The organism is Rahnella aceris (assembly GCF_011684115.1).
In the GTDB taxonomy this organism is placed as follows: Bacteria; Pseudomonadota; Gammaproteobacteria; order Enterobacterales; family Enterobacteriaceae; genus Rahnella; species Rahnella aceris.
The window spans coordinates 459500-559710 of record NZ_JAADJV010000003.1 but is presented as its reverse complement, the minus strand read 5'-3'; the positions used below and the strand labels follow the sequence as shown (position 1 = coordinate 559710).

The 100211-nt window shown below is 51.7% G+C and carries 105 protein-coding genes and 1 pseudogene (1 of these 106 cut by a window edge); 44 read left to right on the top strand and 62 right to left on the bottom strand.

Annotation, left to right across the window (positions count from 1 at the left end; all coding sequences use genetic code 11):
• Positions 1-164 precede the first annotated feature (164 nt).
• The 6 genes from GW591_RS24035 to GW591_RS18115 form a co-directional block, all read right to left on the bottom strand.
• On the bottom strand, positions 165-935 hold the full coding sequence (locus tag GW591_RS24035; RefSeq protein WP_225444956.1) for a hypothetical protein: 771 nt from the start codon (positions 933-935) through the stop codon (positions 165-167).
• 41 nt (positions 936-976) lie between these two features.
• Positions 977-1747 carry a hypothetical protein gene (locus tag GW591_RS18135; RefSeq protein WP_191996270.1) on the bottom strand — a complete coding sequence of 257 codons (771 nt, stop codon included), beginning with the start codon at positions 1745-1747 and terminating at the stop codon, positions 977-979.
• 40 nt (positions 1748-1787) lie between these two features.
• On the bottom strand, positions 1788-2558 hold the full coding sequence (locus tag GW591_RS24030) for a hypothetical protein (RefSeq protein WP_225444955.1): 771 nt from the start codon (positions 2556-2558) through the stop codon (positions 1788-1790).
• Positions 2542-4641, bottom strand: a complete 2100-nt coding sequence (locus GW591_RS18125) for a lipase family protein (protein WP_119262374.1) — start codon at positions 4639-4641, stop codon at positions 2542-2544. Before GW591_RS18125 ends, GW591_RS24030 begins: the two co-directional genes overlap by 17 nt.
• Positions 4642-4834: 193 nt before the next feature.
• Positions 4835-7312, bottom strand: coding sequence for a membrane-bound PQQ-dependent dehydrogenase, glucose/quinate/shikimate family (locus tag GW591_RS18120; protein WP_121019850.1), 2478 nt, complete (start codon positions 7310-7312; stop codon positions 4835-4837).
• A gap of 397 nt (positions 7313-7709) precedes the next feature.
• Entirely contained in the window at positions 7710-8597 is an 888-nt protein-coding gene (locus GW591_RS18115) for a LysR family transcriptional regulator (protein ID WP_013577978.1), read from the bottom strand.
• Positions 8598-8737: 140 nt separating this feature from the next.
• Between GW591_RS18115 and GW591_RS18110 the strand changes: the two genes are divergently transcribed.
• The 12 genes from GW591_RS18110 (at position 8738) to GW591_RS18055 (ending at position 21283) form a co-directional block, all read left to right on the top strand.
• Positions 8738-10297, top strand: coding sequence for an ABC transporter substrate-binding protein (locus GW591_RS18110; protein WP_013577977.1), 1560 nt, complete (start codon positions 8738-8740; stop codon positions 10295-10297).
• A gap of 93 nt (positions 10298-10390) precedes the next feature.
• The gene (locus tag GW591_RS18105; protein ID WP_013577976.1) at positions 10391-11275 is read left to right on the top strand and encodes a dihydrodipicolinate synthase family protein; all 885 of its coding nucleotides are present in this window, start codon (positions 10391-10393) and stop codon (positions 11273-11275) included.
• A complete protein-coding gene (locus GW591_RS18100) occupies positions 11272-12222 on the top strand; it encodes a nucleoside hydrolase (protein WP_013577975.1) in 951 nt (316 codons plus the stop codon). The genes GW591_RS18105 and GW591_RS18100 overlap by 4 nt, the downstream gene beginning before the upstream one ends.
• A 4-nt stretch (positions 12223-12226) precedes the next feature.
• Complete coding sequence (locus GW591_RS18095; protein WP_013577974.1) at positions 12227-13189, top strand: nucleoside hydrolase; 963 nt, start codon at positions 12227-12229, stop codon at positions 13187-13189.
• The gene (locus tag GW591_RS18090) at positions 13186-14160 is read left to right on the top strand and encodes an ABC transporter permease (RefSeq protein ID WP_014416605.1); all 975 of its coding nucleotides are present in this window, start codon (positions 13186-13188) and stop codon (positions 14158-14160) included. Before GW591_RS18095 ends, GW591_RS18090 begins: the two co-directional genes overlap by 4 nt.
• Entirely contained in the window at positions 14160-15077 is a 918-nt protein-coding gene (locus tag GW591_RS18085) for an ABC transporter permease (RefSeq protein WP_166861176.1), read from the top strand. The genes GW591_RS18090 and GW591_RS18085 overlap by 1 nt, the downstream gene beginning before the upstream one ends.
• A gap of 2 nt (positions 15078-15079) precedes the next feature.
• The gene (locus GW591_RS18080) at positions 15080-16879 is read left to right on the top strand and encodes an ABC transporter ATP-binding protein (RefSeq protein WP_041689189.1); all 1800 of its coding nucleotides are present in this window, start codon (positions 15080-15082) and stop codon (positions 16877-16879) included.
• A 181-nt stretch (positions 16880-17060) separates the two neighbouring features.
• Positions 17061-18020 carry a 3-oxoacyl-[acyl-carrier-protein] synthase III C-terminal domain-containing protein gene (locus GW591_RS18075; RefSeq protein ID WP_166861172.1) on the top strand — a complete coding sequence of 320 codons (960 nt, stop codon included), beginning with the start codon at positions 17061-17063 and terminating at the stop codon, positions 18018-18020.
• Positions 17995-18255 (top strand): acyl carrier protein, encoded by a 261-nt coding sequence (locus tag GW591_RS18070; RefSeq protein WP_013577969.1) that lies wholly within the window; start codon positions 17995-17997, stop codon positions 18253-18255. The genes GW591_RS18075 and GW591_RS18070 overlap by 26 nt, the downstream gene beginning before the upstream one ends.
• Before the next feature lie 64 nt (positions 18256-18319).
• On the top strand, positions 18320-18889 hold the full coding sequence (locus GW591_RS18065) for a hypothetical protein (RefSeq protein ID WP_225444954.1): 570 nt from the start codon (positions 18320-18322) through the stop codon (positions 18887-18889).
• Positions 18886-20238: an MATE family efflux transporter gene (locus GW591_RS18060; RefSeq protein ID WP_013577967.1), complete on the top strand. Its 1353-nt coding sequence runs from the start codon at positions 18886-18888 to the stop codon at positions 20236-20238. The genes GW591_RS18065 and GW591_RS18060 overlap by 4 nt, the downstream gene beginning before the upstream one ends.
• A complete protein-coding gene (locus GW591_RS18055; protein WP_013577966.1) occupies positions 20228-21283 on the top strand; it encodes an alpha/beta fold hydrolase in 1056 nt (351 codons plus the stop codon). Before GW591_RS18060 ends, GW591_RS18055 begins: the two co-directional genes overlap by 11 nt.
• A 3-nt stretch (positions 21284-21286) precedes the next feature.
• Here the strand turns inward: GW591_RS18055 and GW591_RS18050 are convergent, their stop codons facing one another.
• On the bottom strand, positions 21287-21832 hold the full coding sequence (locus tag GW591_RS18050; protein WP_013577965.1) for a helix-turn-helix transcriptional regulator: 546 nt from the start codon (positions 21830-21832) through the stop codon (positions 21287-21289).
• 430 nt (positions 21833-22262) lie between these two features.
• On the opposite strand from GW591_RS18050, the gene GW591_RS18045 reads away from it, so the two are divergent.
• The 6 genes from GW591_RS18045 to GW591_RS18020 are packed head-to-tail and all read left to right on the top strand — an operon-like array spanning position 22263 to position 30131.
• On the top strand, positions 22263-23513 hold the full coding sequence (locus tag GW591_RS18045; protein WP_121019845.1) for an efflux RND transporter periplasmic adaptor subunit: 1251 nt from the start codon (positions 22263-22265) through the stop codon (positions 23511-23513).
• Between the two features lie 58 nt (positions 23514-23571).
• Positions 23572-24288 (top strand): ABC transporter ATP-binding protein, encoded by a 717-nt coding sequence (locus GW591_RS18040; protein ID WP_037033254.1) that lies wholly within the window; start codon positions 23572-23574, stop codon positions 24286-24288.
• A gap of 1 nt (position 24289) precedes the next feature.
• Positions 24290-26719 carry an ABC transporter permease gene (locus tag GW591_RS18035; RefSeq protein ID WP_013577962.1) on the top strand — a complete coding sequence of 810 codons (2430 nt, stop codon included), beginning with the start codon at positions 24290-24292 and terminating at the stop codon, positions 26717-26719.
• Between the two features lie 47 nt (positions 26720-26766).
• The gene (locus GW591_RS18030) at positions 26767-28179 is read left to right on the top strand and encodes a sigma-54-dependent transcriptional regulator (RefSeq protein WP_013577961.1); all 1413 of its coding nucleotides are present in this window, start codon (positions 26767-26769) and stop codon (positions 28177-28179) included.
• Positions 28172-29485, top strand: a complete 1314-nt coding sequence (locus GW591_RS18025; protein WP_119262382.1) for a sensor histidine kinase — start codon at positions 28172-28174, stop codon at positions 29483-29485. Before GW591_RS18030 ends, GW591_RS18025 begins: the two co-directional genes overlap by 8 nt.
• Entirely contained in the window at positions 29442-30131 is a 690-nt protein-coding gene (locus tag GW591_RS18020; protein ID WP_121019844.1) for a 4'-phosphopantetheinyl transferase family protein, read from the top strand. Before GW591_RS18025 ends, GW591_RS18020 begins: the two co-directional genes overlap by 44 nt.
• 9 nt (positions 30132-30140) lie before the next feature.
• Here GW591_RS18020 and GW591_RS18015 read toward each other — a convergent pair whose 3' ends face one another.
• The 19 genes from GW591_RS18015 to GW591_RS17925 form a co-directional block, all read right to left on the bottom strand.
• A complete protein-coding gene (locus GW591_RS18015; RefSeq protein WP_013577958.1) occupies positions 30141-30797 on the bottom strand; it encodes a GIN domain-containing protein in 657 nt (218 codons plus the stop codon).
• 15 nt (positions 30798-30812) lie between these two features.
• On the bottom strand, positions 30813-31868 hold the full coding sequence (locus GW591_RS18010) for a MupA/Atu3671 family FMN-dependent luciferase-like monooxygenase (protein WP_112151491.1): 1056 nt from the start codon (positions 31866-31868) through the stop codon (positions 30813-30815).
• Complete coding sequence (locus tag GW591_RS18005) at positions 31852-33168, bottom strand: cytochrome P450 (protein WP_121019843.1); 1317 nt, start codon at positions 33166-33168, stop codon at positions 31852-31854. The genes GW591_RS18010 and GW591_RS18005 overlap by 17 nt, the downstream gene beginning before the upstream one ends.
• Positions 33158-34105 (bottom strand): beta-ketoacyl-[acyl-carrier-protein] synthase family protein, encoded by a 948-nt coding sequence (locus GW591_RS18000; RefSeq protein WP_121019842.1) that lies wholly within the window; start codon positions 34103-34105, stop codon positions 33158-33160. Before GW591_RS18000 ends, GW591_RS18005 begins: the two co-directional genes overlap by 11 nt.
• Entirely contained in the window at positions 34102-34953 is an 852-nt protein-coding gene (locus tag GW591_RS17995; RefSeq protein ID WP_037033167.1) for a hypothetical protein, read from the bottom strand. Before GW591_RS17995 ends, GW591_RS18000 begins: the two co-directional genes overlap by 4 nt.
• Positions 34940-36070 carry an acyl-CoA dehydrogenase family protein gene (locus GW591_RS17990; protein ID WP_121019841.1) on the bottom strand — a complete coding sequence of 377 codons (1131 nt, stop codon included), beginning with the start codon at positions 36068-36070 and terminating at the stop codon, positions 34940-34942. The genes GW591_RS17995 and GW591_RS17990 overlap by 14 nt, the downstream gene beginning before the upstream one ends.
• 41 nt (positions 36071-36111) lie before the next feature.
• Positions 36112-37098 carry a 3-oxoacyl-[acyl-carrier-protein] synthase III C-terminal domain-containing protein gene (locus GW591_RS17985; protein ID WP_013577952.1) on the bottom strand — a complete coding sequence of 329 codons (987 nt, stop codon included), beginning with the start codon at positions 37096-37098 and terminating at the stop codon, positions 36112-36114.
• Entirely contained in the window at positions 37082-37813 is a 732-nt protein-coding gene (locus GW591_RS17980; protein ID WP_225444953.1) for an alpha/beta fold hydrolase, read from the bottom strand. The genes GW591_RS17985 and GW591_RS17980 overlap by 17 nt, the downstream gene beginning before the upstream one ends.
• A gap of 89 nt (positions 37814-37902) precedes the next feature.
• A complete protein-coding gene (locus GW591_RS17975) occupies positions 37903-38409 on the bottom strand; it encodes a hypothetical protein (RefSeq protein ID WP_119262390.1) in 507 nt (168 codons plus the stop codon).
• Positions 38400-39548 (bottom strand): acyl-CoA dehydrogenase family protein, encoded by a 1149-nt coding sequence (locus tag GW591_RS17970; RefSeq protein ID WP_112151497.1) that lies wholly within the window; start codon positions 39546-39548, stop codon positions 38400-38402. Before GW591_RS17970 ends, GW591_RS17975 begins: the two co-directional genes overlap by 10 nt.
• Positions 39545-39949: a VOC family protein gene (locus GW591_RS17965; RefSeq protein WP_013577948.1), complete on the bottom strand. Its 405-nt coding sequence runs from the start codon at positions 39947-39949 to the stop codon at positions 39545-39547. The genes GW591_RS17970 and GW591_RS17965 overlap by 4 nt, the downstream gene beginning before the upstream one ends.
• A 119-nt stretch (positions 39950-40068) precedes the next feature.
• Positions 40069-41583, bottom strand: a complete 1515-nt coding sequence (locus GW591_RS17960) for an AMP-binding protein (RefSeq protein WP_119262392.1) — start codon at positions 41581-41583, stop codon at positions 40069-40071.
• A complete protein-coding gene (locus GW591_RS17955; RefSeq protein ID WP_121019840.1) occupies positions 41552-43105 on the bottom strand; it encodes an AMP-binding protein in 1554 nt (517 codons plus the stop codon). The genes GW591_RS17960 and GW591_RS17955 overlap by 32 nt, the downstream gene beginning before the upstream one ends.
• Positions 43106-43360 carry a phosphopantetheine-binding protein gene (locus GW591_RS17950; protein WP_013577945.1) on the bottom strand — a complete coding sequence of 85 codons (255 nt, stop codon included), beginning with the start codon at positions 43358-43360 and terminating at the stop codon, positions 43106-43108.
• Positions 43361-43370: 10 nt separating this feature from the next.
• A complete protein-coding gene (locus GW591_RS17945) occupies positions 43371-44951 on the bottom strand; it encodes a class I adenylate-forming enzyme family protein (protein WP_013577944.1) in 1581 nt (526 codons plus the stop codon).
• Positions 44948-45853, bottom strand: a complete 906-nt coding sequence (locus tag GW591_RS17940) for a beta-ketoacyl-[acyl-carrier-protein] synthase family protein (protein WP_225444952.1) — start codon at positions 45851-45853, stop codon at positions 44948-44950. Before GW591_RS17940 ends, GW591_RS17945 begins: the two co-directional genes overlap by 4 nt.
• A 119-nt stretch (positions 45854-45972) precedes the next feature.
• Positions 45973-46884 carry a hypothetical protein gene (locus tag GW591_RS17935; protein WP_166861168.1) on the bottom strand — a complete coding sequence of 304 codons (912 nt, stop codon included), beginning with the start codon at positions 46882-46884 and terminating at the stop codon, positions 45973-45975.
• Positions 46885-46893: 9 nt separating this feature from the next.
• On the bottom strand, positions 46894-48201 hold the full coding sequence (locus GW591_RS17930) for a type III PLP-dependent enzyme (RefSeq protein WP_166861164.1): 1308 nt from the start codon (positions 48199-48201) through the stop codon (positions 46894-46896).
• Positions 48182-48484 (bottom strand): hypothetical protein, encoded by a 303-nt coding sequence (locus tag GW591_RS17925; protein WP_013577940.1) that lies wholly within the window; start codon positions 48482-48484, stop codon positions 48182-48184. Before GW591_RS17925 ends, GW591_RS17930 begins: the two co-directional genes overlap by 20 nt.
• A 285-nt stretch (positions 48485-48769) precedes the next feature.
• Between GW591_RS17925 and GW591_RS17920 the strand changes: the two genes are divergently transcribed.
• From GW591_RS17920 to metQ, 3 genes are all read left to right on the top strand, one after another.
• Positions 48770-49105, top strand: coding sequence for a DMT family transporter (locus GW591_RS17920; protein ID WP_013577939.1), 336 nt, complete (start codon positions 48770-48772; stop codon positions 49103-49105).
• Positions 49106-49424: 319 nt separating this feature from the next.
• Complete coding sequence (locus GW591_RS17915; RefSeq protein WP_013577938.1) at positions 49425-50636, top strand: MFS transporter; 1212 nt, start codon at positions 49425-49427, stop codon at positions 50634-50636.
• A gap of 195 nt (positions 50637-50831) precedes the next feature.
• Positions 50832-51644 (top strand): methionine ABC transporter substrate-binding lipoprotein MetQ, encoded by an 813-nt coding sequence (gene metQ / locus GW591_RS17910; protein ID WP_121019838.1) that lies wholly within the window; start codon positions 50832-50834, stop codon positions 51642-51644.
• A gap of 71 nt (positions 51645-51715) precedes the next feature.
• On the opposite strand, the gene GW591_RS17905 is transcribed toward metQ, so the two are convergent.
• From GW591_RS17905 to GW591_RS17895, 3 genes are all read right to left on the bottom strand, one after another.
• Positions 51716-52054: a hypothetical protein gene (locus GW591_RS17905; RefSeq protein ID WP_225444951.1), complete on the bottom strand. Its 339-nt coding sequence runs from the start codon at positions 52052-52054 to the stop codon at positions 51716-51718.
• A gap of 155 nt (positions 52055-52209) precedes the next feature.
• Positions 52210-52545 carry a nuclear transport factor 2 family protein gene (locus tag GW591_RS17900; protein WP_014416585.1) on the bottom strand — a complete coding sequence of 112 codons (336 nt, stop codon included), beginning with the start codon at positions 52543-52545 and terminating at the stop codon, positions 52210-52212.
• A 125-nt stretch (positions 52546-52670) separates the two neighbouring features.
• Positions 52671-52850: a hypothetical protein gene (locus tag GW591_RS17895; protein ID WP_013577934.1), complete on the bottom strand. Its 180-nt coding sequence runs from the start codon at positions 52848-52850 to the stop codon at positions 52671-52673.
• A 134-nt stretch (positions 52851-52984) separates the two neighbouring features.
• Here GW591_RS17895 and GW591_RS17890 point away from each other — a divergent pair, with 134 nt between their 5' ends.
• Entirely contained in the window at positions 52985-53416 is a 432-nt protein-coding gene (locus tag GW591_RS17890; protein ID WP_013577933.1) for an OsmC family protein, read from the top strand.
• Between the two features lie 62 nt (positions 53417-53478).
• On the opposite strand, the gene GW591_RS17885 is transcribed toward GW591_RS17890, so the two are convergent.
• Entirely contained in the window at positions 53479-53826 is a 348-nt protein-coding gene (locus tag GW591_RS17885) for a type II toxin-antitoxin system RelE/ParE family toxin (protein ID WP_014416584.1), read from the bottom strand.
• Between the two features lie 40 nt (positions 53827-53866).
• Complete coding sequence (locus GW591_RS17880; RefSeq protein WP_013577931.1) at positions 53867-54097, bottom strand: type II toxin-antitoxin system prevent-host-death family antitoxin; 231 nt, start codon at positions 54095-54097, stop codon at positions 53867-53869.
• Between the two features lie 212 nt (positions 54098-54309).
• On the opposite strand from GW591_RS17880, the gene GW591_RS17875 reads away from it, so the two are divergent.
• Entirely contained in the window at positions 54310-54507 is a 198-nt protein-coding gene (locus GW591_RS17875) for a hypothetical protein (RefSeq protein WP_013577930.1), read from the top strand.
• A gap of 158 nt (positions 54508-54665) precedes the next feature.
• Here GW591_RS17875 and GW591_RS17870 read toward each other — a convergent pair whose 3' ends face one another.
• Positions 54666-54938 (bottom strand): DUF883 family protein, encoded by a 273-nt coding sequence (locus GW591_RS17870; RefSeq protein WP_013577929.1) that lies wholly within the window; start codon positions 54936-54938, stop codon positions 54666-54668.
• 82 nt (positions 54939-55020) lie between these two features.
• Entirely contained in the window at positions 55021-55620 is a 600-nt protein-coding gene (gene tehB / locus GW591_RS17865) for a tellurite resistance methyltransferase TehB (RefSeq protein ID WP_014416582.1), read from the bottom strand.
• 205 nt (positions 55621-55825) lie between these two features.
• Between tehB and GW591_RS17860 the strand changes: the two genes are divergently transcribed.
• Entirely contained in the window at positions 55826-57067 is a 1242-nt protein-coding gene (locus tag GW591_RS17860) for a diguanylate phosphodiesterase (protein ID WP_121019837.1), read from the top strand.
• A 110-nt stretch (positions 57068-57177) separates the two neighbouring features.
• On the opposite strand, the gene GW591_RS17855 is transcribed toward GW591_RS17860, so the two are convergent.
• The 6 genes from GW591_RS17855 to GW591_RS17830 all read right to left on the bottom strand — a co-directional run bounded on the left by GW591_RS17855 (position 57178) and on the right by GW591_RS17830 (position 60223).
• Positions 57178-57435: a biofilm development regulator YmgB/AriR family protein gene (locus GW591_RS17855; RefSeq protein WP_014416580.1), complete on the bottom strand. Its 258-nt coding sequence runs from the start codon at positions 57433-57435 to the stop codon at positions 57178-57180.
• A 99-nt stretch (positions 57436-57534) separates the two neighbouring features.
• On the bottom strand, positions 57535-57870 hold the full coding sequence (locus tag GW591_RS17850) for a biofilm/acid-resistance regulator YmgB/AriR (protein WP_223510022.1): 336 nt from the start codon (positions 57868-57870) through the stop codon (positions 57535-57537).
• On the bottom strand, positions 57851-58144 hold the full coding sequence (locus GW591_RS17845; protein ID WP_013577924.1) for a hypothetical protein: 294 nt from the start codon (positions 58142-58144) through the stop codon (positions 57851-57853). The genes GW591_RS17850 and GW591_RS17845 overlap by 20 nt, the downstream gene beginning before the upstream one ends.
• 183 nt (positions 58145-58327) lie before the next feature.
• Positions 58328-58567, bottom strand: a complete 240-nt coding sequence (gene ycgZ, locus GW591_RS17840) for a regulatory protein YcgZ (RefSeq protein ID WP_013577923.1) — start codon at positions 58565-58567, stop codon at positions 58328-58330.
• A 171-nt stretch (positions 58568-58738) separates the two neighbouring features.
• Entirely contained in the window at positions 58739-59281 is a 543-nt protein-coding gene (locus GW591_RS17835) for a GNAT family N-acetyltransferase (RefSeq protein ID WP_121019836.1), read from the bottom strand.
• Positions 59282-59308: 27 nt separating this feature from the next.
• Positions 59309-60223 carry a LysR family transcriptional regulator gene (locus GW591_RS17830; protein ID WP_121019835.1) on the bottom strand — a complete coding sequence of 305 codons (915 nt, stop codon included), beginning with the start codon at positions 60221-60223 and terminating at the stop codon, positions 59309-59311.
• A 114-nt stretch (positions 60224-60337) separates the two neighbouring features.
• Between GW591_RS17830 and GW591_RS17825 the strand changes: the two genes are divergently transcribed.
• Complete coding sequence (locus tag GW591_RS17825; protein WP_121019834.1) at positions 60338-61726, top strand: MFS transporter; 1389 nt, start codon at positions 60338-60340, stop codon at positions 61724-61726.
• Positions 61723-62112: a hypothetical protein gene (locus GW591_RS17820; protein ID WP_013577919.1), complete on the top strand. Its 390-nt coding sequence runs from the start codon at positions 61723-61725 to the stop codon at positions 62110-62112. Before GW591_RS17825 ends, GW591_RS17820 begins: the two co-directional genes overlap by 4 nt.
• A gap of 56 nt (positions 62113-62168) precedes the next feature.
• Here the strand turns inward: GW591_RS17820 and GW591_RS17815 are convergent, their stop codons facing one another.
• The 4 genes from GW591_RS17815 to GW591_RS17800 all read right to left on the bottom strand — a co-directional run bounded on the left by GW591_RS17815 (position 62169) and on the right by GW591_RS17800 (position 67508).
• Positions 62169-63440 carry a c-type cytochrome gene (locus tag GW591_RS17815; protein ID WP_370461805.1) on the bottom strand — a complete coding sequence of 424 codons (1272 nt, stop codon included), beginning with the start codon at positions 63438-63440 and terminating at the stop codon, positions 62169-62171.
• Between the two features lie 15 nt (positions 63441-63455).
• A complete protein-coding gene (locus GW591_RS17810; protein WP_013577917.1) occupies positions 63456-65225 on the bottom strand; it encodes a GMC family oxidoreductase in 1770 nt (589 codons plus the stop codon).
• Between the two features lie 45 nt (positions 65226-65270).
• Positions 65271-65996, bottom strand: a complete 726-nt coding sequence (locus tag GW591_RS17805) for a gluconate 2-dehydrogenase subunit 3 family protein (RefSeq protein WP_013577916.1) — start codon at positions 65994-65996, stop codon at positions 65271-65273.
• Between the two features lie 489 nt (positions 65997-66485).
• Entirely contained in the window at positions 66486-67508 is a 1023-nt protein-coding gene (locus GW591_RS17800) for a LacI family DNA-binding transcriptional regulator (RefSeq protein WP_049804370.1), read from the bottom strand.
• Between the two features lie 359 nt (positions 67509-67867).
• On the opposite strand from GW591_RS17800, the gene GW591_RS17795 reads away from it, so the two are divergent.
• The 6 genes from GW591_RS17795 (at position 67868) to chbG (ending at position 73147) form a co-directional block, all read left to right on the top strand.
• Positions 67868-68188: a PTS sugar transporter subunit IIB gene (locus tag GW591_RS17795; RefSeq protein ID WP_013577914.1), complete on the top strand. Its 321-nt coding sequence runs from the start codon at positions 67868-67870 to the stop codon at positions 68186-68188.
• Between the two features lie 127 nt (positions 68189-68315).
• Positions 68316-69674 carry a PTS N,N'-diacetylchitobiose transporter subunit IIC gene (chbC, locus tag GW591_RS17790; RefSeq protein WP_013577913.1) on the top strand — a complete coding sequence of 453 codons (1359 nt, stop codon included), beginning with the start codon at positions 68316-68318 and terminating at the stop codon, positions 69672-69674.
• A 65-nt stretch (positions 69675-69739) separates the two neighbouring features.
• Positions 69740-70087: a PTS N,N'-diacetylchitobiose transporter subunit IIA gene (gene chbA, locus GW591_RS17785; RefSeq protein WP_013577912.1), complete on the top strand. Its 348-nt coding sequence runs from the start codon at positions 69740-69742 to the stop codon at positions 70085-70087.
• A gap of 14 nt (positions 70088-70101) precedes the next feature.
• A complete protein-coding gene (gene chbR, locus GW591_RS17780) occupies positions 70102-70938 on the top strand; it encodes a transcriptional regulator ChbR (protein ID WP_013577911.1) in 837 nt (278 codons plus the stop codon).
• A gap of 60 nt (positions 70939-70998) precedes the next feature.
• Positions 70999-72342, top strand: coding sequence for a 6-phospho-beta-glucosidase (locus tag GW591_RS17775; RefSeq protein WP_166861160.1), 1344 nt, complete (start codon positions 70999-71001; stop codon positions 72340-72342).
• Positions 72343-72388: 46 nt separating this feature from the next.
• A complete protein-coding gene (chbG, locus tag GW591_RS17770) occupies positions 72389-73147 on the top strand; it encodes a chitin disaccharide deacetylase (protein ID WP_014416574.1) in 759 nt (252 codons plus the stop codon).
• A gap of 58 nt (positions 73148-73205) precedes the next feature.
• Here the strand turns inward: chbG and GW591_RS17765 are convergent, their stop codons facing one another.
• The 6 genes from GW591_RS17765 to GW591_RS17740 form a co-directional block, all read right to left on the bottom strand.
• Positions 73206-74096, bottom strand: coding sequence for an oxidoreductase (locus GW591_RS17765; RefSeq protein WP_014416573.1), 891 nt, complete (start codon positions 74094-74096; stop codon positions 73206-73208).
• A gap of 20 nt (positions 74097-74116) precedes the next feature.
• Positions 74117-74944 carry a DMT family transporter gene (locus GW591_RS17760; RefSeq protein ID WP_153376360.1) on the bottom strand — a complete coding sequence of 276 codons (828 nt, stop codon included), beginning with the start codon at positions 74942-74944 and terminating at the stop codon, positions 74117-74119.
• Positions 74945-75019: 75 nt separating this feature from the next.
• Positions 75020-75925 (bottom strand): transcriptional regulator GcvA, encoded by a 906-nt coding sequence (gene gcvA / locus GW591_RS17755; protein WP_112151509.1) that lies wholly within the window; start codon positions 75923-75925, stop codon positions 75020-75022.
• Between the two features lie 121 nt (positions 75926-76046).
• Positions 76047-77927, bottom strand: a complete 1881-nt coding sequence (locus tag GW591_RS17750) for an amidohydrolase (protein WP_013577905.1) — start codon at positions 77925-77927, stop codon at positions 76047-76049.
• A gap of 14 nt (positions 77928-77941) precedes the next feature.
• Positions 77942-78508 (bottom strand): antibiotic biosynthesis monooxygenase, encoded by a 567-nt coding sequence (locus tag GW591_RS17745; RefSeq protein WP_037033130.1) that lies wholly within the window; start codon positions 78506-78508, stop codon positions 77942-77944.
• Between the two features lie 118 nt (positions 78509-78626).
• Positions 78627-79043 (bottom strand): winged helix-turn-helix transcriptional regulator, encoded by a 417-nt coding sequence (locus GW591_RS17740; protein ID WP_013577903.1) that lies wholly within the window; start codon positions 79041-79043, stop codon positions 78627-78629.
• Between the two features lie 120 nt (positions 79044-79163).
• Between GW591_RS17740 and GW591_RS17735 the strand changes: the two genes are divergently transcribed.
• The gene (locus GW591_RS17735; RefSeq protein WP_166861156.1) at positions 79164-80021 is read left to right on the top strand and encodes an SDR family oxidoreductase; all 858 of its coding nucleotides are present in this window, start codon (positions 79164-79166) and stop codon (positions 80019-80021) included.
• A 59-nt stretch (positions 80022-80080) separates the two neighbouring features.
• On the opposite strand, the gene GW591_RS17730 is transcribed toward GW591_RS17735, so the two are convergent.
• A complete protein-coding gene (locus GW591_RS17730) occupies positions 80081-80338 on the bottom strand; it encodes a biofilm/acid-resistance regulator YmgB/AriR (protein ID WP_013577901.1) in 258 nt (85 codons plus the stop codon).
• Positions 80339-80840: 502 nt separating this feature from the next.
• Here GW591_RS17730 and GW591_RS17725 point away from each other — a divergent pair.
• The gene (locus tag GW591_RS17725; protein WP_041673448.1) at positions 80841-81377 is read left to right on the top strand and encodes a P-loop NTPase family protein; all 537 of its coding nucleotides are present in this window, start codon (positions 80841-80843) and stop codon (positions 81375-81377) included.
• Here the strand turns inward: GW591_RS17725 and idi are convergent.
• From idi to GW591_RS17700, 5 genes are all read right to left on the bottom strand, one after another.
• Positions 81330-81863, bottom strand: coding sequence for an isopentenyl-diphosphate Delta-isomerase (gene idi / locus GW591_RS17720; RefSeq protein WP_013577899.1), 534 nt, complete (start codon positions 81861-81863; stop codon positions 81330-81332). The genes GW591_RS17725 and idi overlap by 48 nt on opposite strands.
• A gap of 268 nt (positions 81864-82131) precedes the next feature.
• Positions 82132-82302: a hypothetical protein gene (locus GW591_RS17715; RefSeq protein WP_153376364.1), complete on the bottom strand. Its 171-nt coding sequence runs from the start codon at positions 82300-82302 to the stop codon at positions 82132-82134.
• A 142-nt stretch (positions 82303-82444) separates the two neighbouring features.
• A complete protein-coding gene (locus tag GW591_RS17710) occupies positions 82445-82921 on the bottom strand; it encodes a DUF2778 domain-containing protein (protein ID WP_014416566.1) in 477 nt (158 codons plus the stop codon).
• Positions 82918-83400 (bottom strand): Hcp family type VI secretion system effector, encoded by a 483-nt coding sequence (locus tag GW591_RS17705; protein WP_013577896.1) that lies wholly within the window; start codon positions 83398-83400, stop codon positions 82918-82920. The genes GW591_RS17710 and GW591_RS17705 overlap by 4 nt, the downstream gene beginning before the upstream one ends.
• A 207-nt stretch (positions 83401-83607) precedes the next feature.
• A complete protein-coding gene (locus GW591_RS17700; RefSeq protein WP_013577895.1) occupies positions 83608-84027 on the bottom strand; it encodes a MarR family winged helix-turn-helix transcriptional regulator in 420 nt (139 codons plus the stop codon).
• Between the two features lie 51 nt (positions 84028-84078).
• Between GW591_RS17700 and GW591_RS24155 the strand changes: the two are divergent.
• The 5 genes and pseudogenes from GW591_RS24155 to msrA all read left to right on the top strand — a co-directional run.
• Positions 84079-84176, top strand: a pseudogene (locus tag GW591_RS24155) (hypothetical protein); the annotation flags it as partial.
• A 726-nt stretch (positions 84177-84902) separates the two neighbouring features.
• The gene (locus GW591_RS17695; RefSeq protein WP_014416564.1) at positions 84903-86282 is read left to right on the top strand and encodes a glycoside-pentoside-hexuronide (GPH):cation symporter; all 1380 of its coding nucleotides are present in this window, start codon (positions 84903-84905) and stop codon (positions 86280-86282) included.
• Positions 86279-88318 (top strand): glycoside hydrolase family 31 protein, encoded by a 2040-nt coding sequence (locus GW591_RS17690; RefSeq protein WP_166861154.1) that lies wholly within the window; start codon positions 86279-86281, stop codon positions 88316-88318. Before GW591_RS17695 ends, GW591_RS17690 begins: the two co-directional genes overlap by 4 nt.
• Positions 88319-88566: 248 nt before the next feature.
• On the top strand, positions 88567-89073 hold the full coding sequence (msrB, locus tag GW591_RS17685) for a peptide-methionine (R)-S-oxide reductase MsrB (protein ID WP_013577892.1): 507 nt from the start codon (positions 88567-88569) through the stop codon (positions 89071-89073).
• 18 nt (positions 89074-89091) lie between these two features.
• Positions 89092-89820, top strand: coding sequence for a peptide-methionine (S)-S-oxide reductase MsrA (gene msrA / locus GW591_RS17680; protein ID WP_013577891.1), 729 nt, complete (start codon positions 89092-89094; stop codon positions 89818-89820).
• A gap of 92 nt (positions 89821-89912) precedes the next feature.
• Here msrA and GW591_RS17675 read toward each other — a convergent pair whose 3' ends face one another.
• The 3 genes from GW591_RS17675 to GW591_RS17665 form a co-directional block, all read right to left on the bottom strand.
• Positions 89913-90479 (bottom strand): YfaZ family outer membrane protein, encoded by a 567-nt coding sequence (locus GW591_RS17675; protein WP_013577890.1) that lies wholly within the window; start codon positions 90477-90479, stop codon positions 89913-89915.
• A 199-nt stretch (positions 90480-90678) separates the two neighbouring features.
• Positions 90679-91170: a FidL-like protein gene (locus tag GW591_RS17670; protein ID WP_166861152.1), complete on the bottom strand. Its 492-nt coding sequence runs from the start codon at positions 91168-91170 to the stop codon at positions 90679-90681.
• On the bottom strand, positions 91167-91949 hold the full coding sequence (locus GW591_RS17665; protein ID WP_112197584.1) for a winged helix-turn-helix domain-containing protein: 783 nt from the start codon (positions 91947-91949) through the stop codon (positions 91167-91169). Before GW591_RS17665 ends, GW591_RS17670 begins: the two co-directional genes overlap by 4 nt.
• Before the next feature lie 275 nt (positions 91950-92224).
• On the opposite strand from GW591_RS17665, the gene GW591_RS17660 reads away from it, so the two are divergent.
• Positions 92225-93355, top strand: a complete 1131-nt coding sequence (locus GW591_RS17660; RefSeq protein ID WP_119262403.1) for an HD-GYP domain-containing protein — start codon at positions 92225-92227, stop codon at positions 93353-93355.
• Positions 93356-93424: 69 nt separating this feature from the next.
• A complete protein-coding gene (locus GW591_RS17655) occupies positions 93425-93985 on the top strand; it encodes a YceI family protein (protein WP_013577886.1) in 561 nt (186 codons plus the stop codon).
• Positions 93986-94170: 185 nt separating this feature from the next.
• On the opposite strand, the gene GW591_RS17650 is transcribed toward GW591_RS17655, so the two are convergent.
• Positions 94171-95202, bottom strand: coding sequence for a methionine synthase (locus tag GW591_RS17650; protein ID WP_037033118.1), 1032 nt, complete (start codon positions 95200-95202; stop codon positions 94171-94173).
• Positions 95203-95233: 31 nt separating this feature from the next.
• Entirely contained in the window at positions 95234-96217 is a 984-nt protein-coding gene (locus GW591_RS17645; RefSeq protein ID WP_112151513.1) for a DUF1852 domain-containing protein, read from the bottom strand.
• 264 nt (positions 96218-96481) lie between these two features.
• Between GW591_RS17645 and GW591_RS17640 the strand changes: the two genes are divergently transcribed.
• From GW591_RS17640 to GW591_RS17630, 3 genes are read left to right on the top strand one after another with little or no spacing between them, the layout of a single operon-like run.
• On the top strand, positions 96482-96817 hold the full coding sequence (locus tag GW591_RS17640) for an antibiotic biosynthesis monooxygenase family protein (RefSeq protein WP_013577883.1): 336 nt from the start codon (positions 96482-96484) through the stop codon (positions 96815-96817).
• On the top strand, positions 96810-97202 hold the full coding sequence (locus tag GW591_RS17635) for an amino acid-binding protein (protein WP_013577882.1): 393 nt from the start codon (positions 96810-96812) through the stop codon (positions 97200-97202). Before GW591_RS17640 ends, GW591_RS17635 begins: the two co-directional genes overlap by 8 nt.
• Positions 97199-97909: an ArsR/SmtB family transcription factor gene (locus GW591_RS17630; protein ID WP_014416555.1), complete on the top strand. Its 711-nt coding sequence runs from the start codon at positions 97199-97201 to the stop codon at positions 97907-97909. The genes GW591_RS17635 and GW591_RS17630 overlap by 4 nt, the downstream gene beginning before the upstream one ends.
• A gap of 47 nt (positions 97910-97956) precedes the next feature.
• Here GW591_RS17630 and GW591_RS17625 read toward each other — a convergent pair whose 3' ends face one another.
• Together GW591_RS17625 and fucP are read right to left on the bottom strand one after the other, a co-directional pair.
• Positions 97957-99162 (bottom strand): MFS transporter, encoded by a 1206-nt coding sequence (locus GW591_RS17625; RefSeq protein WP_014416554.1) that lies wholly within the window; start codon positions 99160-99162, stop codon positions 97957-97959.
• Between the two features lie 197 nt (positions 99163-99359).
• Positions 99360-100211, bottom strand: the 3' portion of a protein-coding gene (fucP, locus tag GW591_RS17620) for an L-fucose:H+ symporter permease (RefSeq protein WP_014416553.1). The gene runs 387 nt beyond the window's last position; only the last 852 of its 1239 coding nucleotides appear in the window; its start codon lies off the right edge, out of view — the gene reads right to left on this strand; its stop codon occupies positions 99360-99362.

Sequence of the window (100211 nt, the reverse complement as noted above, 5' to 3'; positions counted from 1 at the left end):
CCCTGACGGCTATGGTTACTCGCCGGGCATTTTCCGGCGGTGACAGCGTCTGATCTGTTTTGCCATAACAGGCGGAAAGCAAAAATACTGTCGGCAGCAACAGGGCTGTTTTATTTAGAAAATTCAACTTCTTCCTCCCTGAAGGTAACTTCATAATGACTTCGTTATTTCATGGATAGCAGTTTTTCGTAATTAGGATAAATATACGGAATTTTTTCGGTACTCCCATCAGGATAAATCGCTGAAAAATCTCTATCCTCTTTTTGTTCAGGCGGAATGAGCGTAACAACTTTTGTTAAATGAATATTCGGTTCAATAAATATTTTCTGCGTATCATGGAGCTTATATCGCCTTCTCCATTTTTCATATCCTGTTTCACCGCCAAAAAACTCCAGGCTAATATCATTCTCATCCAGATGAGTCGCCACCGGAAAAAAGTCCGTTTTTAAATGAAGATTACCCCTGGCTTCCTTCGCTTTACCGGTACCATAACCATCGCTAAATCCATAATCATCAAAATCGAAGATATAATTAGTAGCGAAAACCTCTTTTCCTTTAACGAGAGGATTGCCATCAGCAATCTTAAAGCTGACTTTAATGGAATTAAGCTGCCACTGACATGGCCCGCCGCCATCAATGGCAATCCGCTGCTGTCTGATATCACTGTTTACCTGCGGGTTGAATGCCTGCATAAAACCGTTATATCCGCGAATTTCATAGGCTTCATTATTCGAGTTATAGCTTTTAGTCTTGCACCGTTCAGAACGGTAAAGCATTTGCAATGGCAACAGTGTAATGCCCTCAGGACCCCTGACGGCTATGGTTACTCGCCGGGCATTTTCCGGCGGTGACAGCGTCTGATCTGTTTTGCCATAACAGGCGGAAAGCAAAAATACTGTCGGCAGCAACAGGGCTGTTTTATTTAGAAAATTCAACTTTTTCCTCCTTGAAAATGTAAAATGAAATAATTCCTTTTCTATTTCATTGATAGTAGCTTTTCATAATCAGGCTTTATCTTGCGTACATGCTCAATGCTTCCATTGGGATAAGTGATCATCATCCCGACTCCACGTTCTTCATCACCCTGTAGTAATACCTCTTTCTGAGAGTGTAATATCGGTTCAATGGCTATTTTCTGAGTATCTTGAAGTTTGTAACGTCGGCTCCATCTGTCATAATTTGTGTCACCACCAAACATCTCAATAGATGTTTGATTGAACATTTGATTTATAATAACCATAGGGAAAAAATCTGTTTTCAATTCAAGATTTCCACTGACCATGATTGCCCTACCTGTACCGTAGCCATCACTGAATCCATAATCATCAAAGTCAAAGATATAATTGGTCGCAAACCCCTTTTTCCCCTGCACCAGAGGATTATTATCAGCAATCCTAAAACTGACCTTGATAGAATTAAGCTGCCACTGGCATTTTCCGCCGCCATCAATGGCGATATGTGCCCGCCAGATATTACTGCTTCCTTGCTGACCGAATGGCTTCTCGAAATCGTTATAACCGGGAATATCATGAGGTTCATTACTCGAGTTATAACGCACTGTTTTACACTTATCTGAACGGTAAAGAACTTCCATTGGTAAAAGAACGGTATCTGCCGGAAGCGTGAAGACCACGTCGATCCACTTTGCATTCTGAGGTGGAGACAGAGTGCGGTCGGGAGTGTTATCACAGCCATAAAGCAGCACGATAAAGGATATAACCGCATAATTCTTATTTAAAAAATTCAACTTCTTCCTCCTTGAATATGTAAAACGAAAGAATCCCTTTCTATTTCATCGATAGTAGCTTTTCATAATCAGGCTTTATCTTGCGTACATGCTCAATGCTTCCATTGGGATAAGTGATCATCATCCCGACTCCACGTTCTTCATCACCCTGTAGTAATACTTCTTTCTGAGAGTGTAATATCGGTTCAATGGCTATTTTCTGAGTATCTTGAAGTTTGTAACGTCGGCTCCATCTGTCATAATTTGTATCACCACCAAACATCTCAATAGATATTTGATTGAACATTTGATTTATAATAACCATAGGAAAAAAATCTGTTTTCAATTCAAGATTTCCACTGGTAATTTGTGCTTCACCGGTGGCGTAACCATCACTAAAGCCATAATCATCAAAATCAAAAATATAATTAGTAGTAATTATTTTCTTCCCTTGTACTAGAGGATTGTCATTGGAAAATTTAAAGCTGACTTTAATGGAATTAAGCTGCCACTGACATGGCCCGCCGCCATCAATGGCAATCCGCTGCTGTCTGATATCACTGTTTTCCTGCGGGGGGAATGCCTGCATAAAACCGTTATATCCGCGAATTTCGTAGGCTTCATTACTCGAGTTGTAGCTTTTAGTCTTGCACCGTTCAGAACGGTAAAGCATTTGCAATGGCAATAGTGTAATGCCTTCAGGAACCCTGACGACTATGGTCACGCGCCGGGCATTTTCCGGCGGTGACAACGTCTGGTCTGTTTTGCCATAACAGGCGGAAAGCAAAAATACTGTCGGCATCAACAGGGCTGTTTTATTTAGAAAATTCAACTTCTTCCTCCGTAACTGCAGCAAAACGTAGCAGGGCATTTTTGCCCACATCTTCTGAGCGGGTGCGGGTTAGTGCCACCGGCAACATATCCTGAAGCGCTATAAATTCCTGGTTTCGCTGTACTTCATCCTGATTAGCACTTCCTTTGGCAGTTGCTTCAATCTCCTGCCTGAACTCAGCCCGCTTCTCCTTCCGGTCCATCTCAAGATCCGGATTTGCCAGCTCAAGTACCTGATTATGGATATAAGGCAGGTAGCGGTGTGCCATAGAATGGCTGGAAGGGTTACTCAAAAGTCCGTCCAGTTCGGGATTAGTGTTTCTGGGGAAGGTTTTTCTCAGGTTAACGGTATCCAGACACCCGATAAACTTCGCCTGATGCTCGCCGGTGGCATTAAGGCATTCTTCATTCAGTGAGGGCACCAGAAAGAGTTTCACCGACTGCTTATGGCAGGTGCTCACCACGCCGGGTGCCGGATTATCGCTGCCTCCGCCGCCTATCCACGGAACGTTCTGATGACGGGATTGCATCACGCACTGCTGAGCCTGGAAAAATATCACTGTATTGCCGTGATGCCAGTAGGGATCTTTTTTATCGGAAATTCCTGTGGACTGAAAAGCCAGGTCGCGAACAGCCACTCCCAAACCGGTAAGTGTTGTCACCGACCAGTCGAAGCCGAGTTTGTCGCCCAGTGGCCCCCATTTCTCATAGAAAATATTGTCTACATCGGCATCGGGAGGAATTTGGGTGACTGAATCGTTATCATTGACGTGGCGGTAATGAGTTACAGCGTCCAGTCCGAGCACTGCTGCGCGAGTGAAGGTGCGTGGCATACCGAAAGTATACAGAATAGGGCGGCTGTTCTTCATCTCGGCAGCATAGGTTAAGGCCAGCGCACCGCCCAGACTGTGACCACAGATGAAAAGTTTTTTCGTGCCTCTCCCTTCATTTAGAGAAGTGATTACGTTCTGAAATCTAAGCTCGAATCTTTGTTTTGCTAGCTGGTAGGCTTTCAAAAAACCGCCGTGTATGTGACCCACGCCACCAAGCTCAGGCTGGCATTTTTTGGGCGCAAAGGAGATATCTGTCAGAGCGTTTAACAAACTGTCCGTACCGCACCACGCAACGATAATGTGAGTATCACACTCAACTGTAAAAAGCCTGGTGTCACCCTCAGGATTTAACCCCTCACCCGTATTCAGATACACAGGTGCAAGATAACGTTCCCGGAAGGGGACATCTACGGCCAGCGTGTGGTAATAAGACGGGAATTCGGCAAACTGCGGGATTGCAGACAGATCCTGACATTTATTCCGGAAGAAATAATCAATGGTATTGTTCTTCGCTTCAGCCGAATAGGCGAGGTCAGCCATAATGCCGAGGTTTAGGCTGTTGGCAAGATCAAACGCGGTGGTGTCATGCAGTGCCAGCACCCACGCCCGGAACGGGCAGATTTCAATGACGTGCCGCTGCTTTAGCGCCTGACACGCTATCTCTGTGCCTTTCAGCGAACGCCCTTGCTGAAAATGAAACTCCGGTGGCTCCTTCTCCTCCCAGCCTTCAATGTGAGGCAACTGATCGCAAAGTTCACCGATGGTCACGTAATGGTGGATATGTCCTGCGGCCTCGGCTTTTTCCTGTACGTCAGATCGCCAGCTTTTATCTCGCGTTTCCCGACGAAAGACATTTTTGCTCACCGGCTGGCTGTTAGGATTGCGCCGAAGTCCCAGCGGGCGCTGCTCCATTTCGTCGGCCAGCTGCTGTGCGTCTGCTTTTACGTCGACCGTTATCCAGGACAAATCGTCGAACCTGACCAGTCCCTGGCTGTCTGTCACTCCGGCAGGGGGATTAGGTGGTGGTGTGGGATCGTAGTGGTGATTACTATATTTTTTCCACATCGCGACGTCTTGCGCGGATGCCAGCGGATGGTATTCCAGTGTGACCTTCAGTCCGGTAACGGGGAGATTATTCTCATCGACAAATTGCAGTTCCAGCCAGAATCTGGGGGTTTCACCACGGCAGTAAACAACCTTACCTTTGGGTGCAACACTGGTGATAACGCTGTTGTCTCCGATGATTTCCATGCCAATTCCTTTTGGTTAGTAAGGGTAATGGTTGCATCATACTCGTCACTCTCCTTAACCCAAATTATTTGTTTAGTATGTTTTAACATTGCTGTCGTGAAGACAGGAACATCATTAAAGGTATCTGTGGGTTACGTTCAACAAAAAAGCCCGCCGGTCTGCACCAGCGGGCTTTGTCATTGACTGCGAAATCTTACTTCTGATCAGGCAGCGCGTAGGCGATCACGTAGTCGCCGCGTTCTGCGGACTGACGTGCGCCACCGGCGCTGATGATGATGTACTGTTTACCGGTTTTCGGTGAAACGTAGGTCATCGGGCCGGACTGGCTGCCGACCGGCAGACGGGATTTCCAGATTTCTTTACCGTTTGCGGTATCGAACGCGCGCAGATAGAAATCCTGCGTACCGGCGAAGAACAGCAGGCCGGATTGCGTTGACAGGCTCGCGCCCAGCGTTGGCATACCGACTTCCATTGGCATGCGCATTTTGATGCCCAGCGGACCGGTGTCTTTCACCGTACCGACCGGCACCTGCCAGACGATTTTGCCGGTTTTCAGGTTCACCGCAGACATGGTACCGAACGGTGGTTTCTGGCAAGGAATGCCCAGCGGAGACAGGAAACGCTCGCGGACTGCGCCATAAGGTGTGCCGTCCATCGGTACCAACCCCATCTCGATGCCGCTCGCGCCGGTCGGAACCTGGGCACGCGGAACCATGTAGTTCGCCAGACCCAGACGCATATCATTCACGAACATGATGGCGTTGTTCGGGTCAACCGAGACGCTGCCCCAGTTCATGCCGCCCAGAGAACCCGGGAATTGCAGGGAACGATCCAGACCCGGAGGCGTGTAAACGCCCTGATGACGCATGCCTTTAAACTCGATGCGGCACAGCAGCTGATCCATTGGTGTCGCGCCCCACATATCAGACTCTTTCAGCGTCTGGTTGCCGATGTTTGGCATACCGACAGAGAAAGGCTGCGTTTTGGAGTAGCGTTCGCCAGGGACATTACCCTGCGGTACTTCGCGGTTTTCCACTTTGGCGACCGGCTGGCCGGTTTCGCGGTTCAGCATGAAGATCATGCCTTGTTTGGAGGTCTGCACCAGAACCGGCGTGCTGCCACCTTTCCCGTCCGGCAGGTCATACAGCAGCGGCTGAGACGGCAGGTCGAAGTCCCACAGATCGTGATGGGTGGTCTGGAAGGTCCAGCGGACTTTACCGGTGGCCACATCTACCGCAACAACAGAAGAACTGTATTTGTCATCCAGCTCGGTACGCGTGCCGCCGAAGAAGTCTGGCGTCGCGTTACCGGTAGGCATGTAAATCAGACCCAGTTTTGGATCGTAGGACATGGCCGACCAGACGTTTGGCGTACCACGGGTATAAGTCTGACCTTCCGGTGGCAGTTTGGTGATGTTCGGATTACCCGGATCCCATGCCCACACCAGTGCGCCGGTGTGCACGTCGAATGCACGCACCACGCCCGGAGGTTCGCCGGTAGAGAAGTTATCCGCTACGCGACCGCCAACGACAACCACGTTACCCGCAACCAGCGGGGTAGAGGTTTGCTGGTAGTAGCCAGGTTTCACTTCGCCCATGCCGACTTTCAGATCCACCACGCCGTTGTCACCGAAATCAGCGCAAGGCTTGCCGGTGTCGGCGTTGATGGCAATCAGGCGGGCATCAATGGTTGGCAGGAACAGACGACGTTCACAGGTGGCGCTGACGGTACCGCCGGTGGCAGCAGGCGTTTGCGGTGCGTTAGTGGCAGGCGCGGCGGCTTCTGAAGCAGCGGTCGGGCTTGCCGGTTCAGCAGCAGGCACAGCGGCAGGTTGTGCCGCCGCAGCCTGTGGGGCGGCGCTGTTCTCGTAATAGCCCAGCCCGCGGCAACGCTGCCAGTTAGGTGCGGTGGAGTTGGAATCGTAAGACCACAGCTTTTTACCGTCATCCACATTCAGGGCGATCACTTTGCTGTAAGCGGTACACACAAACAGCTTGTCACCGATTTGCAGCGGCGTGTTCTGGTCTTCAGCGCCGGAGCCGTTGCTCTGCGGGATATCACCGGTATGGGCAATCCACGCAACCTGAAGTTTATCCACGTTGGTTTTGTTGATCTGATCCAGTGCAGCAAAACGGTCGCCAGCGGTAGTGTTACCCCAGTTTTCCCAGTTCTTCTGCTCTGCACCTTTATCTACCGGTTTCACCGGCACCTGATCGCTGTCGGCGCTGATGATTGGCGTCGGCACGAAGGTATTACCGAATGCGGCAATCAGCGCAACGGCCAGAACAGCCGCCAGCGAGAAGCCTGGCCCTTTACGCACCACCAGGCCCGCGCGTGCCTGAAGCAACGGATAGGCCAGTGCCACCAGGAAAGCCAGCACGCCGAAAGTGAACAGGCGGGAGAACAGCGGCCAGAACGTGAAGCCCGCGTCCCAGACAGCCCAGATAATAGAAAGCACAAAGGCCACGGCATACAGCCATGCGCCTGACGGCTTACCTTTAAAAATCAAAACGGCGGAAACGATGAGCGCCAGACCCATCAGCAGGAAGTAAACGCTTCCTCCTAATGTGGCCAGGTACGCACCACCGATACCGAGTGTCAGGCCGATGACGACCATCAGCGCACTCAGTAACCAGAGGAGCCACGTCCACTTGTTATTTGTTGTTGGCATGATTTATCTCACTGCATTGGTTTGTAGAAAATAGGTTGTAGAGAACTGTTGATGAAAAGCTGGTACCACTTAATGACCACCCGTTATTAAATGAACCAAGTAGAACAATTTCGCGCAAAGAGTAATACTTCTCATCGAGGTTGTGAATGTGTAACGAAGAGTTTGAAATTAGGTAAATTATTATAGATTAGATTATTATTTATGCAGTTAAATTTTATTCATTGATTTTAAAGAATAAAATAAAGTGTTTTATTCGTTATTTTGATAACTGAAGTGTTTGATATACGTTTTTCATCTAATTAAACGTACCAGCCGTCCGCAGACTTCTCACCATAAAGGGGAGAAGGGGAACACGTTGGACTCACTGGTACGATTTTGGCGAACCTGACGGGGTGTTTTACAAATAGCCTTCAATTAATGTCTTCATTTCTTTGGTGATATGTTCCACCAGACGGCTTTTCGGGATCTGCGGCGGGAAAACGGCGAGATAGGCGATGCTGATATCTGGCGTAAACGGCTTAAGCACGATATCGCTTTTGTGGCTGCGAGCCGTGATGAAATCCACCACACCGATACCCAGATTATTCCCCGCCATCACACAACAATTGTTCAGCGACGTTTCAATCGGGTTATTCATATATAAGTCGAGGCGGCTCATCACCTGATCGAGCTGTTCACGCAGCGGCGTTTTGCGCCCGGGTATAATAGGGCGGTAACGCGTCAGATCCATCGCGGTGACGACATTCTGTTTGGCCAGCGGGTGACGTGGTGACATCACGGCAACGGCATTGGCCCGCGCCAGCATTTCCGCTTCCAGCCCCTTCACATCCGGCTTACCGAAAATGAACCCGACGTCGTACTGATTGCTGGTCACCACATCGGTGATGTGCGTCGTGCTTTCGATATCCAGAAACAGCGAGATATCGTCAATACTCTCAATCAGCGGCGGCAAAATGTGTTCGACGCACAGCGCGGAAAGCGCCGCAACCGTGCCAATGCGCAAAACGCTGCCTTTTGAATGACGTATTTCGTCGGCGATACGTGAAATATGTTCAAGTCCGAGATACAAACGCTCGACTTCACGATACAACTTGATGGCATCGTCGCGCGGGATCAACCCGCGTCCGTCGCGGTCAAACAGCTTCAGATCAACCGCATATTCGAAATCGCGGATCAAGCGGCTGACCGCAGGCTGCGTAATGTTCATCATATTGGCGGCGGCGGTCATGCCACCGGTAAGGATCACCTTGTGAAAAGCTTCTACCTGTCTGGGATTAATTTTCATATGCATCCTCAAGATCCATAACATTTGTTTATGGATGTAACACAAAATACAATTTTCAATTCAGAAGTCCACCCCCTAGACTCCAGTTTACGATCTGATACACATTGCCTGAAAATCTAAAATAATTAAGGGTTAAATGAATGAGAAAGTCCGTTTTGGCAGGAGTGCTTTCCTCAGCACTGGCCACGCTTTTTGCTTTACAGACCGTACAGGCTGCTGATCTTAATATCGGCCTTGCCGCATCAACCACGTCTATGGATCCGCAGTTTTACGTCGGCGGTGCCAACAGTGCGATGGCACGCAACATATTCGACGGCCTGGTGAATCAGGACGAAAAACAACACATAACGCCAGCGCTTGCAGTGTCATGGAAAGTCATCAACGACACCACCTGGGAATTTGCCCTGCGTCCCGGTGTGAAATTCCACGATGGCAGCGATTTCACTGCCAAAGATGTGATTGCCAGCGTGAAACGCGTGGCGCTGGCCTCAAAAAACAGCCCGAGCGCCTATACGCCGTACGTCAACGATATCGCTGACGTCACCGAAGTGAATCCTTTAACGGTGAGAATTGTCACCAAAGCGCCAACACCATTATTACTTAACAACTTAAGCCGTGTTGCTATTTTACCGGCCCGGCTTGAGACGGTCGGATCGCAAACCCTTAATGAAGGGAAAGATGTCATCGGTACCGGCCCGTTCAAATTTGTCAGCTGGACACCGGACGATAACGTCGTGCTGGCGCGTAACGATCAGTACTGGGGTGGAAAAGCGCAATGGGATAACGTCACCTTGCGCGTGTTCAAAAACCCGAGTGCCCGTGTGGCGGCAATGCGTTCCGGCGACGTTGATATGATTGAAAGCGTACCGACGGCAGACGGGCGGGATCTGGGCAAACAAGCCAGTCTGCATCTGGAATCTGTCGCCGGTAACCGTATTTTGTATTTACATCCGGATCAGGATCGCGATGTGTCGCCATTCGCCAAAGGGCCGGATGGCAGCAATCCGCTGAAAAAACGTGAAGTGCGTGAGGCGATGTCGCTGGCGATAAACCGTCAGGCGATTGTGGATCGCATTATGGACGGGCAGGGCGTTCCGGCGTCGCAACTGGTGCCGAAAGGTTACTTCGGCTATACGCCGTCGATTGCCGCACCGGTTTACGATCCGGTGAAAGCGAAACAATTGCTGGCGCAGGCCGGTTATCCGGATGGTTTTACGCTGACGTTCCATGCGTCGAATGACCGTTATCCGAACGATTCTAAAATTGCGCAGGCGCTCGGCCAGATGTTCAGCCGCGTTGGCATTAAAACTGACGTCGTGACCATGCCGGGCAGCGTGTATTTCTCCCGTGCATCCAAACGCGATTTCAGCCTGATTATGGGCGGTGCGGCGATTGAAACCGGTGAAGCCTCTGGTGTGCTGGGGCCATTGCTCGAAACCTTCGGGCCGAACGGCGGACAAGGCAATCGCGGGCGTTACTCGAACCCTGAATTTGATAAAACACTGCTGCAGGCGCGGGAAACTCTCGACGATGGCCAGCGTGAAAAGTTACTGCAACACGCCACAGAGATTGCGATGAAGGATGAAGGCACCATTCCGCTGTTGTTCCTTTCATACACCTGGGCGATGAAAACACCTTATACCTACGTTGGTCGCTCAGATGGCTATACGTTGCCGTACTTTGTCCATAAGAAACAGTAAGTAAACGCAAAGTGCATACCAAACCCAGGCGGGAATACAGCACCAACACCAGGGCTGTACTAAGGTAGTAGTTTACTAAAAGAGAGAGAAGCTATGACTTCTTTTAGCGGTGTGTATCCCTATCTGGTTTCGCCGGTCACTGATGGCGGCCAGATAGACAAACCAGTGTTAACAGCGCTGGTCGAACACCTGATAAACAGCGGGGTGCATGGTCTGACGCCGCTCGGCAGTACAGGTGAATTCGCTTATCTCAATGCAGAACAACGCACGGAGATAGTGAAAATTGTCGTTGAAGCCGCTCGAGGCCGCGTTCCGGTTATTGCCGGTGTCGCAGCCACCACCATTCAGGACGCCGTAGCGCAAACCGCTCGCTACGGCGCGCTGGGTGTCGACGGTATTCTGGCGATCCTCGAGGCCTATTTCCCGGTGCCCGAACAGGGCGTCGAGGATTATTTTCGTGCCATCGCGACCGCAGCCGGAAAGCTGCCGGTTGTGCTGTATACCAATCCGCAGTTCCAGCGTTCTGATCTCAGCCTGCCTGTCATCGAGCGGCTCAGTCACGTGGAAAATATCAACTATATTAAAGATGCCTCGACCAATACCGGCCGGTTGTTGTCGATTATCGAACGCACGCAGGGGCGGATGCAGGTATTTGCCGCATCGGCACACATTCCTGCCTGCGTGATGCTGATTGGCGGCGTGGGCTGGATGGCCGGTCCGGCCTGTATTGTGCCGAAGCAAAGTCTGGCGCTGTATGAGGCCGCGAAGCAGGGCGACTGGAAAAAGGCGATGGAGTTGCAGCGTCCGCTGTGGCGCATCAATGAAATCTTCGCCAAATATTCTATCGCCGGTTGTATTAAAGCCGCGCTGCAATTGCAGGGTTTTGAGGTCGGCGATCCGTTGCCGCCGCAGGTGCCATTAAATCAGGCCGCGCGTCAGGAAATCGCTGACGTTTTACGTTCCGTGGGGGCGCTGTGAAAACCCTGCCGGTGATCATTGACTGCGATCCGGGCATTGACGACGCCATTGCACTGCTCAGCGCGTTCGTCGCGCCGCAACTGAACATTCTCGGCATTTGCACCGTGTGTGGCAATCAGCCGCTGGCGAATACCACACGTAATGCGCTGCAAATTACCGAGCTGGGTTACCGGCTGGATATCCCGGTGTTTGCCGGTTGTCATCAGCCGCTGCTGCGCGCGCCGATCCACGGCCAGTTTCACGGCGAAAACGGTCTGGGTAATACCACCTTTCCCGCGCCACAAAAACAGGCTGACGCCGTTCATGCCGTTAACTTTCTGATCAGCCGCTGTGAGCAGGCGATTGAACATAATCAGCCACTGACGCTGTGCGTGCTCGGGCCACTGACCAATCTGGCAACGGCGCTGCGCATGAAACCTGGGATCACTGAGGGTATTGGTCGCGTGGTGCTGATGGGCGGTGCGTATCGCGAAGCCGGTAACCGCACCATGACCTCTGAATTCAATATGCTCGCCGATCCCCATGCCGCGCATATTGTGTTTTCCTCGGATCTGAACATCACGGTTTTACCGCTCGATGCCACGCATCAGGTGATTCTGACGCCGGAACATGTGGCGAAATTTATCAAAGTCTCCGGGCGGATCTCCGTTCAGTTGGGCGAATTAATGGCGTTCTGGGATCGCAACGACGTGCGCCGCTACGGTTCACGCGGCGGGCCGCTACACGACCCGCTGGTGATTGCTTACGTACTGGCGCCGGAACTGTTCAGCACCGAAAAAGCGCGGGTGTTTGTCGAACACGACAGCGAGTTGTGTATGGGGCAAACCGTCGCTGACTGGTATGGCAAGTCGGGACTGACACCCAACGTTGATATCGTCACGCACGCAGAGGCCGACAAAGTCTTCGCGCTGTTTTACGAACTGCTTTCACGTTATGCCGGGAAATAAAATTATGAGCCAGCGCATCATTATCGATACCGATCCTGGCGTGGATGACGCCATCGCGTTGTGGCTGGCGCTGGCCTCGCCGGAACTGGATGTGCTTGGTGTGACCGTTGTCGCTGGCAACGTGGCGCTGCAAGACACCGTGCGCAATGCCTGCAAAATTGTTGCGTTGTCTGGCAGGACCGCTACGCCCGTTTATGCCGGCGCACCCGGTCCGCTGGTGCGTGAACAGGTTTATGGCAAATACGCACACATTGGCGCGTTCAAAAATGAACTGGTGCCAGACACGGAACTGCAACCGCAGGCCGGACACGCGGTGGATTTTCTGGTGCGGACATTACGACAGGCCGCCGGAGAGAACTCACCGATCACCTTGTGCGTCATCGGTCCGATGACCAATATTGCGCTGGCGCTGGGAATGCACCCGGACGTCGCGCGTGGCATTAAACAGATCGTCACCATGAGCTGCGCCTTTACCGCCCTCGGCCATCGCGTGCCGTGGGCTGAATTTAACGTCTATGCCGATCCGCATGCCGCCGAAAAAGTGTTTAACAGCGGCGTGCCATTGATCATCATGCCGCTAGATATGACTTTTCAGGCGCTGATCAGCGCAGATGATATTGAAGCATTAAAACAGGATGGCGGCCTGCCGGGCGAATCTACTTCTGCTTTACTTAATGCGTTTGACCGCAGTGATCTCAACCGGTTTGGCCGCGAAGGCGGGCCGGTGCATGACGCCACCACCGTCGCGTGGTTGTTGCAGCCAGGCCTGTTTGAAGGCCAGCCCGCGCGCGTGGGCGTAGCGGTTTCCGGTACTACCGCCGGATATACCTACGCGGATTTCTGGAGCAAACTGTCGACGCCGCCTAACGCCACGGTCATGCAGAAAGTGGATGAATACGGCTTTTTCAGTCTGCTGCGCCGTGTTTTCTCGCGATACGGCAGCCGCGATGGCGACGCAAACGCATGAGCCGTTACCTGCTCGGGCGTTTCGGGCAAACGTTGCTGACGCTGCTGGTGATGTCATTGCTGGTTTTCGGCGGCGTGTATCTGGTCGGCAATCCGGTTGACCTGCTGCTCAGCACGACCGCGACGCCTGCTGAACGCCTGAGTGTGATCCAGTCTTTTGGCCTCGATAAACCGGTGTGGGAGCAGTATGGCCTGTTCGTGGTCAATGCCCTGCATGGCGATATGGGTAACTCCTTCATCTACAATCAGCCCGCGCTGCACCTGATTTTCCAGCGTATGCCCGCCACGCTTGAACTGGCGCTGGTGGCGTTTGTGCTGGCGCTGGTGACCGGCATTCCGCTCGGCGTATACGCCGGTCTGCGCCCTGACGGCTGGTTATCGAAGTCGATCATGACCGTCTCAATTTTAGGCTTCAGCCTGCCGACGTTCTGGATTGGCCTGATGATGATCATGCTGTTCAGCGTCAAACTCGGCGTGCTTCCGGCCTCCGGGCGCGGTGCCACGGTAGACATTTTCGGCGTCCCCGTCAGTCTGTTTACCGCCGACGGTCTCGCGCATCTGATCCTGCCCGCCCTGAATCTGGCGCTGTTTAAAATCTCGCTGATTATCCGTCTGACCCGCGCGGGTGTGCTCGAATGCCTGCAACAGGACTTCATCCGTTTCGCCCGCGCCAAGGGTTTATCGGAAAGCCGCATCGTGCTGGTTCACGTATTGAAAAACACCCTGATCCCGCTGATTACCGTCATCGGCCTTGAGCTGGGTTCGCTGATTGCTTTCGCAGTAGTCACTGAAACCATTTACGCCTGGCCGGGCATGGGCAAGCTGATCATCGATTCTATCGCCGTACTCGACCGGCCGGTGATCCTGGCGTATCTGATGATCACCGTGGTGATGTTCAGCCTGATTAATCTGCTGGTGGATGTGCTGTATGTGCTGGTGGATCCGCGCGTCCGGCTGGGGGGCGAAAACTGATGGCGTCTGATTCCGTACATTCGCGCAGCGCTGTTCAGGGCAAACCGCATTCCGCGTTTTACCACACCGTGCGTGCGCTGCTGCGCAACAAATTCTCCTTATGCGGTCTGATCATTTTAGGTATCGCCATTGTGCTGGCGGTGCTGGCGCCGTGGATCTCGCCACAAAATCCGTACGATTTATCGCAGCTCGACATCATGGATGGCCGCCTGAAACCGTGCACCACCAGTATGAGTGGCATGATTTACTGGCTGGGCACTGACGATCAGGGGCGCGATTTGCTGAGCGCGATTTTGTACGGCACGCGAACCAGTCTGCTGGTGGGTGTCTCCAGCGCGATGATTGCGCTGACCATTGGCGCAGCACTGGGGCTGATCAGCGCTTACGTTGGTGGCAAAACGGACGCGCTGATCATGCGTATTGTCGATATCCAGCTCAGCTTCCCGCCGATCCTGATTGCGCTGATTTTGCTGGCGGCACTCGGGCAGGGTGTCGATAAAATCATACTGGCGCTGGTGGTCACGCAATGGGCGTATTACGCACGCACCATTCGCGGCTCGGCGCTGCTGGAACGTCGCCGCAGTTACGTGGACGCTGCGCGCAGCATGGCGCTTTCCAGTCCGCGCATTCTGTTCCGCCATATTCTGCCCAACTGCCTGCCGCCGCTGATTGTGGTGGCGACCATGCGTATTGCTTACGCCATTATGCTCGAAGCCACGCTGTCGTTTCTTGGCATCGGTTTGCCGGTGACCGAGCCTTCGCTCGGCCTGCTGATTGCCAACGGTTTTGATTACCTGATGTCCGGCGATTACTGGATAAGCTTCTTCCCCGGCGTCACGCTGCTGGTACTGATCGTCGCCATCAACTTAGTGGGTGACGCCCTGCGCGATATCCTCAACCCGCGGAATAAAGATTGATGATGCAACCCCCGGTTTTACAGGTCGATAAACTGAATACCGCGTTTTCCGTGGGCGGCGAATGGCTGAATGTGGTGCGGGACCTTTCGTTCTCGATTGGCCCGAAAGAAACGCTGGCGCTGGTGGGCGAATCCGGTTCGGGTAAAAGTGTGACGGCGATGTCCGTCATGCGTTTGCTGGATGAAAAGCAGACCCGTTATTCCGGCAACATCCGGTTTGACGGTCAGGATTTACTGAGTCTCAACCGTTCGCAGATGCAAAGCATTCGCGGCAACCGCATCGGCATGATTTTTCAGGAGCCGATGACCAGCCTGAATCCGGTGCTGAAAATCGGCGTGCAAATCACCGAAGTGCTCAAACGCCATCGCGGCATGGACGATAAAACCGCGCGCGCCGAAGCCGTCCGGTTGCTGGAGAAAGTACGTATTCCGGCGGCCACCGCACGACTCAATGAATATCCGCTGAGTTTTTCCGGCGGCATGCGTCAGCGCGTGGTGATTGCTATCGCGCTGGCCTGTAATCCGCGTTTGCTGATTGCGGATGAACCGACAACGGCACTGGATGTCACCATTCAGGCGCAAATTCTGGCGCTGATCAAATCCTTGCAGGAAGAAGAGGGCATGTCCGTGCTGTTCATCACCCATGATATGGGCGTGGTGGCGGAAGTGGCGGATCGCACGCTGGTGATGCACCGTGGCGAAGCCGTGGAACAGGCAACCACGCGGGAAATCTTCCATCATCCCACACATCCTTATACGCGCGCGCTGCTGTCGGCGGTGCCGCGACTGGGCGCGATGAACGGCGTGGCGCTGCCGAAACGCTTCCCGCTGACCGACAGCCAAACCGGCGAAGTGCTGCCGGTGGCGGAGTCTGTCGATACGCTGCGCACCGGTCAGCCGGTGCTGGAGGTTAAAAATCTGGTGACGCGCTTTGATGTCAGATCCGGTCTGCTGCGCCGTGTTTCTGCCCGTGTGCATGCGGTGGAGGATCTGTCATTCAGCCTGCAACCGGGCGAAACGCTGTCACTGGTGGGGGAATCCGGCTGCGGGAAATCTACCACCGGACGCACGATTTTACGTCTCACGGAAGCGACTTCCGGTGATGTGCTGATCCGCGGGCAGGATATCCGCCGGGCTGACAGCGCACGGCTGGCGGATATCCGCACCCAGGCGCAGATGATTTTTCAGGATCCGTATGAAAGCCTGAACCCGAGAATGCGCATTGGTCAGGCGATTGCCGAACCGATGATAAGCCTCGGCTTGCATGATGCCGCCAGCGCCAGCATTCGCGTGGCGCAACTGCTGGAACAGGTCGGCTTGCAAAGCAATATGGCGACGCGCTTTCCGCACCAGTTTTCCGGCGGTCAGCGGCAGCGTATCTGTATTGCCCGCGCACTGGCGCTGGAGCCGAAAATGATCATTGCTGATGAAGCCGTGTCGGCGCTGGATGTGTCAGTCAAAGCGCAGGTGATTAATCTGATGCTCGATCTGCAACAGGAACTCGGGCTGGCGTATCTGTTTATTTCGCACGATATGGCGGTGGTCGAGCGCATCAGTCACCGTGTGGCGGTGATGTATCTGGGCGAAATCGTCGAAATCGGTTCGCGTGCCGATATCTTCGAAAACCCGCAACACGCCTATACCCGCAAACTGCTGGCCGCCGTGCCGGTGCCCGACCCGGATGTTCACCGCACACGTCCCGTGGTACCGGAAGAGCTTGCCAGCCCGCTGCGCTCAGCCACTTATCAGCCGCCGGTGCGTCATTACCGCGAAGTCAGCAACGGTCACTTTGTACAGCTATAACAGCTCCGTTTGTACGCTGTTCTTTCCGATTTTCCCTCCTGAACACTCATAACATTCCATTTTTGGGATTCAAAAATGGGAATTCCTGCCCTTTAAGCAATTGCAGGCAAAAAAGACGTTTTTTTTCTGGGATTATGGACTGCGTTTATAATAACTCTAAAATAATTCCCTGTGAGAATATATGTTGCCACTTAATGATTTATGCTGGTTGCCTGGTCGTATCTCTTTAAGGCCATTAAGTACGCTTGAATCATCTCATAATTTAAAAACAGGCGCGCGTAAGGTACTTGAACGTTATTACTCTCTGCACACAGTGGGAATGTTCTCTGGTAGCCATACAGAAATGTTACACGAAACCCTTTCAACTCTGGTGAATGAAAATCTGAATATCGCTAAGGGGCGGGGATATTTGGTCTATGCAAAAACGCAAACGCATAATACTTTTTTTGATGACTGCTGGCTTGATGAGATAGCGGCCCGTTGTGGAATCGGGCATTGGGAAAAATTAACAATTAGTCTCAATCATTGCGCATCGGCTTTGTCGGCGATTCATTTATTAAAGAACCGGGTAATAAAAAGCCAGTTGCCGATGATCCTCATCACCGGTGAAAAGGCTTTCCACTGTGATATTAATAAGCTTGATAATAGTGTTATGGCGGAAATTCCTGCTGCCATGCTCCTCAATGCGGGGCATTCACCGTGGCAAATCAAGCAAACCGCCGTGCGGCATCTGTCTTCATTTTATAATAATCACAGAGAATTTCCGGCTGCCCGACGGCGGGAACTTTTCTCCTCACTCGAACAAGATTATTATGATTTCTATCTTTACGTACTGGATAAGTTTAGCCTTACGATTGACCATATAGATGCGATTGTTCCGGGTAATATAGATTTACCCATGCTCAGGAGAATTGCCGATAAACTGAACTTCAAGGGCGAGCTTTTTACTGAGCATATATCAGGATATGGACACGCTTATTGCTCCGATATTTTATTTAACTTGTCTTCTTTATTAAAGAGCTTCGAAGGTAAAAGAATTCTCTGTGTTGCTATGGGGATGGGGATAACGATGTCCTGTATCCTGATTGAAAAAAACGAAAATAATGAGGTAAACCATGTCACAACTTCTGTCAGCCGTTAATGATGCATTAAATGATGTCATGTCTGCAAAAATCAACATCACGCCGGAAACGGATTTTAATGAAGATTTGGATCTCGATTCAGTATTATTTGTGCAGTTCTTATTAACGCTGGAAGAAAAGATCCCCGGCCTGATGTTTGAACCTGATCAAATCAACCAGGATGCCTTCACCACTGTCGGGAAACTTATTCAATGGATTGAACAGCATCTGCAACTGGAGAGCTCTGATGTGTGAAGCAGAGTTTACCCGACTTTACTTTTTGTTCAGGGACCATGAGCCGGCAGAAGCCTTCCGGCAGATGCGGCAGAAATGGGCCAACCCGGCCAGCGGCGTATTTTGCGGCGGGTATCAGATTCTGGCAGCAGAAGGTGAAACCTGCGCGGAGCAGCACGCGGAGTCTGATCGTATTCTGGCGTCACTCGGGATTGCTTTGCAGCATACCGGCACAGAAACCATCACTGATGATCCGATCCCGCTGATGGCTTCTTTTGCGGCGCGCCTGGGGCTCCTGAGCCAGATCCTGGCGGTGAGCTGGAAGCACTTATCCGCGCGAAAAAGTTTTGGCATAAAAACCACCCGACATCAGTTAGTGAAGGCGGATTTTGCCGATCTGAGCAACCAGACAGATTTACTTTTGCTCCAGTGGCAGATGCGCATTACGGCGCAGGACTATGCTGACCCGGAAGCGGATCACTGGCAGATTACGGAGCTAACCAACCGGGCAGAAAAACTGATGGGCGGGCATGGCTATTTATCAGGCTCGACGCACAGCCTTTCTTACCTGTCGATGATGATTTACAGCCTGTACGGGAAGGTCGCAGACGCTGCCATAACCGTGTTGCCAGCACGTCAGGAGCGTAGAGTATGAATACTTCACCTGAGATGACGTTGCTACGGCGTAACAGCCTGAGCAAAGATATCGCGGACCTGCTGAAGTTAGCCTGGCCGATGATCGTGGTGGCCATTGCCGTCTCATTTTCGCAAAACATTCAGACCGCGATTCTGGGGCACGGGAAAGAAACCAGTTCAATTTATTTGCTTTCGATGCTCCAGCCGTTCAGTTTCTTATTCCTGGCTATTCTGGAATGCCTGGCTATCACCAATCAGGTTTTCAGTGCCCGTTCGCTGAATATGTGGTCCCGCCAAAAGGTACTGGCGGCGACCTCCCTGCTGGCGACACTGGGCATCGTGATTGTGGCGCTGCTGAGCGGCGGGACGGCGCTTTGCGCTCCTCTTTTGCAAACCCTGTTGCCGGTCGCCGGCAATGCATTTTATTCCTCGGCATTACCGCTCTATTTCCTTTCCATGCTGCCGTTTATTCAGCTTGAGATGTGTAACAGCGCATTGCGCGGGCAGGGAAAAAGCGCGCTAAGCATGCTGTTAGTCATCGCGTATATCGTGCTGAATGCGTTGATCTGCTACACCGGCTATCAGGTTTATGGATTAGGCTTCAATTCGATTATTATTTCCAACGCCCTGGCTTCTGCTCTGCTTATCCCGGTCGCGCTTTGGCTGGTATGGCGTACCGGTCGCCATGTGGAAGATGACCGCCCCGGCGCATTTATTCCGCGTCTCAGCGGGCTTTTGCTTCAGGTTGGGATGCCCATTTTTGCCTCGTTAGTGGTGCTGTTTTTCAGTTCTCTGCTGATATTCCCGTTAATCGGCACCCTGGGTGAGCAATATGTCGCCGGTTTTCTGATTGTGACCAAGATTCGGATGTTTATTGTCATCCCCGCCGTGGCCTGCGGATCCGCGCTGGCGATATTAATTAACCAGCGGCTGGCCATCAGCAGCGGAGAAGAATTAAAACGATTGCTGCACCGTGGGTTAGCCTTTATTTGCATTATTTACCTTCTGCTGACCTCCGGCGTCTATTTCACCGAAGTGAGTCTGATAAAAATTCTGTCCGGTGACCGAATAATTCAGGATGTCAGCAGCCAGATTTTACTGATTCTGTTACCGACGTTTTTCATGACCTCTTTTGTTGCCTCGCTTCAGGCATTGCTGGAACAATTAGAACAGGCCCGGCGGGTATTGGTATTAACCGTTATCATCGAATTGCTGACTGTCATCACCTTGCTGGTGGGATGGGATAAGTTCTCGCAACTGCAAAGTATTATGAATCTGATCATTGTCTTTAATGTGGTGTACTTTATCGCGTTCGGCAGAGAATACTGGCGGCTGGCCAATAAAATAGGAAGTGAGAATGTTTTATAGCTTCTTTTATCCGGTCCTGTTGTTTTTATCGCTGGTTCACCAAAATTATCTGCGGGTTTTGGTCATTATGCGATTGCGTCCGACGTTACTGATGAAAGCCAAAATAAGGCCTGCGACGCATTATACCCGGGCATGCAAATTAATCAGTTTATTCGACTTATATTCCCTGCATGCCATGTCTTCCTATCTTTCTGCGTTATACGCGTTGCGTCTTTTCGAAAAGACCCGGCCTTTACCCTATAAGCAGGGGGAAATCATGCTGCTCAGTCGCTGCGTGCAGGAGGAGCTTTATTGGCGCAAATCTTTTGTTAAGGTCTTCATTTATCCGCAAGCGGATCCCCAGGCAGAAAAAGTGTTGCTTCTTCACGGGTGGGATGGCCGGAGTATAATGTTACGGCAGATGGCGCAGCGGTTGCAGGAAAAAGGCTATACGGTTTTTGCGCCTGACCTGCCCGCACATGGTATTTCTCCCGGAAAAAAAGTGTCTTTCTATGATCTGTCGCGGGCCGTCATGGAGATGGAAAAGCATTACGGGCACTTCTCTGTGATCATTGGTCATTCGACCGGCGGATTAATTGGCTGCATGGCCGCGCTACAGGGACTGCTTTTTAAACGGATGATTTTAATCGGCAGTCCGTGCAGTTACGGGAAAATGATGGACAGATATGTGCGCAATAATAAACTGCCCAGGCGCATTGCCGTATCGATGAAAAAGCTTTATCAGCGCCGCTATGGTGTCCATCCTGATGTTATTGGTCCCGAGCTTATCGGTTCAATAACGCAACCTGTCATGATATTGCATGATAAGAATGATCTCAGTATTGAACTGGATGAGGCCGAAATACTGAGCCATTCATTGAAGAAAAGTGAATTAATCGTTACAGAGGGAAAGGGCCACAACGGCGCATTACGTGACCCTGTTGTTTTCAATTATATTTCAAACTTTCTGAGGGATACTTTGCATGAGGATTTTTCATCTTTCCATGAACCAAAACTGATATTGCGTGTAGAGAATAATAAAAAATGGCATAAGAAATCTTATTAATAATTATAAGAAGTGCAGGTTGCTGATTAACATACTTCTTGAAAAGTTGTTTCTCTGGATGCCGAAAATGAAATCATAATCTGATGATTCTTTTTTTATTTCCGGGCGTGTTGTCCTGATGACATTCTGTTTGAATTTGAGCGGAGACTCATTATAGGTCTTGCTGAAACTTCGGGAAAAATGCGGCAGCGACGAAAATCCACAAGCATAGCTGATATCTGTCAAAGACCACTCAGGGGCTAAATGGATAAATTCCCTGGCCAGCGCCAGCCGGACCTTCCACATCCACTTTATCGGTGTGACATCATAGAAATGTTTGAATATGCGGCAAATATCAAAGCGGGTTTTACCACATATTTTTTCCAGATCTTCAAGTGTGATCTCGTCAGAAATATTCTCCAGCATATAATTAATAATCTTAACAATACATAATGCTTTGTCTGTATGAGCGTGCTTGCCATAGATAGTCAAATGACGATTATCGAGATCCTCGGTTATTTTCTGTGTGAAAAGACTTTTTTCAGCGTTCGATAGTTTGCGTTCCCACATACACACCCCTTCTGCGTAATTAATGAGTGATGAACAAATTTTTAAAATTGGAATACCGTCCCCGCTATTCTCTAAGCAATTACTATGCCATGTTTTTATTTTTTTCAACTTATTGTTTATAATGGATATTATTATTCTTTCCTGTTATGTAAATAGTAAAATCCCATTTTCGAAACACACTAATTAACTTGCCAGATTTAATATCCCAATATTGGGAATGCATGATATGCGTGGGGTTTCGCAGGCAAAAGAGGGTAATCAGGGCATGCCGTCCCGATTTTCGTTCCATTAATGAGATAGAAAATGATTAAGGGAAAAGGTGTAATTGGCGACTTTTTAAAAAACACATAAAAATCAGTTGGTTAATTAAATTTTAAAGGTTGGCACGATTTGTGCTCATCGGTAAGGAGTTATCAGAAAAGGTATTATTATGGACATATCAATCCCGCAACCCGGGAATAAATTCATACTGAAGCGATACCGCAAATTTATTGTTGCGGGCGCACTCTTTTTAGCCACGCTGGCGGCAATCTATAATTACCGTTTTTCGCCTTATCAGATCTCCCGCGGGAGTATCGCGGTCGGGCAGGTTCAATATGGCAGTTTCTCGGTTGAAGTGCGGGGTAACGGGGTACTGCTACCGCGTGATATCAATTGGGTTGCGGCCAATGTTGATGCCCGCGTGGAAGAGGTCATTTACAAACCTGGCATGAAGGTGAATAAAGGCCAGTTATTGGTCAGAATGAGTAACCCGACGCTGGAACAAAAATTACAGGAAAACCGGCTCGAGCTGGATGCCCGCCGGGCTGAGACTGACGCCACTAATGCAGAATTACAAAATAAAATTCTGAGTCAGGAAGCCTTGGTATTGGATGCGAAAAGCCGGTTACTCAGCTCTACGATGCGGCTTGCTGCGCAAAAGAAATATATTGCGGCAGTGCCGATGCTGGAATACGAAACGACCCGTATTAATACTGAACAATATCGTCAGCAAGTTGTGCTTGAGGAAAAACGATTAAAAACACTCAAGCTGAGCATTGATGCTGATATCAAAGCCAGTGCGATGCGCCTTAACAAACTGGAATCTTTGGTGCTGCTGAGCCAGCAGGAAGTCGATTCGCTGAATGTTACCTCACCGATTGAAGGCATTTTGCAGGATGTGAAAGTCCAGGTCGGCCAGCGGGTCACCACCGGCACCAGTATTGCCCGTCTGGCGAAAGAAAAGGAACTTTATGCTGAACTCAAAGTGCCGGAATTACAGTCCCGTGATCTTGCCGTCGGGCAGCAGGTTACCATTAACACCGGACGCAGCCAGTTCACCGGGGTATTGTCACGGGTGGATCCTGCGGTGACCAATGGCACCGTTAAAGTGGATGTGACATTCAATCAACCACTGCCGCAGGAAGCCCGACCTGACCTGAGCGTTGATGGTTTAATCGCAGTGACAAAAATTAATGATTCCCTGTACGTTGAGCGGCCACCGTTTGCCCAGAATAATTTACCTTCGATGCTTTACCGGCTCGATGAAAAGGAACGCTTTGCCACCAAAATGAAGGTCAACTTTGGTCAGGGATCTGCGGATTATATTCAGGTGACCAGTGGACTGCGTGCGGGAGATAAAATTATTCTCAGTGACGGCAGCGCCTGGCAAGGGGCAGATCAAATTGAGATTACTAAATAATGCCGGCTCACCTGCAAAAGACGCCAGCTTACAGGACAATGCGATGGAGATGAAAATGATGGAATCACTGGTAGAACTCACTGACGTGAATAAGATTTTTTTGACCGATGAAATTGAGACACACGCCCTGAGCAAGATCACGCTCAGCATTTCCAAAGGGGAATACGTGGCGATTTCCGGGCCTTCAGGCTGTGGTAAATCAACGCTGCTTTCGATTTTGGGCCTGCTCGATGTGGCCTCTACCGGGACCTATCAGCTGGCCGGGCACAACGTGGAAAATATCTCTAAAAAGCAGCGTGCCCTGGTGAGAAATCGTGATATCGGCTTTATCTTTCAGTCATTTAATCTCATCAGCGATTTAACCATTGAGGAAAATGTCTCCCTGCCACTGACTTACCGCAAGGATATTTCTAAAACTGAACGGCAGCAGAGAGTGGCGGAAGCCTTAGACAAGGTCAATATGTCCCACCGGGGACGCCATTATCCCTCGCAGCTTTCCGGCGGACAGCAGCAGCGCGTGGCCGTCGCACGGGCTATCGTGGGCAATCCCTCCATCATTCTGGCGGATGAACCGACCGGTAACCTGGACTCCCACAATGCCGAGGCGGTGCTGAATATTCTCGATAAGTTACATCAGGAGGGCGCCACGATCTGCATCGTCACCCATGATCCTCGTTCAGCCGAGCGGGCGCAGCGCAGCATCGTGCTTTCTGACGGGCAGGTCGTCGGAGACGGACATGTGGCACGGGAACTGACCCTGATAAAGGAAGCATAAAATGCTTTTTGATATCCGATATGCCTTACGCCTGTTACTCAAAAGCCCGTCATTTACCTTTATCACTGTGCTTATTATGTCCTGCGGTCTGGCACTGACGCTTTATATGTTTTCAGTCATTAACACCATCATGTTTACGCCGCTTCCTTATCCGGACGGGAAAAACATGGTGTTAGTAAACCCGACGGTCAACGGCGTCAGTCTGAGTGACTCCGGGGTCAACTTCCTGGACTACCAGGAAATTAAGGCCCGCAATACCACGCTCAATGACGTGGGTTATTTTTATGCTGAACGTGCCGATATCAGTGACGGCACCAAAGCGGTTTCCTATATGGCGATCCGCAATACGCCGGAGATGTTTTCTTATACTGGCATCCAGCCTTATCGTGGCAGGGTGCTGAACAGTGAAGATGTCCAGCCTGGCGCGACACCGGTTGCCGTTATCAGCTATGGCATGTGGCAAAACTACTTTGCTGCCGATGCGCAACTCATTGGCAGAGATGTCCTGATCAATGGGATACACACGCGCATTGTGGGCATCATGCCCGCCAATTTTGCCTTTCCTTTCTTTCATGATCTCTGGCTGCCTTCTAAGCTGGATCCTGCACAATATCTGGTCCGCAAAGGTGCGCCGGAAGTATCCGTTTATGCGCGCCTGAAACCCGGTGTTCCGCTCGCCGATGCTGACGGTGACCTCGCTCAGGTGATGCAGTCGCTGGCCTCTGAGTATCCTGAAAGCAATAAAGGGCTGTCGGCGCAGGTACTGACATTCCAGGAAAATTTCATGGGTGAGGAGACCATGCCGATCTTCATCGTCATGCTTTTTGCCGTGGCTTTTGTGCTGGTGCTGGCGTGTTGTAATGTCGGTAACTTATTGCTGGCAAGAACCACAGAGCGTTCAAAAGAAATCGCTATCCGCGTTGCTCTGGGCTCACCTTCCGGTCGTCTGGTCATGCAAATGATGTGGGAAAGCTTATTTATTTGCGCCTTCTCGGGCATCATCGCCGTTCTGCTCGCCGCCTGGGGACTCGAGATCACCAATACGTTACTGCCGACGTTTGTACCGAACAAAATTCCGTTCTGGTGGCATTTGTCACTCGATAACGTCATGATCCTCAATGCGTTAGTGCTGGTCATCATGACGGCTGTCGTTACCAGTGCATTGCCTGCGTGGAAAATCACCCACGGTAATTTCAACGATGTTTTGCGTGATGGAACGCGGGGCGCGCAAAGTCGCGGGGCAGGCAGGGTGTCCCGTATTCTGGTGACGTTTGAAGTCGGATTATCCTGTTCCATTTTATGCATCAGTGCGCTGCTGGCGCTGCTGGTTTACCAGGCGACCCGTGCCGATTACGGGGTGGCGACGCAGGGCTATCTCACCGGTCAGATTAACCTCAATGCCAACCAGTATCCTGATGATGCGAGCCGGATCCTGTTCTATCAGCGCCTGCAATCGTCCCTCAGCGGGATCCCCGGTGTTGAAAAAACGGCCATCACCACCAGCGCCGTCGGACAATTTACCGTACCCCGTCAGGTTGATATCGATTCGTCTACCAACAACAGCAAAGACCGCTGGTCTTATCCTCTGGTCAATGATGTCCAGGTGATGCCGGGAAGCCTGACGGCAATGGGGATCACGCCGGTGGCCGGACGGGAGTTTGCCAGCAGTGATACGCAGGACTCACAGCCCGTGGTGGTGGTCAGCCAGTCGTTTGCGGAGCAGTTCTGGCCCGGTGAGCGGGATGTCATCGGTAAACGCCTGCGTTTTCGTGATACGGATGATCAGCGCTGGTTCACGGTTATCGGTGTGGTGCCTAACGTCATTCATGGCCGACCTTTCAGCGCGTTCCGCCAGCGGGTCACGGTTTACCGCTCGCTGGCGCAAATACCCGCGGCGTCATTAACGCTGGTGCTCAGGGCTCAGAATCCTGATACGTTAGGGCCTGCGCTCATGAATGCGGTTCGCCAGATTGACAGCACGCTCTCCGTTAATCAGGTGCAAACGTTAAATCAACGTCTGGCCAGGAATACCGCCGGGCTGCATTTCATTGCCAACCTCTTTATGTTGTTTGGTCTGGTCGCGGTCATTCTGGCGGCCACCGGTATTTATGCCGTGATGCGCAATGTGATCAATCAACGTATTCAGGAGATCGGGGTGCGTATGGCGATGGGGGCAACGGAAGGCGTTCTGTTACGGATGCTGATGCTTCAGGGCAGTAAGCAATTATTCATTGGCCTGATTATCGGGTTGCCTTTGGCCTTCTTTGTCGCACCCAAGTTGACGCGTATATTGGGCAACGGGCATACCTCCTTTGCACTGCTCTTTTGGGGTGTCGCCGTCATGATTTCTTTAATTGTGGCGTTAGCGGTCTGGTTGCCTTCCCGACGCGCCATTCGGATGTCGCCTGCGGACGCCATTCGCTATGAATAATCTGTCGCCGTGCCTGACGGGTGCGGCGGCACAAGCCGGATGCTTTAATGAACGAAAAAAAACGTATTCTTGTCATTGATGATGACGCGGGCATTCTGACCAGCCTCGACATGCTGCTCCGTATGGAAGGGTATGACGTGACGCTGGAAACGCAGGCCAACCGTTTATTGTCACATTTGTCCGCAAAGCCCTTTGATCTGGTACTGATGGACATGAACTTCCAGAAAGACACCACGTCGGGTCTGGAAGGTTTGCAACTGCTGGATGAGTTAAAAAAATTTGATGACTGTCTGCCCGCCGTGGCCATGACGGGATGGGGAAGTGTGGACATCATCGTCAGCGCCATGCGGGCCGGTGCGGCGGATTTTATTCAAAAACCCTGGGATAACGAACGCCTGTTAAGCATTGTTCAGCAACAGATTGCACTGAGCCAGGCGAGACGCTCCGGGAATTGCCTGCGAGAAGAAAACAAGCTGCTGAAAATGGCGCTTGAAGATGACATGGGCAATGAATGGGTTGTCCGCTCTCAGGCCATGAAGCAGTTAATCAACGTGGTGGAAACCGTGGCTGCCACGGATACCAGCATCCTGATTCTGGGTGAAAATGGCACCGGCAAAAGCCTGCTCGCCCGCTATATCCATCAGCTCTCATCCCGCCGTGAGCACAGCATTGTTGAAGTCAACATGGGGTGCATCAATGAGCAGTTGTTTGAAAGTGAAATGTTCGGGCACGTAAAAGGCGCGTTTACCGATGCGCGGGAAAATCGCATCGGACGCTTTGAACTGGCCGATAAAGGCACATTATTCCTCGATGAAATTGGCAATTTGCCCTTGTCCCAGCAGGTAAAATTACTGCGTGTCCTGGAAGAACGGCAGTTCGAACGCGTGGGTTCATCACGGACGCAAACCACACAGTGCCGCATCATTGCGGCCACCAACACGGATCTTGAAAAAGCCGTGACTGAAGGGCGGTTCCGGCAGGATTTACTCTACCGGCTGAATGTTATTCAAATTCCGTTACCGCCGCTACGTGAACGGCAGGAAGATATTGAGCCGCTGGCTGAACGTTTCCTGCAACGTTTTGCCCGCAAATACAGTAAACCTAAACCGGTATTATCGGCGATGGCGCGACAGGGGCTGCATGAATATTCATGGCCGGGGAATATCCGCGAACTGAGCCATTTGCTGGAACGCGGCGTATTGCTTTGCCGCAATAATACGATCGACCTGGCAGATCTTTGCCTGCCGCTGCCTGTGAAGGGGCAAAACAGCGGTCATGAGCCACAGCAAAAACCGGTGACGCAACTTGAGACGGGCACGCTGGCAGAAGTGGAAGAAACTGTGCTCTTACAGCGCCTGCGTCACTATGACGGGAATGCAGTGAAAGCGGCAGAATCGTTAGGGCTGAGTCGCAGCGCTTTTTACCGACGACTGGATAAATTAAAAATCTGTCATGAGTAAACTTTTTCGATCCTTTGAGTCACGTCATTTAATACTGTGCAGTTTGTCCCCGCTGGGGGGCGTTGTTGCCTATCTGCTGCTGTGGTTTTTCCCACAGCAGTCTCTCTACCTGAAATTTCTCACGCTCTTTATTCTGTGCGTCACGTTAGTGTATTTTTCCTATCACTTTTTCCAGCAACTTCTCTACAAAATCAATGTGATTTCTAACCTGTTAGAAGCCGTTGAGCAGGAAGATTTTAGCCTTCGCGGTGTGACCAGCGGGGAAGGGGTGTTTGAAGGGGTCATTGAACAGATCAACGCCATTTCGGGTCAGTTATCCCGCCACCGCCAGCAGCAAAGAGAAATGGATTTTCTGCTGCAAAAAGTGATTTCTAATATCACGGTGGCGATTTTCGCGATTGACGGCAATAACCGGCTGATGTGGTGTAATGATGCGGCCTCGCGGATGCTGGGCACATCGCTGGAAAAGCTGATTGGCGAAAAATGCAGTCACTGGCAACTTGATACGTTGTTGCAAAATGCCAACCGGGAGCATCCGGTGGAGTCCAGTCATGCAGGGCGTCCGGGGCGTTATAAAGTGTCCAGTGACACCTATATGGTGGACGGGATCCAAAACGTATTGCTGTTTGTCAGTGATGTTGACGACATGCTGCGTAAGGAAGAACAAAAAGCCTGGCAAAACCTGCTGCGGGTGATCAGTCATGAAATAAACAATTCTCTTAGCCCGATTGCCTCCATCAGCCAGATGCTCCAGCAGCATTATCGCCGCCATACAGAAAACCTGCCGGAGGGCTTTGCGGAAGGCATCGATCTGATCAACCGCCGGGCCAAAGAACTTATCGCTTTTATCAGCAGTTACCGCCAGCTCAGTAAACTCGCCCCCCCCGTCAAAGCACCGCTTGATTTTGCCGCCCTGATTGCGGAGCTGCCGCTGTTGTTTGCGCACCGTAAAATTACCCTGAAAGGCCCGGCGCCGCTGAGTGTAAATGTCGACCGGGTGCAACTCCATCAGTTGCTTATCAACCTGATTAAGAATGCCGATGAGGCGATGAGCGATACCACGGCGCCGGTGTGTATTGAATGGTCAGAAGAAAAAGGCTGTCTGTTTGTGACCATTCTTGACCAGGGTGTCGGGCTGACCAATCCCAAAAATCTGTTTGTTCCTTTCTATACCACCAAACCCAATGGCAGTGGCATCGGGCTGATTTTGTGCCGGCAAATCGCTGAAAGTCATGGCGGGTATCTGTCTCTGGAGAATCGCCATGATCGAACCGGTTGCCGCGTTACCCTCAATCTCCCACTGTGATCCCCTGCGTGAACTGAAGGCAGGAGAGGGGCTTTGCCTGCTCCGTCACTTTGAGGCGTCGCTGTCAGGGCAACTGCTGCGACAGCAGGCGCAGTGCTGGCTGCGTCAGGTATTGTCGGGCTACTTATCGGTGACCGATGAACAGTTAAGTATCGCAAGAACGCCTCAGGGTAAACCCTGGCTCCCTGATTTCCCGGGATTGTGCTTCAACTTATCCCACAGCGGAACTTCGGCGGCGATTGTGCTGTGTCGCGGGGCAGAGGTCGGGGTGGATTTGGAAAAAGTCAGCGGAAACGTTGAGGCGAAAAAAGCCATCGCCCGCCGGTTTTTCAACCCTGATGAACAGCACTGGCTGGCAGAAGATGAGGCGCATTACCTGTTGCGTTTTACCCGACTGTGGAGTGTGAAGGAAGCGTGGCTCAAAGTCAGGGGAACCGGCCTTACGCAGTCGCTCGCCGGTTTTTGTGCCATCCCGCAGCACAGTGGCATCGCGCACGTATTCGATGAGCGTAAAGAAGAGATCGGCCTGTTACATCACCGGCTGATTGAAAACGACGGGGTGTATTGTCTGGCGTATGGCGCCTGTGCTCCGCTGAAAGACCTGCCGGTCAGATGGCAGGTCTGTATTTTTCAGGCGGACAGTTAATCAGGCGCGTTAAGCACAGCCAGAAGTGGAAATCTCGCTGGCAAATGAGCTGGCAGAACCGGTATCCACCTGAGCAGAGGCGCTGACGGAAACACGAGCGCCTGCCGCAAGCGTGCCCTGAATTTTGGGGATATGACACAGTGAGGATTCCGCGCCCATGCTCATGCGCACGTTAGCCGATTCCGCCGTAAAATTCTGAGGCTTCTTGTTAAAACTCCCGCCCATGGCCAGATCCAGATTCAGTTCAGCCGTTTTGCCTTCAGCGCGGATATCCGTGCCCATACTGCCGGAAACGGCCAGTGTTTTCGGATCCACCGCACAGGCCGGTGCGGCTATTTTAACACCCGCTTTTCCGGCCAGACTGTTCAGCGGGCCGCTGGTATACAGGGTGATATCCAGCGTGTGCGAGATAAAGCGATCATTTTCAGCGGCATCATTGACCAGCAGTAAAGCGTGATTGTCATGGGTGACTTTCAATTTATTCAGCGTGTCTTGCGAACCGGAGACCACCATAGACGGCGTTGCGGCACACTTAATGGTGAGATTAATGCCCTGTCTGGCTTCTACTGCGCTAAAGGCTTCCAGGGGGAATGTTTTTTCTGCGGCGAGGGCAGAAGTGCTGGTGACACAGGCGAGCAGGGTAAGCGCCAGGGTGATTTTTTTCATCATAGTTCCTTGATTTCATAACAATGTAGCAAGTGTCCGAAGCGTTTCTTCCACACTTGATTGAGGCATTCCAAAATCCATCAGGCACGCAACTTCATCGATTCCTTCCTGCCTGAGACGGGCAAGCTGATCTGCGCATTCTTGTGCAGAGCCAAATAAACCGCAGTGGTTGAGATATTTCTCCACTCCCCATTTCAGTGTGTAGGCTTGCTTCTTCTCATTTTGCTCCGCATCGGCGACCCGTGGTTGACTGAGATTGTCGGAAAGCGCCATAAATGCCTGCAGATAACCGGTAAGTGCCGGTTTAAGCCGTGGCAACAGCGTTTTTCGTGCTGCTCCGGCCTGCGTGTGCAGCATTAATGTGATGGTGCCTTCTGCGGGATCAAAACCCGCCTGACGGCGTGCGAGGCGATACGCCGCGCAGTTTTCCACCAGTTGCTCGCGGGTCTGCGAAACCAGATGGGTGAGCACATTCAGCCCGCGTTTTCCGGCCTCAGTAAATAAATCGGGATTACTGCCGGTGGTCAGCCAGACGGGGATCTCCGTCTGAAAAGGTGCAGGCCAGGTTTTCAGGCTGACCGGTTCGGGTTGCGCAGGCAGCGAAAGCTCGTGGCGTGTGACGGATTCACCGCGCCACAGCGCCTGAACCTGCGCCAGTGAGGAAAAAAGAACCTGTTGTCTCTGGCGGTAATTCTCAGCCCTGAGCACAAAATCATTACGCTGCCAGCCGCTGGCAAACGCCACGCCAGCGCGGCCATGAGACAGGTTATCGACGATGGCCCATTCTTCGGCAACCCGCAGAGGATCATGTAACGGCAGCACCACGCTGCCTGCCCGGATACCGATACGTTGCGTGCAGGCCGCCAGCGCCGCGCTGACCACCGAAGGATTAGCAAACATGCCGCCAAAGGTATGGAAATGCCGCTCGGGCGTCCAGATAGCATGAAAATTCAGCGTATCTGCCAGCCGTGCGGTACTTAATAATTGTTCATATTTATCAGCGAAGTTGTCTCTGGCCACATCGGCGAAGCAGAACAGGCTCAGCGCCGGGATCTCACGGGATGTGGTCATGCTGTTCAGCCTTGTTTGTGGACGTGAGAATGAAAGACAGGTCACCGCGCGGGATGACATTAAGCGCAAAAAGCGGGGTGAGGGCGGCAGGTGACGTCGAAGGGGCGAGCGAAAACTGAAAATGTTCGCACAGTGTCGCAACCGCCGTGGTCAGCTGGTCGAGAGCCAGAGTCATGCCCACACAGTTTCGTTTTCCGACGCTAAAGGGTAAAAAATGCTCCGGCGCAATTTTCTCTTCACCCAGAAACCGTTCCGGCCTGAAGCAAAGCGGTTCTGCCCAGCAGGCGGCATGACGGTGAATCAGCCAGGGGGAAAATAAAACCCGCGTGCCCGCCGTAATCACCACGTCATCCACCACGATATTTTCTGCCACCCGGCGCTCAAAAAACGCTGTCACCGGCGTCAGACGGAGCGATTCCCGGACAATGGCTGAGGCCATGTTTCGTTTGCCCTGAGCCGCTTCCTCACGTACGCAGTGCTGATAGTTCAGATGCTGCGAAAGATGTGTCAGCGTCCATAGCAAGGCAATACCCGTGTTATCGACGCTGGCGGCAAGATTGCCCAGCAGAAGATTGATCACTCTCTCACGCGCTTCGGGGTGCGCGCCGGGACTGAGCGCCTGACAAAGACGTTCCAGCATCGTGGTATTGCCGCCCCTGGCGTCATCCAGCAACGGGCCAAGCAGGGACTCAGCCTCCAGCCGGAAGGCGACCAGTGCCGGATGCCTGCACAGTGCCTCATAATCCGCGTCCGGTGCGGCGATAATCAGTTGCAGATAGATATCACGGAAATGGCCAATCAGCGTATTCAGCTGGGCCAGACTGATCTCCCGGCCAAAAAATCCTTCCGCCACACACATCAGCGCCCAGTGCAGGCAGATTTCACGCAATGAAGTCTGCTGCGGATCCTGCAGAATATCCAGCAGCCAGCGGGCGGAGAGGTCGGTGCTTTGTTTCAGCAACGGGGATTTAGGGTTCACCAGCGGTGTGGTGAGTTTCCTCGCCAGCCGCCATTCCTCGCCTTCTTTGGATGTCGTCAGTGACTGGCCCAGCAAGATGCGTCCGATAGTTGAGGCTGAGGAAAGATGTTCAAATTCCTTCACGAACTGGCTTTCCTGCTCAATCAGCAACCGGACATGGCGGGCGCCGGCAAGCAGCAGCACCGCATTGTCTTTTTCACCAATCCAGACTTTATCTCCGTGCTGACGACAGGCCATTTCGGCGATTTTAAGAAAACCGAGCCGGGCAAACTGCGAGGAAGGCGGGGTGAAAAAAGGGATGGCTTGCGCGTTATCGGGCATCCTGAGGCTCCGCAAATGTGTCTGAAGTGATCATGGCGCTGCCCACCCAACCGCCGAGCCCGACAGAAAGTAAAATGGCTGGCTGGCCGGTTTCGGCTGGCGGGTGGGTATCGAGCAGTAAGAGAGGATCGGTGGTGTAACAATGTCCGCATTGCCCGATGAGATCGGTGGCGATCCGCTGATGGGCGCGATCAGGATGCCGCCGCCAGGTTTGCCAGCTCAGGCGGTTAATGTTGTGAGGCAGTAACCATGCGTCCTTCCGCTGTTCAGCCGGATACTGACGCAGCGCCATGTCGATCAGAGCGTCATGAGACTGATAAAAACGCTTAATATCTTCCCGGCTGCCGTCGAGGCCCTGCCAGAATGCGGGATGATGAAAACAGTGAATGCCGGACACCCTGCGCTCACCGCCGCCCGGTCTCAGTAAGGCACATGCAAAGGCATCACCGATTAATGTGCAGCCGGGAACATAGCGCTCTGCCAGGCTGAAATCTGCCAGCGTGTCGCCTGCCAGCAGAGCCACACACTGATATTTTCCCTGCTCAAGCATGCGCTCAGCCATCAGCAGACCCCAGAATAACGTGGCGCAGTTTTGCTGATTAAGGGTGATGAGATGTGCGTCAGGGGCAATAAAATCAAAACGTTGCCGCAGCAACGCTAAATCAACCCGTTGCCGTCGTGAACGGGCGGGCAATCCCTGAACCAAAATAATCGCATCGATTTTTTCAGCCTGCGTTAACTGTACGGCGGTTTGCTGCAACAGCGATTCAAACGTCGCGGCGGCACTTTCGTCTTCAGCCAGCGTTGATGCTTCCTGAAAACCGAAAAGATGCCGGAAGGTCCGGGCTTCGCTGGGGTTCGCGCCGCGATGGGCGAGGATCGCGTCAAGCGATATCCGTGTGACAGGAATACAGGTTTTCAGCGCAAAAATATTCATCTCAGGTTCTCTGCTGCCGCCAGACCGCACAGGCTTATCCGTCCGTTGTGTTCACTCATCAGCAGATAATCACGTCCGGGCTGCCAGTTTTGACGCAGGGCGACAAAAGGCGCCGCGCAAAGTAAGCAGGGATTGACCGCCAGTGACGTAAAGCCTTCCGGTAAACTGGCGAGACAATTTTGAGGGCCGATCAGCGTTAACCGTTCGCGGGTAAAACCGAAATGCTCAACGGACTGCAAGATGGCCTCGCTAAAATCTGCGGACGTTTTCAGACGCTGATACCCCAGATAACGTAATCCGCGCTGTTGCGTATTGACCAGACAGAGGCAGGCATTGTTTTCCGGTTGCAGGCGCGCCATCAGCGGTGAAAAGTACATCAGGCTTTTTTGTTCGGCGATCAGTAACAATCCGTCTTCCGCTTTCCCTTGCAGGCAGTCGCTGAGGCCATCAAGGGCGAACAACGCCGCATCCGGCCCGCGATCGCTGATTGCCAGCGCCAGACAGTCGGTGAGGCCAAGCTGATGTATGGCTAAATTCACCACAGAACTCCCCATGTGCAGGTCAGGCGTCCAGTGCGCCATCAGCACCGTTTTCACCCGCTGCGGCTGAACGACCGGGGCAAGATGTGGCAGCAACGTAGCGACCATATCGCTGAAGGCCGCCCGTTCATTGCTGGTGATCCAGGTGTTAACCTGCTCGTTTTCCTGACTGAGCGGCTCACCGTTAGCGGCGAAAAAATGCTGAACATACGAACGCCAGTGCGGAATATCCGTTTCCCACTCCGGTTGAGGGACTTCGGTGTGATGAAACGACTGGCTGACAATATCGGCGGGATCAAGGTACAGCATGGCGTTGATCTCCCTGAATTTCAGGTGTGCGGAAGCTGTTAAGTAAGTGGATATTGCTGGTGCCTTCCATGTATTCAAAAGCAAAGCTGTCGCGGTAGCGCTTGCGCAGGAAAGTCTCTTCCAGCCAGTCTTCGGTGGCGAGCCAGTGGGGCAGATGGCTCGCCGTCTCTTCGGCCAGACGGGTAGCGCTTAATTTGAGGCGGCTGGTGCTGGCATATTGCTGCTGACCCGTACGATAGCCTTCTGCCAGTGCGAGCATCTGCTCAAAGAGAACATGATATTTACGCCACTGGCAGGCGATCCAATGTTGCGCAGTCGCGGGTAATGGTCGGGTTTCCAGCGCTTTCAGCAGACCGTAAGTGGTGCCCAGCGCCATAGCCGCCACCATGGGACGGTGGCGCTCAAAGACCTTGCTCAGCGCATTAAGCCCCTGCTGCAATCCCCGGCGTTCATGCCCTAAAATATCGTCTTCTTTGACACTCAGATTGGTCATCGTCAGACGTGTCAGTGCTGCACCCGCTAACCCGAAGGTATCGAGCAGTTCACGCTGCAAAGGTCCGGTTCTGCCTTCGGGAAACACCATCACCAGCCGGTGGGTCTGTTCATAACGGGCAAATACCAGGCCCGCGCTGGCGCGCATCGCGCCGCCGACCAGCATCTTTTGCCCGTTCAGCCACCATCCCTGACTGTTTTGCGTGAGTTCGCAGGCAATTGCCGTGGCGTCGGAGCCAAACCCCGGCTCGGTGACGGCAAAAAATGTCCAGGCAGGGCTGTGTTCAAAGCAGGCGAAAAACCGTGCCTGTTGCCGCTCAGTGCCGAGCGTCAAAATAGCGCGGGTGCTAAGGGATGCACCGGGCAACATCATCATCGCGCTGGCATCTGCCCGGCTCAGATATTCGATGATCTGTAAGTGATGTGAGTAATCAACGTCAGAGAAGGCCGCCGTTTCCCAGGGATTAAAACGGGAGGGAATGCCGATACAGGCAATGCTCATCAGTTCGGGATGATCAAAACAGGCCAGCGCCTGATCCGGTTTATATTCCGAAATTTTGCCAGCCGTGGTGAGCAGTGCCTGGAGTTCATTCAGCTGCGGGTAGTATCGGGTAATATCAGCCATGAGGAGTTAACACATCACATAAAGAACAAGTGCGTATTAACTTAATCCTGCTTAATATCTGGAAATTGCTCCAAATTGCAAAATACCGGAATTTCATTACCGGCTGATAATACCAGCAGCAATGAAGAGAAGGTCGCGCCCATTCCTACGCTCACCAGCATCACATGATTGCCGGGCGATAATCTTTTCTGACGGATCAATGTCGCCAAATTCAGATAAGGATCTGCGCCGAAACAATGACCATAACGTGGCACGTTTTCGAGAAATAGTGTTTGCCGCGGAATATTCAGTTCGTCAGCAAGTTTCTGCCATGACGATAAATTCACATTATGCGGTGCAATCCAGTCAAGTGAACCGGCAGTATGCCCGAAATGTTCCAGAGCATTGCGCATCGCGGTGGCGATAAAAGAAAAATAAACGCTGGCGAAGCGTGATTCCTTACCTGATTCATTTCCGCGATGCTGACTGAATTCTCCCGCCTGCATGCTGTATCTGGCGGTCACTTTGCAGCGTTCCCCGGCGCGACTGAGCAGAACGGCGCAGGCCGCTTCGCCCATAATGGTGGTATCGTCGATCAGTTCGACTTTGGGGTGAAAGGCCTTTTCGCCGACCAGCAACAAAGCATATTCCCCCGTTTTAATCCGGCTGCAAACATATTCCACGGCTGACAATGACGTCGAACAATGCCCCATCGTCAGCGAGGTGTAATGGGTGTCGTCAGCAAATCCGGCCTCGTCGAGCAGGGCTTTGCCCGACAGGTCGAAAGGGCGAATGCCGGGCAGCGTATGGGCATGCACCACATGTTTAATGCGGGGGAGCCAATCAGCGTGATGGTCGGTGAACTGCTTTAACAACGGGCGCAACAGATCATCAAGTGAACCCGGCTGGCGTGGGAAATTTGCCAGCCCGTAAAAGCGGGAAAACATTCTGATATCCAGCGGACTCAGTTGCAGCGCGGGCGCGACTTCCGCCAGTGATTTCCGTTGTTCAGGAATGTAGACCGTCAGGGATTCAATGTGACCCAACATAGTGGCTCCTTTTTTCAGGATCAGCGTTTGCCGTACGGAGAAAGGCGTTTAATTCGTAGTGTGTCCGTTGATGAGTCAGCACACCCAGATGGCCGGTATGCTCTATCAATGCCAGTTGGCTGCCGGGTAACTGACGGTGAATTTTCCACGCATCGGCCGGATTGATTCTGGTGTCCTGCTGACCCTGAAGTATCAGTGCAGGGATGTCGCCCAGCGCAAAAAGCGAGTCCGTTGCGGGCATCTCCGGTGCCGGGAAGCGGGCCTGATACCACGCGCACAGCGGGGCAAGATAAGATTCAGGCAGATGATTTTGCCGCAGATAGTGTTGCAACAGGCTGGTAAACGAGGCCGGAACTGACATCAGCACCAGCCGGCTGAAGCGAAAGCCGAGAGATGCCGACAAGGCGGTGATCAGCCCGCCAGCAGAATGGGCAACGACGGTGTCGAAAGCACCAAAGGTATTTTGCAGGGTGAGCAGTAACTGGCACTGTGCGGGAAAATCACAGGGGGCTGGCGTTTGCGGATCATGTCCGAGTAAAAACGGCAGATACACTTCATATCCCTGCGCCAGCAGAATATCTTTAGCCTGCGCCAGCATCAGGGGATGACCGCCCCAGCCATGTAACACAAGCGCTTTTTTTGCCGCCTGCATCGGACCTTGACTGATCAGCACCCGGCTGCGATATGGCCCGCAATGCACTGTTTCCGTTCTCATTAGCGCGAGCTGCTGCACCTCTGAAGGTCGCATCGGAAAAACAGCCGGGGTTGACAGCTTATCTGTCAGCGAAACCAGCAAATTATCCATTACTTTCTCAACATCCGTGCCGAGAAAATCAGATAGTGCAATTCTGACTCCTGAGGCGTGGGATCCTGACTCAGCCTTTGTATCGGGTCGTAGAGATAAAGTAAGCGGCATTCCTCCTGCATCAGGGTCTGAGCCAGCCTGTACGCCTCACCGGGATCAAAACGGCCACTGCAAATCCCCCAGGCTTCGGAAAATTCCGGGCAGTGGCACAGCAAACTTTGCAGTAAAGGGGTGGCGCCGCGTGCGGCCGGATACCGTGAATCGTAGACCAGCAGACTCTCCGTAGAGGAGAGAACATGGTGCTGGCAAAGCGTGATCAGGGCTTTAGCATGCAGACGGTTTCCGCAATCCTCTTCAGGCCAGTGATGATACCAGTTGCCCGCCGCCCTGTGTTCTGTCGCCAAAAGTTCTGAAGCAATGAAATGCCGGCTGTCCGGTGTGACGGCCTGGCTGCGGGTGAGAACCGTTATCGTGCCCTGACCGAGCAAGGTGACGGTTACAGGCATGTGTTCACCTCTTGCGGCCGGGAAAACCCCTGATTTAAACGGTGGATCTGCCGCGTTCCCTCAGTGTATTCAAAGGCTTTCACATCCCGGAAGGCCTGCCATAGTGTGTTTAGCAGACGCATATCTCTGGCCGGTGTACGGTGAATCAGTCCGCAAATCAGCTCTTCCGCCAGGATCACGCAACTGGTTTTTACCATTCCGGGATGATTTTCCGGCGCAAGCTTATCTTCGGTTTGCTGGCAGACCCGCAGCCCGTGGTGATAGACCACCAGCCAGCGGCGTTCCATCTGCGACAGCCAGGCAGACTGCGAAGGTGTCAGTCGCCGCTCATGTTGCCATTCGTGCAGTGCGCGCCGCGCGACACCCAGCGCCAGCGCGCCGACGCAAGGACGCAGGGCATCGAATGTGGCGATGGCGGATTTTGCAAACCGCTCCGTCGGCTTCAGATGCCTGCCCAACATGTCTGCTTCAGGGATAAACAGATCATCAAACTGCATGTGCGCAAGGTTAGTGCCTTTCAACCCGTTTAATTCCAGTGCGTAGCGGGAAATTTCTGCTGACTGCGGATTAAAAATAAAAGCATTAATACCCAGAGGTCCGGGTGCTGTGCGGGCAAATATCACACCGGTATCGGCAATCATGCCGTTGCCGATGAACATTTTTCTCCCGCAGAGCAGATACCCGCCGTCAACCGGCGACGCCGTGGTTTCCATGGCACCTGCATCGCTTCCCTGCGCCGGTTCAGTCATCGCAAAACATGACCAGCTTAAGGTCTGCTGAAAGCGGCTAAAAAAAGCATCCTGTTGTTGTTCTGTCCCCAGCCCGGAGACGGCAAAAGCCGCCATGCCGGGGCCGGGAGCCGAAAACATGAGTATCGGGGAGATAAAGGCCACTTTTTCATAGAGCCGGTAGCGCTCAGTCAAACGGATGTGCTGATAAGCCTGAAGATGTGGCTTGTGTGACGGGTATTCAGCGGGCACGCCGAGGAGATTAAACGCCGCAGCCTGCGACCACTGGCTGATGACCGCCCGCGTGTCGTCCGGCGAGGTTATCTGGCGGAGCTTATCGGCAATCGCCTGCGCCTGGGCATCCGGCGTGAAAAAATCCGCGTCTGATGGGTGATCGTAAAATGATTTCATAGCGACCCCGACATGATTTCGATGATTCCGGCATCAGGATGATAAAGGTGGCTGGCGCGGTGATGATTATTAAAGGCATGAAACGGGCGCGTTAATACCATCCAGCCTGCGGATTTCATGGTTTGATATTGCTGGTCAAAATCATCGACAACAAAACAAATATGATAAGGCAGGGATGACTTGCCTGATTTATCCAGCATGCTTTGCAGATGAATATTATCTGGCAATGGTTCAACCAGCTCGATCTGGTTATTTCCCTCTGCCGTGGACAGCAACGTGATTAACACCCGCTGAGCATGAATCTGTTCTTTATACCTGACGGTCACGGGGAAAAAGAGTTTAATAGCCGCGACGGTTGCATCGGTATCTGATACGACATAACCGGTATGATCGAAACGCATGATAACCCCGTTAACCCGTCATAAAATTATATGGCCTTCATCATCATGAAGATAAATTGATGCCGGGTATTTTCTCAGCAATTACGCTGGATTTTTTATATGTGATTGCAGGATGTCGATTAAAAACTGTCAGAAACCGCGTATTGCCGGACGAGTTCCTGCCGGTCTATTTTGCCATGCAATGTCAGGGGGAAGTGTTGGCAAAAGACCAGTTGTTTAGGGATCATGTATCCCGGTAGCTGCCCGGACAAGAAATGGCGTAAGGCTTGCCGCTGCAGCGCATTGTCATCATGCAGTTGTACAAACAGTTGCAGGTCGGTCACTTTTCCCTGTTCTTCGAGCGGTACCAGACAGCACTGGATCACGTTGGCATTTCGGCACACGGCGGATTCTACTTCTGCCAGCTCAATGCGATTGCCATGCAACTTAAACTGTCCGTCATCTCTGCCGCAAATAAACAGTGACTGATTTTCGTCGACAAAACCGCGATCGCCCGTGGCGTAATAGCGACCCCATTCATCCTCAGCAAAAGCCTGATTGCGGGGGTGATCCTCCGGCAGATAGCCCTGTGAAACCTGAGGGCCGTAAAGCCTGACTTCACCTACCGTTGTGGCAGAAACCGGATGACCGGCCGCATCGACGATGCGAATGCGGTTCAGCCCTTGCGGCTTGCCCAGCGGCAATAACCCTGCCTGATGGTGTAGCGGCTGGGACAAAAGATGCGTATGCGTCACGCAGGTTGTCTCGGTCGGGCCATAAGCGTGCATCACTTCAAGCGCCGGAAAGCGCGTCTGTAACTGTGTGATCAAACCTGGCGCAACCCGTTCACCGCCGATATAAAAACGCTTCAGGGCGGGGAACTTAACGTGGCTGAACAGCGCGTCTTTAAGCATGAGTTCAGCAAAACTGGGTGTTGAAAACCAACTGGTGACGGCCACATCGGGCTCTCTTGTCATCAGCCTGATGTTTTGCCGGGGCAAAACATTATTGCAATGATCCAGCATCAGCACGGTCTGCCCGCGGCTGAGAACCGGAATGAGATCGAGGATCGCCATATCAAAAGAAAAACAGGCGTGATTAATATGGCAGCCCTTGTCCGTTCCGCCGGTGACTTGCGGTGCGAACCACGCGCTGAAAGCGGCAAAATTGTCATAACTGACCATAACGCCTTTAGGCTCACCGGTGCTGCCCGAGGTGGAAAGGATATAGAAAAGAGATTGGGTGAATGACGGTTCAGCGGGCAGCGTTGCAGGAGAAATGTCTGCCAGTGAAGCACTGACACACTGCGGCCATTGTTCCAGCCCGGCGAGGGGGTGCGGCAGGGTGGTGATGATCACTTCCGTGCGCGTCATCCGGGCTATTTTTTCAATTCTGGACGGCGGATTTGCCTGATCCACAAAGGTAAAACAACAGCCTTTACTGATGCAGGCCAGAATAGCGGCGACCGCATCGAGTTGTTTATGACCGTAGATCAGCACATTGCGACCCGCCAGAGGGGTAAGAAAATGGGCGATGGCGGCCGTCCGTGCGCCCAGTTCAGCAAAACTGTAGGTGCCTTGCTGGTTAATCAGCGCGATGGCGTCATCGCGGTTGCGAAGCCGGTCAAACAGCGGTCTGATTTGCGATAAAAACATATTTCTCCCCTTTATCCAGTGCCAGATCACGCGCCGCGCTGCGGTCGAGTTTTCCGTTATGATTCAAAATAGTATGAGGAATGGCATACCAGTAACGGGGGATCGACCACGGCGGGAAATGCGCCTGCATCGCGTGGCCCAGCGCTGAAAGCGTGCAGGAATCATTGAGGATCACGCAGGCCTGGATAGCCTCGGCATTGCCTTTGCGTAGAAAAGGCACTGCAACGACATCCGACACGAGATTCTGGCTACGCAGGAAATGCTCAATTTCATAGAGATCGATGCGGTGTCCCTGGATTTTGACTTCCCCGTCTTCGCGGCCAAGAAAATAGTAACAATCTCCCTTCGCCTGGCCGATATCACCGGTCAGATAGGCATTTTGCCCGGCATGGCGGATAAACTGTGTTTGCTGTTTCAGCGGTGCATTGAGGTAGCCTGGCCCGACGCAGGGGCCGCTGATTAACAGCTCGCCCCGGCCGCTGTCACTTTCCTGTCCGTGCAGGCTGAGTACCGCGCCCGGTCTGGCCGCGCCAATCGGCAAGGGTAGCGGGTCGCTGATCATTTCAGGTGTAATAAGCACCGAGGTCACCGCAACCGTGCATTCCGTCGGGCCATAGGTGTTTATCACGCTGGCATCGGGAAATCGTGTCCATAGCTGTGTGACGATGTCTTTTGTCAGTGTTTCACCGCAAAAAATAAACCGCCGGAGCAGGGGAAGTTGTGCGGCACTGAACGTGGGGTCCAGCAGATAAAGGCGGATAATCGAAGGCGTGGATACCCAGCAGACAACACCGGTTTCTGCATGCTGTGCAATCATTTTGCGGGTGCTGATGAGTTCGCGGTGATCGAGCACCGACAGCGGTTGCAGGAAAACCCAGGCTAACCAGATTTCAAATAAGGAAACATCAAAGCAGTAGCGAACATTGCCGGTGACGGCACCGTCCAGTGGAAAATCTTCGCGGATCCAGTGAATGAAATTCACCATATTGCGCAGGGTGATTTGGATCCCTTTCGGCTCGCCGGTGGTGCCGGAGGAAAACATGATGTAAGCCAGCGGTTCGCCGGGGACATCCTGCAAACGCTGGCGGCTTTCACTCAGCAGCGCATGCAGTGTGGCATCCGTACAGACAGGTCCGTTAATTTCCGCCGTGTTGAGTACCCTGACCGCGTTCATCTGAACCGGCGTCGCCGTCGTATTCAGCAGCAGACCTGCGCCGAGGGTGAGCGCAATTTTCTCCACCCGTTCCGGGCTGTTATCCGATTCAACGGGCACCACCGGGCAGCCGCAGAGCAGGCATGCCCACCAGGCGGCAATAAAATCGAACGACTTATGCCCGTATACCAGCACCGGTTTTACATGGCGGTCAGTGTCTGTCTGATGCTGGCGGATCTGCACGGCGAGATCCATTGCGCGCTGACTCAGCGTGGCATAATCGCGACGGTGTGTATCATGGCACCAGGCAAGTTCGGGCCGGTGCCGGAAACGCATGAAAATCGCGATAACCTCTGCCCATTGTTCCATTCAGGCAGCCCGGTTCGCGAGTTGCAGTTGAATGAATCTCGATAAGCTGCCCACGGTTTCAAAATGCTCAAATTCCAACGTGGCCGGATCCAGGATCAGCCCGTCGACTTTCTCTTCCAGATACATAATCAGTTCAATATACAGCCCGCTTTCAAAGCCTAAATCGCGTTCCAGATGTGTTTCTGCATGCAGTTCTGAGAGATGAGAACTTTCCAGCACTAAGCCGATGGCCTCAATGATTGTTGAAGTAAACATAATGATTTCCTTATGATTTTACGGATTCGCGTTGAACATCATGGGAGCGCTGTAACAGGAGTTCAGGCAGCCGGTTACGATCAATCTTTCCGTTATTATTTTTGGGTAACGCCTCACTGAAATAATAGCGGTGAGGGCGCTTGTAGCTTTCGAGATGGGTCTGACAGAAGGCTTTGAGCAGGGCAATATCGGGCGCCGTCACACATTCAATACAGGCGACGATCTCATCACCGTAAATGGCATGAGGGACGCCAATCACCGCTACCTGTCCGACCCCGGGGATGCGTTTGAGCACGCCTTCGACTTCCCGCGGCGCCACTTTTTCGCCGTTGGTTTTCAGAATGTCATCTTTGCGGGCGACAAAATAAAGCAGGCCACGTTCATCCAGCCGGCAGATGTCTCCGGTATACAGCACGGATTCGCCGGGCAGCGGGCCGGGACGTAATTTCTTTTGCGTCTGTTCTTCATTGCGCCAGTAACCGCGCATGACCGTCGCGCCACGAATAACCAGCTCGCCCGTGGCATTGCTGCGATGCGGGACACCGTTGTCATCCACCACCCAAAGTTCGGTATTCGGGATGGCGTAACCGACGCTCTCTTTATGTGTCGACAACATCGCTGGCGGAAGCCAGGTGCAGCGATGGCATTCCGTCAGTCCGTACATAGAGAAAATTTCTGCCTGAGGGAACAGGGCAATCAGCGTATCAATATCATTGGAATGCAACGCGGCAGCCGTATTCGTGATTTTACGCACGGATGAAAAATCATAACGTTTTGCCAGAGGGGCAATGAGGGCCAGCATGGTGGGGACAATCGGCAAAACCGATGCCCGCTGTTTCACCAGTTGTTTGAGGGCAAACAACGGACGGCTGAAATCTTTTTCGATAATCAGCGTCGCGCCCACTCTGGTGGCCATGATGGCCTGATAAAGCCCGTAGTCAAAACTCATCGGGATCGTGCAGAAAATCCGATCGCTTGCCCTCAGATCCAGATAGGTGCTGACGGATGTCGCCGCGCTCAACATATTGCGCTGGGTCAGCATGACGCCTTTCGGATCTCCGGTGGAACCGGATGTGTAAATCAGGCAGGCCAGATCGATATCCAGCGCGTCTTCCGGCACAAGCGGTGTGACGTCTGCCTGCGCCGCGATCTGCTGTAATGAAAGTAACGCCGGGCGGCTCAGACTTTCTGTGCCCGGCTTGTCAAACAGCACCGGATACGGGGCGCGATCTGCACTAGCCGTGACCCGCGCATCCGCCTGATCTGCACTGCTGATCAGCAAACTGGCTTCTGCGTTGTTGCATATCCAGCCCACGCGCGCGACGGGCGTGTCAGGGTTAAGAGGGACAAAAATGGCTTGCAGGTGCTGAACCGCCCAGAAGCACACCACAAAGTCGATACTGTTCGGCAGCCAGACCACCACCCGATCGCCCCGTTTAATGTGATGCTGTTGCAAACAGGTGGCCGTTTTCATGACCCGCTGGAACAGTGCTGACCAGCTTATCTCTTCATCACCGGCAACCAGGGCGGTTTTCTCGGGAAAAGCCTGTGCAGCACGGGCCAGCCACTGTGTTAAATGGGTTGTGCTCATGGAATATCCTCATTGTCTGATTCGAGAACCATTGCGCCAAAGGTGCCCGCCACGCCTGAGGCCAGAGCCAGAATGCACCGCGCTCTGACGGCATTATCCCCACAGGCAAGCAGGCTTTTGATATTGAGAAACGCATCGCTGCAAAAGCAGTGACCGAGCGTGTAGAGGTTATGGCGGAATACGATGTCCCGGCTAAATCCGCTGCGATCAGCAAGGCGGTCAAAGGTCACCGGGCTGATGTGGTAAGGGAGCACGGCGCTGAGTTCTTCCGGTTTACGTCCCGCGCCCGCCAGCGTTTTTTGAATGGTTTCGGTCATCACCGGCAAAAATGCGTGGTCATAGGCATTTTCACTTTCGCGATCCGTTTCCCGCATCCGCGTGCCATAAGCCCCGAGTTGTTGTAAATGCAGTGCACGCAGATGCAGCGAATGAGGAGAAGGGGCCATGCCAACCAGCGTGGCGCAAAAGGCTTCGCCAAAATAACCATTCTGATCGACATATTGCACCGTGCGGTGAAAACATTTTTCACCGGTGATCAGCACCCCGCAGACAGAGGCCAGGTTCTCAGAGCCACAGTTCTCAGAGCCACAGTTCTCAGAGAGAGTGTTCTGCTGTGCGGCGCGCATTTTCGCCTGCAAATATTTCAAACTCACCAGACCTGAAGCGCAGGAAGCCTGTGTCGCAGAAAAAAATTCGATCTCCTGGTCGCCAAAAAACGTCTGAAATACCGTGGACAGTTCTTCCATCCGGTCAAACGGGCTTGTGGCGTGCAGAGAATGCGCCCAGGCGACATAGCGGATTTGGCGAAATAAACCGGGGTCGCATTCAGCGCGTAATTTTTGCAGAAGGTCGGAGAGCAGATCCGGCAATGTTTCATCAGCAAACAGACTGGCAGATTGCATCTTATGAAAACGGCTAAAAATTTTATGATTCCGTTCTCCCCAGCAGTATTTTTTTTCCAGCAGGGAGAGCGGGGTAAGAACCGGAGCTATCAGGCTTGTGATGGCATGGATATACACCTTCAGCTCTCCATCACAAAACTGGCGAAGATCATATTCTTCCCTTCCGGCATCATTAATAAGAACCGCGTATTTTTCTGAGCGAGCTTTTTTAATAACACCCAGGGTGCTGAAGACAGTAAAGCATCGTCCCAGGTTTCTATCCTGACACCCGAGAAGTTGGCATCCCGTTGCAGAACCTGTGAAAACGATTTGCTGGTCAGAATAATCAGCGGCAATGCGTTTTCAGCGGCACTGAACATCTTCAGCGTGGAAAGCAGGGGATAAATGTCCGCCGTTGAAACCGGCAGCGAGGTTTTCTGATAATTTTTAAAGGTAATATTACCGGCGACCTTATGGGGTTCGTGGGTCGCGTTGCTTTGTAAAAGGAGCAAACAGCAACTGGCCGCGGGGTGGAAATTGGCGAGATAAGGGCTGTCATACAGAATGGCATCCTGATCTGCCATCATCAGCAGGGCTTTACGCGGACGTTTGTCCCCGCCGATATCTTCCAGGTAATCTTCAATGATTTGCAACGCGACAAATCCACTGCTTAAACCATGATCGCTGATGGCAATACCAAAAGCGTTATGAGAACCGGTTTCATAAATAATGGCATTGGTCACTGAAGCGCCAATTTCAGCATCGGGCGTCCAGTGGGTCAGCACCACCAAATCCAGGTCATTGACCAGCGCCTGCTCTTCCAACTGGGTCACCAGTTTTTTGAGCATCGTCGTGAATGTCAGGTTTTGAGAGTTAACCCAACGGGAGACGGGCTGAAGCTGGGCTTCGCATGTGCGGGAATGTGACTGAAAAAAAGCGTTAACAAAACTTTTAACTTTATCCAGTTGTTCACTCTCCACCGTAGCAGAAGGATTGTTATTTTTTTCAAACTCATGCCAAAGAATATTGGAGGCTGAAAATTCCAGAGACATACAGATTCCTCAGGCATTTCCGACAGATAAAGGCTGACATATCTGAGGTGCCAATAATGTCTCAATGCTATCTGCGGTTCGGATAAGGAAAGCCTGACCTTTCTCCACCAGAATTTCGGCGGGATGACCAAAACTTAAAAAGTTGACGGGTGAAGCACTGGCCCCGTATGCGCCTGAATGTCCGATGCCGATCAGATCACCCGGATGCAGTTCCGCCAGCATAATGTTTTCACCTAATATATCGGTGGGGGTACAAAGCGGGCCGGTGACCTGATAACGATGTTGTGTCCCGGCACGGGTTTCACCCAGACGGGCCATCGGAAAATTACGCCGGATCAGTGAGTTGATGCCAGCGGCGCTGCCGTGACAGTTGGCTCCGCCATCACACACCGCGAACCATTCGTCCCGGGAGGGTTTAAGATAATTAACGCGGGTGACGAAAATGCCTGCACGGGCAATCAGATATCTGCCCAGTTCGACGATGATCTTACAGCGCGGAAATTTGTCATGATAATTGCGGATAACGAGCGCTAACGCGCCACCGAGCGCAACAATATCCAGTGGCTTTTCTTTATCAAAATACCTGACGCCAAAACCCCCGCCGACATCGACAAAATCAAAATCGACCTGGTAGATCTCCTGCAAAGATCCCGCCAGTGACAGAATATTCAGGGTATTTTTAGCCAGCGCTTGCCAGTCGAGGATCCGTGTACCGAGATAAATATGGATCCCCGCCAGTCGTAAATTTTCCTGTTGTGCGACACAGGCAAATGCCTGCGGTAAAAGTTGTTCGTCGATGCCAAATTGCCGTGGTTTGCCGCTCATCACCAGTTTGGCTTTTTCGCCCGTAAACTCAGGGTTGATGCGCAAGGCGATGGTTTGTATAACGCCCATGCTGGCAGCAATATCATTCAGAAGTTTTATTTCTTCAATGGATTCGATGACGACAGCTTTAATACCGATGCGACAGCATTGGGTTAATTCAGCAATGTATTTTCCGGGACCCACGAAAATAATATCCTCCGGGGGCACACCCTGACTTATCACTGTTTCCAGTTCTGCCAGAGAACACACTTCACAACCCGTACCTTCCCGGTTTAACAACTGAACCAGTGTTTTATTGGGATTAGCTTTGAGCGAATAAAAATAATGAATCTCATCCGGAAGTGACTTTTTTAATGCTGAAAAGTCGGCCTTTATTTGCGAGGCGCTGTAGGCATAAAACGGCGTCGGCACCCTGTCAGCCAGACGCTGATAAGGAATGTCGTCGATTTTTTCTGTACTGATAAACTGGCTATCAGGAGGAAAAGCTGACATCGCTAAACCTCCGGGATAACAGTGATTCAATCTGATTGATATTTTTGAAGTTTTCGAAAAGATCGCCATCGAGGATATCAAAAAAACTCCCGGAAACCTCGGTTCTGGCTTCCATCCATTCGCCCATCTCTGCGATAAAGCCCACTAAATGGATTGAGTCCAGTAACCCTTCAGGCCCGTAGATATCAGCTCCCTGTGCAATAGCCGCCAACTTTCTATTGTCAACACCCACTTTCTCTAAGCATGAGAGTATAAATTCTTTCGTTGTCGATGAAATAGTCATTGGTTTCGCCACTTTAAAAACTTCGAACTGACATGATATCCGCCGTATCAGGAAAGATTTGCTTGAAATTGCGCCTGCAATAAAAGAAGAAAATCATAAAGCGGGAGAAGCACACCGGCGTTGTGACAGGGCGCTGACATAATAATTTCCGGCCATTCGGCGTATTTGTGCCCGGTTATTTTTATGACAACAGTAAAACCCGGCATGATTGCCGTTAAGACGGTTTAATGTAAGACTCTGCGGGGTAATGTTTTATTTTTATAAATCTCATATTGAGAAGGTCTTATGTTCAAAATATATCTCATCCTTGCTGTTTCTATCTGCGCCGAAACACTGGCGACGACCATGATGAAGGCGTCTGATGGATTCACCCGGTTAGTGCCGAGCGTCATTGTGGTCGTCGGTTATGCCATATCCTTTTATGGACTTTCTCAGGTCGTTAAAGTGATGAATATCGGCATCGCCTACGCTATCTGGGCAGGCATGGGGATTTTCCTTGTTTCGGCCATGTCATTCTTCATCTACAAACAGCGGCTTGATACTCCGGCGCTGATTGGCATGGGCTGCATCGCTGTCGGCATTATGATCATCCAGCTTTATTCTAAATCTGTGTCGCATTAACCCTGAAACGCCCTTTCCCCGTCACGTTATTCGCCGCCGCATCCGGCGGTTGATCTCTTTTTCTGCAATTTAGTTACAACATACTTATATGTGGAGTCATTTCCTGTCCGCGTTATCTGTATGTGCCTTTTCCGTTTGAACCTCCGCGCGCCTCTGCAGCCTGCATCGCAGGCGGAGACTGGCTTATCTGGCAGGTGCATAAGAAATACCCGGGCAGTCATTATGAAAAGGGCTTGACCCTGTGATGGTGATCACGTTTATTACGTTCAAATACTAAAACAACACCCCCGAAATAATTCACCTTGCTAAGGATCATAAAATGACTGAGTGCTCATCGCTGGACACCCGGCCAGAAACTTCTGCATTCCGCCGCTGGCTGGCGGTTTTCTCACTGGCCTGCGGCACCTTCGCGCTGGTTAATACCGAATTTCTGCCGATCGGTTTACTGTCGCCCATCGCGCAATCTCTGGGTGTCACTGAAGGGCATGCCGGTCTGGCGGTGATGTTGCCCGGTTTAGTTGCCGCGATTTCTGCGCCACTGATCATGCTGTTTGCCCGAAAAATGGATCGCCGCACCTTATTATTATTGCTCTCCGCGACGGTGATCGTGGCCAACGGTATCGCCGTGATGGCGCAGTCATTCAACATTCTGCTGATCGGACGCATAATTCTGGGCATCGGTGTCGGTGGTTTCTGGTCATTTGCTATTCCTTCCGGGCGGCGGCTGGTGTCAGAGGAGCAGGGCGCCAGGGCCATTTCGCTGATCACTGCGGGCGTGGCGGTCGGCACGGTCGCAGGTGTACCGGCGGGCGCCTTTATCGGGGATCTGTTCGGCTGGCGCATGGCATTTATGCTTAACGCCGTGCTGGCGCTGGCGTTTTTCGTGCTGCAATGGCTGGCGCTGCCTTCGCTGCCGGCACAACACTCTATCGGCCTGCGTGCGATGCTCAGCGTCACGAAAGTCGCGGGGATCCGCTACGCGCTGATCATCGGCGTATTTATGGCGGGCGGTCATTTCGCGGCATATACCTACCTCGAGCCGTGGCTACGGTTTAGCCTGCATCTTTCAGCCAGCAATATTTCTTTGTTACTGATGGGCTACGGTGTGGCGGGGTTATTAGGCACGCTTACCACGGAAATTACTGTCCGTGAGCTCGGTGTAAAGAAAGCGTTTATGCTCAATATGCTGTTGCTCAGCGCCTCGGTGCTGGTGTTGTCGCTGTTCCCGGTGCCGCTGGCGCTGGCCTGTGCCCTGGTGATCCTCTGGGGACTGGCGTTTGGTGCGCTGCCGGTGTGTCTGAATATCTGGACGTATCAGGCGTCGCCTGCGTTGTTTGAAACCGGCTCGGCGTTGCTGGTGTGTGTCTTCCAGACGTCGCTGGCGCTGGGCGCATTGTTCGGCGGGATCCTCGCTGACAGCGCGGGCGTAAGCAGTGCCTTCCTGCTCGGCGGTGTGCTGACATTGCTGGCGGGCATCACCATTTTCCTGTCCCGCCCGCAACCTGCGGTATTACACGCAGCGGGCAAATGATCGGTTTACGATCAGGAAATCTTTCCACATAAGAAAATCCTCCTGCCGGAACCTGCGTACAGCGGGTTCCGGCAGCATTCCCGCTCTAGGTTATTTCTTTTTCGTATTTGCGCATCCCGACAGGCTTTGAAACACTGAGATCTTCAGCGATGCTGTTTCAACCTTTTAATTATTCACGGAAAGAGTAAAACCGTTATGCGCATAACACTAAAATTTTCAGTTCTGGCATTATCTCTGGTGGGCGCACTGGCGCTGAGTGCCTGTGATCAAAAATCGCAGGAAAACCACATTAAAGTGGGTATCAGCGCGGGTATCGATCAACAGATGTGGGAAACCATCAAAAAGACCGCCAAAGACAAATATAACCTTGATGTGGAAGTCGTGACCTTCAACGATTTCGTGTTGCCAAACTCGGCGCTGAGCAGCGGCGACATTGATGTAAATTCGTTCCAGCACCGTCCCTATCTGGATAAGCAGATCAAAGAGCGCGGCTACAAGCTGGTGGAAGTGGGGAAAACCTTCGTCTATCCGATTGCAGGATACTCCCGCAAGATAAAATCCATTGATCAGCTCAGTGATAACGGGCAGGTTGCGGTGCCTAATGACCCGACTAACCTTGGACGTTCGCTGTTATTGCTGCAAAAAGAAGGTTTGATCAAACTGAAAGAGGGCGTAGGTTTGCTGCCGACGTCTCTGGATATCATTGAAAATCCAAAGCATCTCAAAATTGTTGAGATCGAAGCGCCGCAACTGACACGCGCCATTGATGACGACAAAATTGAACTGGCGATCATCAATACCACTTATTCAGGACAGGTCGGGCTGACGCCGGGCAAAAATGGCCTGTTTGTCGAAGATAAAGATTCACCTTACGTGAATATCATCGTGGCACGTGAAGATAACAAAGACAGCCAGGCCGTGAAGGAGCTGGTTGAGGCTTATCAGACGGATGCGACAGTGAAAGCGGCGGACGCTATCTATCACGGGGATGCGGTGAAAGGCTGGTAATGCGGGCGGGATGGTAGAGCAATCATTGAATCCTGAGATTATAAAATCCCAGGATTCAATGTCTGATTCTGTTAAATATCGTTGAGCATCTGAGAACGCTGATTCATGTTATTGAACACGGCGCTTTTAACTCGGGCACAGATAAGTGTCTGCTTATCTTTTAATTCAAGCGCAAACATTTCTTTGGAGTCTTTGTTAATCAGCGAAGCATTGGTTTTATAAACTGCATATGCGTCGTTGAGCTGACTAAATTGTTGCTTATAAACATTGAAAGCTTGTTTATCCAGCGTCTGAAGTGCCCTGAACTCACTGTAGCAACGGGTATTCAGTGCTGACTGATCCTGCTCAGTGTTTTTAACTGTTGGCTGCGCGCATCCGCTTAAAAATGCGGCGGCAACAAACACAGACATCCACGCAAAAGGCTTATTCATTATGGCCGGTCCCTTGATCAGATTATTCTCAGTAATTTCCGACCACTATATTCAGAATTTTACATAATTGGAAATTATGATTGAGGATATCCATCCGCAACCAATGAATACTTCCAGTCACAAAAAATGCATGATTATTCAAAATAGAACCAGGCTGTCTTAATCAGCCCGTTTTCGACTTCAAACACGGCAATGCTGTTGACGGGGGTCTCATAAATTCCGTAGATCATTTCATGGTCAAATACTTTATTGCCCAGCACGGTTCGTGAGATCAGCTCAGCACGTAATGCGCTGTTGTTGAACCGGTGGTTTTTATAGAACGTTCTGAGTGCGTCTTTCCCCTCTAAGGAAGGCAGCATATTGGGCATGCGATAGGCGGTAAAGTCTTCGCTGTAGCAGGCGGAAAAGGCATCGAGATCGTGGTGGTTATAGGCCTGAAACTGTTTCTCTACCGGAATGCTGGCGTCCATGTATCATTGTTCTCGTGAATTATTATTTAATAATATCGAATATTAATTCATGTTGTGCTTTTTGGCAATCTGACGAAAACAAAAAGGCCACCGTGGCAGCCTTGAGGGATAAATTGATGGAGTGATCAGCACACGCCAAAATCGCCGTCTTCGTGATACAGATCCACGGTGTCGGCTTTTACTTCAATTTCAGTGGCAGAAAAGTCGTCCGTACGCGAGCACCACAGCGTGTCGCCTTCAACACGACGGACGATCATTTTCGGGCCGCCGGTTTTGGACTGAACAACATCTTGCGGTTTAAACATGCTTTATTCCTCGGTTATCTATTTTGTTGTGATTTATAGAAAAGTTACCCGCAGACCGCATAGCCCGGCCATCCTCGCGGATCACCGATCAGAAGCTATACTTAACGTTAATGTAATGCAAACCGGAGGAAAATATGACCATTCATAAGAAAGGACAGGCACACTGGGAAGGCGATATTAAACACGGTAAAGGTTACATCTCTTCTGAAAGCGGTGCCCTGAAGGAACAACCCTATGGATTCAACACCCGCTTTGAAGGTAAGCCAGGCACTAACCCGGAAGAACTGATTGGCGCGGCGCACTCAGCCTGCTTCTCCATGGCGCTCTCGCTGATGCTCGGCGAAGCGGGGCACACGCCGGAAAGCATCGATACTGTCGCAGATGTTTCACTCGATAAAGTGGATGGCGGCTTTGCGATCACCAAAATCGCGCTCGACAGCAAAGTGAAGTTGCCAGGCATCGATAAAGATAAATTCGATGAAATCATCAAAAAAGCCAAAGCTGGCTGCCCGGTTTCACAGGTTCTGAAAGCCGAGATTACGCTGACGTACCAGCTGGAAAACTGATGATTTAACAGAGGATGACGCGCTGAAAAAAGCCACGCGATGTTTGCGTGGCTTTTGCGTTGTTAGCCCATGATCAGCTTTTTAAACAGCAGCGCCTGAACATTTTGCCGCTGCGAAAGCAGCACATAGACAGAGATCAAATTTGCCGGTTCATCATAGGTATATATGATGCGATAACCGCTCAACGTACTGCATTCGCGATACTTGATAATCCCCAGCGCTGCAAGATCAGGTGAAACCGGGCAGGACAAAGGAAATACTTTCACTTTTGTTTCAAACTCATCTAATACAGCGTTGATGATCTTTAAAGGGTCGTTTCCCTGTAAGGTCTGGAACGAAGCGATTTCATCAATGGATAGCTTTACAGTTTGCAGGTACTCAATCGTAATTTTACTTTTCGTGGCAGACATAAATTGATCCCAATAATGAGCCGATGAGATGAGTGACTCATCAGTAGAGATCTGCTAACAACTGTTCCCTCGTCAATGTCCGGCCTTCAGCTTTATCATTTTCTGCCAGTGTCAGCAGCTTGAGTAAAGCGATGGTTTCATCCCTTTTTTGCCTGTCTTCATAGGATTCAATCACATAAGCCGGTTCACCATTCTGAGTGACCAGTATAGGTTGTGATAAATCAAGCGCAGCGGCATGCTTCTTCACGAAGCTGATGGTCTGTATTTGCATGTTTTACTGCTCCTGTCGAGGCTTCGGTCTAAATATAGGTCTTTTACAGACTGCTGACAAGGCGGAATTTCTCCGTCTCAGGCTATGCCAGCCCCCTTAACCCTGATAGAAAAATGCGATCCCGGCTGTGCCCGAATTCTGACAAATGCCATTACATCAGCTATAGATACTGAGCGTTATCTGAAAAATTCGAATAATTTACCGGGGTCATCATGAAGGACGAAAGCGAAAAGACAGGCCTGATCGGGCTGGCCATTGGTGCGGCTGTTATGGGGTTAATTTCCAGCGGAACGATTATTAACCGGGAGAGCATCATTGATGAACTGCGGCGGCTCGGGCGTAAAAAAGGGGACGGTGTGGAAGATGAAATTTTCGTGAAAGCCGCTCAGCTGGTCGGTAAAGGGCAATGATTCACGCAAGCTGGCGAAAAAATACCCGTCAGGGGAGACGGGTATTGGATTTGCTACAAGGGGAATGTCTGAATAATCTGTAGATTGCTACAGAAGACAAGATCATACCCTCTTTTTGTTAATAATTTGTGTAGGAGAAATCTGTTTCTCCCGGACGGTTATTTGCGGCCTAAAAGTAGCCCCAGAACCACGCCAATCGCACCGGCAGCAATCAATCCCGACAGCGGATTTTCTTTGATTTTATCCGCCACGTCAGAAACTGCTTCACTCGCCTGCGCGGAGTATTTGCGTGCAGCACCTTTAAGCTGATGTTTCGGAGAGTCAACAAAATCTCCAAATTGCTTTTGCGCTTCACCGGCAAACTGGTTAACCGTGTTTTCTACTTTATCTTCCACACGGCTAGGATCTTTATCAAAGTCTTGTGATGACATATCGTGCTCCTTTTTGGGTGGAATTTAAGTTTAGTCGAAAAGCTAGGCTATGCAGGGTTTGCCTGCGAAGGACTGATGGATATCAGATTTTTCTTGCCAGCAGCGTCGCAAACCGCAACTTGTAACGGTCTCCGTTTTCGTCGCGTTTATGCAGTTCGCCGACATCTTCGTTATATTTCACGATTTCCCAGCCGCGATAATAATCACGCAGTTCTGACGGCTTGAACGTGAACGGGAAGGGCAGCGGGCACGGATAATCCGGGCTGTCCATGGCGGCCACAATCAGGTTATAACCGCCCGTGTTGGTGGCCGCATGCATGTCTTCAATAATGTGCGGGATGCTGTCGCGTTGCAGAAACATCATGACCACGGTGGAAAAAATAAAATCATATTCACCGCTGAAACGGTGCGTGTTCAGATCAGCTTCGCTGATATTGATGTTATTCAGTGATTCCGCCGCGATAATATCATTCACTTTTGCGACGCTTATGGCGTTGTTATCCCAGCCCGTCACCTCAAACCCTTTCAGGTTCAGATACAGCGAGTTACGCCCGCTGCCACAGCCTAAATCCAGTGCTTTACCCGGCCGGACATGCTGTGCGGCGTTGATGATTTCTGAGTGGGTACGGGTCAGGCCGTATTTTTCGCTGTAAAAATCTTCTGGTGCGGGTTGTTGAGTCATGCCCTGTTTCCTGTAAATGAATAGAATGTCAGCGATTATCCTCCAAAATGGCAACCGCGCCATTACTCTTAATGGTCACAGGCCTGAGCATCACGGCATTTTTTCACCACAATATGTTAGCGAAGATAATCAATTGAGATTTTTCCGTAAATAAAATTTCTGTTATCGTGGGGTTCATAACTGAAGCCTGCCCTGGAATTTCTTAATGCTTTTAACCCTCGTCTACCGCAGCCACATCAGTGACTCTGTCCTGCCTGCTTCTCTGGAAGAGATGGTGTCGCGAGCCAACATCGGGAATGAACGCAACAGTATTACCGGTATTCTGCTTTTTGACGGAATGCACTTTTTCCAGTTGCTGGAAGGGCCGGAAGAGGCCGTCGATGCTATTTATAATACGATTTGCAGCGATCAGCGGCACAATAATGTCGTTGTTCTCATGCGTGATTACGCGCCGTCGCGCCGCTTCGGTAATGTGGGGATGGAACTTTTTGACCTCAGGCACCATCACGAGGATGTTGTCCTTCAGGCCGTGCTGGATAAGGGGACGTCCAAATACCGGCTGACCTATGAAGACCGCGCGCTTCAATTTTTGTGCACCTTTGTACAGGCTCGTGAAAAGGAAAATTATCTCGAAATTCTTCCGGCGGATTCCTGGTCTTTTATCGCCGATGAGTCACTGAAACCTGAAGCAGGATTTATCTTTCCCGAGATGAAGGATTACAGCTTTACGTATCAGCCCATTGTTGATCCACTGAGTCGCGAGATTACCTCTTACGAAGCCCGTCTGTGCGGTCCAGGTGACGGTTCTCCGATGGAGTACTTTTCTGCGCTTTCCAGAACAACCATTTATGAAGCTGACCTGAAAACCAAAAAGCTGGCTTTTGCACTGGCACAGAAGATGGGGATCAGCGACAAAACGCTGACAATCAAACTTTTGCCTATGACGTTAGTCCGGGTACCTGATGCTATCGGATTTTTAGTTCATGAGATTACTGCTCATGGTCTGGTTCCGGAGCAGATTGTCGTGGCAATCACCGAGAACGGCGTCGTGACACGCGAAGATAATTTCGTTACAGCGTTGCAACAGCTTAAAGCCTCAGGAATGCGACTGGCGATTGATGATTTCGGCGCAGGATCAGCGGGATTGTTGTTGCTGACTCAATGCCAGCCGGAAAAGATTATGATTGACCGCAATATGATTTGTGACATTCATACCAGCGGACCCAAACAGGCCATTGTTCAGGCCATTATCAGGTTTTGCTCTTCTTTGGAAATATCGGTTATCGCGACGGGTGTTGAAAAAGCAGAAGAATGGATGTGGCTCGATGCGGCAGGGGTGTGTAATTTCCAGGGCTCGCTGTTTGCTTCACCAAGGCTAAATGGAGCACCGGTTGTCGCGTGGCCGGAAGTTAAGCAGGAATATCTGTTAACAAACCGAAATCTTTAAATATCAAAAGTCCGATAAAAGATTTCAGTAAGATTAAATGAATCAGCCGGACAAATATAAAATATTTATCCGGCTGATTCGCAAAGTCTTAACGCTACGCAGGTGATATATTATACGACATCATCATCAGGAGTGCGGTATACGACGTATTCAAGTGCCTCTAAGTATACATCCTGTTTACCCGAATCACTTTCCTGCTCAATTTTTTGAATCAGGTAAAGAATAATATCTTTATGGGTTACCCGTTCTTTCCGATTTTTTAAATTATTATAAATACGGATGACAGTTTCATTTCCGACCAGAAGTTCCGGGTCTTCTGTCAGAATATAATCAGCTAATTTGACATGAGTATAAGACACATCTTGCATTTTGATACCCTCCGCACTTGCTGTTTATGAGTGAAGTCACGTTCGGTTTTCAAAAATGAACGTGAAATTATTAAATATAATAAATCTAATCAGCCGGGATCAGACGCCGGAATTTTCGGGTGTCATACCCACAACCATTTCCAGTGCACTACGCAGAATATCCAACTGCACCACATCGGATGTGCATTCAAGCTGTGTAATCAGGTGCAATATAATGGCTTTATTTGTCACTTTGCCTTGTTCGGCCAGAATGACGCGAATAGCGGCACCCAACACTTCGGTTTCACTCAAAAACAGTTCGCCCGCATTGTTGAAATAGTTATAAACATCTGAGTGATAAACAGAATCTGTCATCGTCTGGGATGGGTTTGAATTCATCGCATCGCCCTGATTTAGCGAATGATTCTTTGATGAATCAATGTCTTTTCTTGTCATCGGACGGCCCTTCAGCATTGAAAAAGTGTCGTACATTATCGACATCCCGCACTTCGTAGGTAATTCGCGCACGTTTATCAGCCAGATCATGGCGGATCTCATTAATAATCCGCTCGCAGGCACTTTTCCGATTTATGTTGTCAGCACTTGCAGCCATAAACTGTAATTGTGCGATGAGTCTGTCAGTCGATATCGGGTTCTTCGATTTAAGCAAGGAAATTACGGCCTCACCTATCAGCTTATCAGTCAGTCTTTCTTCATTACTTCTGTACATATTAGCAGCCTCTGAATATATGCCGGCCAAAGTTCTTGGGCAGATTAGCTTCAGGTTCAGAGTTAGTACTTTACGCCTGAGGGCATAAAATTTGGTAGGCTGTGAATTAATCAAGCCCGCATAATATGTCGAACTGAAATGCTATGAAGCCAATCTTTGCACTATGATCTTAATCAGGGTGGATCATGAATCTCGTTCAAGTACCAGACGGATAAGCTTCATATAATGCTTTTCCTCTTCTTCACTTCCAGCCGCTTCAACACGATTTAAAAGTTTTGAACATAAAGCTTTGCGATTGAGGTTCTTTCCTGCCTCAAGAATTTCAACAACAACGCGCCCCATTGTTTCCTCTTCAGAAAAGACCTGACTGTATAAGGAATGAGACGTGTCCGGGGCCATTCCGTTGTGTCTGTTCTGACGCATAATTAACCCTTATGTTAATAGATGTGTGAGTAATGATTGCCTGTGTGACTATAAAGTTATACAAGATATAGAAAGTTGTACAGGTATTTTTAGAAAAAAAAAGCTAGCAATGCCTGAGACTCAGAATTTTCCGATCTCAGGCGGGGGACGATCGCCCAAGGTGGTTTTATGTCAGCTGAACGATGGGCCGCTGACTGTGCGCGGGTTGGTCTGCCGGTAAAGGTAACTGCCCGTGCCATGGAGCGGATCGCCCTCAAAACCCACTTTCTGCATGCCGATTTTTTCCAGAACGCGCTGTGAAGCCAGATGATTTTCACGTACGGTAGCCGAAATCCGCAGTATGCCCAGTTTCTCAAAACCGGTGCTGAGCGCTGTGCTGGCAAACTCCGTTGCCAGCCCTTTTCCCCACGCTGTTGTCGCAAAGCGATAGCCGAGAAACACACGGTGATTTTCGTAGCCTTCACGGATACCCAGCCCGCCGAAACCGATAATCTGATCCGGTTGATGATTGTGCGCAATGGCCCAGTGCCCGTAACCATTATCCGGCCATTCCCTCAGCCAGCTGTTCAGTTTTTCCTGTGCTGCCGCGATGTCCGGCAATGGCCCGCGCGGGTTAAAAAGATTGGTTTGCGGATCGCCGTAAATAGCAAAAAACGTGGGAATATCCTCAGCCGTAACAGGCCGGAGCAGCAACCGTGATGTCTCGATGATCATAATGAATGTTTCCTCCCGTGAGCTGAGTTAAATCTTAGCTTGGGCGGGGAACTCCGCCAGCCGGCTTTGCAGAAAATCAATAAAGCTTCGCACCTTTTCAGGCACGTGACGGGTGTTAGGATACAGCGCGAAAATGCCCTGTGGCGGAAAACGGTGACCGGGCAGCACATGGCATAAACGCTGTGCGTCGATTTCCGGCTGCACCAGCCAGTCCGGCAACAGCACGACGCCTGCACCTGCCAGCGCAAAGGCTAACAACGCCGAGGCGCTGTCGGCCACAATGGCGGGCGGCATCGTCACGCGAAACGGGTTTTGCTTTCCCTGAGCATCAGTGACCGGCCAGCTCATAGGTAACGGCAGACGGCTGTGAGCGATCCACCGGCTTGCGGCCAACTGGTCCGGCGTAGTGATGTTTCCGTGTTCGCGCAAAAAGGCCGGAGATGCCACCGGCAGTATACCGAAACGCCCGAGTGCGGCGGCGTGATGACTAGAATCAGTCAACTGGCCGAGACGGATCGCCAGATCAAAACGTCCGGCGATCAGGTCGTCGTGATGTGAAGAGGCGACGTGCTGAATGCGCAGTTGCGGATGCAGTGCAGAAAACGCCGCCAGCGCCGGAACCACCACGCGCGCGCCGTATTCCGGTGTACTGGTGATCCGCAACTGACCGCTCAGGCCACCGTGATCACGACGCACGTCGTCGAGCACCGCTTCGGCTTCCTGCAATAAATCCTGACAGCGTTGATAAAAGCGTTCGCCTGATTCCGTCAGTGCCAGCCGCCGGGTACTTCGGGTCAGCAGTGCGACGCCAGTTTCACTTTCCAGTTGCTTCACATTAAAACTCACTACCGCTTTGGTCAGCCCGAGGGAGACTGCTCCGCCGGTAAAACTGCCTGCGTTAACCACCGCGACGAAAATCTCCAGCCGCTGTAAATTCAGCATTCTGTGTGTCCTTACTGTCAAAATAATTTTGACAGTGTAACTGCACCGCGTCCGTTTATCCGTAAGAACTTCTCCGTTACATTGCCCGCCTTTACCCATTGTGGATACGTAAGAATGAGTCACAGGGCGCGGGTTGCCGCAGTGTATTTGCTCGGTTTTTTCGTTGATCTGATCAACATGTTTATCGCCAATGTGGCGTATCCCGGCATTGCACGGGAATTTCAGGCACCGGTCAGCGCGCTGGCGTGGGTCAGTACCGGATATATTCTGGGGCTGACACTGGTTATTCCGCTCAGCCGCTGGCTGGCGGGGCGTTTCGGTGCGCGGCGGGTGTTTATCCTCTCGCTGACGATTTTTATGCTTGCCTCACTCGCTGCAGCGGGCGCGGCAAGCCTGACCACGCTGATTGGCTGGCGGGTTTTGCAGGGGCTTGGCGGCGGATTGCTGATCCCGCTCGGGCAGACGCTGACTTATGCACTGTACCGCAGCCATGAACGCGCCCGGCTGTCTGCGGTGATCATGCTGGTCGGGCTGCTGGCACCGGCGCTGTCTCCGGCTCTCGGCGGCATTATCGTGGACAGTTTTAGCTGGCGCTGGGTGTTTATTGCCAGCCTGCCGCTGTCGTCGCTGGCCTGGGTTCTGGCACTGTGCTGGCTGCCGCAAACGCCGCGTGAACCGGCAGGGAGGTTCGATCTGAAAGGATTTGCGCTGCTGAATGGCGGGCTGGCGCTGGTGCTATGGGGGCTGACATCTCTGGGCGAAAACAATGAATGGCTGAGCGGCAGCGCATTATTCGTGGCCGGTGCAGGGCTGATGACGATGTTTGTACGGGGATCGCGAAAACACCCTGAGCCGCTGCTGGATCTGACGCTGATAAAAGATCCGTTATTGCGCACCGGCATGCTGATTTATCAGTGTATTCCCGGTGTGTTTACCGGCGTCAGCCTGATTGCCATGCTGTATCTGCAGAATGAACACCACTTCTCGGCGGCGCAGTCGGGCGGGCTGATGTTGCCGTGGTCGCTGGCGTCATTTGCTGCCATCAGTTTTACCGGCAAAATGTTTAACCGGCTCGGGCCGCGGGCGTTATTTATTCCGGGCTGTCTGATTCAGGGTGCGGGTATTGGTTTGCTGGCGCTGCTCAGTGTGTTTCCCGCAGCGCCGTGGCTGGCAATCGCGGCGTTTACGTTAATGGGGGCGGGCAGCAGTCTGTGCAGCAGTACGGCGCAAAGCGCTGCGTTTTTACATATCCGTACTGAACAACTGGCTGACGCCAGCGCCCTGTGGAACATCAACCGCCAGCTGAGTTTTTGTCTTGGCGTGACGCTGGTCAGCGTGATGCTGAGTGCCTGGCAGCTTTCTGTTCCGGCATTCGCCTATCCGCTGAGTTTCACCGTTGCGGCGTCCAGCGTCATTATTCCCATCATGTTGTGTCTGCGGTTACCGGGGCACGCCATTATTCAGGAACGGCTTCTACAGGAACACCAACAGGAAAAGTTATGAATCGTTTTGTGAAAGAAGTGTTTGATGCGCATGGGTTAATTCAGCGCTGGTTTTCAGACTCCGCTGCACCTGGGCAGGTTTGTGATGAACTGCTGGCGCGGTTTAGTCCGGCCTATTCGATGGTAACGATCACCGGCCACCGGCTGGATCATCCGGCATTGTGTGCTTTTTTCAGGGCGCAGCGGGGCGCGAAAAGCGGGCTGAAGATTGAGGTCGAAAAGCCGGTGGTGATTGCTGAAAGTGAAAAAGGCGCGGTAGTCGCGTATCAGGAACGCCAGCAGTTGCCCGGCCAGCCGGAAACACTGCGTTATTCGACGGTGTTATTTGTGGTGGATGCAGAAGGGAAAATTCTGTGGCGTCATTTGCATGAAACGCCCGCTGCCTGATCGCCTATAAAAAAACGGCCTTCCGTGAGGAAAGCCGTTTGAGCCTGCAAAAGTGATTACTTCGTCAGGGTTTTTCTGACTTCGCTGACGTCTTTCGCCGTCACTGCCGGTGCGTTGTTGCCCCAACCTTGACGGATAAAGGTCGACAATTGCGCCGCTTCTTCGTCCGTCAGACGGCTGGCAAAGCCCGGCATCACAAGCGTTGACGGCGCCCGTGCCGTTGACGGTTGCTGCGCGCCCGCCAGAATGGTGTGGATCAGCCCGGTCGGATCTTTCGCGTTCACAATCGTTGCCTGATCCAGTTGCGGGAAAACGCCCGGTGCGCCTTTGCCGGTGACAAAGTGACAGGCGCCGCAGTTATCCAGATACAAACGCTCGCCTTCGCTGAGGTTTTTCGCCGCCGTCAGTCTGGCTTCGGTCGCGCTGGCTTTTTGCGTGTCCTCTGCCGGAACCGGCGGGTTACCGCCCAGGAACTTGATGTAGGCCGCGATGGCTTTGAGGTCGTCATCGGTCATGTGTGCGGTACTGTTTTCCACCACAGACGTCATTTCGCCGCCAACTGCTGCTTTGTCATTACGCCCTTTGCCCAGATAATCGGCAATTTCCTGCTCGTTCCAGTGCGCCACGCCGCGCAGGGAAGGGACGTCCCAGTTATTCAGGCTACCGCCCGCCAGGAAATCAGAGTCGCTGCTGTCCAGCGCCTTTTCATTCATGCCGAAACCTCGTGGGGTATGGCAACTGCCGCAGTGCCCGAGACTTTCCACCAGATACGCACCCCGGTTTACCTGCTCAGAAGCGCCACCGATTGGCTGGAAAGGTTTGTCAGACGCGAACGCCCAGTTCCAGAAACGCATGCCCCAGCGCTGGCTGAACGGGAAACTCAGATCGGTTTCAGGCGGTTGTTCTGCGCTCGGTTTTACGCCCTGCATAAAGTAAACGTAGAGCGCGTGCATGTCCTGATCGTTGATTTTGGCGTAATCCGGATAAGGCATTGCCGGATACAAACGGGTGCCGTCCGGCAGAACGCCTTTGCGCACTGCATCCGAGAATTGTGCTTCGCTATAACCGCCAATACCGTGGTCTTTATCCGGTGTAATGTTGGTGGAATAAATGGTGCCCAGATTGGAGTTGATCGCCAGCCCGCCTGAAAACGCCGGTTTCCCCGCCACCGTATGACAGGCGCCGCAGTCGCCCAGACGCGCCACATATTCGCCCTGTTTGATCAGCGCTGCGTTGTCGGGTTGTGTATTGGTATCCGCCTGCGCATTCGCCATAAAACCCGCACCCAGCAGCAAGGCGTTAGCGATAAATAAACTTTTGAGTTTCATCCTGTTCATCTCCGCTTATGCCTGAACCAGTGGACCAGGGTTTTTCAGGTACTGATCTTTAATCGCCTGCGCCGCCATCAGGGTGATCGCACCAATGGTATCCGTCGGGTTAGCCTGGAAGTTTTGCGGGAAAGCGTTACCGCCCGGCACAAATACGTTATGCACATCCCAGCTTTGCAGGAACTTGTTCAGCGCCGAGGTTTTCGGGTTATCGCCCATCACCGCGCCGCCCACGTTGTGGGTAGAGACGTATTTGGTCAGGTCAAAGTGCGCGTCCATCGGCAGGAAGCTTTCGCTGTAACTGTCCGGGTTCAGCTCTTTGGTGATATTGCCCACGATGCCTTTCAGATATTGCTGCAATTTGAGTTCGTTCTGTTTCCAGTCGAAGGTCATACGCAGCAGCGGATAGCCATATTCATCTTTGTAATTCGGATCCAGATCCAGATAAATATCGCGGTAAGACTGGCAGGTGGTGGTGATGCTGATTTTCATCGAATGGCCGTACCATTCTTCCATGCCTTCTTTCCAGCCGGTGCCCCACGCAGGCGTGCCTTTTGGCAGCGAGGTGCTGATTGGCGTGCCGGTGGCCTGCGAACTGTGAATTTTCGCACCGCCGATAAAGCCAAGGGAAGGGCCGTCGAAGTTGCCCGGAGAGATATCGTTGAACATCTGGCCGGTGGCGCCTGCGGTGGCAAACGGATTGAAGTTTTTGTCTTTGAAGAACAGCGTCGAACCGCCGTTACTGAGGAACGCATAGTTGCGGCCAATCACGCCTTCTTCGGTGATCGGATTGTAAGGCTTGCCGATCCCGGACAGCAGCATCAGCCGCACGTTGCAGAACTGGAAGCTGCTCAGTACCACGATTTTCGCTGGCTGGAAGCACTCGTTGCCGTCTGCATCCATGTAGATCACGCCTTTGGCGGTTTTCTTATCATCATGCAGTTCGACTTTCAGCACATTGGCATGCACTTCATAAGAGAAGTTATCCATGCGTTTCAGCGCGTCCATCACCGCCGTTTGCGGCGACGCTTTCGAGTAGTTCAGGCACGGGTATTTACTGCAATAACCGCAGTAGTTACACGGCGCGATCTGGTTGCCGTACGGGTTAGTCCAGGCGCGGGACACGCAGGCTGACGGGTTCGGGAACGGGTGGTAGCCCATTTTTTTGGTGACTTCAGCAAACATGCTGCTGTTGAGCGTGTCTTCCAGCGCAGGCAGCGGATACGGCTCGGAACGTGGCCCTTCGAACGGATCCCCGCCTTCCATAATCTGACCGCGCAGGTTACCGGTTTTGCCGGACTGACCGCAGATATGCTCAAACTTAGTGTAATACGGCTCAATTTCATCCCAGGAGAAAGGGAAATCCATGATCCGCATGTCTTCCTGCAGGATGCCTGGTTTGTAGGCTTCGTCAGCGTAAGTTTTGAGTTTTAAATCGGTCGGCGTCGGGCGAATCAATACCGCCGTCCAGTGCAGACCGGAACCACCCACGCCGGTACCCGGCGCGAATGCACCCCATTTACGGGTTGGCAGGGCGGTTTCACTCATGTTGTAACGCACGGTGACAGCGGCTTCAGCCGGCGTCGCCATGACTTTATTGCGTACCGCGTAGGCATATTCGTCCGCCGGTTTCGGGTAAGCAAATTCTTCGTAGCCGCGATCGCCGCCACGTTCGAGCGCACGAACGGTCAGGCCCGCCATCGCCAGCTCGATACTCATCAGCGAGCCAGCCCAGCCGAGGCCGACAACAACGACGTCGACTTCTGGTTTAGTTACTTTTGCCATCTTTAATCCTGTCAGTCATCAGAAAACGGTAATAGGGCGAGGCACTCAGGCACGCGCGCCCTGCAGGCTCACAGGCCCCAGCGGATACGGGACATTGTGCTGCTTAACCCACTCAGTGAAACTGGCGCGTGCGCCGGGGAAGCCGATGGCAATCCACGCCTTCATCCCTTTGTTCCCGCCGTAGATCGGGTCTGCCAGATAGCCGTGTTTGGTGTCTGAAAGCAGTTCGCTGAAGAATTGCGAGGCGACAAGATTTTCTTCGCCCGCATCGGCAAATTTGATGCCGTTTTTCTGCAACTGCGTCAGCACATTGTCTTTGTCCTGATCGGCCAGTTCATGGAAGGCTTTCTGATGATTTTGCTGACACCAGGCGTTCGCAATACGAATGCCGGTTTTGTAGATTTGCTGCGGACGGAACGGGATCTGATACCCCATCGTCGCCGGAGCATGCACGTTGAACGGGCCCTGCATATAGATTTCTTCGCCGAAATCGCCGTGCATTTGCTGATCGATAAAAATCGGCACATTGGTTTCGAGTGCGCCCGGTGCTTTGCCTTTGCCACCCGCAGGGATCAGGCGGTCAGCGGCGGCCATAATAAACTGCCACTCATCGGCGCTGAAAAATATCGGTTTATATTCGAGTAAATCCGGGGCAGCCATTTCTGCAGCTTGTGCCGCTGACAGCCCTTTCATCATGATGGTCCCGACAGGCAAAGCCATCAGCGACCCAAGTAAAAACTTGCGACGGGTTGTTTTTTTTTGAAGGAGCATAGAATTACGACTCTCACATGCCTGATGTTAAGTTTGGGTTAATTATTATTATTTTTTGGGTACAAATCGATAATATCACCGCTACATCTAAAATAAATGAATAAATTCCCCATGAACTATAAGGCGGGAAATGCATTAAGGAGTTCCACAGGTTTAATTTGATTTAAAGTCTCATTAAATCAATGAGATATTGATTGTTTTTATTGTGAATGGCTAAGGGGGAAATAGCATTGTTTATCAAAGTATTCTTCATGATTTTGTGGGTAGAATTTAGATCAATATAATTCCGTACGGAAAGTTTCTGTTATTTGTTGTTATGAATGTTAGCTAACATTTTTAACAAATAAGAATGAGTTTCAATTGTCAGGGTTATTTATAACCGGGAAAAATATAAAGTTGAATTAATTACGCGGACAACTCACTCCCCTGCGAAGGGGAGGGTTGGGGTGGAGTATTATGGTTAAAACAAAAGCTGAAGTGTGCAAGGCGCTAAGCTGATTCCCGAATAACCAGTTTGTAACCCATATCAACAATAGGTTCCTCAACCGCGATGCCTTCAATTTTATCCGCCAGCATATCTGCCGCGCGGATGCCTAAATCCCATTTTTCGACGCTGACGGTGGTAATGGCAGGGCGGTTATGGGCGGCAAAATTCAGGTCCGCGAAACCGATCACCGAGAAATCATCCGGCACGCGTAAACCCTGCGATTCGGCTTCCATGATTGCGCCCTGCGCCAGGGTGTCGGAGCTGCAAATGATGGCGTCAAAGCGGTGATCGCTGGCGAGCAGTTGGCGCAATGCCTGGCGTCCGACTTCCATATTCGCCGGACGGGAAACAATCACTTCTTTAATGTCGTGCTCAGGAATGGCCCGCAACACGCTGATTGCCCCGTTTTTACGCACCATTGCGCGGCGATCGGAAGCACAGATAAAGCCAAAACGCCTGAAGCCTTTGCCGAGGAAATAGTCACCGATGGCATTGCCGACTTTTTCGTGCGAGAAGCCAATCAGCATGTCAATCGGTGTGGGCGTTAAATCCCAGATTTCTACTACCGGGATATTGGCGTTAAGAATGATTCTTTTCAGTTCCGACGTGTGATGAATGCCGGTCAGCACAATCCCGTCCGGTCGACGCGAAAGCAGGGTGGCGACAATATCGGTTTCATCTTCCGGCTCATAGCCGACAATACACAACAGCATGTGATAACCCCGTGCCGCCAGTTGGTCGCTGATGGCCTGCACGGTATCAACAAACATATTGTTGTTAATCTGCGGCACGACGACGGCAATGAGTTTCGTGCGGCTGGTCGCCAGACCACCGGCCAGCATATTGGGGATGTAACCGGTACTTCTCACGGCTTCCATCACGCGGGCAATGGTCGCCGGGCGCACGACTTTGGGATTGTTTAAGGCGCGGCTGACCGTCATGGGTGAAAGGCTGGCGGCCTGAGCAACATCTTCGAGCGTAGCCGTACGGGAACGGCCTTTCTGAGCATTTATTTTATTATTCAAAGCATTGACCACTGAATTATGGCGTCAAAATAGTAATGTTTGCGCAATCATTGCCAGTTTCTCATATTGTCCCCTGCTTGGGTAAGTGTAAATGTTAACTTCTTGTTGCGTGGCCGTGCGTCTTTATCTTATTTATCCTCGCGAGTTATTTACCCAAAACGTGAAGGGAGTCATAAGGGATGGTCAAGGAGAGACAATTTCTATAAGTTCCGAATTATCGCGCCCTGAAGTGATGCCGTATACTGCTTTCAGGCAGAGACGATTCGTTATCTTCAATTTATTTGCTCTGAATACATTCTCGCAGGTGAAGGAAAAACCGTTGCCTGAGCTGCAATTTATCGGGATATGAGGGTTTTATCATGGAAAAGAAAGTCATTTATTTGTTTTGCTCCGCCGGAATGTCAACCTCGTTACTGGTTTCTAAAATGAAGGTTCAGGCTGAGAAGTATGAGGTCCCGGTCATTATCGAAGCATTTCCTGAAACACTGGCTGCAGAGAAAGGTGCGGCAGCCGATGTCGTTCTGCTTGGGCCGCAAATTGCCTATATGCTGGATGAAATTAAAAAAGTCTTGCCGGGTAAACCAGTTGAAGTGATCGATTCTGGCCTGTACGGCAAAATTGACGGGTTAGGTGTTCTGAAAGCAGCCGTTGCTGCGATCAAAAAAGCAGCAGCGCAGTGATCTTACGTTTTTCCTTATTTTAAAATTGAACGTCTTTATATTGAAATTTTTAAGTCAAAGAGAACTCCAGTCAAAGAGCGAATTTCTTCCCCTGGCCGCCAGATGGCGGCATTAAAGGAAAATACCAATGAGCAAAGCCATTGATTCACTTGAAAAGATACTTCTTCCTTTTGCCGTTAAAATAGGTAAACAACCGCATATTAATGCCATTAAAAATGGCTTCATAAAACTCATGCCGCTGACCCTCGCGGGTGCCATGTTCGTTTTAATTAATAACGTATTCCTGAACTTTGGTGCCGGTTCTTTCTTTTATTCTTTAGGCGTGCGCTTAGACCCGTCAACTATCGATACGCTGGCCGGTCTGAAAACCATCGGTATTAATGTTTATAACGGTACGCTCGGTATTATGTCGCTGATGGCGCCATTCTTTATTGGCATGGCATTAGCGGAAGAACGTAAAGTTGATTCCCTCTCCGCCGGTTTATTAGCCGTTGCAGCCTTTATGACCGTGACGCCATACAGCGTCGGTGAAGCTTATGCGGTGGGCGCAAACTGGTTAGGTGGCGCGAATATTATTTCCGGTATGGTAATAGGTCTGGTTGTCGCAGAAATGTTCACCTTTGTGATTCGCCGCAACTGGGTCATTACCTTGCCGGCGAGTGTGCCGTCTTCGGTTTCCCGATCCTTCTCCGCGTTAATTCCGGGCTTTATTATTCTGTTTATCTTCGGGGTTATTTCCTGGTTACTCGGATTATATGGCCACAACTTCCACCAGATTATTATGGATTCAATTTCCAAACCTCTGGCGGCAATGGGCAGCGTGGTTGGCTGGGCGTACGTGATTTTCAACTCACTGCTGTGGTTCTTTGGTGTACACGGATCTCTGGCGCTGACCGCGCTCGACAACGGCATCATGACCCCGTGGGCGCTTGAAAATATCGCGCTGTACACCGAATACGGTTCCGTGAGTGCCGCGATTGATGCAGGGAAAACCTTCCACTTCTGGGCCAAACCGATGCTGGATTCCTACATCATGCTGGGCGGTTCCGGTGCAACCCTCGGGCTTATCATCGCCATCTTTATCGCCTCACGCCGTGCCGATCATCGTCAGGTGGCCAAGCTGGCACTGCCGTCAGGTATCTTCCAGATTAACGAGCCCATCCTGTTTGGTCTGCCGATTATCATGAACCCGGTGATGTTTATCCCCTTCGTGCTGGTTCAGCCGATTCTGGCCGCCATCACGATCGCCGCGTACAGCATGGGTATCATTCCTCCGGTCACTAACCTGGCGCCGTGGACCATGCCGACCGGGCTTGGCGCTTTCTTTAACAGTAACGGCAGCATCGCGGCACTGCTCGTCGCATTGTTCAATCTCGGTATTGCCACGCTGGTGTACATGCCATTCGTGATCTTGTCTAACAAGGCGCAGGCGATTATTGAAGAAGAAGAAAGCGAAGAAGACATTGCCGCTTCACTGAAATTTTAATCTGAACGGAGGGCGGGCAGAGGCCATCTTCCCGCCGTTATCCGGCCAATCATGGAGAGACAGAGATGATGGATTTAGACAGCATTGTTGAAACTGAAAGCGAAATGCAGGATCTCGAAGAAGTGGTGATGGGGTTGATCATCAACTCCGGACAAGCACGCAGCCTGGCTTACGCGGCGCTCAAAAAAGCCAAAGAAGGTGATTTTGAGCAGGCGCGTTCGGTGATGGCGCAGTCAAAAATGGCGCTGAATGAAGCGCATCTGGTGCAGACTCAACTGATTGAAGGCGATCAGGGCGAAGGAAAAACCAAAGTCAGCCTGGTGCTGGTGCATGCACAAGATCACCTGATGACGTCAATGCTGGCCCGCGAACTGATTGCGGAACTCATTGAGCTTCATGAAAAAATAAAATAACGTAGGGAGCCATAATGCAGCCACCGGTACTGAGCATGGAAATCAAGACAGCGCGCGAAAATCAACTCTTCGACGGTCAGAATTTCCACATGTTCATCTACAACAAAGTAGAAAGCATTTCCGGGCTGCATGAACATGATTACTACGAATTTACAGTGGTGCTGACCGGCCGGTATTACCAGAACGTCAATGGTAAACGGGTGTTGTTAGAACGCGGCGATTTTGTCTTTATCCCTCTGGGATCCCATCACCAAAGTTTCTATGAATTCGGTGCGACGCGGATATTAAATGTCGGGATCAGCAAAGCGTTCTTCGAGCAACACTATTTATCTTTACTGCCATCCCGTTTTGTGGCGTCACAGGTTTATCAGATCAAGACTGAATTTCTGGCTTATATAGAATCTGTGATCGCTTCTCTTAATTTCAGGAACGGGGAATTTAATGAGTTTCTGGAAATGGTGACGTTTTATATTGTGAACCGTTTACGCCATCACAGAGAATCAGAAATCACGACAGATGCGCCAGGCTGGCTTAAAAATACCATCGAAAAGATGCACGACAAAGCACAGTTTAGTGACAAAGCATTAACGAATATGGTGGCCCTTTCCGGCAAATCACAGGAATATCTCAGCCGTGCCACGCAGCGACATTATGGCAAAACACCGATGCAGATTATTAATGAAATCCGTATTGATTTTGCCAAAAAACAGCTGGAGATCACCAATTATTCGGTCACGGACATCGCGTTTGAATCCGGTTACAGCAGCCCGAGTATGTTTATTAAAAACTTTAAAAAGCTAACTTCTTTTACCCCCAATCATTACCGAAAGAAGTTATGCAGTATTAATTAAACCGAATCATTTATTTCTCTGTTTAAATTTGCAGTGCATTATTATTGCACGGGAGTTCCTATGCGTAAAAAACTGAAAGTCGTCACAATTGGTGGCGGAAGTAGTTATACCCCGGAATTACTGGAAGGCTTTATTAAACGCTACGATGAATTGCCTATTACCGAGTTATGGCTGGTCGATGTGGAAGCCGGAAAAGAGAAACAGGATATTATTTTCAATCTTTGCCAGCGTATGGTGGAACGTGCAGGTGTGCCGATTGTAATGCATAAAACGCTGGATCGCCGCGAAGCCTTGGTGGATGCCGATTTTGTCACCACGCAACTGCGTGTTGGCCAGCTCAAAGCACGCGAACTGGACGAACGTATTCCGCTCAGCCACGGTTATCTCGGGCAGGAAACCAACGGCGCTGGTGGCCTGTTCAAAGGCTTGCGTACCATTCCGGTGATTTTTGACATCATTAAAGCTGTCGAAGAGATCTGCCCGGACGCCTGGGTGATTAACTTCACCAACCCGGCCGGAATGGTAACGGAAGCGGTATTCCGGCACACCAGATTCAAGAAATTCATCGGCGTGTGTAACATCCCGGTTGGCATGAAAATGTTCATTCAGGATGTGCTGCAACTGACCCCGCAGGACGATTTATCCATCGACCTGTTTGGCCTGAACCACATGGTGTTCATTAAAGATGTTCTGGTCAACGGCGAATCACGTTTCGCCGAACTGCTCGACGGCGTCGCGTCCGGCACACTGACCGCCGGTTCGGTGAAAAACATCTTTGATTTACCGTTCAGCGAAAGCCTGATCCGCTCCCTGAATTTGCTGCCGTGTTCTTATCTGCTGTATTACTTTAAGCAGAAAGAGATGCTGGCGATTGAGATGGGGGAATTCTACAAAGGCGGTGCGCGCGCTACGGTGGTACAGAAGGTTGAAAAGCAGCTGTTCGATCTGTACAAAAACCCTGATCTGAACGTCAAACCGAAAGAACTGGAATTGCGCGGCGGGGCCTATTATTCCGATGCCGCCTGCGAAGTGATCAGCGCAATTTACAACGACAAACAAACCGAGCAGTACGTCAATTTCCCGCATAACGGCCATATTGATAACATCCCGTCTGACTGGGCGGTGGAAATGACGTGCACCATCGGGCGTGACGGCGCAAAACCACACCCGCGTATCACGCATTTCGACGAAAAAGTGCTTGGCCTGATATACACCATCAAAGGCTTTGAGATTGCCGCCAGCAATGCCGCACTGAGCGGTGAATTCAATGATGTTCTGCTGGCGATGAACCTCAGCCCGCTGATCCATTCCGATAAAGATGCTGAGATACTGGCGCGCGAAATGTTGCTGGCACATGAAAAACTACTGCCAAATTTTGCTAACACCATTGCTGCGCTGAAATAAACCCACGGCCTTCCCTGAAAAGGGGAGGCGTTCAACCGGGACATTTATGGATAAATTACTGATAGTGAACGCCGATGATTTCGGGCTTTGTAAAGCGCAAAACTACGGGATCATCGACGCATTCAACCACGGTGTGGTGCGGTCGACGACGGCGATGGTGAATATGGCCGCTGCAGAACATGCCGCGGTGCTCAGCAAAGAAAATCCTGATCTTGCCGTCGGCATGCATTTCGTGCTGACGCTCGGACGTCCCTTGTCATCCATGCCGGGGCTGGCCCGCGACGGTGAACTGGGAAAATGGATTTGGGAAATGGCAGAGCAGGGCACGTTACCGCTTGATGAAATCGCGCAGGAACTGCAATGCCAGTTCGGGCGTTTTGTGTCTCTGTTTGGCCGTTTGCCGACACATCTCGACAGTCATCATCATGTGCATATGTTCCCGCAGATTTTCCCGATCGTGGAAGCGTTCGCGAAAGATCAGGGCATTCCTGTACGCATCGATCGTGACGAGATCCGCCGGGGCAACATTGCGCTGTGTGGCGCGAAGAGTACCGACGGTTTCGACAGCAGTTTCTACGGAGAGACGGTTTCAGAAGCCCTGTTTGTGCAAACGCTGGACAACGCCACGCAGCGCGGTGACCGCTCGGTGGAAATCATGACCCATCCGGCGTTTATCGATAACACCCTTCTGGCGAGCAAATATTGCTATCCGCGCCTGGCGGAGCTGGATGTACTGACGTCGGCCTCGCTCAAAACTGCGATAACTGAACGCGGATTCCGGCTGGGATCGTTTAAGGATTTATAAGCTGTAATACGTAAAGCCCGCCGCTGGCATGACGCCTGCGGCGGGCTTTTTATTGGCGTCAGCCCGGCCCCTCACTTCCTGCCGCCAGCAGCGGTACCAGAATGTCGCTAACGGGCGTAGGAATACCCCGCGCGAGACCGTAACGCTGTATGACACCGTTGCGTATATCCCATTCCAGCGGGCGGTTAGCCTGGCGGTCGGCGAGAATAGAAGTGCCCAGGTCCGCGGGCGCACGATGAAAACCGTCAACGATCTCTTGCGGAACGTTATCGCTGAGTACCGCACCTTCCGCACGCGCGACAGTCAGACACTCACGCAGATAAGCCAGTGCCAGTTGCGTGATATCCCCGCGTGAGAACATTCCGGCACGGCGGTTAGAGAGAACCATCAGACCCGCGACCGCATTTTGCAGCAATTTGCGCCATGCGATCGTGAGGAAATCGGATGATAATTCAACCGTACAACGTGTGCCGCTGAGCGCATCAGCGATCCGTTTTGCCTGCGGCACATCCGGCAGCGTAAGACGCGGTTTTGCGCGCAGCCGGACAGAGGCATCCGGCTCACGTTGTGCTGGAAACCAAACAACGGAAGGCAGTACTGTTGCTCCGTTGACGTAGGGTTCCAGCGAGGTTTTCTGTTCGACGCCGTTTTGCAGTGCACAGACAACGGTATTTTTATCGCACAATGCGGTAAGCCAGCCGGCGCTGTCAGCCACCTGTGTGGTTTTCACCGCAACAAAAACCAGATCACACGGAGAGTGGACCTTCGACGGATTGATTAATACCGGGCCTGGCACCACCACCTCGCCGTCATCATGACGCAGAATTAATTGCGGATGCGCAGTGCGCCCGCAAAGCAGCGGCGTGCGGTTAACTTCATGCAGTGCTGCAGCGATGGTCGTACCAATCGCACCGGGACCTATCAGAGCAATAGCAGGGCGGTCAGACATCTCGAGTTCTCCTGATTTGATTAACCTATCAACAGTGTGCCGGTAGCAATTACCGCACACGCCAGCATTTTTCTCAGTGTCAGTGTTTCACCAAGAAACAGATAACCCAGAACGGCGGCAAACAGCACACTGGTTTCGCGCAGCGCGGAGACGGCGCCCATGGGGGCGGCCACCATGGCATAAATGATCATGCCGTAGGCCAGCAGCGACACCACACCCCCTGCCGCCGCACTGAGTAAACCGGGCCGCCAGCGCAGTAAACTTTTCGTGTCGCGCAGGGCGATATAAAGCGCTGGCATCAGTACTCCCCATAACATGCTCATCCACACGGTATAGGAAAACGAATTGCCGGAGACACGCACGCCAATACCATCCACTACGCTGTATGCCGCGATAAAAGCGCCGGTGGCCAGGGGATATTTCAGGCCCGGTATCGCCAGTTTACGGCTTCTCATGGCAAGCATCAGAATACCGCCAGAAATTAGCGCGATGCCGACAAGGGTGTTGAAGGCGATCTTTTCCCCGGCGAACAGAGCTGCGCCACAGGTCACCATTAGCGGCGAAGAACCGCGCGCAATCGGGTAGGTTTGCCCGAGATCACCGCTTTGATAACTGCGTATTAAACACAGGTTGTAACCGACATGCAGCAGGCCCGATAACACTGCATACTTCGCGCTCGCGAAGTCAGGAAGTGGCAGAAACAGCGCGATAACCCCGCAGGTAACGGCAATCGTCACGCACATGATGGTCATCGACCACAACCGGTCAGTTCCGCTGCGTAATAAGGCGTTCCAGCTGGCGTGCAGCAGGGCGGCGAATAAGGTCAGAAAAATAATATGAGCGGGCATGTACTGATGCTAAACAGCCTGTGCCCGGATTAACAGTGAAGTGTTGTCATCGTGGTATGAGCAATAACTCATACTTCAACGGTAACTGCGCTGCGCCTGCTGTGATTCGGCCAGCAGCCAGTTACGGAATTTCAGGATGTGCGGCTGTGTCTCGATGCCTTCCGGACAGACAAAGTAATAGGCGGCCGGAGAGGGGAAAACGACGTCAAAGAGCCTGACCAGACTGCCATCATGGATTTCTTTTTCAACGTGACCGCTGCGCGCTAACGCAATGCCCTGACCCAGTAACGCGGCTTCGATCGTCATATTTGTGTCGGCGAAGCGCACGCTTTCGTGCAGTACATCAGTATTTACGCCGACCTGCTTAAACCAGGCATCCCATTTCGGTACCAGATCAGCCCCGTCACGCGTCAGCAGCGGAAAACGCAGCAGTTCAGCAGGTTCAGCGGGTATACCAAAACCGGCTAAGAATGCGGGGCTGGCAACGGGAAATAATTGTTCGCGAAACATAAACTCTGTATGCAGCGCCGCATAATTACCGTGTCCGAAACGGATCGCTACATCGGAATCTGCGCTGGCGAAGTTAATAGCTTTATCGGTACTTTCCAGCGAGACCAGAATTTCCGGATGCAAACGTGCTAATTCCGGCAGGCGCGGTAACAGCCACTTTAACGCGAAAGAATAGGTGGTGCTGACACGCAGCCGCACCCGTCCTTTTTGTTCACGCAGATCGGCAAGTGTCGTTTCAAGCTTACTAAAGAATTCCCGTACCAGAGGGGCAAGCGCTGCACCGGCAGGCGTCAGGCTCAGTGTTTTACCACGCTGAAAAAGCTGCAGGCCCCAGCTATCTTCCAGTTTTTTCAACTGATGGCTGACCGCACTTTGTGTAATAAACAACTCCTCTGCGGCTGAGGTAAACGTCGTGTGGCGGGTGGCGACTTCAAAGGCGCGAAGTGTGGCTGTAGGGGGAAGGTCACGCATCATTCAGTTCCTGTTAATGAGCTAATGCTCATAACAGGGTATGCCGGAGCGTGTGCAAAAGATACGGTGACAGAAAAAAATGGCCTGCAATGCAGGCCATTTTCATGTCGTTCTCAACGGGTCAGAACGAGAAGCACGAACATCCTAACGCACCCCAGAAAGCGTTGTCATCGGACACCGGGACATCAGAACCACGGGCAATATCATGGCTGTGTTTATGCACGCCACACGGGCCGACGCACTGATGCCCCTGACGAACCAGCCCGACGCGCGCTGCACCTTGTGGCGGCGCAGAGCGGTAATGCCCAGGCACTGTGGTGACCGGCGACCAGTCCGGCAGCACCGGGATGGCTGGCGGCGCGAGCGGCGAGAAACTGCCTGCGGCGTAAACCACTTTGCCATCGACCACGGTCATCACCGATTCGATGCCCTTGATACGTTCTTCCTGCACGCTGAAGAAATCTTCGGAAAGAACGGCCAGATCGGCAAGTTGCCCGACTTTGATCTGACCTTTCTTGCCCTGTTCGCTGGAGAACCAGGAACTGCCCTGCGTCCACAGCATCAGCGCGGTTTCGCGGTCAATACGGGCGGCGTCGTCATACATCGCCATGCCGCCGACGGTGCGACCGGAAACCAGCCAGTACAGTGCCGTCCATGGGTTATAGCTGGCAACACGGGTCGCGTCGGTGCCCAACCCGACCGGCACGCCTGCGGACAACATTTTCGCCACCGGTGGCGTATGTTTGGTGGCCTCGATACCGTAGCGTTCAGCGAAGTATTCTCCCTGGAATGCCATACGGTGCTGTACCGCAATGCCGCCGCCCAGCGCTTTGACGCGCTCAATGTTGCGTTCGGTGATGGTTTCCGCATGGTCAAAGAACCAGTGCAGCCCGTTGAACGGGATATCGCTGTTCACTTTCTCAAAGACATCCAGCATCCGGCTGATCGACTCGTCATACGTGGCATGCAGGCGGAACGGCCAGCGGTGCTCCACCAGATGACGCACCACGCGTTCAAGTTCGACCTCCGTTCCCGGCGGTAAATCCGGACGCGGTTGCAGGAAATCTTCAAAGTCTGCGGCTGAAAATACCAGCATTTCGCCTGCACCGTTATGACGGTAGAAATCAGTGCCCTGGCCGGGTTTGAGCATGTCGGTCCACAGCTCGAAATCTTCCAGTTCATGTTGCGGACGCTGGGTAAACAGGTTGTAAGCAATACGTACCGTCAGTTGATTTTTCTGATGAAGCTCATCGATGATCTGATAATCCTCAGGGTAATTCTGGAAGCCGCCGCCTGCATCAATCGCGCTGGTGAGGCCGAGACGGTTCAGTTCACGCATAAACTGGCGGGTAGAGTTCACCTGCTGTTCCAGCGGCAGTTTCGGTCCTTTCGCCAGCGTTGAATATAAGATCATCGCGTTTGGCTTGGCGATCAGCATACCGGTCGGATTACCATTGCTGTCACGCTGAATTTCACCGCCTGGCGGATTGGGGGTGTCTTTGGTGTAGCCGACCACTTTGAGCGCGGCGCGGTTGAGCAATGCGCGGTCATATAAATGCAGGATAAACACTGGCGTATCGGGTGCGGCCTGATTAATTTCATCCAGCGTCGGCATGCGGCGTTCGGCAAACTGAAATTCAGTCCAGCCTCCTACCACGCGCACCCACTGCGGGCTTGGTGTCCGCAGCGCCTGTTCTTTCAGCATCCGCAGGGCATCGGCCAGTGAAGGCACGCCTTCCCAGCGCAATTCCAGGTTGTAATTCAGACCGCCACGGATCAGATGCAGGTGCGAGTCGTTCAGGCCCGGAATGGCGGTGTGTCCGTGCAAATCCACCACCTGCGTCTGCGCATCAGCAAACTGCATCACTTCATTTTCGGTACCGACAGCCAGGAATTTACCGTCTTTGATTGCGACAGCATTTGCCAGCGGTTTTTCTCTGTCAACGGTGTGGAATTTGCCGTTAAGCAGGATCAGTGAAGCAACATTATTTATTGAATTCATTGGAAAATCTCCTGTTATTGCGCGGAAGCGCGCGTCAGCCATGAATGGAACACTCGTGTAACGATTGGCATCCAGAGGAAAACCACCAGCCCTACGACCGTGGCGTCATTGAGTAAATGACCGCCTTCGGTGCCTTTAAGCTGTGGCAAAAACTGCCCCCAAAACCAGGGCACAATATGAGTCGATGGATAAATTACCCCCAATGTCAGCAGATACTGTTTCCAGCGGGCGGGCGGGCGGACATTCGCACTTGGCGGGGTGAACCAGAATTCGGCACCGGGACGCACCTCGGTGCTGTCGTTTTGCAACAACAGCGGGCTGACTTCCGCCACCAGTTGTTTACGCAGATCCGAGTTGTGCCATGCATTAAGATTTTCCAGCGTGTCGAAACGCACCAGAATGGTATAAGCATCGCCGCTGCGGCTCGGGCGGATGACGTTGACGCCAAGATGCCCCGGGAAGGTACTGGCCTGTGGCATAATTTTATTCAGCCAGGCTTCATATTGCGCTTCGCTGGCTGGCGCAATCTTATGGGTAATGACGAGCGTGACATGTTGCTTGTGGGTCTGGGACGGGGACATACATCACCTCAGCTGATTAAAATAAAAGGTTTTATCGAATCAATGAAATGATGTTAGTCGGTGGATAGAGTCAATGATAGGTGAGAATTTTTGGGGACTTGTTAAGTTTTTTTGTTAATTACTCTGCACCTACGATACGCAGGCTACGCTGTTTCATAACGCGATGCAGATTCGACTCCAGCCAGTCTGCAAGTCCGGCAACCTGATCTTTTACTTCGATGCCGAGGGGGGTCAGAGAATATTCCACATGCGGCGGCACCACCGGATAAGAACGGCGGTCGATGAAACCGTCTTCTTCGAGGGACTGTAAAGTCTGCGCCAGCATTTTTTCGCTGACACCGCCGACTTTGCGGCGCAGTTCGCTAAAGCGCAATGTGTTATCGCTGAGCGCGATCAGGATCAGTAATCCCCAGCGGCTGGTGATGTGACGCAGGATTTCGCGCGACGGGCAGTTGGGATTCAGGACTTCGCCCCGGCGGATTTGTTCTGACAGTGGCAAACGTTCAGCGGGTTGCTCAGAGGAAATTATTTTCATACTAACCTTAGGGTACGTACTTACGAAAAGTTAGTGTATCGCATAGGATGTGTTGACGGCGACATTTTTAGCGCCTTGAAAGCATAAATCATCTGTCGAATACTTTTTGGAGAAACCATTATGATCGCAATTACCGGTGCTACCGGCCAGTTAGGCCGCCTCGTTATTGCTGCACTTCTGAAAAAAGTGCCTGCTGATCAGATTATTGCCGCGGTGCGTAATCCGCAAAAAGCTCAGGATCTGGCAGATCTGGGTATTGACGTGCGTCAGGCCGATTACAGCCAGCCCGCCACACTGGATTCTGCGTTTAAAGGCGTCGAAAAACTGCTGCTGATTTCTTCCAGTGAAGTCGGTCAGCGCGAAGCACAACATAACGCGGTCATCGACGCAGCAAAACGTGCAGGCGTGAAACTGCTGGCATACACCAGCCTGCTTCATGCAGACGAAAGTCCGCTGGGACTGGGTGTTGAACACCGTGCGACCGAAAAAGCATTAAGCGAATCCGCCATTCCATTCGTGCTGTTGCGTAACGGCTGGTACACCGAAAACTATGCGGCGAGTATCGCCCCGGCGCTGTCGCATAACGCGTTTATTGGTTCAGTCGGTGAAGGAAAAATCTCTTCCGCTGCGCGCCAGGATTATGCTGAGGCCGCGGCGGCAGTACTGACGCAGGAAAATCAGGCCGGTAAAATCTACGAACTGGCCGGGGATGAAGCCTACACGCTGGCGGAATTCACTGCCGAAATTGCCCGTCAGTCCGGTAAAAAAGTTGATTATATCAACCTGCCGGAGGCGGAATTTGCCAAAGCGCTGCTTGGTGCCGGTTTACCGGAAGGTCTGGCGAATATGCTGGCAGATTCTGATGCAGGTGCAGAGAAAGGGGGCTTGTTTGATGATTCTCATACATTGAGCAAACTGATTGGTCGTCCGACCACGCCGGCTAAAGATGTGATCGCCGCGACACTGAAATCGCTTTAACAAAACAGTTATTGCGCTCCGGCCTGTTAACATCATCTTTAACAGGCCGGTAATATTTTTTAAATCACATCGTCCTGCGTGGAAAGTAACACCAGTTCCAGTAAGTTACGGCAACCTTGCTGATTACTGATGTTGGTCTCCTGTTCCAGATGGCGCACCAGACCTTCAATTATGGCCTTATTACTCACCGGATAGTGGCTGGAGAGAAGTCCTGAAACAACAGTCCCGAGGATCTCCACTTCGCTTAATGTCGGCGTTTCCCGCACATTTAAATAATCACTGATTTCTGTAACTGTTTGTTCTGCTTCGATTTGCATGTAGACCTCCTTAAACTTTTCAGCGGATTCGTCTCACGTGAAAAGTGCCTATTGCCAGTCAGAAAAGAGAGTATTGTGAAGTTTTTCTTCACAATTTCCGGCCCTGACTCATCTGATCGTTGTGTTGTGCATCACGAAAACCCCAGCCATGAAAAAAACCTTTGGAAGAAGGGAAATCCAATTTTTCTTCCAAAGGTCAGGCTGAATACGCCCGTAAAAGACGGACTAATGATGAAGCAGGGGTAACAGAAAGTTATACAAAGATTGCCAATCTGTACAGGTATGGCTGCAAGATATTTTAGATTTTGTTGCTAGCAATCGAAAAAAAGCACAAATAGTTCATCCATTCGCAGCGGCAATACATTCACACGACAACTAAGTTCTGTGCGTAATGGTTGCGGGCGTTAATTCATGTGCTTGTACAAGTGAAATATGTTGCGGCATAATATGCGCCCTTTTTTCAGGCCAGATGCAACATCCGGCAGCGGATAAGGATCATGTGGTGAAAATCAATGTTATTGGTACCAGCGGAAGCGGGAAATCAACGCTTGCGCGCAACATTTCTCAGAAACTGAATATTCCTTATATTGAACTGGATGCGCTGTTCTGGAAGCCGGACTGGCAGGGCACACCGGATGAAGAATTTTTTGCCCGTCTGACAGAAAAACTGGCGGCCAGTGACGGCTGGGTGATTGACGGAAATTACAAACGTACTCAGGCCGTAAAATGGCGCGAAATCGATATGATCGTGTGGGTGGATTATTCGTTCGGGCGCACGTTATATCAGGCGGTGAAACGCGCCGCCACGCGGGCATGGGCACAAAAGGAAATCTGGGCAGGAACGGGGAATCGCGAATCGTTTCGTAAAAGCTTCTTCAGCCGGGATTCAATTATTCTGTGGACGCTGAAAACTTACGCGAAAAATCGTCGCCAGTATCAGGCTTTGTTTAACGATCCTGACTGGCAGCATGTCCGCTTTGTGCGCCTCAGATCACCCCAGCAGACTGAGGTTTTCCTGCGTGATCTGGCCCAGTTGTAACACCATCCACGGGCTGAATGCCCAGGGTGTTGCCCGAACGCTGTTCAGCAAATCTTCCGGCTTAACCCACTGATAATCCATGACTTCAGAAGCACGCGGTACGGGGAGCTGGCGGGTGAAAGCGGCAAATATCGGGCAAAACTCGTTTTCGACAATCCCGGATGCATCGGTGGCACGATACTGAAATTCGTCAACCAGCGACGTGATTTGCTCCACGGATAAACCCAGTTCGTACTGACAGCGACGGCAAACTGCCGCCCGCAGGGATTCACCCGGCAGCGGGTGTCCGCAGACAGAATTGGTCCAGACGCCGGGCCAGGCCACTTTGCTCAGGGCGCGTCGTGTCAGCAGGATTTCGCCGCGATCGTTGTGAATATAGCAGGAAAATGCAAGATGCAAGGGTGTCTGGCCGGTATGCACCAGCGCTTTGTCCATGGTGCCCGCCGGTTGATTTTTACCATCAAGTAATACGACTTCTTCAATCATAAAAACTCCCGTTAGTCCTCCATCATAGACCCTGTATAACCTCCTTCCAACCGTTCACTCCCCGTTGACATCCATCCCCTGATGCGGCCTGAGTCAGACATCCTGATCGATGGCGGTGGTTTCGAGGGACGACAATAATTTTCGGTGTTGTTACGCATAGCTTCAACGATGCCACTACGGATGAGTTTGATGATATTCCGTGCATGTAAAAAACCCGGCATTTAGCCGTCTTATTCCATCCTGAGTTATACCAATCTATACATCCTGGTTATTCACCATAAGCGGTTCTTCCATGCATCACTGTATTGAATACCAGCCCGGCTTGCCGCCGGGCTTTGATTACTCTTTCTTTCTCAGTAAAAAGGCGACAAGCCAGATCAGTGAAATGTTCAACAGGAATGAAGTCAGATGGATAAAGGTCATAAAGATATTTGCCCATGATTCTTCTTTTATAAAACCTGTTTTTTCTGTCAAAAGTGAGTACGCGATATTTTCGGGTATTAAGGCGAAAATGGTGACGAGTATTACGACAAAAGACGCCGAGCCAGCCATCCAGATCAGAATATATTGGTATGGTTTCATTAGTACACCTGCACTGTGCCAAACGCTTTCATTGTTGGGCTAACCATCGTGGTTGGTGTCTTGAGTAATGCTTCTCGAAGGATATCGAAGTGTGACTTACTGGTAAATGTTATGCAGCCGTTACTTGTCCCCTGATATCCAGCCGGATGTAATCTGAAATTTCCACGTTCGACATCCTCAATGAAAGTCGTGTCATCAATCAAGCTATCATCGCGAAATAATGCAAACCACGCTGCATGATCTGAACCGCTGACAATTGACTTAAGCCAATCACGCTGCTTGTACATTAAACCCCCCACAGGGCGGGATACGATGTAGTACCTGCCTGGTGGTAGTGGTCCTATGTTTTTGACCGCTGTCTGTTCAGGATCGTTGCGCTGTGCGGGATTGCCTGAGTATGCAGGGAAAAAACCAATTCCCGGGCAACTTAGCGTTGATATACCCGCTCCGTTTAACCGAAACATGCACTTGATCATCTGTCATTCCACGCATCTGAAAAAATGATATTCCCATCGCAATGTTTCCACGTGATCCGCTCGTAACGCAGTGAAATTGACTCAAGATGGTTATGTTTATCAGTGGCAGGGTTTTTGCAATCATGCATTAGCGGGCAAACAGAAACGACCTTTACATTTTCCATCAGCATATTGAAATATTCAGCTTCCTGACCAGCATCGTTGATCCTGTACCACCTTATCTCCGCAGATTTTAAGGTTTGGCCTTTTGCGACGGCCTTGTAAAGGTAGGGCGAAGAGCTATCGAATTCTTTTTCAAAAGTCAGCGCGGAATGTACACGAGTACCGGTGATCTTGCCTGTGTTGTTGTCAGTAGGTAAAAACAAGCCGTGCCCAAATCCTTGAACCTCGATACTCCCCTCACGCCCATTCACATCGACAGATCCTTTGATGTCAGCGCCGCCGTCATCTTTAAGCCATAGGTAAGCGGGTATTGCCATTTTGATAAGTCCCTTTTGAAATTGAGGGTATAAGTTATGCCCATCAATCGCCGAAAACAATTAGCGAATATCGTAATAAGTTGATTTTCAGAGGTTTATTATCAGTGAGCGTTCACCTGGGGCAAGGCGCTGAATACAGATTAATGACTGGAATTATGGAACGAAGTGGGCCTTCACCTCATCAAGCCGCAAGGCTTTACGGCAAAGTTATACTGAATCCTCTGTCATAGACTTCAGCAGGCGGACTAAATGCTGTTGATCGTCTGGAGAAAGTCTTGCCAGAAATTCAGTATCTACCTGCTGACCGACGGGCTGGGTTTTCGCGAGAACCGTTTTCCCCTCCGCCGTCAGCGTAATAAAACGCCGGCGTTTATCTGCCGGATCGGCTTCACGGACCAGCAACCCGCGCGTTTCAAGGCGCGCCAGCATTTCCGCCAGTGTCGCTTTGCTGCTGACGGCGACATCCGTGAGCAGCACCTGCTCAATGCCGGGATTTTCAGCGACAGAGCGCAACACCGCATATTGCGGTTTGGTCAGTTCCGGGATGCACTGCTGCCATCTCGCGGTGTGTTGCTGGAAAACCTTGCGCATTAAGTGAAAGGCTTCCTGTCTCAATTCTGTGCTCATCATCACTTCCCGAATTTCTTATTGGTCTGCCTCTATCTTAGCAATCTCTGAAGCGCGAACGCCACCGGCCGTATCGGCGAAGGCGCCCCGCGCTGTATTTCGATAATGTGGAAGGATTTACTGATGCGCGCATTGCGCTCAATACCCTTTAAAGTCAAAACCGTGGGTTGCCACCCACACTGGCCTCAAGGGGCGCCTATCGCCGCACCCCTTGAGAATCCCGGGCTCTTTCACTGCGCGCTACCGCTGGACACTATGTTTCAGAAAGCCATGTGATAGCCGCAAAATCCCGCCGCTGCGCGGTGCCCTCCCATCGGGTTACAACCCGCGTATAAAGACACGCGGTTTTCCACCTCTCGTCCGGCGTGATTTTGGAACCGGCCTCCGGATTCTACTGCGCAACCTTACTGCTTGTGGTTTTAAAAAAGCTAAAGGCGATTCAGAAATCTTGCTGAACGGAGCGGCCCGGAGACCAAAGGCTCCGGGACCGAGAGAAGGCACCGCGCAGCGGCAAGATTTCCAGCCTGTCACTGCGGTACCTGAAACATAGCGTCCAGCGGTAGCGCGCAGTTTAAAAAACGCAGGATTCCAAAGGGTTTCGTTTAAAACCTTTTGGGCCAGTGTGGGCGGCTAGCCCACGACCTTGACCTTGAAGCCTGTGTGGGTGGCAACCCACGGTCCTGACTCAAAGGCCAGGTCAAAGGACTGCAAGATCCTTTCCCCTCCTCATGTTACCGGTATCACACAAATCAAAAATCATAAGAAATTTATAACATCTCGTAATTGTGACTCGCTTTTAACCATTCTATAACAAGTCCTCGGGCCACGGACGGACTGACTTTTTTGTGTTTAACCTACAAAAGGCAGGACGAAAAATGACTGCGAAGTTATCCGTAAAAGAAAAAGTGAGTTACGGTCTGGGGGATATGGCGAGCCATATTGGTCTGGATAATGTGATTATATTTTTGACGTTTTATTACACCGATGTTGTGGGATTACCGGCAGTCTTTGTCGGGACAATGTTTCTTGTTGCACGCGTCGCTGATGCGATTGTGGATCCGGCGATGGGGCTGATCGCTGACCGGACACAAACCCGGTTTGGTAAATTCCGGCCTTATATTCTCTGGCTGGCGTTACCTTTCGGGGCAAGCTGTTTACTGGTTTACGCGGTGCCGGAATCTCTGACGCTGGGCGGTAAAATGGTGTACGCCAGCGTCACTTATTGCGTGATGATGCTGATGTACACCGCCATTAACATTCCCTATTGCTCGATGGGCGCGATCATTACGCCGGATAATACCCAGCGTATTTCCCTGCAATCCTATCGGTTCTTCCTCGCTACGCTCGGCGGCGCGATGTCCACATTCCTGATGATGCCGCTGGCGGAAATGATGGGCGGTGGCAATAAACTCGACGGCTATTTTGGCGCGATGGCGATCATGGCGTCGATTGCCGTGGTGATGTTCCTGCTGTGTTTTCTCAATACGAAAGAACGTATCAGCGCGCCGCCGACACATGAGAATTTTCTCTCCGATTTACGTGACTTAGTGCGTAACGATCAGTGGCGGGTGGTGGCAGCGCTGATCTTCTTCAACATCTCCTTCGGCGTGGTGCGTCTCGGCGCAATGATGTATTACGTCACTTATTATCTCGGCAATGCCAGCTACTTTATGTGGCTGCTGGCGGCACACATTGTCGGCAAAAGTCTCGGCAGTCTGCTGGTTAAACCGCTGACCCGCAACCGCAGCAAACTCGCGGCCTTCACACTGTGCGCCATTCTGACCGGTGCGCTGAGCGCGGCGATTTTCTTCGTTCCGGCGTGGATTTCCCTGCTGGTGGGCATGACCTTGCTGGTCTCCACCTTCTATCAGGTCACCACCACGCTGATGTGGGTGATGATGTCTGATGTGGTGGATTACGGCGAATACAAACAGGGCAAACGCATGGATGGCACCGTGTTTTCCACCTTGCTGGCGATCCTCAAAATGGGGATGGCGGTGAGCGGGGCGGTGGTCGGCTGGACACTGGGCATGAGCGGTTACGTGCCGCATGCCGCACAGCAGAATACTGTCGCGATGCTGTCGATTATCGCGCTGTTCTCGCTGGTGCCGGGCGTGCTGTCAATGTTCAGCGCGCTGTCGATGCGCTGGTACAAGCTTAATGACGCCACCATGAAACAAATCAATCAGTCAAAAATTTCCCGGGAACATGAGCCTGAACCTCAGGCCACCTTGCATACACAGGAGTCCGCATGAGCGAATTAATCGCCGAAAAGAACCGTATCCTCTGGCATTTTGATCAGCAAACGCTGGTGATTGAACCCTGGGGCGAGAACAGCCTGCGCGTGCGCGCCACCTGCCGTCCTGAACTCAATGATTCGTTGTGGGCGCTGCTGCCCGCGGACACTCAGCCACAAGCAGACATCAGTCATAGCACAGAAACCCTGACGCTGCGCAACGGTAACATCACCGCGACGGTGAATATCAAAGGGCAACTGGCGTTTTATAACCTGCGTGGTGAACTGATCCTCGAAGAGTACTGGCGTCAGCGTTCGACTGTGGGCATTGGCGCAACGGAAAAGAGTCAGGATAAATACATCAGTGCACTGAAGATGGATGCCCGCGAATTTAAAGCCATTCCCGGTGGCAAGCATCAATTAACCGTGCGTTTTGAATCGCGTCCGGACGAGAAAATTTATGGCATGGGGCAGTACCAGCAGAGCTGTCTGGATCTGAAAGGCTGCACGCTGGAACTGGCGCAGCGTAACTCGCAGGCCAGCGTGCCGTTTATGCTTTCAAGCCTGGGTTACGGCATGTTGTGGAACAATCCGGCGATTGGCGAAGCGACATTCGGCAAAAACATTACCCGCTGGGAAGCGCAGGTCACGGAGCAGATGGATTACTGGATCACCGCCGGAGACACGCCCGCTGACATCCTGCATCAGTATGGCCGCGCGACCGGCACTGCGCCGCAAATGCCGGAATACGCGACCGGTTTCTGGCAGTGCAAACTGCGCTACCGTACGCAGCAGGAAGTGCTGGAGGTGGCGCGTGAATACAGGCGGCGCAATTTGCCGGTTTCGGTGATTGTCATCGACTTCTTCCACTGGCCGAATCAGGGCACCTGGTGTTTTGACCCCGTGGACTGGCCGGATCCGAAAGCCATGGTCGCGGAGCTTAAATCGCTGGGCATCGAAACTATGGTGTCGGTCTGGCCGACGGTAGACAGCCGCACCGACAATTATAAGGAAATGAAATCCAAAGGTTATCTGGTCAATACCGATCGCGGTGTGTCGGTGAATCTGGATTTTCTCGGCAACTGTACCTTCTTTGATGCCACACATCCCGGCGCGCGTCAGTTTGTCTGGGATAAGGTGAAGCAGAACTATTACGATCTGGGCATCCGCACCTTCTGGCTGGATGAAGCCGAGCCGGAATACCGCGCTTATGATTTTGATAACTATCGTTATCACCTCGGGCCGGTGCTGGAAGTGGGCAACATCTATCCGCAAAAATTCGCGCAAGGTTTTTACGACGGTTTACAGCAGGAAGGTGAGCACGAGATCGTGAATCTGGTGCGTTGCGCCTGGGCAGGCAGCCAGCGTTACGGCGTGCTGGCGTGGTCGGGCGACATCCATTCTTCCTTCCACGCGCTGCGTAATCAGATTGCCGCCGGTCTGAATATGGGGCTGGCGGGCATTCCCTGGTGGACGACGGATATCGGCGGTTTCCAGGGGGGGAATGTGAATGATCCGGCGTTTCATGAGTTGCTGATCCGCTGGTTCCAGTGGGGCGTATTCTGTCCGGTGATGCGTTTACATGGCTACCGCGAACCGCAAATCCAGCCGTCAGAACCGTGGCGTGACGGCATTGCGCAATGCAACAGCGGCGCACCCAATGAAGTCTGGAGTTACGGCGAAGAGAATTACCAGCTGATGAAAAGCGGGTTATTCCTGCGCGAAAAACTGCGCCCTTACATCAGCCGCGTGATGCAGGAAGCGCATGAAAATGGCGATCCGGCGATGCGCACTATGTTCTATCAGTATCCGGGTCAGGCTGAAAGCTGGCAGGTGGAAGATCAGTACATGCTTGGCGCAGACATTCTGGTCGCGCCGGTGTTGTATGCCGGTCAGCGCGAGCGGGAAGTGTGGTTACCGGCGGGGGAGATTTGGGTGGGGCTGAATGGGGAACGGTATCAGGGAGGAGAGGTTATAGTGGCTTCCGCGCCACTGGACGGGATACCGGTGTTTGTGCGGGAGGGGGCAGACGTGAAAGGAGAACTTGGTATTTGACCTGCTCCTCCCCCTGCGAAGGGGGAGGCGGGGAGGCGGGGAGGGGGTTTAGCAGACAACCCCCATCTTCGTATACACTCTGACCTTAGTTTTTGACCTTAATACCCCACCCCAACCCTCCCCTTCGCAGGGGAGGGAGTTAAAACAATCCCCCCATTTATCACAAAACCGTTAACTCTCCGCGAGGATTCCGTAATCCCTCCCCTTGTAATCTGATGCCATCGACAGCAACCGGATCGGTGGCAAAAATGATTAACAGACGTAATTTCCTGCTGGGCAGTGGCGCGGTATCTGCCGCGGCCATGATGGGGCTGGTCCCGTCACTGTTTTCCCGCAATGCCGGCGCGCAGGTAAAACCTGCGAAATTCGAAATCATGCTGACGGATGCCCAGTGGCATCAGCGCCTCAGCGATGATCAGTACCGTATTTTGCGCGAAGCAGGCACCGAACGTCCTTATTCCAGTCCGTTAAACAACGAACATCGTGCGGGCGAGTTTGCCTGCGCAGGCTGCAACCTTGCTCTTTTCTCTTCAGCGACCAAATTCGACAGCCATACCGGCTGGCCGAGTTTCTGGCAACCTCTTGCCGATGCGGCGCAAACCAGCCGGGACACCTCGCTGGGTATGGTGCGCGATGAAGTGCATTGCCGCCGGTGTGGCGGCCATCTGGGACATGTGTTTGATGACGGTCCGCAGCCGACCGGTCTGCGTTATTGCATGAACGGGCTGGCCATGACGTTCACCCCTCAAGCTTAATCTGTCAGGAAATTGACTATGAAAATTGCATCGAAAAACCGGCGTAACTTTCGCCACTACAGCCTGATCGCCGGGCTGATGCTGGCGTCTGCGTTCGTGTTCGAAAATAATGCCTGGTCATGGGGCGGGGGCGCTGAACCGGCGGTCGTGATCCCGGCACCGGCAAAAGATGAGCCAGCAGGCACTGCACACAGCGAAACCGCGCTGTTTGCCGGTGGCTGTTTCTGGGGGATTCAGGGGGTGTTTCAGCATGTAAAAGGCGTGACCAGCGCGGTGTCCGGTTATGCTGGCGGTGTGGCGCAAACGGCCAGTTACGAGCAGGTCAGTACCGGCGAGACCGGTCATGCGGAATCGGTGAAAGTGACCTTCGACCCGACACAAGTAACGTATGGCGAACTGTTGCACATCTTCTTCTCGGTAGGGCATAACCCGACAGAGTTAAACCGTCAGGGGCCGGATACCGGCAGTCAGTACCGGTCAGCAGTCTTTCCTATGAACGCTGCGCAGGCGGAAGTGGCGAACGCGTACATCGCCCAGCTTAATGCCAGCCACAGTTACAGCGAACCGCTGGTCACCAAAGTTGAAAGCAATGCGCACTTTTATCCGGCTGAGGCTTATCACCAGAACTTTTTAAACGATAACCCGGACTATCCGTATATTGTGGTGAACGATCTGCCGAAGATTAAAGATTTGAAGCAGTATTTCCCGGCGGAATATCGTGAACAGCCGGTACTGGTGAAACAATAACGGATTTATTTTTTCAGCCCTGAAAAATAACAGGAGAGTGCACATTCCGGGTCAATGCAATGTGCACTCTTTGCAGCACATTAAACGTTAAATCAGAAATCCATCTCTGCGCCTAAATACGCACCATCAATAATGCGTTCATTAGGATTTCCCGCAGTGCCGTCAAGGCCAACATAGCGGTAACCGGCTTTTACTTTTAATGGTGCGACCGGGATCCAGCTAAATCCGGCATCGGCTTCGGAATAAGATTTTACACGATTGCTTAATGCATCAGGTGCTGCATAACCCTCTGCATAAAATGCCAGACTGTCGGTGAAGGGGACGGTAATACCGCCGCCGACGGGAAATGCCACGCCTTCATTATCAGAAGTAGAACCCTGCATATAAAGCGCTTTCGCGCCGAGATTAATCATTGCCGGGCCTGCCGGAATATTAAAACCGGTGCTCACGCCACCAATCTGGCGGCCATTTTGAGTATTCTTCGCCCAGTTACCCTCGACATAAAGACCGGATGTCTGACGGCCCATACCGGCGTTCAGTTCAGTGAAATTTGTGCCCGCTTTTGCACCCAGTTCAACAGCCTGAGTCTGGCCAGAGAAAGCCATAAATACCGCAATGGCACTGCCAGCGACAGTCAGTTTGATTGTGTTAGTACGCATTTGTTTACCTATTTTTTAAGTGATCGGCGCTGAGCAGTCTTTGCCACTCTGCCGCCAGACGGATACCCGTCAGTGAGTGGCTATAAAACACTCTTCCGGCCATCGTCATCAATTTATATGTCAGATTGCAACATAAATAGGTTTTTATTCTTAATTTTAATTTTATTAAAGATGAATAACCTGAAGAATGCGGGCGTGTTCAGTACGCGACACAAACAAATTGCGGGGAATAGGTACTGCTTACTACATACGCCTGGTCCCGTATCTTCTTAACACCAATGTTGAGTGAGGCATTATCGCCCGTGTTTTCCAGCCACATCTGGTCGAAATCAGCATCTGGCGTGTTATCCAAAGGTGACGGCGTCACTTTGTCAATGGTGAAATGATAGGTTTTATTATCCACTTTGACACCATGACTGAGATAGACGGTACGCTCAAGATAGGTACTGGCTTTGGCCGACTTTACATAGCCTTCGTACTGAATAATACCTTTGTCTTTATCGTAAAATTGCAGGCTTTCAACAATAGAAAAAACCAGTTGCCCCTGCTCAATATCCATATTCACTTTACCGAAGGCTTTACATTTTAAGGTAGGAATATCTTTGGATGGCCATAAATAAAGAACGGTTGCTGCGATGACGCAAACAGTTGCGACGGTGGCATAGAACCACTTCTTTTTAAACATGATCATGGTTTGATCCACTTATAGTGATAGAAGTTATCACACGAAATAATCTCATTATTATTACCAAGAGTGCATAAGGACAGCAGTGTTCGGGCGTTGTTTTGAGATGAATAGGATAATTCACTGTTATAAATGAGCACGTTGGTTTTGTTGCACGTCAGATTATTGGTTTTTAGTGTGTGACTGACCCGTTCCAGCACCGCAGTTTTGGCATCGTCCGAAATATCTTTAAGGAAAATAATATCGCAGCCGGTGTCGGGCTGTTTTATTTCGGTCATTCCGTTGGTGGCGTCGTCGTATTTCCACGCGCCGAAAGACAGGCTAACCAGAACCAGCAGGCAGAGCAGAATAAAAAGAGCACGCCGTGCAGGTTTAACCGGAGCAGAAACTGAATCGGGTGTTTGCACCCTGAGCGGAGGCGGGGAGGCCGGTGCCTGCCCGGCAGGCGGTGGCGCTTCAAGGCGTTGCACACTGACCGCCGGATTCAGTTTAAAACCGACTTTGGGGAGGGTAATAATGAGTTCGTGGCATTCAAACAGCGCCAGATTGCGGCGGACAATACTGACGTACTGGTTAAGATTATTGCCGGAAGCATGCAGGCCGTGCTTGTCCCAGACTGTTTCCAGCAGATATTCCCGCGTCAGATCACGCCCTTCAGATGAAAGAAATTCTTCCAGCAACCGTGCGGCCGGGAGTGTCAGTTTGATCACGTCCTGGCTGGCAGGATAGTGCAATGTACCATCGTCTGAGTTGAATTCTATTTCGTTATCAATGAGATACTTCATCTGATCCTGACAGTAATAAGTAAAGCCACATCAAACCCGTTCGGATTTACACACCGCTAAGATTAATATTATACAGTCTACATTCCGCGATCAGAATCTGTGAAAGGTATAGGTAAAAACTTCAGCCAGTATAGGGAAAAAAGCCAATTATTATATCTGTTAAAGATACCATTAAGGAATAAAAACCTATATATACCCACTTTGGGCAATTAAATTGTCTGTCATCCCGAAATCCGGTTTCCTTCTCGCATTGTTGAATGAGTGGGAGTGGTTACGTGGACGTTACCTTTACGGATTTTCTTATCGGATTTTCTTCTGCGCTGGACTTGTTAAGCCCTGAAAACGGACATCGTGGTGTGCGGCGTGCTTATATCGTGATGAATATTGCCCGTCAGCGCCAGTTCAGTCTGTTGGCACAAAAGCGGTTGTTCATTGCTGCACTTTTACGTGATATCAGCAGGGGGGCACATGCTCCGCACGATTGCGCCAGCCAACTTGCGGATATCCCGTTACTGGCCGACAGCGCGGGTCTGATCGTCGCAAGAGGCCGGCAGCATTCAGAAAACCGCCTGCTGGATCTGGCCGATAATCTGGATTTACTGGCATTGCATGAATTTCCACGCGGTCATTATCCGGTGCGCGCGGTCGAAACCCTGTGTGATTCCATCGGATCCCGTTACCTGCTCGACGACATGCTGGCGTTACGCGAGCTTGGACTGGAAAAGGAATTCTGGACGGAATTCGCCTCCGCCACGCTTATCAGTACAGCCGCGTCCTTTTCACCCTTTGCTGACCGTGTGTTAAGTGACAAGGAAATGACGCAACTGTCTGCCCTGCTGGCTGTCGTCATTGACCTGCATTGCCGTTCAGCCGCACAACATTCTGTTGTGGTGGCAGGTATCGCCGCCAGGCTTGCGCAAATGTACGGGTTTTCTAAAAAAGGTGTCGCGCGGATCCGCGTCGCCGGTTTGCTGCATGATTTAGGTAAACTGGTTGTCCCCGCCGCCTTGCTCACCAAAGCGCAGCCTCTGACGGATTTCGAACGCCGCCAGATCCATATACACCCGCAGTTCACCTGGAAAATTCTTTCGCGGATTGCCGGCATGCAGGACATCGCCCGGATGGCCAGCTTTCATCATGAACGGCCGGACGGCAAGGGATATCCCTTCCATCTGCGCGGTGCACAGCTCGATCTCGGGCCGCGCATTATTTCGGTCGCCGACTGCTATGCCGCGCTGCGTGAAGCCCGTTGTTACAAACCGGCATATTCGCCGGAAAAAAGCCTCATCATAATGCAGGAGACCGCAGCGCGCGGTGGGCTCGACCCTGAAGTGGTGGAAGCGCTCCGTTCGGATTTGATGGGGGCGGGGCAGGATATGCTCAGTGCATCACTGCTTTTGCCTTAATACTGATTTCAACCGAATAGAAACAACAGCTGAAACGTTTACTCAGAGTCAACCTCTGGAGAACCCCTCATGCTGCGAGTGTTTTTATTTATTTTATCAATGAGTTATGCATCTTTGTCTTTCTCCGGCACCCCGGAGCATTATGTTATCAACGCAGATCGCACAACCATTACGTTGTCGTGGGTCATGCTCAGCACACATCCCTCGCAGGCGAATTTATCGCAGGTATCCGGCGATGCTTTTTTAGATCATCAGCAAAACATGCAGAATCATATAGATGTCAGAATTCCGGTTTCCTCGCTGGAGGCTTCGAACCTGCTGCTGACGCATCAGTTAAAGAGCAGTATGTTCTTTGATGAAAACCGTTATCCCTGGGTCACGTTCACCAGTCAAAAAGTCACGCAGTCGGGAAATGGGCAATTTAAGATTTTTGGCATGCTGACTATCAAAAATATCCAAAGACCGGTTGTGCTGGATGCTGTTATGAATGACGCCAGCGCGAAGTCCCTGATTCTGCACGCACACACGGCGATTTCCCGCTCTGCTTTCGCGATGGACAGTCTGCTGTCGTTGGTCGGTGACACGATTAACATCGATATTGATATTGCCGCGCAGCCTTATAAGGCATAACGCGGCTACGCGATTTATCGGAATAGTTTCGTCCGTGACAGGGGTAAAAAAGCGCACGGGCAAAACAACAAACAGGCGTAAAACGGGGCTGCTTACACCTCAGGCGGGTTTCCGGATAGTTGGCGATCGAAATGATCGCGCAACCCAGACAAAATTCTTTTTAAGTGATCGGCTATTTGGCGACGTTATTTAGCCAGCAGTTCTTTGCGGACAATTTCTGCGCCTGCACTTAATGCATCCAGCTTGCCTCTGGCGACGCTACGGGGTAAAGGAATCATGCCGCAGTTGGTGCAAGGATAGAGTTTATCGGCGTCTACAAACTGCAGCGCTTTACGCAGCGTTGCGGCGACTTCTTCCGGGGTTTCAATGGTATTGGTCGCCACGTCTATGGCACCCACCATCACCTTTTTACCGCGGATAAGCTCCATCAGTTCCATCGGAACATGCGAGTGATGACATTCCAGTGAAATGATATCGATATTAGATTTTTGCAGTTTGGGGAAAATCTCTTCGTATTGTCTCCACTCTGTGCCCAGCGTTTTTTTCCAGTCGGTATTGGCTTTGATGCCATAGCCGTAGCAAATGTGCACAGCCGTTTCACATTTCAGCCCTTCGATGGCTCTTTCTAACGTGGCAATGCCCCAGTCATTCACTTCATCAAAGAACACGTTAAAGGCCGGTTCGTCAAACTGGATGATATCGACGCCAGCAGCCTCTAATTCTTTGGCTTCTTCATTGAGAATTTTGGCAAATTCCCAGGCGAGTTTCTCGCGACTTTTATAGTGGTTGTCATAAAGCGTATCGATCATCGTCATCGGCCCCGGAAGAGCCCATTTGATCGGTTGTGTGGTTTGCTGGCGCAAAAACTTCGCATCTTCAACAAAAACGGCCTTTTTGCGACTCACCGGGCCAACAACTGTCGGCACACTCGCTTCATAGCGATTACGGATCTTAACCGTCTCACGTTTCTCGAAATCAACGCCCTCGAGATGCTCAATAAAGGTTGTGACAAAATGCTGACGCGTTTGCTCGCCGTCACTGACAATATCGATACCAGCCTGCTGTTGATCTTCCAGACACAAACGCAGGGCATCTTTTTTGCCGTCAATTAATTCCTGATCTTGCAATTTCCACGGGGACCAGAGCACCTCAGGTTGTGCCAGCCACGAAGGTTTAGGCAAACTGCCCGCAGTCGATGTCGGTAATAATTTTTTCATACACAGGTGACCTTATATTTTTTATGGTTAATCAGAGAGCGGAATGGGCAGACCATTGTTCAAGAACAGTTTGGTAAGGTTTGATGAAGCATTCTTCAGTAAACTTCCCCTGCTCAATAGCCAGATGGCTACGTTCTTCCCGGTCATAAACAATACGGGTTAAAGAATAATCCTGGTAATTCAGGCTGGGTTGATATTGCAATCCTGCCGCAGAATTAGCATTGTAAATCTCAGGGCGATAAATCTTCTGAAAAGTCTCCATCGTGCTGATGGTGCTGATAAGCTCAAGATTAGTGTAATCACTGAGCAAATCGCCAGAAAAATAAAATGCCAGAGGCGCAACGCTGTTTTCAGGCATAAAATACCGCGCCCGTAATCCCATTTTTGCGAAATATTCATCAGTCAGGGAGAGTTCATCCTGCTGATATTCAACGCCTAATACAGGGTGTTTATTTCCCGTGCGATAGTAAGTGTTTTTACTTGAAACACTCAGGCAGATAACCGGTGTTTTAGTAAAATTATCTTTGTAAGTCTCTGATTTTAAAAATTGTTTGAATATATTCCCATGTAATTCGCCAAAATTATCCGGCAGGCTAAATTCAGGTTGATCCTTATTATGCTCTGGCAGTAAAACGCTAAAGTCATAATCACGCACATAGGAGGAAAAGTTATTTCCTAAAATGCCTGCAATGCGTTGGTGGGTTTTTTTATCAACGATAGTTGTTTTCAGTATTTCAATCACCGGGAAGCTGTCGGCCTTGCCTTCAGCATCAATATTCAACTGAGCAGTAATAATATCGAGTTCGACACAATACCGGTCTTTATTAGGATTATCCCAGTTCGCCAGGGAATTGAAGCGATTATCGATCATCACTAAGGTGTTGCGCAGGTTTTCCTGGCGTTTTTCACCCCTTGCCAGATTGGCAAAATTGGTGGTAATACGCGTATTTTCCGAGGGGTTATAATTCTCGTCGAAACGGATGCTTTTAAGGGTAAATGTCAGTTTTTTATTCATTGTTATCAGGTGTCCCGGCTGCTGAAAAATCTACGTTATTTCAGTCGTTTTCGTATTTTTAAGAGTGAATCGCGATGACTCTTTTATGCCTGAGTCATTGAGTGAAAAAAAGTGATTTAAATTCACTGAACATGAGACAAATTCATGATCATGCCTCCCCGGATGCCGTTCCTGCCCGCAGGGAACAGACACACTTCGGTGTTGACCGAAGCATCTGATTTTTGCCGGTAATAAGCTGAACGAAATTCATGAGGGAGCAGAACGATGATCGCAGTACTTTTTGAGGCAGATGCAGTACCCGAAGCGCGTGAGCGGTACCTTGAACTGGCGGCAGAACTGAAACCATTGTTATCGGACACGCCGGGATTTATTTCCATTGAGAGATTCCAGAGCCTGACCACGCCCGGAAAAATCCTTTCATTATCATGGTGGGAAGATGAAGAGTCGGTGGCAGGGTGGAAACAGAATCTGATGCATCTGGCCGCGCAGAAAGAGGGTAAACAGTCGATTTTTTCATTCTACAGAATACGCGTTGCCCGTGTATTTCGTGACTATTCTTCCGACAAGTCTTCCGGTAAAGGAGCGCATCAGCATGTATGACATTCACGTGATCCTCGACCATTCACCCGGTTCGCTGGCCTCCCTTGGCCGTATTCTGGGCATGAACGGTGTGGGGCTGGAGGGCGGCGGCGTATTTTCCACGGCAGAAGCGGGGCATGCGCATTTCCTGATAGAAGACGGTGAAAAAGCCCGTCAGGTTCTGACTGATGCTGGCTTTGACGTGAGAAAGCTGTCACGCCCGCTGATAAGAAAACTACCCCAGAAACAGCCGGGCGAGCTGGGCGAAATCGCCCAGACACTCGCCCGGAATGGCATTAACATTCTGGTACAGTACAGCGACCACGATAACCGGCTTATTCTGCTGACGGATGACGATATCCGGGCGGCTGAAGTCACTCAACAATGGGCGATACCTTCTGCATGAATTTTCTTCAAACCGAATACGACAGTGAGCCGGATGAGTCTCTTGAAAAATCCATGTCACTGGTGGCTTCAGCAATATCTGACCCGTCAAGGGTCAGTATTTTGTGTGCCCTGATGGACGGACGCGCGTGGACCGCGACTGAACTCAGTGCGGTGGCGGGCATCGCCGCCTCCACAACCAGCGGTCATCTTACCCGGCTGCTCAGCAACGGGCTGGTGATTTGCCTGACGCAGGGGCGCCACCGGTATTACAGCCTGGCTGGCCACCATATCGCCGGATTGCTGGAAAACCTGATGGGGGTTTCCATGCATAACCACAAAACTTTTGCGTCGCGGACGCCGGTCGTTCTGCGTTATGCACGAACTTGTTATGACCATCTGGCCGGAGAGCTGGCGGTAAAAATCTACGATTTTCTGCTGCAGGAAAACTGGCTTGAAGCGGACGGTTACGCGCTGACTCCGGCCGGGAAAGCCCATTTTCAACGACTGGGCGCGGTGCTCAATCCGCGCCCGCGCCGCAAGGCTTGCTGTCCTTGCCTTGACTGGAGCGAAAGACGCTTCCATCTCGGAGGCGATGCGGGGCAGGCATTAATGACGCTTTTTCTGCAAAAAGCGTGGATATCCCGCACGCAGGGTTATCGTGAAGTGAGCGTCACCGACAGCGGCAGAATTGCCCTGAGCCGCCTGTTCGGTTTGAATCTGGCCTGATTCTGCAGGCTATGTTTACGCTTGCTTCGCCCCGCGTGACCGACGACTTAGCTTGTCTCCATACAAGACTGTGTTGAAAGTAACGGGGCATATCGCCACCAGATCAGCAGCCCCGTCAGGGCGATAACGCTCAGAACGCTGAACGCCGTAGCGAACGAATAATGCCCTGCAATCATACCCGTCAGGGCCGGGCTCATGGCCGCGCCGACGCCCTGCATCAGCATCACCACGCTTTGGCCCGCGTTGACATGACCGTTTCCGCGCAGCAGCACCACAATAAAGCTCGGCACTACCACGCCCAGTACGCCAGCCGCGAAACCATCAAGTATTTGCACCGGCACCATCATTAAAGGGGCGGCAGAACTCGCCGCCAGCGCTGCCCGGACGGGCATGATCAGTAGCGCCAGCATAATCAGGCGCCAGTAGCCGACTCTGTCGATGCGCGCGGCGGTCCAGATTGCTACCGGGATCATCACCATCTGAGAAATAATCACGGTTGCGGCAGCGTACAGGCCGGGATTGACGGAGCCGGGCGCTGCCGCGATTCTCATGCTGAGCATCGGCAACAGCGCCGCATTGGCCAGATGAAACAGCAACAGTGTCAGACCGGTGATCAGCAGCGGTTTATTTTGGGCCAGCACCGAGAAATCGGGGACCTGAGCGGATGCGCCAGACTCCAGCCCTCGCGCGGCATCATCGTCTATATCGCTGCGGCGGATGCCCGTCAGTGCGATGAGCGTTAATAACATCGTGCAGGTCATGAGAATGAAAATACCGCCGATGCCCCAGTACCAGGCGATCCCTCCGGCAATCAGCGCGGTGATAAAATTCCCGGCATGGTTAAACGCCTCATTTTTACCCATCTGCCCGCTAAAGCCTTTTTGCCCGGTCAGACCCAGCGTGATCCCGGTGATCAGCGGACCGACAAACGCAGCACATATTCCGCTCACGATCTGCGAAAACGCCACCACGCTGTTTGCCTGACTTAGCCAGAGCAGCAGCGTTGTGCCGGTAATCAGCACGCAGAGCAGCGCCAGAATCAGCCGCTTGTTTTTCGATGCGTCAGTCATGAAGCCCGCAGGGAGCGTTGCCAGCAACCCTGCCACGCCGCCAGCGGTCATCAGCAAGCCGATATCATCGGGCTGCCAGTGGCGTTGTGTCAGAAAGATCCCCAGAAAGGGCCCAAGCCCGTCACGAACATCCGCAATAAAAAAACTGGTTAAACACAGTGCCTGCAATGAACGAATCGACATTTTTTTACCCTTCAGCGTTATTAACCAGCTTTATACGCGATGAAGTATAAACAGGATTTTTCTATCAGGGATGACAGGAATGTTAAAACTCATGACGCGGTTTGCAGGGTTGCAACCCCTCCCCGACACCCGAAGGGTATTAAGGAGGGGCTGTGTGGTGAGGGGGAGCAGTCAGATTGTTTTGTATGACAACGTTCTCAGATCGCCGCTTTCGCCCGCTGTTTCACGGCATAAATCAGCACCACGGCGAAACATACCATCGGCAGGGCGTAAGAAACGGCGGTGTTGTAGTGGTCGGCAATTGCGCCCATCAGATACGGCATCACCGCGCCACCGACAATCGCCATGATCATCACCGAGCTGGCGCGTTTGGTTTGTTTGCCCATGTTCTTGACGCCCATCGCGAAAATGGTCGGGAACATGATCGACATAAAGAAGAAAATCGCCACCAGTGCAATCACCGAGACGTTATCAATACCGGCCACCACCACGCCGCACAGCACAATATTGATGATGGCGTAGACCACCAGCAGCGTGGCCGGGCGGACAAAGCCCATCAGCCAGGTGCTGAAGAAACGCCCGACCATAAAGCTGATCATGCCGACAGACAGCAGATACGACGCGTTCTGGTTCGACAGCGTGTGCCAGTGTTCGGTGGTGTAGTTAATGAAGAAGGCACCGACGCCAACCTGTGCCGCGACGTAGAAGAATTGTGCGATGACGCCGCCGGTGAAATGGCCGTGCTGCCACAATCCTTTCTCGATACCGTGATCTTCCGGAGCGCTTTGCTCGCGGATGTCCGGCAATTTTGTGCGTCCGAACAGGAAGGCAATCAGCAGCACTAACACGGCGATGGTGACGTAAGTGGTTTTCACCGAGGACAATCCGTCCGTCGTGGTGCCTTGTGTGGCGGAGAAGAACAGTGAACCACCGATGATCGGGCCGATGAACTGACCTAAACCGTTGAAGGACTGAGAAAGGTTCAGGCGGCGTTCGGCTCCGGCCGGATCGCCGAGAACGGTAGCGAACGGGTTAGCGGCGGTTTCGAG

Coding starts and splice junctions, on each gene's coding strand:
- GW591_RS17675 (WP_013577890.1), bottom strand. CDS start 90,479: ATGCGTACTAACACAATCAAACTGACTGTCGCTGGCAGTGCCATTGCG.
- GW591_RS17920 (WP_013577939.1), top strand. CDS start 48,770: ATGTTCAAAATATATCTCATCCTTGCTGTTTCTATCTGCGCCGAAACA.
- GW591_RS18075 (WP_166861172.1), top strand. CDS start 17,061: ATGTTGCCACTTAATGATTTATGCTGGTTGCCTGGTCGTATCTCTTTA.
- GW591_RS17980 (WP_225444953.1), bottom strand. CDS start 37,813: ATGAGAACGGAAACAGTGCATTGCGGGCCATATCGCAGCCGGGTGCTG.
- GW591_RS17875 (WP_013577930.1), top strand. CDS start 54,310: ATGAAGGACGAAAGCGAAAAGACAGGCCTGATCGGGCTGGCCATTGGT.
- GW591_RS17775 (WP_166861160.1), top strand. CDS start 70,999: ATGCGTAAAAAACTGAAAGTCGTCACAATTGGTGGCGGAAGTAGTTAT.
- GW591_RS17820 (WP_013577919.1), top strand. CDS start 61,723: ATGAATCGTTTTGTGAAAGAAGTGTTTGATGCGCATGGGTTAATTCAG.
- GW591_RS18045 (WP_121019845.1), top strand. CDS start 22,263: ATGGACATATCAATCCCGCAACCCGGGAATAAATTCATACTGAAGCGA.
- GW591_RS17625 (WP_014416554.1), bottom strand. CDS start 99,162: ATGTCGATTCGTTCATTGCAGGCACTGTGTTTAACCAGTTTTTTTATT.
- GW591_RS18095 (WP_013577974.1), top strand. CDS start 12,227: ATGAGCCAGCGCATCATTATCGATACCGATCCTGGCGTGGATGACGCC.
- GW591_RS18015 (WP_013577958.1), bottom strand. CDS start 30,797: ATGAAAAAAATCACCCTGGCGCTTACCCTGCTCGCCTGTGTCACCAGC.
- GW591_RS17710 (WP_014416566.1), bottom strand. CDS start 82,921: ATGATCAAGTGCATGTTTCGGTTAAACGGAGCGGGTATATCAACGCTA.
- GW591_RS18085 (WP_166861176.1), top strand. CDS start 14,160: ATGGCGTCTGATTCCGTACATTCGCGCAGCGCTGTTCAGGGCAAACCG.
- GW591_RS17895 (WP_013577934.1), bottom strand. CDS start 52,850: ATGTTTAAACCGCAAGATGTTGTTCAGTCCAAAACCGGCGGCCCGAAA.
- GW591_RS17925 (WP_013577940.1), bottom strand. CDS start 48,484: ATGACTATTTCATCGACAACGAAAGAATTTATACTCTCATGCTTAGAG.
- GW591_RS17730 (WP_013577901.1), bottom strand. CDS start 80,338: ATGCAAATCGAAGCAGAACAAACAGTTACAGAAATCAGTGATTATTTA.
- msrA (WP_013577891.1), top strand. CDS start 89,092: ATGAAAATTGCATCGAAAAACCGGCGTAACTTTCGCCACTACAGCCTG.
- GW591_RS17880 (WP_013577931.1), bottom strand. CDS start 54,097: ATGCAAATACAGACCATCAGCTTCGTGAAGAAGCATGCCGCTGCGCTT.
- GW591_RS17950 (WP_013577945.1), bottom strand. CDS start 43,360: ATGTTTACTTCAACAATCATTGAGGCCATCGGCTTAGTGCTGGAAAGT.
- GW591_RS17735 (WP_166861156.1), top strand. CDS start 79,164: ATGATCGCAATTACCGGTGCTACCGGCCAGTTAGGCCGCCTCGTTATT.
- GW591_RS18080 (WP_041689189.1), top strand. CDS start 15,080: ATGCAACCCCCGGTTTTACAGGTCGATAAACTGAATACCGCGTTTTCC.
- msrB (WP_013577892.1), top strand. CDS start 88,567: ATGATTAACAGACGTAATTTCCTGCTGGGCAGTGGCGCGGTATCTGCC.
- GW591_RS17870 (WP_013577929.1), bottom strand. CDS start 54,938: ATGTCATCACAAGACTTTGATAAAGATCCTAGCCGTGTGGAAGATAAA.
- GW591_RS18030 (WP_013577961.1), top strand. CDS start 26,767: ATGAACGAAAAAAAACGTATTCTTGTCATTGATGATGACGCGGGCATT.
- chbC (WP_013577913.1), top strand. CDS start 68,316: ATGAGCAAAGCCATTGATTCACTTGAAAAGATACTTCTTCCTTTTGCC.
- GW591_RS17750 (WP_013577905.1), bottom strand. CDS start 77,927: ATGAATTCAATAAATAATGTTGCTTCACTGATCCTGCTTAACGGCAAA.
- GW591_RS17885 (WP_014416584.1), bottom strand. CDS start 53,826: ATGTCTGCCACGAAAAGTAAAATTACGATTGAGTACCTGCAAACTGTA.
- GW591_RS18040 (WP_037033254.1), top strand. CDS start 23,572: ATGGAATCACTGGTAGAACTCACTGACGTGAATAAGATTTTTTTGACC.
- GW591_RS17845 (WP_013577924.1), bottom strand. CDS start 58,144: ATGTACAGAAGTAATGAAGAAAGACTGACTGATAAGCTGATAGGTGAG.
- GW591_RS17825 (WP_121019834.1), top strand. CDS start 60,338: ATGAGTCACAGGGCGCGGGTTGCCGCAGTGTATTTGCTCGGTTTTTTC.
- tehB (WP_014416582.1), bottom strand. CDS start 55,620: ATGACTCAACAACCCGCACCAGAAGATTTTTACAGCGAAAAATACGGC.
- GW591_RS17915 (WP_013577938.1), top strand. CDS start 49,425: ATGACTGAGTGCTCATCGCTGGACACCCGGCCAGAAACTTCTGCATTC.
- GW591_RS17695 (WP_014416564.1), top strand. CDS start 84,903: ATGACTGCGAAGTTATCCGTAAAAGAAAAAGTGAGTTACGGTCTGGGG.
- GW591_RS18020 (WP_121019844.1), top strand. CDS start 29,442: ATGATCGAACCGGTTGCCGCGTTACCCTCAATCTCCCACTGTGATCCC.
- GW591_RS18050 (WP_013577965.1), bottom strand. CDS start 21,832: ATGTGGGAACGCAAACTATCGAACGCTGAAAAAAGTCTTTTCACACAG.
- GW591_RS17990 (WP_121019841.1), bottom strand. CDS start 36,070: ATGGCTGATATTACCCGATACTACCCGCAGCTGAATGAACTCCAGGCA.
- GW591_RS18125 (WP_119262374.1), bottom strand. CDS start 4,641: ATGGAAATCATCGGAGACAACAGCGTTATCACCAGTGTTGCACCCAAA.
- GW591_RS17855 (WP_014416580.1), bottom strand. CDS start 57,435: ATGCAAGATGTGTCTTATACTCATGTCAAATTAGCTGATTATATTCTG.
- GW591_RS17810 (WP_013577917.1), bottom strand. CDS start 65,225: ATGGCAAAAGTAACTAAACCAGAAGTCGACGTCGTTGTTGTCGGCCTC.
- GW591_RS17850 (WP_223510022.1), bottom strand. CDS start 57,870: ATGACAAGAAAAGACATTGATTCATCAAAGAATCATTCGCTAAATCAG.
- GW591_RS17805 (WP_013577916.1), bottom strand. CDS start 65,996: ATGCTCCTTCAAAAAAAAACAACCCGTCGCAAGTTTTTACTTGGGTCG.
- GW591_RS17635 (WP_013577882.1), top strand. CDS start 96,810: ATGTATGACATTCACGTGATCCTCGACCATTCACCCGGTTCGCTGGCC.
- GW591_RS17935 (WP_166861168.1), bottom strand. CDS start 46,884: ATGTCTCTGGAATTTTCAGCCTCCAATATTCTTTGGCATGAGTTTGAA.
- GW591_RS18035 (WP_013577962.1), top strand. CDS start 24,290: ATGCTTTTTGATATCCGATATGCCTTACGCCTGTTACTCAAAAGCCCG.
- GW591_RS18115 (WP_013577978.1), bottom strand. CDS start 8,597: ATGAAAATTAATCCCAGACAGGTAGAAGCTTTTCACAAGGTGATCCTT.
- GW591_RS18120 (WP_121019850.1), bottom strand. CDS start 7,312: ATGCCAACAACAAATAACAAGTGGACGTGGCTCCTCTGGTTACTGAGT.
- GW591_RS17670 (WP_166861152.1), bottom strand. CDS start 91,170: ATGATCATGTTTAAAAAGAAGTGGTTCTATGCCACCGTCGCAACTGTT.
- GW591_RS17665 (WP_112197584.1), bottom strand. CDS start 91,949: ATGAAGTATCTCATTGATAACGAAATAGAATTCAACTCAGACGATGGT.
- GW591_RS17985 (WP_013577952.1), bottom strand. CDS start 37,098: ATGTTGGGTCACATTGAATCCCTGACGGTCTACATTCCTGAACAACGG.
- GW591_RS17715 (WP_153376364.1), bottom strand. CDS start 82,302: ATGGGCAAATATCTTTATGACCTTTATCCATCTGACTTCATTCCTGTT.
- GW591_RS17760 (WP_153376360.1), bottom strand. CDS start 74,944: ATGCCCGCTCATATTATTTTTCTGACCTTATTCGCCGCCCTGCTGCAC.
- GW591_RS17690 (WP_166861154.1), top strand. CDS start 86,279: ATGAGCGAATTAATCGCCGAAAAGAACCGTATCCTCTGGCATTTTGAT.
- GW591_RS18090 (WP_014416605.1), top strand. CDS start 13,186: ATGAGCCGTTACCTGCTCGGGCGTTTCGGGCAAACGTTGCTGACGCTG.
- chbA (WP_013577912.1), top strand. CDS start 69,740: ATGATGGATTTAGACAGCATTGTTGAAACTGAAAGCGAAATGCAGGAT.
- GW591_RS18005 (WP_121019843.1), bottom strand. CDS start 33,168: ATGCCCGATAACGCGCAAGCCATCCCTTTTTTCACCCCGCCTTCCTCG.
- GW591_RS17970 (WP_112151497.1), bottom strand. CDS start 39,548: ATGAAATCATTTTACGATCACCCATCAGACGCGGATTTTTTCACGCCG.
- metQ (WP_121019838.1), top strand. CDS start 50,832: ATGCGCATAACACTAAAATTTTCAGTTCTGGCATTATCTCTGGTGGGC.
- GW591_RS18055 (WP_013577966.1), top strand. CDS start 20,228: ATGTTTTATAGCTTCTTTTATCCGGTCCTGTTGTTTTTATCGCTGGTT.
- GW591_RS17835 (WP_121019836.1), bottom strand. CDS start 59,281: ATGATCATCGAGACATCACGGTTGCTGCTCCGGCCTGTTACGGCTGAG.
- GW591_RS18025 (WP_119262382.1), top strand. CDS start 28,172: ATGAGTAAACTTTTTCGATCCTTTGAGTCACGTCATTTAATACTGTGC.
- GW591_RS17705 (WP_013577896.1), bottom strand. CDS start 83,400: ATGGCAATACCCGCTTACCTATGGCTTAAAGATGACGGCGGCGCTGAC.
- GW591_RS17655 (WP_013577886.1), top strand. CDS start 93,425: ATGCTGCGAGTGTTTTTATTTATTTTATCAATGAGTTATGCATCTTTG.
- GW591_RS17995 (WP_037033167.1), bottom strand. CDS start 34,953: ATGCTGTACCTTGATCCCGCCGATATTGTCAGCCAGTCGTTTCATCAC.
- GW591_RS17640 (WP_013577883.1), top strand. CDS start 96,482: ATGATCGCAGTACTTTTTGAGGCAGATGCAGTACCCGAAGCGCGTGAG.
- GW591_RS18010 (WP_112151491.1), bottom strand. CDS start 31,868: ATGACCACATCCCGTGAGATCCCGGCGCTGAGCCTGTTCTGCTTCGCC.
- GW591_RS17700 (WP_013577895.1), bottom strand. CDS start 84,027: ATGAGCACAGAATTGAGACAGGAAGCCTTTCACTTAATGCGCAAGGTT.
- GW591_RS17645 (WP_112151513.1), bottom strand. CDS start 96,217: ATGAATAAAAAACTGACATTTACCCTTAAAAGCATCCGTTTCGACGAG.
- chbG (WP_014416574.1), top strand. CDS start 72,389: ATGGATAAATTACTGATAGTGAACGCCGATGATTTCGGGCTTTGTAAA.
- GW591_RS17945 (WP_013577944.1), bottom strand. CDS start 44,951: ATGAGCACAACCCATTTAACACAGTGGCTGGCCCGTGCTGCACAGGCT.
- GW591_RS17905 (WP_225444951.1), bottom strand. CDS start 52,054: ATGTCTGTGTTTGTTGCCGCCGCATTTTTAAGCGGATGCGCGCAGCCA.
- GW591_RS17965 (WP_013577948.1), bottom strand. CDS start 39,949: ATGCGTTTCGATCATACCGGTTATGTCGTATCAGATACCGATGCAACC.
- GW591_RS17745 (WP_037033130.1), bottom strand. CDS start 78,508: ATGTCCCCGTCCCAGACCCACAAGCAACATGTCACGCTCGTCATTACC.
- idi (WP_013577899.1), bottom strand. CDS start 81,863: ATGATTGAAGAAGTCGTATTACTTGATGGTAAAAATCAACCGGCGGGC.
- GW591_RS17975 (WP_119262390.1), bottom strand. CDS start 38,409: ATGCCTGTAACCGTCACCTTGCTCGGTCAGGGCACGATAACGGTTCTC.
- GW591_RS17940 (WP_225444952.1), bottom strand. CDS start 45,853: ATGCAATCTGCCAGTCTGTTTGCTGATGAAACATTGCCGGATCTGCTC.
- GW591_RS18060 (WP_013577967.1), top strand. CDS start 18,886: ATGAATACTTCACCTGAGATGACGTTGCTACGGCGTAACAGCCTGAGC.
- GW591_RS18105 (WP_013577976.1), top strand. CDS start 10,391: ATGACTTCTTTTAGCGGTGTGTATCCCTATCTGGTTTCGCCGGTCACT.
- chbR (WP_013577911.1), top strand. CDS start 70,102: ATGCAGCCACCGGTACTGAGCATGGAAATCAAGACAGCGCGCGAAAAT.
- GW591_RS17900 (WP_014416585.1), bottom strand. CDS start 52,545: ATGGACGCCAGCATTCCGGTAGAGAAACAGTTTCAGGCCTATAACCAC.
- GW591_RS17630 (WP_014416555.1), top strand. CDS start 97,199: ATGAATTTTCTTCAAACCGAATACGACAGTGAGCCGGATGAGTCTCTT.
- GW591_RS17960 (WP_119262392.1), bottom strand. CDS start 41,583: ATGTTTTTATCGCAAATCAGACCGCTGTTTGACCGGCTTCGCAACCGC.
- GW591_RS18070 (WP_013577969.1), top strand. CDS start 17,995: ATGTCACAACTTCTGTCAGCCGTTAATGATGCATTAAATGATGTCATG.
- GW591_RS17930 (WP_166861164.1), bottom strand. CDS start 48,201: ATGTCAGCTTTTCCTCCTGATAGCCAGTTTATCAGTACAGAAAAAATC.
- GW591_RS18110 (WP_013577977.1), top strand. CDS start 8,738: ATGAGAAAGTCCGTTTTGGCAGGAGTGCTTTCCTCAGCACTGGCCACG.
- ycgZ (WP_013577923.1), bottom strand. CDS start 58,567: ATGCGTCAGAACAGACACAACGGAATGGCCCCGGACACGTCTCATTCC.
- GW591_RS17795 (WP_013577914.1), top strand. CDS start 67,868: ATGGAAAAGAAAGTCATTTATTTGTTTTGCTCCGCCGGAATGTCAACC.
- GW591_RS18000 (WP_121019842.1), bottom strand. CDS start 34,105: ATGAATATTTTTGCGCTGAAAACCTGTATTCCTGTCACACGGATATCG.
- GW591_RS18065 (WP_225444954.1), top strand. CDS start 18,320: ATGCGGCAGAAATGGGCCAACCCGGCCAGCGGCGTATTTTGCGGCGGG.
- GW591_RS17955 (WP_121019840.1), bottom strand. CDS start 43,105: ATGGAACAATGGGCAGAGGTTATCGCGATTTTCATGCGTTTCCGGCAC.
- GW591_RS17815 (WP_370461805.1), bottom strand. CDS start 63,440: ATGAAACTCAAAAGTTTATTTATCGCTAACGCCTTGCTGCTGGGTGCG.
- GW591_RS17740 (WP_013577903.1), bottom strand. CDS start 79,043: ATGAAAATAATTTCCTCTGAGCAACCCGCTGAACGTTTGCCACTGTCA.
- GW591_RS17765 (WP_014416573.1), bottom strand. CDS start 74,096: ATGTCTGACCGCCCTGCTATTGCTCTGATAGGTCCCGGTGCGATTGGT.
- GW591_RS17860 (WP_121019837.1), top strand. CDS start 55,826: ATGCTTTTAACCCTCGTCTACCGCAGCCACATCAGTGACTCTGTCCTG.
- GW591_RS17890 (WP_013577933.1), top strand. CDS start 52,985: ATGACCATTCATAAGAAAGGACAGGCACACTGGGAAGGCGATATTAAA.
- GW591_RS17650 (WP_037033118.1), bottom strand. CDS start 95,202: ATGAAAAAATTATTACCGACATCGACTGCGGGCAGTTTGCCTAAACCT.
- GW591_RS17830 (WP_121019835.1), bottom strand. CDS start 60,223: ATGCTGAATTTACAGCGGCTGGAGATTTTCGTCGCGGTGGTTAACGCA.
- gcvA (WP_112151509.1), bottom strand. CDS start 75,925: ATGCGTGACCTTCCCCCTACAGCCACACTTCGCGCCTTTGAAGTCGCC.